The organism is Micromonospora matsumotoense, from assembly GCF_900091525.1.
GTDB lineage: Bacteria > Actinomycetota > Actinomycetes > Mycobacteriales > Micromonosporaceae > Micromonospora > Micromonospora matsumotoensis.
Genome location: NZ_FMCU01000001.1, coordinates 173,014 through 287,692 on the forward strand (window position 1 = coordinate 173,014; position 114,679 = coordinate 287,692).

Consider the following 114,679-nt stretch of genomic DNA (forward strand, 5'->3'; position numbering starts at 1 on the left):
CGGAGGAGGTCTCCGCCGCGGTCAACTCCGGCGACCTGGCCGTCGTGTCGGTGCTGTCCGGCAACCGGAACTTCGAGGGCCGGATCAACCCGGACGTCAAGATGAACTACCTGGCGTCCCCGCCGCTGGTGGTGGCGTACGCGCTGGCCGGCACGATGGACATCGACCTGGCCAACGAGCCGCTCGGCGAGGACACCGAGGGCAACCCGGTCTACCTGCGTGACATCTGGCCCAACAGTGCCGAGATCCAGGACGTCATCGCCAAGTCGATCGGCGCGACCGGCTTCAGCGCCGCCTACGCCGACGTGTTCGCCGGTGACGAGCGGTGGCAGTCGCTGCCCACCCCGACCGGCGACACGTTCGCCTGGGCCGACGACTCCACCTACGTGCGCAAGCCCCCGTACTTCGAGGGCATGCAGCAGGAGCCGAGCCCGGTCGTCGACATCGCCGACGCCCGGGTGCTGGCCAAGCTGGGAGACTCGGTCACCACCGACCACATCTCCCCGGCCGGCGCGATCAAGGCCGACTCCCCCGCCGGCAGCTACCTCGCCGAGCACGGCGTGCCGCGCCACGAGTTCAACTCGTACGGCTCCCGTCGGGGCAACCACGAGGTGATGATCCGGGGCACCTTCGCCAACATCCGGCTGCGTAACCAGTTGCGGCTCCCCGGCACCGGTTCCGATGCGGGAGCTGCGCTCCCTGAAGGCGGCTTCACGGTCAACCACCTCACCGGTGAGCAGACCTCCATCTACGACGCCTCCACCGCCTACCAGGCCGCCGGCGTCCCGCTGGTCATCCTGGCCGGCAAGGAGTACGGCTCCGGTTCGTCCCGCGACTGGGCCGCCAAGGGCACCATGCTGCTCGGCGTCCGGGCGGTCATCGCCGAGTCGTACGAGCGGATCCACCGGTCCAACCTGATCGGCATGGGCGTGCTGCCGTTGCAGTTCCCGGTGGACACCACCGCCGAGTCGCTCGGCCTCACCGGCACGGAGACCTTCTCCATCACCGGCGTGACCGCGCTCAACGACGGCGACACCCCACGTACGGTGCGGGTCAGCACCGACACCGGGGTGGAGTTCGACGCGGTGGTCCGGATCGACACCCCCGGTGAGGCGGACTACTACCGGCACGGCGGCATCCTCCAGTACGTGCTGCGCCGGATGATCGCCAGCTGACGCACCCGCGTACGAAACGGGCCCCCTCCGGTGCGGAGGGGGCCCGTTCCCGTCGACGGGACGTCGCGTCGGGTCGCGACCGTGGTCAGCGGCCGCCGGCCGCGCGTCGCCGGGAGTCCCGGGTCTTCATGGCGTGCTCCAGCAGGGTGATCAGCACATTGCGGCCGGACTCCCGCTGCCGGGCGTCGCAGAGCAGCAGCGGCACGTCCGGGTCCAGGTCCAACGCGGTGCGCACCTCGTCGAGGCCGAAGCGTCGGGCACCCTCGAAACAGTTCACCGCCACCACGAACGGCGTGCCCCGCCCCTCGAAGTAGTCGATGGAGGGGAAGCAGTCGGCCAGCCGCCGGGTGTCCGCCAGCACCACCGCGCCGAGCGCCCCGACCGCCAGCTCGTCCCACAGGAACCAGAAGCGGTCCTGGCCGGGGGTGCCGAAGACATAGAGCACCAGGTCGTTGCTGATGGTGATCCGGCCGAAGTCCATCGCCACCGTGGTGGTGTTCTTGCGCTCCACCCCGGACAGGTCGTCGACCCCGATGCCGGTCTCGGTCAGCACCTCCTCGGTACGCAGCGGACGGCTCTCGCTCACCGCACCGACCAGGGTCGTCTTGCCGGCCCCGAAACCGCCCGCCACCAGAACCTTGAGCGCGGTGGGGAGCACCCGCGCCCCCGCCGGACGTTCAGAGTGCCCGTAGTCCATTGATCACCGCCTCGTAGATGCTCTCGTCGTTGGCGCCGGCCGGCTCCCGGGGTTCCTGTACCCGGACCAGGTCCCGCGCCACCAGGTCACCGAGGAGCACCCGTACGGTGCCCACCGGCAGGTCCAGTCGGGCGGCGACCTCGGCCACCGACTGCATGCGCTGGGTCAGCGCCACTATCGCCACGTGCTCGGGCCCCAGCCCGGCTTCCTCGACCGCGTTCGTCCGGGTCGCCGTGACCAGCGAGATCAGGTCGAACGAGCCGGTCACCGGGCGGGCCCTGCCCCGGGTGACCGCGTACGGGCGGACCACCGGGCCCGCGTGGTCGTCGACCCACTGTTCGTCGGCGGGGTCGTCCTCACCGGCCATCGCGGTCAGCTCCCACCGGACGGCTGGTCGACACCCCGGGCCGGGGACGCCACGTACTTGCCCACCCGGGCGACCAGCATCGCCATCTCGTACGCGATCAGGCCGACGTCGGCGTCGGTGCCGGCCAGCACCGCCAGGCACGCGTTCGGCCCGGCCGCGGTGACGAACAGGAACGAGGACTCCATCTCGATGATGGTCTGCTGGACCTGCCCGCCGCCGAACCGTTTGCCGGCACCCCGGGCCAGGCTCTGGATGCCGGCGGCCATCGCGGCGAGGTGTTCCCCGTCGTCGCGGCCCATCCCGTCGGACGCGGCCATCAGCAGGCCGTCGGTGGAGAGCGCGACGGCGTGCTCGGCCTGCTTCACCCGGCCGACCAGATCGTCCAACAACCACGTCAGGTCGGCACCGGATGCCGTCGTCTGCCCCACTCGTCGTCCTCTTCCCCGGCGGTTCCGCCGTGTTCGGTTGCCGTGACACTGGTCGGCGTCGCATCCGTCGCGACGCCGTCAGGTGGCCGGGCTGTCTGCGTCGTCCGACCCGTCACCGGTGCGGGTCCCCTCCTGCAGTCGGGCCGCGTCGGTCCGGCCGCGTCGGGTGCCCGACTGGTAGGCGCTCATCATCTGGCGCACCTGCTCGGGCGCGCGCCGCACCGGAACACCGACCCCGGTCTCCCCACCGGTCGGGGAGGCCCGCAGCTCGGGTGCCAGATTTGCCTGTCGCACCCGCACCGGCAGGCCCGCGTCGGTCACCGGCCCTTCCACAGTAGGCGACGGCGGGCCGGCGTCGCCGTCCACCGTCCGCCCCTCCCGGGTCACCGCAACGGCCGGCGTGGAGGGTCGGGCGACGGTCACCGGCAGGCCGGTCGGTACGGTCGGCGCGTGCAGCGCGTCCTGCGCCTCCTGCGCCGGGGGACGCCTGCGGGACCGGGCCGGCAGGCCGGCCGGGGTCACCGTGTCCGACGGCGGTGCGGCCCTCGGGGCCGGGGGCGGCGCGGCGTCGGTCGCCGGTGGCGCCGCGGCGGCGGCCCGGCTGTCCGCGACGACCGGCAGCGCGCCGGACGGGCTCGGGTCGCCTGGCACGACCAGCTCCGACGGGATCAGCACCACGGCGGTCGTCCCACCGTAGGCGGACTCCTTGAGCTGCACCTTCACCCCGTGCCGCTCGGTCAGCCGACTCACCACGTACAGCCCGAGCCGGGCGGCGTCGGCCAGGTTCAGCTCGGACCGGTCCACGATGCGACGGTTGGCGGCGACCAGCTCCTCCCCGGTCAGGCCCAGGCCACGGTCCTCGATCTCGATGGCGAACCCGGCGGTCACCAGGTGGCCCCGCACCTCGACGGTGGTGTGCGGCGGTGAGAAGGACAGTCCGTTCTCGATCAGTTCGGCGAGCAGGTGGATCACGTCGCCGACCGCCCGGCCGGCGAGCGCGACCGGGCCGAGCGGCAGCACGTCCACCCGGGTGTAGTCCTCGACCTCGGCGACCGCGCCGCGCACCACGTCCACCATCGGCACGTTGCGCCGCCAGGCCCGGCCCGGGGTTGCCCCGGAGAGCACGATCAGGTTCTCCGCGTTGCGACGCATCCGGGTGGCCAGGTGGTCGACCCGGAACAGGTCCTCCAGCTCCTCGGCGTCGTGTTCCCGCCGCTCCATCGCGTCGAGCAGGGTGAGCTGACGGTGCACCAGCGCCTGGGTCCGCCGGGCCAGGCTGAGGAACACCCCCCGGACGTTACGGCGCAGCTCGGCCTGCTCCACCGCCGTGCGTACGGCGGTCTCCTGGACGGCGTTGAAGGCCCGTCCCAGCTGGCCGATCTCGTCGTCGCCGAAGTCCAGCGGTGGGGCCTCCCGGGCCACGTCGACGTCCTCGCCGTGGCCGAGCCGGTCCACCACGCCGGGCAGCCGTTCGTGGGCCAGTCGCAGCGCGGCGTCCCGCAACCGGGCCAACTGGTGGACCAGGTGCCGGGCGGTGCTGATCGACACCACGATCGAGGCGATCACGGCGATCAGGCCGAGACCGGCGGCGAGCACCAGCCGGACGATGACGCCCACCGCGACCGGGGTGGCCCGGTCGATGAGCGCGTCGCCGACGCTCACCCCGAAGTCCACCTGGGCCTGCATCGCCGGGCCGATGGTCGACTGCCACTCCTCGGCGGTCAACGGCAGGGTGGTCGCCGACCGGGACTGCTGGATCACCCGGTCCTCCAGCACCCGGAACCGGGCCACCGCGTCCGAGCCGGCGAGCTGGTCGTACCGGATCCGGTCGGCCGGTGACAGCTCGGCGACCGCCTCCGCCGTCTGGTAGCGCTGGGCGCCGACCAGTTGGGTGAACCGGGCGTACTCGTCGCCGGTCATCCGGCCCGCCGCGAGCACGCCGGTGATCAGGGCGTCCTGTTGGGAGATCAGCTCCCGCACCTGGTAGAGGTCGACCAGGGTTTCACTCGCCGCGGCGATCTGGGTGTCGTCGAGCTGGCCGAGCGAGCCGTACATCCGCAGCACCGAGGCGAGGATCGCGGCGTAGGTGGTGGACGCCTCGGCCCGGTTCAGCCCGGCGTCCCGCACCGACTGCCGGATGCCGGTCAGACCACTCAGGCCGGCCAGCACCTCGTCCACCCGACGCCGGGTGTCCTCGCCGGTGGCCAGTTCGGCCTGCCAACTACCCACCGACGTGCCGAATTCGTCCGCCACCTGGTCGGTGCGCTGCCACTGGGTGGTCAACGCGTCGAGTTGCCGCTGGCCCCGCTCGCCCAGGTAGGCGTTGGCGAGCCGGCGCTCCTCCTGGAGGGCGGTGAGCAGCGACTCCCCCGGGTCGGCCACCCGGCTGTTGAGGGTCTGTACCCAGAGCAGGTTGAAGCCGTCACGGACGGTCACCCAGGCGGCGAAGGACCAGAGCGCGACGAGGGAGGTGAGCAGGGCGATGATTTTGGTACGCAGACGCGTACTGCCGGAACCCATCACACCGCCCCCGGGCCGGACCGTGGCCACCGGACGCCCGACGCGTCACGGCACACCTGAACCCGGCGCACGCTAGCAGTCGGCAGCACCATCGCTCAAGCCATGCTGATCATGGAGGCGGGACCGGTGCCGCAGGTCCGGGGGCGATTGTGACCACCATGGATGGTGCCGGTGCGGCAGCCGCGACACCCACCCGGTGCGGGTCGCGGCCGGCCGACGCCGGGCCGGCCGGTCCGAACGCGGGCGCGGGCGATCCTCCTGTGCCAGGCTCAGGGGCATGGACGACAAGACCATCCTGCACCGGATCACGGAACTGGTCGACGAGGAGCACCGGCTCCGGTCGACGGCCCAGGCCCACGAATCCGGCACCGACGACGAGGCCAAGGAACAACTGCGCGCGCTGGAGGAGTCCCTGGACCAGTGCTGGGACCTGCTGCGTCGCCGTCGGGCGGCCCGGGAGGCCCACGGCGACCCGGAGGCACAGGGTGCCCGACCGGTGTCGGAGGTCGAGCGCTACCTCCAGTGACGCCCCCGAGGTCCCGGACGGCCGACGGCCGTCCGGGACGTCACCGGCTCAGCGCACCCCCGCCTCGCGCAGCAGCATCGCGGTGAGGGCGGCCGGGTCGGTGTCGGCGGCGGGCAGCCCCCGGGCGGTGAACCAGGCGGCCACCACCCGCACGTCGCGGGCCAGGAACTCCGGCCCCTGCGGGTTGGCCACCACGTCGACCACCTGCGGAAGGTCGATCATGACGAGCCGCCCGGCGTGCACCAGCAGGTTGTACGGCGACAGGTCGCCGTGGGCGTAGCCGGCCCGGGCCAGCACCACCAGGGCGTCCACCAACTGCTCCCAGAGTGAGCGCAGCGGGGCCGGGTCGGGGCGTACCTGGGCCAGCCGGGGCGCGGCGGTCCCCTCGTCGGGGTCGCCGACGAACTCCAGCATCAGCTCGGTGCCCCGCAACTGGACCGGGTACGGCACGGCGATCCGCCCGGAGTCGGCACCGATCTCCCAGAGCCGGGACAGCGCGGCGAATTCGGCCGCCGCCCACTGACCGGCGATCATCTGCCGGCCGAACGCCGTCCGGCCGGCCATCGCCCGGTTCTCCCGGGACCGGCGCACCCGGCGTCCCTCCAGGTAGCCGGCGTCGCGGTGGAAGAGCCGGTGCTGGGCGTCCCGGTACCGTTTGACGGCCAACAGGCAGGACCGGTCGGTGTCGGGCACCGCCCGGCGGACGAGGTGGACGTCCGCCTCCTTGCCGGTCTTGAGCACACCGAGTTCGGTGTCCCGGGCGGCCAGTTCGGTGACCAGCCACGGTGGGTGCGGTTCGGGCCCGTGCACGGCCTCGTCCCAGGAGGACCAGTGGTCCTCGGGCCCGGGCTCGGGTTCGTCGTCGGGTGCGGTACGGGCCGGCTGCCGCCCGTAGGTCAGGAAGGGTGTCTCGTCGTCGTCGAAGCGGCTCTTGCCGCGGCCACGGCGCTGCGGCGCCGGGAGGTCGTGATCGCGCACGGTGCTGGTGATCCCTTGGTCGAGGCTGGTGAGGGCAGGTGGTACGACCCTGCAAAGACGGCCATGACCGACCTCCTCTCCTCGACCGGGCCCCGCCCGGCTGCGCATTCCTGCGCGGGCCCATGCTGGCCGACGCCCCGACCGGGGCACAACCGATTTATCCGCCGGCGAGCACCACCGAGACCGCCGCGATCAGCGAGTCGACGGTACGGGTGGGGGCGAACCGGCCGTCGGTCCAGCTGCGGCCCCGGTGCAGCCAGACGCTGGGCAGGCCGACCGCGGCGGCCCCGCCGATGTCCGCCTCCGGACTGTCCCCCACCACCCACGCGCCGCGCAGCGGCAACCGGGCCCGTTGGGCGGCCAGCGCGAAGATCCGGGGGTTGGGCTTGCTGACCCCGGCCTCCTCGGAGATCACCCAGTCGGCGATGTAACGGTCCAGGCCGGTCTGTCTGATCTTGGTGTCCTCCAGCCGGACCGAGCCGTTGGTGACCACCACCGGCAGCCACCCGGCGTCATCGGCGATCCGCAGCGCGCAGGCCACCAACGGGTCGAGCCGGGTGTACCCGACCACCCCGTCGTGCAGCTCCTCGACCAGGTCGATGGAGGGGATGCGCAGCGCGTACCGGTCCCGGATGGCGTCGGCGATGTCCCACCGGTCGGTCAGCCCGTCGGCGTCGATGGACAGCAGCCAGTCGATGTCGGTCGCCGGCGCGCCGATCTCGGCCAGGAAACCCTCGGCCCAGGCGCGGAACGGCCCGGCCCGATCGAGCAGGGTGTTGTCCAGGTCGAGCAGGAGCAACGGCACTGAGGCACCTTACGGGAGAGAGGACCGCCGCCGACAGGGTCGAACCGCCCGCCGACGGCCGTCGGGCTGCCGACGGGGGGCGGGGGCGGTGGGCGGATAGCGGGAGGTGACCGGGGCTGTCGGCACCGGCCGATCCTAACCGGACGGGCGTTCGGCAGGCCGAGGTGACGACCCAATAGCAAGCCGTACGTACGGTTTGCCTTGCGCAGGGTCACCTGCGACGATCAACCCGTGCCCAGAGTAAGTCAGGACCAGCTCGACGCGCGCCGCCAGGAGATCCTCGGTGCGGCCCGGGCCTGTTTCGCCCGGCACGGCTACGAGGGCGCCACCGTCCGCCGACTGGAGGAGGCGACCGGTTTGTCCCGGGGCGCGATCTTCCATCACTTCCGCGACAAGGACTCGCTCTTCCTCGCCGTCGCCGAGGACGACGCCGCCGTCATGGTCTCCACGGTGGCCCGCAACGGCCTGGTCCAGGTGATGCGGGACCTGCTGGCCCGGGCGGTCTCCCCGGACACCACCGGCTGGCTGGGCAGCCAACTGGAGGTGTCCCGCCGGCTGCGTACCGACCCGGCCTTCGCCCGCCGGTGGGCGGAACGGTCCGCCGCCATCGCCGAGGCGACCCGGGACCGGCTCGTCCGACAGCGCGAGGCCGGGGTGCTCCGCGAGGACATCGACATCGACGTGCTGGCCCAGTTCCTGGAGCTGGCGTACGACGGGCTGGTGCTGCACCTGGCGATGGGCCGGCCCGCCGGTGACCTGGGGCCGGTGCTCGACCTGGTCGAGGAGGCCGTCCGCCGACGCTGACCCGGCCCGTGCCAGGGGCAGCGCGGGTCTCGGCTCGGTAACTCGCCCACCGCCGCCGTGCCGGCGTGGCGGGGCTGCCCCACAATGGGGCCGCGATCCCCTCGCGACAGGAGCAGCTCATGAACACGCTTGCCGCACCGGGCGACACCTGGGGCATCCCCGGGCCGCTCTTCCTGAAGCTGTACCTGCTGGTGGCCGTCGTCGCCGTGGTCGGCACGCTGCTGCACCGGCGTCGGGCAACCGCCGGCCCCGACCCGGTGACCGCCGACCAGCTCGGGCCGCAGCAGGTGGCCTACCTCAACGGCGGTGACCAGCTCGCCATCTGGGCGGCGCTGGGTGGCCTGCGCGCGGCCGGCGCGATCGACGTTCGACCGGACCGCCGGTTGATCGCCGCCGGGCCGACCCCCACCGGCGTCACCCCGCTCGACCACGCGATCCGGCACGCCGCCCGCCAGCCGGTCGCCGCCCAGAAGCTGGGGCGCGACTCCGGGGTGGCCCGGGCCCTGGAGCAGCTGCGCCAGGGGCTGGAACAGCGCGGCCTGCTGATCGACGCCGACGGGGTCCGGGCGCTGCGTCGAGGACGGAACCTGCTGCTGGTGCTCCTGGCCCTGGGGGTGGTACGGCTGGTCGCCGGCCTGGTCAACGCACGACCCGTCGGCTGGCTGCTGGTCGCCCTGCTCGTGCTCGGGGTGGCGCTCGCTCTGCTGGCCCGTACGCCCCGCCGGACCAGGACGGCGAACGTACTGCTGCGCCGCCTGCGCCAGAGCAGCCACCACCTCTCCCCCGACTCCGCCCCGGCCTACGCGACCTACGGCGCGGCCGGCGCGGCGATGGGCGTGGCCCTGTTCGGCACCGCCTCCCTCTACGCGCTCGACCCCGGCTTCGCCGCGCAGGCGGAGATCCAGCGGCAGGCGTTGAACGCCAGCAGCGGCAGCAGCTACTCGGGTTCCTCGGGCACCTCGTGCGGCGGTAGCAGCAGCAGCTCGTCGTGCAGTGGCGGTTCGTCCTCCTCCTGCGGCGGCGGCGGCAGCTCCTGCGGCGGCGGCGGGGGATGCGGCGGATGACCTGGCCGCACGGGGTGGGCATCGGCTGGCGGCCGGAGATCGCCGGTTTCGTCGCCGAGCTGCCCGGGCTGCGCTTCGTCGAGGTGGTGGCGGAGTCGCTCGCTGCGGGCGGCCCCCTCCCGGCCGGGCTCGCCGCGCTGCGGGAGCGCGGCGTGACCGTCGTACCGCACGGGGTGCGGCTCTCCCTCGGCGGCGCGGAACCGGTCGACCCGCACCGGGTGGCCCACCTGGCCCGGGTGGCCGAGCTGGTCGACGCGCCGCTGGTCAGCGAGCACGTCGCCTTTGTCCGGGCCGGCGGCCTGGAAGCCGGTCACCTGCTGCCGCTGCCGCGCACCCGGGAGGCGGTGACGGCGGTGGTGGCGAACGTCCGACGGGCCCAGGCGGAGCTGCCGGTGCCGCTCGCGTTGGAGCCGATCGCCGCGCTGTTCGACTGGCCCGACGACGAGTTGGACGAGGCGGACTTCCTCACCGAGATCCTCGACGCCACCGGGGCGGGGCTGCTGCTCGACGTGGCCAACGTCTATGCCAACGCCCGCAACCGGGGTGACGACCCGCACGCCCTGCTCGACCGGCTGCCGCTGGAGCGGATCTCCTACGTGCACGTGGCCGGCGGGGCCGAGCGCGACGGGCTCTACCACGACACGCACACCGATCCGGTGCCCGCCGAGGTGCTGGAGCTGGTCGGCGCGCTCTGCGCCCGCCGGCCCCCGCCCGCGCTGCTGCTGGAGCGCGACGGCCACTACCCGCCCGCCGCCGCGCTGCGCGCCGAGCTGGACGCCCTCGCCGTCGCCGCCGGTCACCCGGTCGTCACATGAGCACGCCCCACCCAGCCGGCCCCACCCCGCCGACGGGGTTGGCCGCCCGGCAGGCCGCGTTGGTCGCGACCCTGGTCGCGGGAGCGCCGGTGCCGGCCGGCTTCGTCACCGACCGGGTCGACGCCGCCCGGGCGGCCCTGCTGCGCAAGCGGGCCGGGGAGGTCGCCCGGCACTGGCCGTTGCTCGCCGCCGGCCTCGGCGACGCCTGGTGGGGCACCTTCCGCGACTGGGCGGCCGGCCGACCCACCGCCGGTTCGCTGCGCGACGGCTGGGACCTCGCCCGCGAGCTGCGGGACCGGGGGGCGCTCCCCCCGCTCGGCGCGGAGGAGCTGGTCGTCCGGGAGGCCGCCCACCACTACGACGGAGAACAGCCGCCACGCCACCGCCGGCTGCCGGCGTTCGCCCGCGCCGGCGACGCCGTCGCCCTCCAGTTCGCCGGTCGGGTACGCCTGCTGCGCCCGGCCCGCCGCTGACCCCACGCCCCGGACCGTCCGGCCCGGGGCACCGGCCCCCCGTGCCGACCACCACCGGATACGGCAGGATCGGTGGCATGGATCTCGGACTCACCGATCGGGTGTACGTGTTGACCGGCGCTTCCCGGGGGCTCGGCTTCGCGACCGCGCGGTGCCTGGTCGCCGACGGGGCGCGGGTGGTCCTGTCGGCCCGTACGCCGGAGCGGGTCGCCGAGGCCGTCGACCGGCTGGGTGGGCCCGACCACGCGATCGGCCTCGTCGCCGACCTGGCCGACGCGAGCCTTCCCGAGCGGCTGGTCATCGCCGCCGGTGAACACTTCGGCCGGCTCGACGGAGCGCTCGTCTCGGTCGGCGGGCCGCCCCCGGGCACCGCCGCGCAGGTCAGCGACGCGCAGTGGCGGGAGTCCTTCGAGACGGTCTTCCTCGGTACGGTCCGGACGGCCCGGACGGTGGCCGCCGCGCTCACCGACGGCGGCGCGATCGCCATGGTGCTGTCCACCTCGGCCCGGACGCCGATCACCGGCCTCGGCATCTCCAACGGCCTGCGGCCCGGCCTGGCCGGGGTGGCCAAGGACCTGGCCGACGAGTACGGCCCCCGCGGCGTACGGGTGCTGGGACTGCTGCCCGGACGGTTCCTGACCGATCGCAACCGGGAACTGCTCGGCGACGACGAGGCGGCCCGGTCCCAGGCGGAGGCCGGCATCCCGCTGCGCCGCATCGGCGATCCGGCCGAGTTCGGGCGGGTGGCCGCCTTCCTGCTCTCCCCCGCCGCCGGCTATGTCACCGGGGTCAGCGTGCCGGTCGACGGCGGCGCGCTGCGCAGCCTGTGACCCCGGCACGCCGCGCGACCGGCCCCGCCGTCCCCGGCCCCGCCGCCGTCCCTGCCACCACCGGCCCCGAACCGGCCCGCCGCCGTCGGGGCACCGACGGCGGGCACTCGCCGGCCCCCGCCGACCGCCTGCCCGGGACCGTCGACGGGCCACCCGGCCGGATCGAGGTCTCCCCCGGCCCGACCCGCCCGCGCGAGCCGGAGTTCCGGCGACCGGATCGGGCGGAGTTGGCCGCAGCGGCGGACCGCACCATCCCCGACGTGATCGACCAGGGGCTCACGGTGCTCTTCGTCGGGATCAACCCCGGTCTCTGGTCGGCGGCCACCGGGTGGCACTTCGCCCGGCCCGGCAACCGCTTCTGGCCGGCCCTGCACCGGGGCGGCTTCACCCCGCGCCAACTGCACCCGAGCGAACAGCACACGCTGCCCGGGTACGGGCTGGGCATCACCAACATGGTGGCGCGGGCCAGCGCGCGGGCGGACGAACTGACCCCGGCGGAGCTGGTGACGGGCGCACGCACGCTGACCGACAAGGTGGCCCTCTATCGGCCGACCTGGGTGGCCGTGGTCGGGGTGACGGCGTACCGGATCGGGTTCGCCCGGCCGAAGGCCGGCTTCGGCCGGCAGCCGGAACCGTTGGCCGGCGCGCGGCTGTGGGTGCTGCCCAACCCGAGCGGCCTGAACGCCCACTTCACCCCGCAGACCCTGGGGGCCGCCTTCGGCGCACTGCGCGCGGCCGTTGTCGGCGACCCGCCCCCGGCCGTCGGCTGACCGCCACCCGGTGCGGGTCGCCACCGAGCGGCCAATGTATGCGTATCGCATATACTTTCAGGTATGGATTCGGGTCTTGAAGCGGCAATCAACGAGTGGCACGCGAGCGTCAACGAGGGCGACCTGGACCGGGCCGCGAGGGCGGTCGGTGATCCGGTCGTCGTCCTGGGCCCGAGGGGCGCGGGCACGATCACGCCCGCGCAGTTCGCGGAGTGGGTGGGGCGTTCAGGGATCACACTGCGCCCTCGGTCCTGGCACCCGGTCAGCGAACGACTCATGGTGGTCGAGGAGGACGCCACCTGGCCCGAGCACACGGAGCCCACACGGGTGGCGACGGTCTTCCGCGCCTCCGGCGGGAAGGTCACGGCTGCGCTGCGGCTGCCGGATCTCAAGGCCGCCCTCGAACTGGCCCACATCTGTCGCGAGATGGCGGCATCCGAGTGACCAGCCAAGGCCCCGGGCAGGTCCTGTTCCACTTTGTCCGGCACTGGGCGCGCCGACCCGTGGCGGCGGACGCGGGCGGCGACCAGGGCCGACTCGTGCTGGTCTGTGAGGCGGTCCAGGCGCTCAGCCAGCGAGGAATCCCGGCAACCGTCAACGCGATCGCGCACGATATCGGGATCGACCAGAGTGGCGCCTCCCGGTTGATCAAGAGCGCCACGGCAGCCGGCTACCTGGCGGCGACGGCGTCTCCGGCCGACGGTCGACGACGCGAGACATCCCTCACCCCCGAGGGCCGGTCCATGCTGGACCGGGCACATCGCTGGCAGGAGGACATCTTCGCTCAGCTGACCACAGACTGGAGCGACACGAAGCGCCGGGACTTCCAGCAGGCGATGACCGACCTGATGGACCGCTCCTACGCGACGGGGGCATGAGTCACGCCAACGCGTCATCGAGCATCGAAGGGCCCGGCTCGGACAGGCTCAGGTCCATCGGCCCCGGCGCAGACGGCAACCGCAAGCCCGGGACGATCGCCGCCCGCTGGCAGCACCCGCATCCACCGCTAGTTGGCCACGGCCGGGGGCAGCGCCTCCTGCGCGACGTAGGTGCCCATCGGCACGGTGGTGATGATCGGCTCGGGCTGGTCCACCTCGGCGTACGGGGCGGGCGAGTCGACGACCGCGAACTGGGTGCGGTACAGCTCGGCGTAGAGCCCACCGACCGCGACCAACTCGTCGTGCCGGCCCCGCTCGACGATCCGGCCACCGTCGAGGACCAGGACCTGGTCGGCGTCGCGCACAGTGGAGAGCCGGTGCGCGATCACCAGCGCGGTACGCCCGGCCAACGCCACGGACAGGGCCCGCTGCACCGCCGCCTCGCTCTCCGAGTCGAGATGGGCGGTGGCCTCGTCCAGGATCACGATCGACGGGGCCTTGAGCAGCAGCCGGGCGATGGCGATGCGTTGCTTCTCGCCGCCGGAGAAGCGGTAGCCGCGCTCGCCGACCGTCGTCTCCAGCCCGTCGGGCAGGGCCCGGACCAGGTCGGCCACCTGCGCGCCGGCCAGCGCCGCCCAGATCTCGTCGTCGGTGGCGTCCGGCTTGGCGTACCGCAGGTTCTCGGCGATCGTCTCGTGGAACAGGTGGGAGTCCTGGGTGACCACACCGATCTCGTCGCGCAGCGAGGCGAGGGTGGCGTCCCGGACGTCGACCCCGCCGACCCGCACCGCGCCGTCGGTGACGTCGTAGATCCGGGAGATCAGCATGGACAGCGTGGACTTGCCGGCCCCGGACGGCCCGACCAGGGCCACCATCTGCCCCGGCTCGACGCGGAACGAGACGCCCTTGAGCACCGGCTCGTTGGCGGTCCGGTCGAGGGTGGCGACCTCCTCCAGCGAGGCCAGCGAGACCTCGGCTGCCGCCGGGTAGCGGAACCGGACGTCGCGGAACTCGACCCGGCCGGCACCCCGGGGCACCGGCACCGCATCGGGCTTCTCCTCGATGCCGGGGCGCAGGTCCAGCACCTCGAAGACCCGGTCGAAGGAGACCAGCGCGCTCATCACGTCGACCCGGACGTTGGACAGCGCGGTCAGCGGGCCGTAGAGGCGGGTGAGCAGCAGGGCGAGGGTGACCACCGTGCCGGCGCTGACCGCACCGGTGACCGCCAGCCAGCCGCCCAGCCCGTAGGTGAGCGCCTGGGCCAGCGAGGCGACCAGCAGCATCGCCACGAAGAAGGTCCGCGAGTACATCGCCGACTGGATGCCGATGTCGCGGACCCGCTCGGCCCGCGCGCCGAACCGGCCCGCCTCCACCTCGGGCGAGCCGAACAGCTTGACCAGTAACGCGCCGGCCACCCCGAACCGCTCGGTCATGGTGGCGTTCATCTTGGCGTCGAGGTCGTACGACTCCCGGGTGATCTCGGCCAACCGCCTGCCGACCCGCCGCGCGGGGACCACGAAGATCGGCAGCAGGACCAGCGACAGCAGGGTGATCTGCCAGGAGAGGGTGAACATCACCCCGGCGGTGAGCACCAACTGGATGACGTTGCTGACCACCCCGGACAGGGTGGACGTGAAGGCCCGCTGGGCGCCCATCACGTCGTTGTTGAGCCGGCTGACCAGGGCGCCGGTCTGGGTCCGGGTGAAGAACTGCAACGGCATCCGCTGCACGTGGTCATAGACCCGGGTGCGCAGGTCGAGGATGATCCCCTCACCGATACGGGCCGAGTACCACCGCTGGGCGAGGGAGAAGAGCGCGTCGGCGACGGCCAACGCGCCGATGATCAGGGCGAACCGGACGACGGCGGCACCCGCATCGGGGCCTCCCCCGCTGATCGCGTTGATCACGTGCCCCGCGAGCACCGGGGTGGCCACCCCGATCACGGCCGCGATCACCACGGTCACCAGGAAGACGATGATGTCCCGCCGGTAGGGGTGGGCGAACGCCATGATCCGCTTGGCGGTGCCCCGGGTGAGCCGGTGGGTGGAGACCTCGTCGCGGTGCCGGATCGACCGGAGCATGCTCCAGCCGGCCATGTTGCCGCCCGCCATCGGGTTGGACATGAGGTCACCTCCGCGTCGTGGGCAGCACGCACCGTCGGGTCAATTCTCCCGACGCCTACGACAACCTCGGCGGTAACCCGACTCTTCCCGAACAGTCCTTACTATTCGCCCCGGCCCGCGAGGTCGCGCAACCGGCGGGTCTGTGCCTCGCGCTCGGCCCGCTGCTGCGCGGGGTGGGAACGGCCGGCGGCACCGGCGAGCAGCGCCTTGATCTCCACCACCGCGTCCCGGTTGCCGGCGAGCAGACCGGCGGTGAGGTCCCGTACCGCGTCGTCCAGCTCGGCGTTCGGCACGACCAGGTTGGCCAGCCCGATCCGCTCGGCCTCGGCGGCGTCCATCCGCCGGCCGGTGACGCACAACTCCAGGGCACGCGCGTAACCGACCAGCTCGACCAGCCGCTTCGTGCCGGCCAGGTCGGGGACCAGGCCGAGGGTGACCTCGGCCATCGAGAACCGGGCATCTTCGGCGAGCACCCGCAGGTCGCAGGCGAGCGCGAGCTGGAAGCCCGCGCCGATGGCATGACCCTGCACGGCCGCCACCGAGATCACGTCCGGCCGGTGCAGCCAGGTGAAACCCTGCTGGTAGCCGGCGATCCGGTCGGCGCACTCCGGCTCGGGCAGGGTGGACAGCTCCGCGAAGGAGCCCGGACCCTGGGCACCGGCCACCGACAGGTCGAGGCCGGCGGAGAACGACCGACCCTCGCCGCGGACCACCACGACGCGTACGTCGCCGGGCAGGTCCCGGGAGAAGTCGCTCATCGCGCGCCACATCGCCGGGGTCTGGGCATTGAGCACGTCGGGCCGGCACAACGTGACCGTCGCGACCGGCCCGTCACAGTGCAGTAGCACCCCGGTCATCTCGGCGGTCACCGGACCGCCCGGGGCGTGCTGACGGACGACGCTGGTGGGCGGGTCACGCCTTCTTGCGACGCCGGGCGCCGCCGCGCTGTCGCAGCTGCACACCGGACTCGGTGAGCACGCGGTGGATGAACCCGTACGATCGTCCGGTCGAAGCGGCAAGCGCGCGAATGCTCTCGCCGCCGGTGTACCGCTTTACCAGGTCCTTGGCGAGCGTCTGACGCTCGGCTCCGACGATCCGGCGACCCTTCTCAGTGCTGGTGGCTGTGCCAGTGGCTGCCATGCTGATTCCTCACGTCCCAGACTGTGCGGTTCGATACGGTCCCACCTATTAGACCGCCTCGAACGATCATGCGCCAGATATCAACTCTTCGCCAACCGACACGCTATGCAGTGTCGCCAACCCGATAGAGTGACACTCCGAACGATCCGCAGCGCGGACTGCGCCGTGGCCGGGCCGGTGACCGGGCCGTAACCTGCCGGTCGTGACCGACGTGTGGGGCAGCGTGAGCGGGGCGGCGGCCGTCTTCGCGGCCACCAACCTCGACGACATCGTGGTGCTGACCGTACTCTTCGTGGCCGCCCGGAGCACCGGACGGCCCCGCCCGTGGCAGATCGTGACCGGTCAGTACCTGGGCATCGCCGCCCTCGTCGCGGCGGGCCTGGTCGTCGCCGCCGGCCTGCTGGTGGTTCCCGACCCGTGGACCGGCCTGCTCGGGTTGCTGCCGATCGCGCTCGGCGTCCGGGCGCTGCTGGCCCGCACCGACGACGACGCCCCGCCGGCCGTGGTCGGCGGACTGCTCGGGGTCGCCGGGGTGACGGTCGCCAACGGCGCCGACAACATCGCCGTCTACGTCCCGGTGTTCCGCGCCCTCGACCCGCGAACCGGGCTGGTCTACCTGCTGGTCTTCGCCGTCCTGGTCGCCGTCTGGTGCGGCATCGCCGCCCTGCTCGGCGGGCACCCCCGGGTGGTCGGCCTGATCGACCGGGCCGGCCACTGGCTGGTCCCGGCCGTCTTCGTCGCCATCGGCGTGGTGATCGTGGCCGGCTCGGGGGTCCTCGGCCGGCTGGCCGACCTCGCCGCCTGACCACCGGCCGGTCGCCGGGCCCGCCCCGGTGGGGGCGGCGCCGGCGACCGGGGCGGGTCAGGCCAGTTCGACCAGTTCGAGGAGGTCGTCGCTCCAGGCGTCCTCGTCACCGTCGGGGAGCAGGATCGCCCGGTCGGGCTTGAGGGCGAGCACCGCGCCCGGGTCGTGGGTGACCAGCACGATCGCGCCGGGGTAGTTGGCGATGGCGTCGAGCACCTGCTCGCGGCTGACCGGGTCGAGGTTGTTCGTCGGCTCGTCCAGCAGCAGCACGTTCGCGCCGGAGCAGACCAGGGTCGACAGGGCGAGTCGGGTCTTCTCGCCACCGGAGAGCACCCCGGCGGGCTTGTTCACGTCGTCTCCGGAGAACAGGAACGCGCCGAGGATCTTGCGGAGGTCGGTGTCGGACTGCTCGATCGCCGCCGCCCGCATGTTCTCCAGCACCGTGCGCTCCACGTCCAGCGTCTCGTGCTCCTGGGCGTAGTAGCCCAACCGCAGGCCGTGCCCGGCGTGCACCTCGCCGGTGTCCGGTGGGAGCAGCCCGCCGAGCATCCGCAGCAGAGTGGTCTTGCCGGCACCGTTGAGCCCGAGGATGGCCACCCGGGAGCCGCGATCCACCGCGACGTTGACGTCGGTGAAGATCTCCAGCGAGCCGTACGACTTGGACAGGCCCGTCGCGGTCAGCGGGGTCTTGCCGCACGGCGCGGGGTTGGGGAAGCGGACCTTCGCCACCTTGTCGGAGACGCGCACCTCCTCCAGCCCGGAGATCAGCTTCTCGGCACGGCGGGCCATGTTCTGCGCCGCGACGGTCTTGGTGGCCTTGGCCCGCATCTTGTCGGCCTGCGCCATCAACGCGCCGGCCTTCTTCTCGGCGTTGGCCCGCTCCCGGCGTCGCCGCCGCTCGTCGGTCTCCCGGGCCTCCTGGTACGCCTTCCAGCCCAGGTTGTAGACGTCGACCACGGAACGGGTGGCGTCCAGGAACCAGACCTTGTTGACCACCGACTCCAGCAGCGAACCGTCGTGGGAGATCACGATCAGCCCGCCCTTGTGGTTGGCGAGGAAGCCGCGCAGCCAGGTGATCGAGTCGGCGTCGAGGTGGTTGGTGGGCTCGTCGAGCAGCAGGATGCCGCCGCCGTTCTCCCCGGCGTCGCGGAACAGGATCCGGGCCAGTTCGATCCGGCGGCGTTGACCGCCGGAGAGGGTGCCGATGGTCTGGGCGAGGGCCCGGTCGGGCAGCCCCAGGTTGGCGCAGATCCGGGCGGCCTCGGCCTCGGCGGCGTACCCGCCCAGCGAGGCGAACTGGTCCTCCAGGGCGCCGTAGCGGCGGACCAGCTTGTCGTCGACGCCGTCGGCGAGCCGCTGCTCGATCTCGTTCATCTGGGCCATCAGCACGTCCAGCCCCCGGGCGGAGAGCACCCGGTCCCGGCCGGTGACCTCCAGGTCGCCGGTGCGCGGGTCCTGGGGCAGGTAGCCGATGGCGCTCCGCCGGTCGATCTGCCCGCCGTAGGGCTGCCCCTCGCCGGCCAGCACCTTGAGGGTGGTGGTCTTGCCGGCGCCGTTGCGGCCGACCAGTCCGATCCGGTCACCGGGCTGCACCCGCAGGGTGGTGTCGGACAGTAGGATCCGGGAACCGGCGCGCAGTTCCAGGCCGGTGACACTGATCATTTCCGGTACTCGCTCTCGGGGGTCTGGAGGGCTGACTCAGGGCACGCGAAAGCGCCGGCGGGCGGTGTTTCCCGTCGGCGCGGGGCGATTCAGCCTTCGCAGCGCAGCACCCGACAAGTGTACCGGGCGGCTCGGCGCGCACCGTCCGGATTACCGGGCAAGATCATCGGGTACCGGAAACCCCGTCCGGACCCGTCCGGTACCGCAACCCTCAGACGTGACGAATCGGTGATCGGGGTCAACATGGAGCTGAACGAGAACGCGCGGGTCGACACCGGCCAGGTGGACGACCGGCGGGGATCCGGCGGGGGTGGCGGGATGGGCATCCCGATCCCCGGCGGGGGTGGGCGCGGCGGCATCGTCGGCCTCATCATCGCCGTGCTGGTGGCCCTGGTGGGTGGCGGATTCGGCCTGAACGCCATGAACGGCGGCGGCGGCGCAGAGTCGGGTGACAACACGTCGCTTACGCAGAAGTGCTCCGCCGACGACGCGCTCAAGCAGCTGGACTGCCGCAACACCCTCTACGTCAACTCGATCCAGGCGTACTGGCGTACCGCCCTGCCGGAGCGGTTCGGCCAGCAGTACCAGCCGTCCAAGACGGTCTTCTTCAGCCAGGGCGTCAACACCGGCTGCGGCCAGGCCGACTCCGGCGTCGGGCCGTTCTACTGCCCGGCCGACGACCTGGTCTACATCGACCTCACCTTCTACCAGACCCTCGCCGACCAGCTCGGCGCGGAGGGTGAGTTCGCCCAGCCGTACGTGCTGGCCCACGAGTACGGACACCACGTGCAGGACCTGCTCGGCACCGAGGCGCAGATGCGTCGCCAGCAGCAGCGGGACCCGGACAGCGCCAACGCGCTCTCGGTCAAGCTGGAGCTCCAGGCCGACTGCTACGCCGGCGCCTGGGCCAAGAACGCCACCGGCACCGCCGACGAGCAGGGCCAGAAGATCTTCAAGAGCATCACCGAGCAGGACATCGCGCAGGCGATCGACACCGCCGAGAAGATCGGCGACGACGCCATCTCCAAGCGGGCCAACCGCCCGGTGAACCCGGAGGAGTTCACCCACGGCTCCTCCGAGCAGCGCAAGCAGTGGTTCACCAAGGGCTACACCACCGGTGACCCGAAGTCCTGCGACACCTTCGGCGGCAGCCTCTGACCGGCACCGCACCGGCACCGGCACGGCGGTCGGACGGGCGCACGCCCACCGGCCGCCGTCGTCGTCGCGGACCGGCTCAGGCCGGATCGCGGACCAGGACGTGGACCGCGCGGGCGGCGGTGACCGCGCCGACCAGCACCGCGTGCCGGGGTTCGGGCACGTCGAGCAGCCGCTCGGCACGCAGCCCGGCGAGCGGGGCCAACCGCCGGTCGGCCAGCACCGTGTCGACGGCCCGCCGGTCGCCACCGCAGACCAGCGCCGCCAGCGTCGACGCCGCCGGCAGCAGCAGCCGTACGGCCAGCTCGGCGGCGTCGCCCAGGGCCGCCTTCGCCTGGTTGTCCCGCCGCCGGGCGAACCGCTGCTGCGACCACCCCCCGGCGGCGGTACGCCCCTGCACGTAGCGGGTGTCCACCTTGGAGACCAGCAGCTCCTCACCGAGTGCCACACCGACCGCCACCGCACCCTTGCGGGCGAGCAGCAAACCGATCCGGCGGGGTGCGGCGGCAACGCTGACGAATCCCGGCAGGCCGTCGATCCGCGAGGGCGTGGCGGTATCACCCGCCGCGTCGCCGAGGGGCGGGGCACCCGGGGGGAGATGCAGCTCGGCGGTGGCGCCGTCGGGGGCGGTGAGCAGCAGCCCGTACCCCTCGACGGTGGTGGTGGGCGGGCCGTGCCGGTCGGCGAAGCCCTCGGCCCAGCGGGCGACCCGGACCGGGTCGACCTCGACCCACCGGCCGCCGCCGGCTGCGGGTCGGCTGCTCATGACCCGACCGTACGGCACGGCGGTCGGCCCGCCCCGCCGGCACCGGGCCCACGCCTCCGACCACCGACCGGACAACTTCCGGACCGGGCCTGACCGGACCGGGCCTGACCGGACCGGGCCTGGCGGGGCCGGTCGGCGCCGGCCGGCGGTCGCATCAACCGACGCAGCCCACCCACCCGCCCGCTGCGGTGCCCGGACGACGGCTCAGCGCACGATCAGCAGCGCCACGGCGAGAGCGGCGATGATCACGCTGGAGAGTAGCCCGGTCACCAGCCGACCGCGCGGGCCGGCGAGCACCCGGCCGACCAGGGTGCCACCCCCGGCGATCAGCAGCTGCCAGCTCGCCGACGCGACGAAGGCACCGAGGACGAACAGCCCGGCGGCTGCCGGAGCGGCCCGGGCCGCATCGGCCCGACCGAGGACCAGCGCCGCGAAGTACACCACCGTGGCCGGGTTGAGCAGGGTCAGCGCCAACACCCCGGCGAACGCGCGCCCGGGGGTGTCGATCCCCCGGCCCGGCGTCGGCGCACCCGGCGCGGCGGCCCGAGGGCGTACCGCCCGCCAGCCGCCATGGGCGGCGAGGGCGAGCAGCACCACCGCCGCCACCACCCGCAGCGGCCCGGCGACCGGCGCGACCACGGCGGCCACCGCCGCACCGCCGAGCACCGCCACGGCGGCGTAGAGCCCGTCCGCGGTGGCCACGCCGAGCGCGGCAGCCGCACCGACCCCGAACGAGGTCCGGGCACTGAGCCCCAGGATGAGCACCGCGATCGCGCCGACCGGGACCGCGACGCCGTAACCGGCCACCAGACCGGCCAGGAACGCGGCGGTCACGACGATCGGTGGCGGGCCGATCCGCGCCCTCGCAGGGCCCGCTGTCGGCGCGCGGCGGCGGCCGCACGGACGGGACTCTGCATCGGGTACGCCTCGATCATCGGCCCATCATCGGCCCCGATCCCGCCGGGCCACCACCGGATTTCCCAGCCCTGCGCGGGGCCCGAACGCCACGCCACGCCACGCCACGCCACGCCACGCCACGCCACGCCACGCCACGCCACGCCACGCCACGCCACGATGATCATCACATCGGGGCCGATGTGGGGGTATCCGGCGGGCGTGAAAACCCAATATCGCCCCACAGGAGTCGATCATCAGCTGCGCGTCCCCAATCATGGACGCGCGGGACGGGTCAGGCTGTGGGAGTGGGTGAGTGGACGCGAAGGCCCGAGGGTGGGCGGGCCTGCTGTTGTGGGTCAGCTTGAGAGGACGCAAGGGCCCAAGGGGGCCAGGCCTGTCGGAGCGGGGTGGTCTTGTGCAGACGCGAAGGCCTGGCGGAGCGGGTGTGGGCCTGGCGGAGCGGGTGTGGGCCTGGCGGAGCGGGTGTGGGCCTGGCGGAGCGGGTGTGGGCCTGGCGGAGCGGGTGTGGGCCTGGCGGAGCCGATGGCCTCGTGTGGGCGCGAAGGCGCGAGGAAACGAGTGAGCCCGAGGGAGGCCAAGGCCGCAGGGGTCAGCCGCGAAGACGGATCGGGCACGGCACCCGGTGAGGGGTGCCGTGCCCGCGGAGCCGACCAGGGTCAGACGTTGAAGCCCAGCGAGCGGAGCTGGTCCCGCCCCTCGTCAGTGATCTTGTCCGGGCCCCATGGCGGCAACCAGACCCAGTTGATCCGGATGTCGTCCACCAGTCCCCCGCCGGGGCCGGTGGTCAGCGCCTGCCGGGTCTGGTCCTCGATCACGTCGGTGAGCGGGCAGGCCGCCGAGGTCAGCGTCATGTCCAGGGTGGCGACGTTCTGGTCGTCCACGTGCACGCCGTACACCAGGCCGAGGTCGACCACGTTGATGCCGAGTTCGGGGTCGACGACGTCCTTCATCGCCTCCTCGATGTCGGCGACGACCGCCCTGCCACCGGCCGACCCGGCGGCCGCGACCGCCCCGGCGTCGGCCGGGGCCGACTCAGCACCCGCCGACCCGTCGACGTCCGCCGTCGCCTCGCCGGCCGAGGTCCCGGCGACACCGGGCGAGGCGTCGGCACCCGCCGTCCCGGCAGCGCCGTTGACGGCCGGCGGCGGCACCGCACCGGTCGGCGTGGTGCTGGCGTCGCCGGTCTCCGGCGTCGCCGCGGTAGCGGTGTTCTCGCTCATGCCTCAACCTCCGTCGGGCTCATGCCCACCCCCGCGCGTGCCGCGGCGTCCTTGAACGCCATCCACGGCAGCAGCGCGCACTTGACCCGGGCCGGGTAGCGGGCGACACCCGCGAACGCCACCCCGTCACCGAGTAGTTCCTCGTCCGGCGTGACCTGGCCACGGCCGGACATCAACTCCACGAATCCCGCGTGCACGGCGGCGATCTCCTCCGCGCACCGACCGGACAGCCGGTCGTACAACACGCTCGCCGACGCCTGGCTGATCGAACAGCCGGCCCCGTCGTACGAGATGTCCACCACGATGTCGTCGGCGGCGGCCACCCGCACGGTCACCTCGTCCCCACAGGTCGGGTTGACGTGGTGCGCCTCGCCCACCTCGGCGTCGGGGTCGTCGGCGTCGCGCAGACCGCGCCCCTGCGGACGCTTGTAGTGGTCCAGGATGATCTCCTGGTAGAGCTGCTCCAGCTGCATCAGTCGAAGATCCTCCGCACCTGTTCGAGACCCGACACCAGGGCGTCGATCTCCTCCGTGGTGGTGTACAGGTAGAACGAGGCCCGGGTCATGGCCGGCACACCGAACCGGGTGCAGACCGGCTTGGCGCAGTGATGGCCCACCCGCACCTGCACGCCCAGCGAGTCGAGGACCTGCCCGACGTCGTGCGGGTGCACGTCGCCGAGCGCGAACGAGATGGTGCCACCCCGGCCGACCGGCACCGTCGGGCCGAAGATCCGCAGCCCCGGCACGGTGGCGAGGGCGTCCAGCGCGTACGCGGTCAGCTCCTTCTCGTGCCACTGGATCGCCCGCATCCCGACGCCGGTCAGGTAGTCGACCGCCGCGCCGAGCGCGACGGCCTCGGCGATCGGCGGGGTGCCCGCCTCGAACCGGGCCGGTGGCGCGGCGAACGTGGACCGGGCCATCGTCACCGTCTCGATCATCGAACCGCCGCCCATCACCGGGGGCATCGCGGCGAGCAGTTCGCCCCGGCCCCAGAGCACGCCGATGCCGGTCGGGCCGCACATCTTGTGCCCGGTGAAGACGATGAAGTCGGCGTCCAGGTCGACCACGTCCACCGGCAGGTGCGGCACCGACTGCGAGCAGTCGAGCAGCAGCAGCGCACCCACCTGACGGACCCGCTCGGTGATCCGGGCGGTGGCGTTGACCGTGCCGAGGATGTTGGAGGTGTGCACCAGCGAGACGATCTTCGTCCGCTCGGTGACCAGCTCGTCCAGCCCCGACTCGTCCAGCCGGCCGTTGTCGGTGACCGGGAACCAGCGCAGGGTCGCGCCGGTCCGCTCGGCCAGCAACTGCCACGGGACGATGTTCGAGTGGTGCTCCATCTCGGAGATCACGATCTCGTCGCCGGGGCCGAGCCGGAACCGGGGGTCGGCGTCCGCGCGCAGCGAGGCGTTGGAGAACGCGTACGCCACGATGTTGATCGCCTCGGTGGAGTTCTTGGTGAACACCACCTCGTCCACGCTCGGCGCGTTGACGAACGCGGCGATCTTCGCCCGCGCCCCCTCGTACGCCTCGGTCGCCTCGGTACCCAGGGTGTGCACCGAGCGCGACACGTTGGCGTTGTGCCTCGCGTAGTGCCCGGTGAGCACGTCGAGCACCTGGCGGGGCTTGTGCGAGGTGTTGGCGCTGTCGAGATAGACCAGCCGGTGCCCGTTGACCTCCCGGTCCAGGATCGGGAAGTCGGCGCGCACCGCGGCCACGTCGAAGCGCGGCACGTCGTCGTACTGCGGCATCCCGTCCGGGATGGCGATGGTGGTCATCTCAGCGCCCCTGTCCGTGGTGTTCAGGCCCGCGCCGCGCCGGCTCCGGCGACGTACCGCTCGTAGCCCTCTTCCTCGAGCTTGTCGGCCAGCTCCGGGCCGCCCTGCTCGACGATCCGGCCGGCCACGAAGACGTGCACGAAGTCGGGCTTGATGTAGCGCAGGATGCGGGTGTAGTGGGTGATCAGCAGCAGGCCGGTGTCGCCGGTGTCCCGGACCCGGTTGACCCCCTCGCTGACCACCCGCAGCGCGTCCACGTCGAGGCCGGAGTCGGTCTCGTCAAGAATGGCGATCTTGGGCTTGAGCAGCTCCAGCTGCACGATCTCGTGCCGCTTCTTCTCCCCGCCGGAGAAGCCCTCGTTGACGTTGCGCTGGGCGAACGCCGGGTCCATCTGGAGCTTCTCCATCGCGCCGCGCAGCTCGCCACCCCAGGTACGCAGCTTCGGGGCCGCGCCGTCGATGGCGGTCTTGGCGGTGCGCAGGAAGTTCGCCACCGAGACGCCGGGCACCTCGACCGGGTACTGCATGGCCAGGAAGAGGCCGGCGCGGGCCCGCTCGTCGACGGTCATCTCCAGCACGTCGACGCCGTCGAGGGTCACCGAGCCGCCGGTGATCTCGTACTTGGGGTGGCCGGCGATCGAGTACGCCAGGGTCGACTTGCCGGAGCCGTTCGGGCCCATGATGGCGTGGGTCTCCCCCGACCGGACGGTCAGGTTCACCCCGTCGAGGATCGGCTTGAGCTCACCCTCGGGCAGCTTGACCGACACCTTCAGGTCGCGGATCTCCAGGGTGCTCATTATCGGGTCACTCCATTGCTCGGCGTCGGGCGGCCGTCGGCGCCCACGGGAAGATAGATGTCGCCGTCGCGGACCTCGACGGCGTAGACGGGAACGGGTTCGGTGGCGGGCAGCCCGGTGGGCTCACCCGTCCGCAGGTCGAAACGGGAACCGTGCAGCCAGCATTCCAGCGTGCAGCCCTCGACCTCACCCTCGGAGAGGGCGACCGAGGCGTGCGAGCACTCGTCGTGGACGGCATAGAACCCGCCGTCGGTGCCGTGCACCACGGCGACCTGGGTGCCGTCCACGTCGGCGCTGATCACGGTGCCCTTCGGCACGTCCTCGGTCGCGCAGATCCGGATCATGTCAGGCCCCACCCTTGGAGAGCCGGGCCTCGATCGCGTCCCCCAGCCGCTCGCGCAGCGACTCGACCGGGATCTTGTTGATCACCTCGGCGAAGAAGCCCCGGACCACCAGGCGACGGGCCTCGTCCGCCGGGATACCCCGGGCCATCAGGTAGAACAGCTGCTCGTCGTCGAACCGCCCGGTCGCGCTGGCGTGGCCGGCGCCGGCGATCTCGCCGGTCTCGATCTCCAGATTGGGTACGGAGTCCGCCCGCGCGCCGTCGGAGAGCAACAGGTTCCGGTTGATCTCGTACGTGTCGGTGCCGGTCGCCTCGGCCCGGATCAGCACGTCACCCACCCAGACGGTGTGCGCCTGTTCGCCCTGCAACGCGCCCCGGTAGCCGACGTAGCTGCGGCAGTCCGGCACGTTGTGGTCGACGAGCTGACGGTGCTCCAGGTGCTGGCCGCCGTCGGCGAAGTAGACGCCGTGCAGTTCGGCCTCGCCGCCCCGGCCGGTGTACTCGACAGTGGTGTACTGGCGGACCAGGTCACCACCCAGGCTGACCTGGATGTGCGACACCTTGGCGTCCCGGCCGAGCCGGACCTTCAGGTGCTGGGCCTGCACCGCGTCGGCGGCCCAGTCGGCCACCGTGACCAGGGTCAGCTTCGCCCCGTCGGCTACCGCCACCTCGACGTTGTCGGCCAGCGTCGCGGCACCGACGTGCTCCAGCACCAGCACCACCTCGGCGAACCGGCCCACGTCGACGAACGTGTGCCCGAAGGCCAGCCCGCCGGCGTCGTCGCCGACCACCCGCAGGGTCACCGGCGCCTCGACCACGGCGTCGGCCGCGACCTCGACCAGCAACGCCTCCCCGGCGCCGCCGTACGCCAACGCGCTGATCCGGTCGACCGGGGTGAGCACGCTACCCACCCGGGGGTCGTCCCGGCCGATCCGCCCGACGGTGACGCCGGCCGGCAGGTCGGCGTACTCGTGGCGGACCGCACCGGTGGCGGCCGGTGCCGCCCCGGTCAGCCCGCGCAGCCGCTTGAGCGGGGTGAAACGCCACTCCTCCTCCAGGCCGGTGAGGGCCGGGAAGTCGGCGACGTCGTACGAGCGGAGCGCCTGCGACTTGGTGCTGGGCGGCGCGGAAGCCTGGGTAGTCATCTCTTCCTTGGTGTGTCTGTCCGTGATACTGAGCGGAGGGTGGGTCGGGCTGGTCGCGGGCCGGGCCGATGGGCCGGGCCGCGACCGCTCCGGCGGGTGCGTCGGTACGCGACCCGGCCCGGCGGGCGGCGTCAGCCGACCGCGCCCTCCATCTGGAGTTCGATCAGGCGGTTGAGCTCCAGGGCGTACTCCATCGGGAGTTCCTTGGCGATCGGCTCGATGAAGCCCCGCACGATCATCGCCATCGCCTCGTCCTCGCTCAGCCCCCGGCTCATCAGATAGAAGAGCTGGTCGTCGCTGATCTTGGAGACGGTGGCCTCGTGCCCCATCGACACGTCGTCCTCGCGGATGTCGACGTAGGGGTAGGTGTCCGAGCGGGAGATGGTGTCGACCAGCAGCGCGTCGCACTTGACCGTGCTGCGGCTGTGGTGCGAGCCCTCCAGCACCTGCACCAGACCCCGGTACGAGGTACGGCCGCCGCCCCGGGCGATCGACTTGGAGATGATCGTCGAGGAGGTGTGCGGTGCGGCGTGCACCATCTTGGCCCCGGCGTCCTGGTGCTGGCCCTCGCCGGCCATCGCCACCGAGAGCACCTCGCCCTTGGCGTGCTCGCCGGTCATGTAGACCGCCGGGTACTTCATGGTGACCTTGGAGCCGATGTTGCCGTCCACCCACTCCATGGTCGCGCCCTCGTGGCAGACGGCGCGCTTGGTGACCAGGTTGTAGACGTTGGTCGACCAGTTCTGGATGGTCGTGTAACGGCAGCGCGCGTTCTTCTTGACGATGATCTCGACCACCGCGCTGTGCAGCGAGTCGGACGAGTAGAGCGGCGCGGTGCAGCCCTCGACGTAGTGCACGTACGCGCCCTCGTCGACGATGATCAGCGTCCGCTCGAACTGGCCCATGTTCTCGGTGTTGATCCGGAAGTACGCCTGGAGCGGGATCTCCACGTGCACGCCCTTCGGCACGTAGATGAACGAGCCACCGGACCACACGGAGGTGTTCAGCGCGGCGAACTTGTTGTCGCCGACCGGGATCACCGTGCCGAAGTACTCCTTGAAGACGTCCTCGTGCTCCTTGAGGGCGGTGTCGGTGTCCAGGAAGAGGACGCCCTGCTCCTCCAGGTCCTCACGGATCTTGTGGTAGACCACCTCGGACTCGTACTGCGCCGCGACCCCGGCGACCAGCCGCTGCTTCTCCGCCTCGGGGATGCCCAGCCGGTCGTAGGTGTTCTTGATGTCCTCCGGCAGGTCCTCCCAGCTGGTGGCCTGCTTCTCGGTGGACCGCACGAAGTACTTGATGTTGTCGAAGTCGATCCCGGTGAGGTCGGCGCCCCAGGACGGCATCGGCTTGCGGCCGAACAGCCGCAGGCCCTTCAGCCGCAGGTCGAGCATCCACGCCGGCTCGTTCTTCTTCGCCGAGATGTCCCGCACCACCGCCTCGTTGATGCCGCGCTGGGCGGCCGCCCCGGCGACGTCGGAGTCGGACCAGCCGTACTCGTAGCGACCGAGGGCGGCGAGCTGCTCTTCCTGGGTCAGGGGCTGGACGATCTGCTCGGTCATCTATCTGTCCTCACAGTGGTGACGGTGTTACCGGACTGGGCGCGCGGCTGGGCCGGAATGTGCGTGGTGCACACCCCGTCGCCGTGCGCGATGGTGGCCAGGCGCTGCACGTGGGTGCCGACCAGACGGGAGATGACCGCCGTCTCGGCCTCGCACAGCTGGGGGAACTCGGCGGCCACGTGCGCCACCGGACAGTGGTGCTGGCAGAGCTGCCCGCCGGAGGCGATCGTGGACGCGTTGGCAGCGTAGCCCTCGGCGGTGAGCGCCCCCGCCAGTGCCTCGGAGCGGGCCAGCGGATCGTCGCCGGCGTCCTCCATGGCGGCCCGGCAGCGGGCCTCCAGCGCGGCGACCTGGTCGGCGGCGAACGCCTCGACCGCGTCGGGGCCGCCGCTGCTGGCGATCCAGCGCAACGCGGCGGTGGCCATGTTGTCGTAGTGGTGGGTGCCGCAGCGCCCGCGGGCCGCGTCGGTGAGCAGGAAGACCTTCGCCGGCCGACCCCGGCCCCGGCTGCCCCGCACGGTCTGCTCCCGGGCCACCACGTCGCCGTCGGCGAGCATCGCGTCGAGGTGCCGGCGGATCGCGGCGGGGCTGAGGCCGAGTGCCGAGCCGAGCTGGCCGGCGGTGGTCGCCCCCTGCTCCAGCAGGAGCTGGGTAACCCGGTCCCGGGTGGAAAGATCGGTGGACGCGGCCGGGGTCGACTCCGGCAAGGCGGACCGCCCGGCAGCCGGGCCGATGCGCCGCCCGGCACGACGGGACCGCGCGCCGACGTCGACGACCTCGACGGCCGTCGACGGGTGCCCGGAGAGCGCCGTCGCCTTTTTCACAACGGCAACGTTACGTAATTCGTCGGGAGCCTGCAAACCCAACCCCGGTGATTCCGCCCACCGGGGCGGCGGAGTCACCCGATCGGGATCAACTACGGTGCGTAGGATTCGCTGCGTGAAGCGATCCGTCCGGTTCCCGGTCCCCGCCACGCTGGTCCGCCTGCTCGACCGCCACCCGGTCCCGGCCACCCTGCTGCGCCGCCTCGCGTACGCCTCGATCGTGGCCAACGTGGCCATCGTGGTGACCGGTGGGGCCGTCCGGCTCACCGCGTCGGGGCTGGGCTGCCCGACCTGGCCCCGGTGCACCGACGCGTCGTACACCACCACGGCCGAGATGGGGGTGCACGGGGTGATCGAGTTCGGCAACCGGCTGCTCACCTTCGCCGTCGGGGCGATCGCCCTGGCCACCCTGTTGGCCGTGCTGGCCCACCGGCCCCGACGCACCGGGCTGCTGGGGCTGGCGGTCGCGGTGTTCCTCGGCATTCCGGCGCAGGCCGTCATCGGCGGGATCACCGTGCTGACCAACCTCAACCCGTGGGTGGTCGGGCTGCACTTCCTCGCCTCGATGGCGGTCATCGCGGCGGCGTACGCCCTCTGGCGGCGGGTGGTCGACCCGGACGGGCCGGCGGTGCCCGTGGCGCCCCGGCCGCTGCGCACCCTGGCCCTGCTCACCACCGCGGTCAGCGTGGCGGTCCTGGTCGTCGGCACCTGGGTGACCGGCAGCGGCCCGCACGCCGGCGACCACGGGGCGGCCCGCAACGGGCTCGACCCGGAGACGATCTCCCAGGTGCACGCCGACGGGGTGTTCCTGCTGATCGGGCTCTCCGTCGCCCTCGTCCTCGCGTTCCGGGCGGTCGACGCGACCGGCCCGGCCCGGGCCGCCCTGGTGCTGGTCGCCGTGGAGCTGGGGCAGGGCCTGATCGGCTTCGTGCAGTACTTCACCCACCTGCCGGCCGTGCTGGTCGCCGCGCACATGCTCGGCTCCTGCCTGGTGCTGCTGGCCACGCTGGGGATGCTCTGGTCCACCCGGCAGCGCCGGCCGGTCACCGCCGACCCGGCGTCGCCGCCGACCGTGCAGCGGGTGCCCGCCACCGTCTGAGCGCACCGGGGCGTGCCGCCGCTGTCCGGGACGTCCGGTGGGCGGTGGGCCACCCAGGCTGGGCGACCCGCCCGGCGCGGCCGGGACGGTCAGCGGCGGGCGAGGTGGGTCAGCACCGCCTCGGCAAGGCGGTCGGGGGCGCCGTCGGCGTACCCGAGGAACAGCGACGGCTCGGTCAGCTCCAACTCGATCAGCACGGGTGTGCCGTCCGGGCCCGGGAGCAGGTCCACCCGGGCGTAGAGCAGCCGCTGCGGACCGCCCGGGACCTCGGCCAGCACCTGCGCGGCGACCGCCAGCTGGGCGTCGGCGGCGGTACGTGGCCTGATGTCCTCCGGCCGGAACAGCCCCTCGACGCCCAGGTCCGGGCCATCGAGCATGGCGCCCTTGCGGATGGCGTGGCTGAACGTGAGGCCGTCCGGGCCGGCCACGAAGAGCAGGGCGGTCTCGCCGGCGGTGTCCACCACGTCCAGGTAGGGCTGGATCATGGCGACCCGACCGGCCGCCGACAACCGGTGGACGTGGGCGGCGGCCAACTCCCCGTGTCGCGGGTCGGCGGCGTCGTACCGGCCGGTGTCCTGGCTGCCGGAGCTGACCGTCGGCTTCACCACGTACTCGCCGGGCGGCGGGGGCGGGACCCAGGTGTCGCCCGGCGCGACCCAGGAGGTCGGCACGGTGGGCACTCCGGCGGCGGCGAGTTCGCCGAGGTAGCGCTTGTCGGTGTTCCACTCGACCACGTCGGCGGGGTTGACCAGGGTCGGCACCGTACGGGCCCAGGCTACGAACTCGTCGCGGCGCGGGGCGTAGTCCCACGGCGAGCGGAGCACGACCAGGTCGTAGCGGCCCCAGTCGACCCGGGGGTCGTCCCAGACGGCGGCCTCGACGGTGACGTCACGGGCCGCCAGCGGGGCGAGCACGAGCCGGTCGTCGGCGTAGAGCTCGGCGAAGCCGGAGCAGGTAACGAGAGCGACCCGGGGTTTCCCCCGGGTCGACTGGTGGTGGGTCACGGTGCCGTTTGTCAGCGGGCCATCGTGGGTCAGCGGGCCATCGTGCGCCGGGCCATCGACCGCCACAGGTCGTTGCTCGGCCGCATCTGGTCCATCAGCTCACGCTCCCAGGCGTTCTCGACGGTGACTCCCGCCTGGGCGCACGCCTCCCGGGCGGTCACGGTGTCGTCGGCGAACTGGTCGCCCCACGCACCGTCGGCGCCGACCAGGACGATCCGCGCGCCACGCTTGCCGACGTACTCGATGACCGCCTTCGCGCCACCGTGTCCGGCGGCGAAGGACTTGATGCCCGAGACCAGCCCGTTGGGGGCCGGCTCGGCGGTCTGTTCAGCCGTCAGCGTCGTATCGGAACCTTCTGCCATACGCGAAGCCTAAGCAGAGCCGCACCCCGACGCGCGAGAATCATGAACTATTTGTGATACCAATTACCCGAGGGTTTATCGGAAATCGAAGGCAGATTGCCCGCACATGTCGGATAAATACGGGCACAACGCCCTGTAGGTATCGCCCCGATTTGTCCAGCTCATGGCGGCTTGCGGTACCCGAAGAAAATCTCACCATCCGGACGCGATTCCGGCCATCCGGCCGGCGTCGTCGACCGTTCGGACCCACCGTCGGCAGAGCACGGCGGGGCGGGCCGGGCCGGCGGTCAGAGCAGCGCGTCGAGGGCCACCGCGGCGAACACGATGGTCAGGTACGTGGTCGACCAGTGGAACAGGCGCATCGGCTTGACCGGCTCGCCCCGGGTCACCCGGCGGCAGAGCTTGTGCGCCTCGACCAGGAAGGCGGTGCCCACCACGGCGGTCGGCACCCCGTAGATCGCGCTCATGCCCAACGGCCACAGCGCCAGTGAGGTCGCCACGGTGAGCCAGGCGAAGATCAGGATCTCGGCGTTCACCCGCCGGGCCGAGGCCACCACCGGCAGCATCGGGATGCCGGCCCGGGCATAGTCGTCCTTGTACTTCATCGCCAGCGGATAGAAGTGCGGCATCTGCCAGAAGAAGACCACCGCGAACAGCACCCAGGCCGCCGGTGCCAACGACCCGGTCACCGCGGCCCAGCCGATCAGGACCGGGGCCGCCCCGCACGCCCCGCCCCAGAAGGTGTTCGCCGTCGTGGTCCGCTTGAGCCAGAGCGTGTAGACCAGGTCGTAGTAGACGATCGCGGCCAGCGTCAGCGCCGTCGCCAACAGGTTGGTGAACGTCGCCATCAGGGCGACCGACACCGCCGCCAGCACCAGACCGAAGATCAGGGCGCTGCGGGGCGAGACGGTGTGCGCCGGCAACGGACGCCGCTTGGTCCGCCGCATCAACTGGTCGATGTCCCGGTCGATGTAGCAGTTGAGCACGCTGGCCGCACCGGCGGCGAGCGAGCCACCGACCAGCACCACCGCCATCAGCCACAGCGACGGCAGACCGCTGTCGGCGAGCATCATCGCCGGCACCGTGGTCACCAGCAGCAACTCCACGATGCGTGGCTTGGTCAGCGTCACGTACGCCGCCAGCACCGCCCGGACGTCCCGTCGGCGGGACGTCGGCTCCCCGGCCACCGCGCGCACCGGCGGCTGCCCGGCAGAGTTGCTCACGGGGCGCTCGGTGATCATGCTCACGGATTGCCACCTTCCGGCGTCGGCAGGGGAAGTCGGTTCGGCGGGGCCCCGTCGGGGCCCGCACACCGCACCACACACTACGCGCTGTCGTTTTCGCTGCCCGGGCGACCCGACAACGGTGCGGGCCGTCACACCTGACGGGTGACCGAACGATCAGACCCGCCCGTACGTAACTGCCTGCTGAGATCCCCGGGCGGACGTTTAGACCCGCTCGATAGGGTCACCAGTGAGGGTTCCGCCCATCTGCCGAGGAGCACAACCATAGTGGCTGCCAACCGACCCGCACTCAACTGGACCGACCTCGACCGCCGGGCCGTCGACACCGTCCGCGTCCTGGCCATGGATGCCGTGGAGAAATCCGGCAACGGCCACCCCGGCACCGCGATGAGCCTCGCGCCCGCGGCGTACCTGCTGTTCAACCGGGTGATGCGGCACAATCCGGCCGACCCGAACTGGCCCGGCCGGGACCGGTTCGTGCTGTCCGCCGGGCACTCCAGCCTGACGCTCTACATCCAGCTCTTCCTCGCCGGCTACCCGCTGAGCCTGGACGACCTGAAGTCGCTGCGGCAGTGGGGCTCGCTCACCCCGGGCCACCCGGAGCACGGGCACACCCCGGGCGTCGAGACCACCACCGGTCCGCTCGGGCAGGGCCTCGGCAACGCGGTCGGGATGGCGATGGCGGCCCGCCGCGAGCGCGGTCTGTTCGACCCGGAGAGCGAGCCGGGCGCGTCGGTCTTCGACCACCACATCTGGTGCATCGCCTCCGACGGCGACATCGAGGAGGGCATCAGCCACGAGGCGAGCGCCCTCGCCGGGCACCAGCAGCTGGGCAACCTCGCGCTGATCTACGACGACAACGAGATCTCCATCGAGGACGACACCCGCATCGCCAAGAGCGAGGACGTCGCCGCCCGCTACGCGGCGTACGGCTGGCACGTGCAGACCGTCGACTGGCGGGCCGGCGACGCCGACCAGGGCGACTACCACGAGGACGTGGAGGCGCTCTACCAGGCGCTGCTGGCGGCGAAGGCCGAGACCGGCCGTCCCTCGTTCATCGCGCTGCGCACCATCATCGGCTGGCCCGCGCCCAACAAGAAGAACACCGGCAAGATCCACGGCTCGGCGCTCGGCGCCGACGAGGTCAAGGCCACCAAGGAGATCCTCGGCTTCGACCCGCAGCAGAGCTTCCAGGTCGACGAGGACGTGCTCAGCCACGCCCGGGGAGTGCTGACCCGGGGCACCGAGGCCGAGCAGGCGTGGACCGGCGAGTTCGACGGTTGGGCGCAGGCCAACCCGGAGCGCAAGGCGCTCTACGACCGGATCGCCGGCCGGGTGCTGCCGCAGGGCTGGACGGACGCGCTGCCGACCTTCCCCGCCGACGCCAAGGGTGTCGCCACCCGGGCCGCCTCCGGCAAGGTGCTGGAGGCCCTCGCCCCGGTGCTGCCCGAGCTGTGGGGCGGCTCGGCCGACCTGGCGGAGAGCAACAACACCACCATGAAGGGCGAGCCGTCGTTCATCCCGGCCGCCCACGCCACCAAGGACTTCCCCGGCCACGAGTACGGCCGCACGCTGCACTTCGGCATCCGTGAGCACGCCATGGGCTCGATCCTCAACGGCATCGCCCTGCACGGCGGCACCCGCCCGTACGGCGGCACCTTCCTGGTCTTCAGCGACTACATGCGCCCGTCGGTACGGCTCGCCGCCCTGATGAAGCTGCCGGTGACCTACGTCTGGACGCACGACTCGATCGGCCTCGGCGAGGACGGGCCGACCCACCAGCCGGTAGAGCACCTGACCGCGCTGCGCGCCATCCCGGGCCTGGACGTGGTCCGCCCCGCCGACGCCAACGAGACCGCCTGGGCCTGGCGGCAGGCGCTGGAGCACACCGACCGGCCGACCGCGCTGGCGCTGAGCCGGCAGCCGCTGCCGACCCTGGACCGCGAGCAGTACGCCGGCGCGGAGGGCACCGCCAAGGGCGGGTACGTGCTGGCCGAGGCGTCCACCGGCAAGCCGCAGGTGATCATCGTGGGTACCGGCTCCGAGGTGCAGCTCTGCCTCACCGCCCGGGAGCGGCTGGAGGCCGACGGCACCCCCACCCGGGTCGTCTCGATGCCCTGCCAGGAGTGGTTCTACGAGCAGGACGAGGCGTACCGGGAGTCGGTGCTGCCGCGCGGCGTCCGGGCCCGGGTGAGCGTGGAGGCGGGCATCGGGATGTCCTGGCGCGGTGTCGTCGGCGACCTCGGCGAGAGCGTCAGCCTGGAGCACTACGGCGCCAGCGCGCCGCACACCGTGCTGTTCGAGCAGTTCGGATTCACCCCCGACCGGATCGTGGCCGCCGCGCACGCGGCGCTGACCCGGGTGGGCGACATCACCGGTTTCACGACCGGCAACTGAGGGGAGCGTGGACGGCATGACGGACAGACTGGGTGACCTCACCGCCGCCGGAGTGGCGGTCTGGCTCGACGACCTTTCCCGGGTACGACTGAGCTCCGGCGGGCTGGACCAGCTCCGCCGCGAGAAGCACGTGGCCGGGGTGACCACCAACCCGACCATCTTCGCCAAGGCGTTGAGCGACGCCGACGAGTACAACTGGCAGCTGAAGGACCTCGCCACCCGGGGCATCGAGGTCGAAGAGGCCGTCCGGATGCTCACCACCTACGACGTGCGGTGGGCGTGCGACGTGATGCGCCCGTCGTACGACGGCAGCGACGGCGTCGACGGTCGGGTCTCCATCGAGGTCGACCCCCGGGTCGCCCACGACACCGACAAGACGGTCGCCGAGGCCAAGGCGCTGTGGTGGCTGGTGGACCGGCCGAACCTGTTCATCAAGATCCCGGCGACCGAGGCGGGGCTGGCGGCGATCACCGCGACCCTGGCCGAGGGGATCAGCGTCAACGTGACGCTGATCTTCGGGCTGGACCGCTACTCCGCGGTGATGGAGGCGTTCCTCGCCGGTCTGGAGCAGGCCAAGGCCAACGGCCACGACCTGTCCGTGATCGGCTCGGTGGCCTCGTTCTTCGTCTCCCGGGTCGACTCCGAGATCGACAAGCAGCTGGACAAGATCGGCTCCGAGGAGGCCAAGGCGCTGCGCGGCAAGGCCGCCGTGGCCAACGCCCAGCTCGCCTACGAGCGGTACACCGAGGTCTTCTCCTCCGACCGCTGGCAGGCCCTGGCCGACGCCGGCGCCCACCCGCAGCGCCCGCTCTGGGCGTCGACCTCCACAAAGAACCCGGACTACCGGGACGTGATCTACGTCGAGGAACTGATCGCGCCGGGCACCGTCAACACCATGCCCGAGTCGGTCGTCACCGCGTACGCCGAGCACGGCGAGACCCGGGGCGACACCGTCACCGGCGCGTACGACGCCGCCCGGAAGGTCTTCGCCGACCTGGCCGCCGTCGGCATCGACATGGCCGACGTGATCGCCACCCTGGAACGGGAGGGCGTGGAGAAGTTCGAGGCCAGCTGGGGTGAGCTGCTCGAAGGCGTCCGCACGTCGCTGACCGCGGCGGCGCAGGGCACCGGCGCGCCGAACGAGGCCGCCAAGGGCAACGCCGAGGCGGCCCGGCGGGCCGGGGGCAACGCGTGACCGACGGCGTCGCAGGCGTCGCGGGGCCCGGCCCCGCGACGTGCCACGCCGTCGTCACCGCACCACCGGTGGCGACGTGAGTGATCTGCTGACCGGCGGGGCCGTTGCCGCCGCCGGTCTCGCGGTGCCCGGGGCGGACGCGGTCGGATCGACCGCGCCCGCCGCCGTACCGGCTGCCCTGTACGCGCGGGGCATCCCGGTGGCACCATCCGACCGGGGCCGGCCGATGCTGCGCCGGCCCCCGGCCGACAGGCCGGCCGCACCGGCCCGGCTGGACGCGATCGGACAATGGCGGGCGTGACGATGGACGACATGGACCAGACGGAGCGAGGAGACGGCGTGAATCCGCTGCGCGACGCGCAGGACCGAAGGCTCCCCCGGATCCCGGAGCCGTGCGCCCTGGTGATCTTCGGGGTGACCGGTGACCTGGCGCGCAAGAAGCTGCTGCCGGCGGTTTACGACCTGGCCAACCGGGGGCTGCTGCCGCCCGGATTCGTGGTGCTGGGCTTCGCCCGCCGGGACTGGGGCGACGGCGACTTCGAGGCGTTGGCCCACGAGTCGGCGAAGAAGCACGCCCGGACACCGTGGCGGGAGGAGGTGTGGGGCCGGCTGGCCGGCAACGTCAAGTTCGTCGGTGGCTCGTTCGACGACGACGCCGCCTTCGACAAGCTCGCCGCGACCCTGAACCAACTGCGCGACAGCCACGGCATCCACGGCAACGCCGCGTTCTACTTCTCCATCCCCCCGTCGGCCTTCCCGGTGGTGCTCAAGCAACTAGCCCGCACCGGCATGGCCGACAACGACAAGTGCGGCGGCTGGCGGCGGGTGGTGGTGGAGAAGCCGTTCGGCAACGACCTGCCCTCGGCCAAGGAACTCAACGACCTGGTCGACGACGTGTTCACCCGCCAGGACGTCTTCCGGATCGACCACTACCTGGGCAAGGAGACGGTCCAGAACATCCTCGCCCTGCGGTTCGCCAACAACCTCTTCGAGCCGCTGTGGAACTCCAAGTACGTCGACTCGGTGCAGATCACCATGGCCGAGGACGTCGGCATCGGCAGCCGGGCCGGCTTCTACGACTCGGTCGGCACCGCCCGGGACGTGCTCCAGAACCACCTGCTCCAACTGCTCGCCCTGGTCGCCATGGAGGAGCCCACCAGCTTCGACGCCGACGAGATCCGGGCCGAGAAGCTGAAGGTGCTCAAGGCGATCACCCTGCCGAAGGACGTCGCCCGGGGCACCGTGCGCGGTCAGTACCTGCCCGGTTGGGTGGGTGGCGAGCGGGCCGTCGGCTACCTCGACGAGGACGGCGTCCCCGCTGACTCGACCACCGAGACGTACGTCGCCGTGGAGCTGGGCATCCAGAACCGCCGCTGGGCCGGGGTGCCGTTCTACATCCGGGCCGGCAAGCGGCTGCCCCGCCGGGTGACCGAGGTGGCCATCATGTTCAAGAAGGCCCCGCACCTGCCGTTCAACACGGCCGACATGGAGTCGCTGGGCAACAACCAGCTGGTCATCCGGGTGCAGCCGGACGAGGGCGTGGTGCTCAAGTTCGGGTCGAAGGTGCCCGGCACCACCATGGAGGTCCGCGACATCGCGATGGACTTCCAGTACGGCGAGGCATTCACCGAGTCCAGCCCCGAGGCGTACGAACGGCTCGTGCTGGACGTGCTGATCGGGGACCGGACGCTCTTCCCGGACGCCTCCGAGGTGGAGCAGAGCTGGGCGGTGGTGGACCCGCTGGAGCACTCCTGGGAGGGCACGAAGCCGGAGCCGTACCGCTCCGGTGAGTGGGGTCCCCGGGCCTCCGACGAGATGCTGGCCCGCGAGGGCCGGGCTTGGAGAAGAGCATGATCGGGCTGTGGGACACCACCGGCAACGAGGTGGTCAAGGCGCTCGCCGCCGAGCGGCGCAGCGCGGGCGGGGTGGCCAGCGGGATGGCGCTCACCCTGATCGTGGTGGTCGACGAGAAGCGGGTCCGGGAAGCGGAGGCGGCGGCCACCATCGCCGCCGCCGCCCACCCGTGCCGGCTGCTCGTCGTGGTGCGCGCCGACGTGGAGCGGGAACGCAACCGGCTGGACGCGGAGATCGTGGTCGGTGGCCGGCTGGGCCCGTGCGAGGCGGTGGTGACCCGGATGTACGGCCGGTTGGCCCTGCACGCCGAGTCGGTGGTGATGCCGCTGCTGGTGCCGGACGTACCGGTGGTCACCTGGTGGCACGGCGAACCGCCGGCGGAGATCGCCACCGACTTCCTCGGGGTGGTCGCCGACCGGCGGATCACCGACTGCGCGCAGGCCGTCGACCCGATCGAGGCGCTGCGGGAACGGGCCCGGGACTACTCGCCCGGCGACACCGACCTGGCGTGGACCCGGATCACCCCGTGGCGCACCCTGGTCGCCGGCGCGTTCGACACCACCGAGGCACGGGTCACCGAGGCGACCGTGGTGGCCCCGCGCCGGGACCCGACGGCGGCGCTGATGCAGGGGTGGCTGGCCGCCCGGCTCGGCATCCAACCGCAGTGGCAGCACACCGACGACCACCCGAGGATGCGTCAGGTGCAGCTGCGCTGCGCCAACGGCGACGAGCTGACGCTGACCCGGGACGACAGCATGGCGACGTTCCGGCGTACCGGCCAGGACGACCGGATGCTGCCGCTGGTGCGTCGCCCGCTCGGTGACGAGCTGGCCGAGGAGCTGCGCCGGCTCGACGCCGACCAGGTGTACGCCGAGGCGTTGGGCACCGCGGCCGGCCTGGCCGGCCTGGAGCAGCGGCCGGCCCAGCGGGTGCACGTCTGGAAGGACCCGGCCACCGCGCGACGGGCGGAGGCGGGCGTGTCCGCCCACGCCGACACCAGCACGACATCCTGACCGAACCGACCGGTGGGCGGTCCTGCGGGGCCGCCCACCGGTCGGTTCGGGGCCAGCCGGGTCCGCTCCGGGAGACGGACGGACGCCGACGGAGTCGGTGCCTCTCCCCCGCCCGTCGGCGGAGTCGACCGGTTGCCCCGCACCGCACGACGAGACCCCTGGTGACACCGGCACCCGGCGGGCCGACCGGTCCCCGCCCCCCACGAGCAGGACCGCGCCGAGCGGTCAGGAAACGAAGGCCAAGATGAGTGAGGCGAGTGTCGCGGTCCACGCCGACGCCGATCTGCTGGCGCAGGCGGTGGCGGCCCGGCTGGTGGTGAAGCTGCTCGACGCGCAGGCGGAGCGGGGGGCGGCGTCGATCGTGTTGACCGGCGGGCGGATCGCCGCGGCGGTGCACCGGGCGGTGCTCACCCTGCCCGCCCACGACGCCGTCGACTGGTCCCGGGTGGACATCTGGTGGGGCGACGAGCGCTTCCTGCCGGCCGGCGACCCGGAGCGCAACGAGACGCAGGCCCGGGCCGCGCTGCTGGACCTGGTGCCACTGGACCCGGCCCGGGTGCACCCGATGCCGGCCACCGACGGCCCCACCGGCGACGACCCGGAGACCGGCGCCGCCGCGTACGCCGAGGAGCTGGCGCGGGCGGCCCGGCCCGGGCACGCCGCGCTGCCGCACTTCGACGTGCTGATGCTGGGCGTCGGCGAGGACGGGCACGTGGCGTCGGTCTTCCCCGAGCACCCGGTGCACCACGACACCCGGCCGGTCAGCGCGGTGCGGGGCAGCCCGAAGCCCCCGCCGGTGCGGACCACCCTCACCCTGCCGGCGATCAACACCGCCGAGGAGGTCTGGCTGGTCGCCAGCGGGGCCGACAAGGCGCGGGCGGTGGGGATGGCGCTGGCCGGGGCCGGCCCCAAGCAGCTGCCCGCCGCCGGGGTGCAGGGCGTCTCGCGGACCCTCTGGCTGCTCGACCGGGCGGCGGCGGCCGACGTGCCGGCCCGGCTGCGCAGCCTGCGCTGAGCGGGGGCCGGTCCGCCCGCACCCGGGGTCAGCTCACCCCACCGCCGAAGCGGTCACTCCCGGCCGCGTCGGCGGCGCAGGGCGGCCAGTGCCTCGGCCAGCAGCGCCTCCCCCTCCTCCGGGGTACGCCGCTCCTTCACGTACGCCAGGTGGGTCTTGTAGGGCTCGGGGCGGGCGCGTCCGGGCGGGTTCTGCGCATCCTGACCGGCGGGCAGCCCGCAGCGCGGGCAGTCCCAGACGGCCGGCTCCTCGGCGTCCACCGCCAACCGGATCTCGGTGACGTGGTCGTTGCGGCACCAGTAGGTGACCGCGCGGCGGGGGGCCGGCTCGTACCGTTCGGTGGGGCGCTCTGGTGCCGCACCGATTCGTGAACCACGGATGACGTTGCCACTGGGCACGGTTGCTCCTGTCGTCGGAGGGGACCACCGCCTGAGGCGGGCGGTGGGCGACGTGGCGGAGAAACAAACTGCGCGCGGTCCGTGACGGACCGCGCGCAGATTGTACGACCTGATCGAGTCGCTCAGGACCCGCTGTTGAGCTGGAGCCGGAGCCAGAGGCCGAGCCCGACGATGCAGGCGAACCAGACGATGCTCACCAGGACGGTGTAGCGGTCCAGGTTCTTCTCGGCCACCGACGAGCCGGCCAGGCTGGAGCTGACCCCGCCGCCGAACATGCTCGACAGCCCGCCGCCCTTACCCCGGTGCAGCAGGATGAGCATGGTGAGCAGAACGCTCGTGATGACCAGCAACACGATCAACGTGTATGCGAACCAGATCGGCATGGCTGGGGTCAGTCCTCTCGTTACGATCCTCGCCCGGACAGATCGGGCACGGCGGCACCGACCGACGGACGGGCGGAGTCAAGAATAGCGAGCGATCAGCGACCCGTGTGCTCCGGGAACCGGCAGATCTTCGCGAACTCCTCAGCGTCCAGGCTGGCCCCGCCCACCAACGCACCGTCCACGTCCGGCTGCGCCATGATCGACGCGACGTTCGACGACTTGACCGAGCCGCCGTAGAGGACCCGGACCTGGTCCGCGGTGCCCTGGTCATAGGTCTCGGCCAGCCGCTTGCGGACCTCCCCGCAGACCTCCTGGGCGTCCTCCGGGGTGGCCGTCTTACCGGTGCCGATCGCCCAGACCGGCTCGTACGCCACCACGACCTTGGTGACCTGCTCGGCGGTGAGGCCCTTGAGCGCGCCGTCGAGCTGGTCGCAGCAGTGCGACACCTGCTTGAGCTGCTCGCGGATCTCCAGGCCCTCACCGATGCAGAGGATCGGGGTGAGCCCGTTGGCCAGCGCGGCGGCCACCTTGGCGTTGACCAGCGCGTCGTCCTCGTAGTGGTACTGCCGCCGCTCCGAGTGCCCGACCGCCACGTACGTGCAGCCCAGCTTGGCCAGCATCGCCCCGGAGATGTCCCCGGTGTACGCGCCGGACTGGTACGGCGACAGGTCCTGCCCGCCGTAGCCGATGAGCAGCTTGTCGCCGTCCACCGCGGTCTGCACGGTGCGCAGGTCGGTGAAGGGCGGCAGGACCACCGTCTCGACGGCGGTGAGCTGCTGCTCGGTGAGGCTCGCGGCCAGCTTCTGCACCAGCAGGTTGGCTTCGAGGTGGTTGAGGTTCATCTTCCAGTTGCCGGCCATCAACGGCCGGCGGGTGACACTCGCCATCAGTCCTCCAGGGCCGCGATGCCGGGGAGGGTCTTGCCCTCCAGGTATTCCAGGGAGGCGCCGCCGCCCGTGGAGATGTGCCCGAACGAGGACTCGTCCAGCCCGAGGGCCCGGACGGCCGCCGCGGAGTCACCGCCACCGACCACGGTGAACGCGTCGGTCTTGGTGATCGCCTCGGCGACACCCCGGGTACCGTTGGCGAACGCCGGCATCTCGAACACGCCCATCGGGCCGTTCCAGAAGACCGTCTTCGCCGGGGACAGCGCGGCGGTGAAGCCGGCCACCGTCTCCGGACCGATGTCCAGGCCGAGCCGGTGGCTCGGGATGCCGTCGGCGGGCACCGTGTCGTGCGCGGCGTCCGGGGCGAAGGCGTCCGCGACCACCACGTCGACCGGGAGCAGGATCTTGCCGTCGGCGCGGGCCAGAAGGTTGCCGCAGGTCTCGACCATCTCCTGCTCCAGCAGCGAGGTGCCCACCTCGTGGCCCTGGGCCTTGAGGAAGGTGAAGCACATCCCGCCGCCGATGAGCAGCCGGTCGACCTTCGGCAGCAGCGCCTCGATCACCGCCAGCTTGTCGGAGACCTTGGAACCGCCGAGCACCACCACGTACGGGCGCTCCGGCTCGCCGGCCAGCCGACCCAGCACCTCGACCTCGCGCAGCACCAGCCGGCCGGCCACGTGCGGCAGCCGGGCCGGTACGTCGTGGACGCTGGCGTGCTTGCGGTGTACGGCGCCGAAGGCGTCGTCGACGTACGCCTCGCCGAACGCGGCGAGCTGGTCGGCGAAGGCGCCCCGCTCGGCGTCGTCCTTGCTGGTCTCCCCCTTGTTGAAGCGGAGGTTCTCCAGCAGCGCGACCTGACCGTCGGCCAGCGCGTCCACGGTGGTGCGGGCCGACTCGCCGACGGTGTCGGTGGCGAAGTGCACCGGCGCGTCGAGCAGCTCGCCGAGCCGCCCGGCGACCGGACGGAGGCTGTACTTCGCGTCCGGGGCGCCCTTCGGGCGGCCCAGGTGCGAACAGACCACGACCTTCGCCCCGGCCTGGACGAGCGCACCCAGGGTGGGCAGGACGGCCCTGATCCGGCCGTCGTCGGTGATCTCCCCGGTCTGCTTGTCGAGGGGGACGTTCAGGTCGGCGCGCACCAGCACGCGCCGACCCGACACCCCCTCGGCGAGCAGGTCGTCGAGGTTGCGGATGCTCACAGCGAGGAACCCACCAGCTTGACCATGTCGACGAGCCGGTTGGAGTAGCCCCACTCGTTGTCGTACCAGCCGACGACCTTGACCTGCTTGCCGACGACCTTGGTCAGCGGCGCGTCGAAGAGGCACGACGCGGCGTCGGTGACGACGTCGGAGGAGACGATCGGGTCCTCGTTGTAGACCAGGATGCCCCTGAGCGGACCGTCGGCGGCGGCCTTCATCGCTGCGTTGACCTCGTCCGCGGTGGTTTCCCGGCTGAGGCTGACCGTCAGGTCGGTGGCCGAACCGGTCGGGATCGGCACCCGCAGCGCGTAGCCGTCGAGCTTGCCCTTGAGCTCCGGCATGACCAGGGCGATGGCCTTGGCGGCACCGGTCGAGGTCGGCACGATGTTCAGCGCGGCGGCGCGGGCGCGACGCAGGTCCTTGTGCGGCCCGTCCTGGAGGTTCTGGTCCTGGGTGTAGGCGTGGACCGTCGTCATCAGACCGTGCTCGATGCCGAACGTGTCGTGCAGGACCTTCACCATCGGCGCGAGGCAGTTCGTGGTGCACGACGCGTTCGAGATGATGGTGTGCTTGGCCGGGTCGTACTGGTCGTGGTTCACGCCCATGACGACCGTGACGTCCTCGTTCTTCCCCGGAGCGGAGATGATGACCTTCTTGGCCCCGCCGTCGATGTGCGCCTTGGCCTTGGCGCCGTCGGTGAAGAAGCCGGTGGACTCGATGACGACGTCCACGCCGGCGTCGCCCCACGGCAGCTTCGACGGGTCCTTCTCGGCGAACGCCTTGATGGTCTTGCCGCCGACGATGATCTCGTCGGCGGTGGCCTTGACCTCGTGCGGCAGGCGACCGAGGATGCTGTCGTACTTGAGCAGGTGGGCGAGCGTCGCGTTGTCGGTCAGGTCGTTCACGGCGACGACCTCGATGTCGGCGTCGGACGCCAGCACGGCCCGGAAGAAGTTACGGCCGATGCGGCCGAAGCCGTTGATGCCAACCCGGATGGTCACAGGTCCCATCTCCTCGCGTTCTGGTCCGCCGACGTCAGAACCGGGCCGGCGGAGGTGTGTTCGCCGGCCGGTGAGCCGGCCGTTGACGATTCGTCTCGGCCACCCCGCCACGGTCTGCTAGGACCTGACCGCCCGAGGCGGTGTGCACGGCGAGGAGTGCCTGTGCCGGCCCCCTTGCCGTACCTGACGACCCTATCCGAGCGTGCCGCGTCGTCCTGCGGCGGGTGGTGACCCCGTCGGGTCGACGGCACGGCACGCCCCACCCACCCGAGCCGTGGCACGTCGCTCCCGCCGGCTCGTGCCTCGCACTCGCCCGCAGGATGGCGGCTCACCGTCCCATCAGACCACGAGCATGTCCGGCGTGACGGCCGCTTCGGTATCCGGAATGCCCAGGTCACGGGCCCGCTTGTCGGCCAGCGCCAGGAGCCGGCGGATCCGCCCGGCGATGGCGTCCTTGGTCAACGGCGGGTCGGCGAGCGCACCCAGCTCCTCCAGCGACGCCTGGCGGTGCTCCAGCCGCAGCTGGCCGGCCGAGGTGAGGTGGTTCGGGGCGTCGTCGGCGAGGATCTCCAGCGCCCGGGTGACCCGGGCGGCGGCGGCCACCGCCGCCCGCGCCGAGCGGCGCAGGTTGGCGTCGTCGAAGTTCGCCAGCCGGTTGGCCGTGGCCCGCACCTCGCGGCGTACCCGACGCTCCTCCCAGGCCAGCACGCTGGAGTGCGCGCCCACTCGGGTGAGCAGCGCGGCGATCGCGTCACCGTCCTTGACCACCACCCGGTCCACCCCGCGCACCTCGCGGTTCTTGGCGGTGATGCCGATCCGGCGGGCCGCCCCCACCAGGGCCAGCGCGGACTCCGGCCCGGGACAGGTGATCTCCAGCGCGCTGGATCGGCCCGGCTCGGTCAGCGAGCCGTGCGCCATGAACGCCCCCCGCCAGGCCGCCACCGCGCAGCAGACGTTCGCCGCCACCACGTGCGGCGGCAGGCCGCGTACCGGCCGGCCCCGGACGTCGAGCAGACCGGTCTGCCGGGCCAGCGCCTCGCCGTCCTTGACCACCCGGACGATGAAGTGGCTGCCCTTGCGCAGCCCTCCCGAGGCGAGCACGTGGATCTCGCTGGGATAGCCGTAGACCTCGGCGATCTCCCGGCGCAGCCGGCGGGCCACCGCCCCGGTGTCCAACTCCGCCTCCACCACCACCCGACCGGAGACGATGTGCAGCCCACCGGCGAAACGCAGCAGCGCCGCCATCTCCGCCCGCCGACAGCAGGGCTTGGGCACGTCGACCCGGCTCAGCTCGTCCTTGACCGCAGCCGTCATCGCCATAGTGCGCCCCCTCACGGACCGGTACCGGCGTGTCGCCGGTGATTACGTACGTGCTTAACGATCGGCGCCCAGGACAGGCACCAGTGCGGCTGCCAGGGCGGCCGGATCGTGACGGGGCGTGCCGTCGCCGACGGCGACCGGGGCGAGGACCAACCGGGCACCCAGCGATTCTGCCGCACGCCCGACCGGTTCGGGATCACCCACCGCCTTGGAGTCGGCCACCACGTGGTCCACGGTGAGCTGCGGAAGGTACCAGCGCAGGGCGGCCAGGTGATCGGCCACCGAGAGGCCCAGGGTCTCCTGCTCGGCGGCCAGGTTGAGGGTGACCAGCCGCCGGGCCGGGCTGGTCACGATCGCCTCGGCCAGCCCCGGCACCAGCAGGTGCGGCAGCACGCTGGTGTACCAACTGCCCGGTCCGAAGATCAACCAGTCCGCGCCCTCGACCGCGGCCACCGCCTCGGCACAGGCCACCGGGGCGTCCGGGGTGATCCGCAGCGCCTCCACGGTGCCGGTGGTCACCGCCACCTGGTGTTGACCACGCACGGTGCGTACCTCGTCGGGGTGGGCCGGGTCGACGCCACGGACCCGGGCCTCGATGTCCACCGGCTGGGCGGACATCGGCAGCACCCGGCCGACCGCGCCGAGCATCGCCCCGGCGTGCGCCAGCGCGGCGACCGGGTCGCCGAGCTGCTCCATCAGGCCGCAGAGCACCAGGTTGCCCACCGCGTGGCCGGCCAGCCCGTCCCGGGTGTCACCGGCGAACCGGTGCTGGAACAGCCCGGCACTGCGCCGGGTCGCCGGATGGTCCCCGGCCAACGCGACCAGGGCCTGCCGCAGGTCACCGGGGGGCAGGCCGCCACGTTCGCGGCGTAACCGGCCGCTGGAACCGCCGTCGTCGCCGACGGTGACCACGGCGGTGATGTCGAGGTCCAGCTCCCCGGCGCAGTGCCGCAGCGCCCGCAGCGAGGCGGACAGGCCGTGCCCCCCGCCGAAGGCGACCACCGACGTCACCGTCATTCCCGCCCCAGGTCCCGGTGCTGCGCGTTGGCGGCCAGCCCCGACTGGCGCAGCCGCTCGGCCAACTCCTCGGCGATCGCCACGCTGCGGTGCTTGCCACCGGTGCAGCCGACGGCCACCGTCAGGTAGCGCTTGCCCTCCCGCTCGAACCCGGCGGTGGTGGCGTTGACCAGGTCGGCGTACGAGGCGACGAAGGCGTCCGCGCCCTCCTGGCCGAGCACGTACGCGCTGACCGCCGCCTCCCGACCGGTGTGCTCCCGCAGCTCCGGCACCCAGTACGGGTTGGGCAGGAACCGGGCGTCCAGCACGAAATCGGCGTCCGGCGGCAGGCCGTACTTGAAGCCGAAGGAGAGCACGGTCAGCCGCAGCCGGCGGGCGTCCTCCCCACCGAACAGCTCCTCGACCCGACGACGGAGCTGGTTGACGTTGAGGTGGCTGGTGTCGATGATCACATCAGCCTGGTCCCGGGCCTCCTCCAGCAGGGCGCGCTCGACGGCGATCCCGTCGGCCAGCCGTCCCCCGCCCTGCAACGGGTGCGACCGGCGGACGCTCTCGAACCGCCTGATCAGCACCTCGTCGTCGGCGTCGACGAAGACCACCCGGGGCGAGAAGCCGCGTTCCTTCAGCTCCCGGATCGCCCCGGCCAGGTCGGTGGAGAAGGCCCGCGACCGCACGTCCAGCACCATCGCGGTACGCCGGGCCGCGCCACCGGCCTTCATCGCCAGCTCGGCCATGTCCAGCATCAGCGCCTGCGGCAGGTTGTCCACCACGTAGTAGCCGACGTTCTCCAGGGCGCGCGCCACCGTGCTGCGACCACCGCCGGACAGGCCGGTGACCACCACCAGCGTGGTGTCCGACTCGGCTGTGCCGCCCTCGACGTGCCCGCCGGTTGTCCGCGCCTCGCCCATCCCACCACTCCCGGTTCCGTGGCGGCGAGCCCCGATGGGTCCCGTACCGCACAGGGTCAGTCGACGACTCTATCCCGGCGGGCGGCGTCGATCCCGGCACGCCCGACGGCGGGTCGCCCGGCAGCACGGACCCGCCGGCGGCACGAAGTCAGCCGGCGGCGCGACCCACCGCTCGACCGGCACCCGGCCGCCGGGAGCATCATTCGACACGCAGCCGTATGCCCGCCCGTCATATTCATGACGGACGGGCATACGGCTGTCCGGGAAAGGTGTGGCCGCTCGACGGTCGCGAACGTCAGCGGCGGTTGCGCAGCGCCTTGACCCGGTCACGACCGAGCACGCCGAGATAGTCCCCCGGCTCGTCGAGACAGGAGTCGACCTCGGCCGCCCCGACGATCTCGGCGAGCCGGGCGGCCAGGTCGTCGGGGTCCGGCTGCACCTGCTCGCAGAGCCGGACGTGCACCGCCCGCAGGGCGCCGCCGATCTCGGCCGGCTCCTCCTCGTACGTCTCCCAGGCGTCCCAGAGGTAGCCGGCGAGACCGTCCCAGGCGCGGGCGGCCCGCTCGACCAGCACCAGCGTCTCCTGGGTCGGCGGCCGTTGGGCGAGCACCTCGACCTCCTCGACGATCGCCCGGCCGGCCTTCTCCACGTCGTGCAGGTCCCACCGGTCGCCGCTGGTCGCCTCGTGGGCCAGGTTGTCGATCGTCCGCCGGATGTCGTCCAGCTCGCCGGTGGTGAGGGGTTCGAGCTGGCCGGCGTGTGCCCGCAACCTGTTCTCCAGCACGCGATCCGTGGCCGCCCACTCGGCGACCAGCGACGCCAGCCGGCGGGCGGGAATACCGCGCGCGAGTTCGGCCAGCTCGGTGAGCCTGGGATCGACTTCCACGGCCGACGGCGGGGTGGCCGCCGAGGACCACGAGAATCCGTCTTCCAGGGCAGCGGCGGTGAGGGCCACCGCGTACCCGCACAGCTCCGCACCGGCCGGGCAGTCGCACTCGACGGTGAAGCCGTCCGCCGTGACCCCCACCCAGACCTCGTACGGCGGTTGCCCGGCTTCCCGGATCACGCAGGATGCTCCCCCGCCGACCGCCACGATCTCCGTCGGCTGACCGGCTGCCTGGAGCTTGTCCGCCGCCGCGCAGGCCACAGACCCGGCCTCGGCCCGAAGGGCCTCGATGTCGATGCGTACCGCCATCCGGCCATCTAACCGGGTGTGGGTGACGCCGCCGGCATCAGGGCGGGGGCTGCCCGGCGAGCGGGTCAGCCGTGCAGGCCACGCCGCAGGCCGACGACGAACGACGACCAGGCGCCCCGGTCGAAGAGGAGTGCCGGCCCCTGCGGGTCCTTGGAGTCCCGCACCGCCAACGCGCCGGAGAGTTCGGCCACCTCAACGCAGTCCGAACCATTTGCGCTACTACGAGCACTCTTACGCCAGCTCACGTTCGCAAGGTCGGGCGTGGTCATCACGATGCTCCTCAGGCCAAGACTCAGTCTTGAAGCTCGGCGGAGATCCTGACGAGAAAGTCGGCAGACTGGTCAGGGTCGAGCGCCTTCGCACGTAGGTGGTCGAAGACGAGCTTATATCGCGAGACCTGCTGTTCCTCCTCCAGCAGGAGCGTATTGGTGTCGTTGTCCACGTAGACGATGGCCGGGTCGAGCGCTGGCTCCGCATAGTCGAGAATCGTGAAGGCACCACCCATCGAGGCGTGCGCGCCCGCAGCAAAGGGCAGCACCTGCACCTCGACGGCTGGTAGCTGACATGCCTCGATGATGCGCCCCAACTGAACGCTCATGATCTTGGCTCCGCCAACGACTCGTCGCACCGCAGCCTCGTCCAGGATGATCCAGAGCTTCGGAGGCGCATCCCGCGTGAGCAGGATCTTCCGTGCCTGACGCGCCGCGATGACTCGATCGACCTCGTCCTTGCTTGCAGTCGTGCGTCCGGCGTGGATGATCGCTCGCGCGTACTCCTCGGTCTGCAACAGACCTGGGATGTGAAGGCTCTGGAACGTGCTGATCGACTCCGCCTCCGCCTCGAATCCGACGTAGTCATCGGGCAGCACGTCGCCGTACACGCTCCACCAGCCCTTCTGCCGGGCCTGACGCGCAAGACTGGTCAGCGCATCCCGCTCCTCGGAAGATGCGTCGTAGAGATCCAGGAGCTTTCGCAAACCGTCCGCAGCGATTCCGCTGTGCCCCTGCTCGATGCGTATCACCTTTGCTCGATGCCAGCCCACCGAGCGGGCAACGTCATCGACCGTCAGACCTCGCAGGTCACGCAAGCGACGCAGTTCACGACGCAGTCGACGCGCACGAATCGTGGGACTCGCAGCCGACGCCATAGCGGTACCTCCTACCCAGGCCAGAGAGGCGGACACGACAGCCAGAGTGTCCGGTTGCATGCAGTCTGACACAGTCGAGTGCTACGTTGCAAGATCGGTTGCCATGGTGCAGTCTCAGTGCTTCAAGCTGTTGAGGCCAACCGAAATCCGGGGGTAACAGTGACTGACAATCGATCGTCGCGGTGGGGGCAGTCCGGGTCCGACTTTCATCGTGACCTGGCGGCCATGCTCGACCGGGCCGACGTGTCCGAGCGGGTCCGGGCCGCCATCGCACACGCGCTGGCGAAGCCGGATGCTCTCTCGTCGTACGCCGACTCCCTGGTCACCCACTACCCGACCGAGCGCGAGCGGCGGTCGGACCGCAACGGGCCGCCGGCCGGGGCCTACCAGCTGGACCGCCGGTGGACGCTGCACCTGTCCTACCTGGCGGCCGACCTGGGCGAGGCTCGCGACCAGGCCGTCGTCTATACGGAAGGGCTGACGATCCTGCGCCCCGAGCTGGCCGCGAACGCCGCGCTGCTGTCCCGGGCCGATGCCTGGAACCACGTCGAGCCGGTCTTCTGCGGCCGGATCGGCCCCGACGGCGAGGTCTGCATGGACGTCACCGGGCACCCCGGCTTCCACAGCGCGGCCGGCCTCGGCGGACTCTGCTGGGGCGAGGGGGACAGCTGCGGGTGACGGCGCCGGGCAACGGGTGGCTCCGGCGAAGAAACGACTCAGGGCGACGGTGGGGCTACGGGGCGGGCGGGACGGGTCCAGGGGGCGTCGTGGACGGCGTTGTCGGGGCGGGCTCGTAGACTCCCCGGATGGTCTCCCCCACCGAGCTGCGCGCCTCCGACGCCCTCGACGTGCTCCGCCGGGTCTTCGGCTACGACGCCTTCCGGGGCTTCCAGCAGGAGATCATCGACCACGTGGTGGCCGGCGGGGACGCCCTGGTGCTGATGCCCACCGGTGGCGGCAAGTCGCTGTGCTACCAGGTCCCGGCGCTGGTCCGCGACGGCGTCGCGGTGGTCGTCTCCCCGCTGATCGCCCTCATGCAGGACCAGGTCGACGCGCTGACGGCGGTCGGCGTACGCGCGGGTTTCCTCAACTCGACGCAGGACTACGCCGCCCGGCGTACGGTCGAGCAGGCGTTCGTCGACGGTGCGCTGGACCTGCTCTACCTGGCCCCCGAGGCGCTGGGCACCCGGGGCGTGCAGCAACTGCTCGACCGGGGCCGGATCGGCCTGTTCGCCATCGACGAGGCGCACTGCGTGTCCCAGTGGGGGCACGACTTCCGCCCGGACTACCTGGCCCTGTCGATGCTGCACGAGCGGTGGCCGACGGTGCCCCGGATCGCGCTGACCGCGACCGCCACCAGCGCCACCCGGGCCGAGATCGCCACCCGGCTCCAACTCACCGAGGCCCGGCACTTCGTGGCCAGCTTCGACCGGCCCAACATTCAGTACCGGATCGTGCCCAAGAAGGAGCCGCGCAAGCAACTGCTGGCCCTGCTGCGCGACGAGCACCCGGGCGACGCCGGCATCGTCTACTGCCTGTCCCGGGCCTCGGTGGACAAGACCGCCGAGTTCCTGGTCGCCAACGGGGTCGCCGCGCTGCCCTACCACGCCGGCCTGGACTCGGGCACCCGCGCCGCCAACCAGCAGCGTTTCCTGCGCGAGGACGGCCTGGTCATGGTCGCCACGATCGCCTTCGGGATGGGCATCGACAAGCCGGACGTCCGCTTCGTGGCCCACCTTGACCTGCCCAAGTCGGTCGAGGGCTACTACCAGGAGACCGGGCGGGCCGGCCGGGACGGGTTGCCGTCGACGGCGTGGCTCGCCTACGGCCTGCAGGACGTGGTGCAGCAGCGCAAGATGATCGAGACGTCCGACGGTGATCTGGCCCACCGCCGTAACCTCGCCACCCACCTGGACGCCATGCTGGCGCTCTGCGAGACGGTCCGCTGCCGCCGGGTGCAACTGCTCGAATACTTCGGCCAGCCCGGCACGGCCGACTGCGGCAACTGCGACACCTGCCTGACCCCGCCGGAGACCTGGGACGGCACGGTGGCCGCGCAGAAGCTGCTCTCCACCGTCTACCGGCTCGACCGGGAACGCAACCAGCGCTTCGGCGCCGGGCACTGCGTCGACATCCTGATCGGCAAGCAGAACGACAAGATCAGCCAGTACGGCCACGACGCGCTGAGCACCTTCGGCATCGGCACCGAGCTGCGCGAGGCGGAGTGGCGCGGGGTGGTCCGGCAACTGCTCGCCGAGGGGCTGTTGGCGGTCGAGGGCGACTACGGCACGCTGGCGCTCACCGAGGCCAGCGCGGAGGTGCTGGCCCGCCGCCGCACGGTGACCATGCGCCGGGAGCCGGAGAAGGTGGCCTCGACCCGATCGGCCAAGCCGCGCGGCGCAGCCACCGTGGTCGCCGAGCTGGACCCGGCGGCCGGGTCGCTGTTCGAGCGGCTGCGCGCCTGGCGGGGGGCCACCGCCAAGGAACAGGGCGTGCCGGCGTACGTGATCTTCCACGACGCGACGCTGCGGCAGATCGCCACCGACTCCCCCACCTCGCTGGCCGAGCTGTCCCGGATCAGCGGCGTCGGCGAGAACAAGCTCGCCAAGTACGGCGAGTCCATCCTCACCGTCCTCGCCGACCAACCCTGACCGCCGACGTCGACCCCCTGACCGGACTCCGACCCCGACGACCCCGGCCGACCCCTGACCGGCCCCGGCCGGGCCAGCTCGCGGCCTCGCCGCCGTTGATCCACTCCTGTGGGCCGATGTTGCGGTATCGCCGCCGTCGGACACCGCAATATCGCCCCAGTTAAGTCGATCATGCTGCCTGAGCCCCAAACGGGGCGGCTCGGGCCGAAGGCGCGGTCCCACCGAACAGGCGGGAGGTCAGCAGGAGCAGGCAGCAGCAGGCAGGCGGAGAGGTCAGTCGGCCGTGGTGGAGGTGGGGGCGGGGCTAGGAGGGGCGGTGTCGCCGTCCAGGGCGGCGAGGATCGCCTCGGCGGTGCGGCGACCCACCCCGGGCACCTCGGTGATCTCCTCCACGGTGGCGGCGGAGAGCCGTTTGAGCGAGCCGAAGTGGTGCAGCAGCGCCTTGCGGCGTACCTCGCCCAGCCCGGGGACGGTGTCCAGGGCCGATTCGGTCATCCGCTTGGAGCGCCGCTGCCGGTGGAAGGTGATGGCGAACCGGTGCGCCTCGTCCCGGGCTCGTTGCAACAGGTAGAGCCCCTCCGAGGTGCGCGGCAGGATGACCGGGTATTCGTCGTCGGGGAGCCAGACCTCCTCCAGCCGCTTGGCCAGCCCGCACAGCGCCACGTCGTCGATGCCCAGCTCGGCCAACGTCTGGGCCGCCGCCGCCACCTGCGGGGCACCGCCGTCAACCACCACCAGCTGCGGCGGGTACGCGAACTTGCGCGGCCGGCCGGTGGTCGGGTCGATGCCGGGGCGGTCCGGGTCGGACGCGGTCTCCTCGCCCAGCTCACCGGTCTCGGCGCGGGCGTCGAGGTAGCGGGCGAAGCGGCGGCGCAGCACCTCGGACATCGCCGACAGGTCGTCGGTGGCCCCCCGGACGATGAACCGGCGGTATTCGCTCTTGCGGGGCAGCCCGTCCTCGAAGACGACCATGCTGGCCACCACGTCGGTGCCCTGGATCTGGGAGACGTCGAAGCACTCGATGCGCAGCGGTGAGGTGCGCATGCCGAGCGCCTCGCTGATCTCGTCGAGCGCCTTGCCGCGGGTGGTGAGGTCGCCGGCCCGCTTGAGCTTGTGTCGGGCGAGCGCGTCCTTGGCGTTGCGGCCCACCGTCTCCAGCAGGGTCTTCTTGTCGCCGCGCTGGGGCACCCGCAGTGACACCCGGCTGCCCCGGCGGGCGCTGAGCCAGTCGGCGAGCGCCTCGGCGTCGCCGGGCAACTCGGGGACGAGCAGTTCCCGGGGGACGTCCGCCTCGCCCTGCTCACCGCCGTAGACCTGGGTGCAGAAGTGGTGCACCAGGTCGCCGGTGGTCAGCTCCTCGGTCTTCTCCACCACCCAGCCGCGTTGGCCGCGGACCCGGCCGTCGCGGACGTGGAAGACCTGCACGGCGGCTTCGAGGGGGTCGTCGGCGAAGGCGACCACGTCGGCGTCGGTGCCGTCGCCGAGCACCACTGTCTGCTTCTCCATGGCCCGGCGCAGGGCGGCCACGTCGTCGCGCAGCCGGGCCGCCCGCTCGAACTCCAACTGCGCGCTGGCCTCGATCATGTCGCGTTCGAGGCGGCGCACCATGCTGTCGGTGCGGCCGGCCATGAACTCGCAGAAGTTGTCGACGATCGCCCGGTGCCCGTCGGCGGAGACGGTGCCCACGCAGGGCGCGGAGCACTTGCCGATGTAGCCGAGCAGGCACGGCCGGCCCACCTGCCCGGCCCGCTTGAACACCCCGGCGGAGCAGGTGCGGGCCGGGAAGACCCGCAGCAGCAGGTCGAGCGTCTCGCGGATCGCCCAGGCGTGCGAGTACGGCCCGAAGTACCGCACGCCCTTACGCTTCGCGCCCCGCATGACCTGCAACCGCGGGTATTCCTCGTCCAGGGTGACCGCCAGGTACGGGTACGACTTGTCGTCGCGGTACCGGACGTTGAACCGGGGATCGTACTGCTTGATCCAGGTGTATTCGAGCTGGAGCGCCTCGACCTCGGTGCCCACCGTGACCCAGTCCACCGACTCGGCGGTGGTGACCATCTGCCGGGTGCGCTCGTGCAGCCCCCACGGGTCGGCGAAGTAGGAGTTGAGCCTGCTGCGCAGGTTCTTCGCCTTGCCGACGTAGATCACCCGGCCGGTGCCGTCGCGGAACCGGTAGACCCCGGGGGACTCGGGGATCGTGCCGGTCGCGGGACGGTAGGTCGAGGGATCAGCCACGGCACCGAGACTATCCGTTGCCCCCGACACTCCAGATCACGCCGAGCTGGTCGACCTCGGTGCCGCTGCGGCCGAAGAAGCCGGCCAGTCGACCACCCGGGGGCGCGGTGAAGGTGACCGCCGCCGAGGTGGGCGTACCGGTGCTGAGGGTTCGGCCCTGGTCGGTGCTGAGCCGGGCCGAGAAGATCCGGGTCCGGCCGTCCTTCTGGCCCTGGGTCAGGGTGACCTGGGTGATCCGCTCGCCGGGCGCGAGGGTGAGGCTGGTCTCGGTCCCGCCGGTGCCGCCGTGGCGCAGCTGGCCGCCGTCGGCGAGGTCCACCCCGACGGCGTCGAGCCGGGAGCCACCGCGCAGGGTGACCCGGGTCACCGCCGGGCCGACCCGGTCGGCGTCGGTGAACGGGTCACCGTGCGGGCCACCCCAGGTGTCGCTGGCCCGCAGGTCGGGGGCGAGGGTCCAGTCGAACCAGGCGGCGTGCGGGTAGTGGTCCGACAGCGGCCCGCCGGTCGGGGTGAGGAACCGGGCGTGCTCGTTGTGGTAGCGGTTCAGGGCGAGCCGGACCAGCTTGTTGCCCCGGTAGAGGATCTTGTCGACCACCTCGCAGCCGTCCGTCACGTTGGCCGGGTCACAGAGCAGCGCCGGGTCACCGGCGGCCGGCGGCTGGCCGCCCCGCTCCTGCTGCACCCAGACGTCGGTGAGGCCGTTGGCCGCCACCAGGTCGCGGATGTTGTCGCCGGTACGGGTGTAGCGGACGTTCAGGTCCCCCATCAGCACCACCGCGTTGCCGGCCGAGTTGGCCGTGACGTACGCGGAGAGCTGGCTGAGGTTGGCCCGCCGGGCGGCCAGGTCGGCGTCGGTGCTGCCGGCGTTCGGGTGGGCGTTGTAGAAGTCGACGAAGACGCCCTCGGCCAACCGGATGCGGCTGGCGGTGAAGCCCTTCGGGGTGAGGCAGTCGGTGCCGTTGCAGGAGTTCCACTTCACCCGGGCGAAGTCGCTGTAGGGGAAGTGCGACAGCGTGTTGAGGCCGCTGCCGAACGGCACGCCCCCGCTGGTCGGGGTCCGGTACGGGTGCTGGTCGGTGGCGTACAGGTCGGCGTGGTAGTTGAAGTCCTCCTGGACGTGCACGATGTCGTACCCGCCGAGCCGCTCGCCGATCGGCCGGGTGTTCGTCGCCGGGTCGCCGCTGGAGATGATGTCCGGCAGGCCGGCCACGTTGTAGGTGAGCACGGAGAACACCCCCGACGTGGGCGCGGCGGCGGTAGCGGTGCCCGGGGCCGCGGACGCGGCGGCCGGCCCGGACGGGGTGAGCACGGCCGCGAGCAGCGTCGCGGACGCGAGCAGACGGACGACCTTCATCGACGGTCCAATCTGGAGTGACGAGACCGACGGGGTGCCGCCGGTCGGATACGGGGACCGACGGGTGTCCGCCGGTCGGGGGGCGGGGACCGGCGGATGTGCGCCGGTCGGGGGCGGGAGGGCCGGCGGGCGAACGCCGGGCGGAGGCGGGGGCGACGGGCGGGCGACGGCCCGGGTGCCGGATCGAAAGCTATCCACGCGCGCCGACCGGCTCGATACTCCCGGGCAAAGATCCGGCAGCCGCGCGATGGACGTCTTCCGATATCGACGGACGGAGATTACCATCCGGTAACCGAATGTTATTCACGTAAAGATCCCCATCCTCATCGGAGGATCACCATGCCCCGTCCCCGCCCCACCCGCCGTCTCCTCGCCGGTGGCACCGCCGCCGTCGCGGTCGCCGCCCTGCTGGTCGCCACCCCCACACCCCCCGCCGCCACCGCCGCGCCCGCCGCCGTCACCACCAGCGGGTACGCGGCTAACGACAACTGCCTCGGCGAGTGCGGCGACATCCTGCCGCCCGGCCAGAACGGCAACGCCACCCTGGTCGAGGTGCTCGGCAACCAGGCCCTCGGCACCCTGCCCCGGCACTCCGCCGACCAGCTCGGCCGGTACGCCGACCTGGTCTACGGCTACGCCGGCCTGCGCGAGGAGCAGATCGGCTCGTTCTTCAACGACGCCTCCTTCGGTGTCCCGCAGGGGCAGGTCGAACGCGACTACTCCCCCCGCGCCGACGTACGCATCCTGCGGGACAAGGCCACCGGCGTACCGCACGTCACCGGCAGCACCCGGGGCGGCACCATGTACGGCGCGGGTTACGCCGGGGCCGAGGACCGGCTGTTCACCATGGACCTGCTGCGCCACGTCGGCCGGGGCACCCTCACCTCGTTCGCCGGGGGCGCCCCCGGGAACCGGGCGTTGGAGCAGAGCGTCTGGCGCAACTCGCCGTACCACGAGGCGGACCTTCAGGCGCAGATCGAGGCGCTGCGCACCAAGGGGCCGCGCGGCCAGCAGCTCTACGCCGACGTGCAGGAGTACATCGCCGGCATCAACGCCTACATCGGCGTCTGCATGGGCGCCCGCAACTGCCCCGGCGAGTACGTGCTCACCGGCCGCCTGGACGCGATCACCAACGCGGGTGGCCCGGAGCCGTTCCAGCTCACCGACCTGATCGCCATCGCCGGCGTGGTGGGCGGGCTGTTCGGCGGCGGGGGCGGCACCGAGATGCAGTCCGCGCTGGTCCGGATCGCCGCCCGCGCCAAGTACGGGGCCACCGAGGGCGACAAGGTGTGGACGGCGTTCCGCAACCAGAACGACCCGGAGACCGTGCTGACCCTGCACGACGGGCAGAGCTTCCCGTACGGCGACGCCTCCCCCGACGCGGCCAGCGTGGCGCTGCCCGACGCCGGCTCGGCCCGGGTCGAGCCGATCTTCACCGACCCGACCGGTTCCGCCGGCACCACCGCCGCCGCCCGCACCACCACCGCCGCCCGCACCACCGGCACCGGTGCCGGCACCACGAACGCGGCCGGTGAGCTGGCCGCCGCGCTGTCCGGGTTGACCATCAGCCCGGCGCACCGGGGCATGTCGAACGCGGCGGTGGTCTCCGCCGCGAACTCGGCCACCGGCCACCCGGTCGCGGTCTTCGGCCCGCAGACCGGTTACTTCTCCCCGCAACTGCTGATGATCCAGGAGTTGCAGGGGCCGGGGATCAGCGCCCGGGGGGCCGCGTTCGCCGGCCTCAACCTCTATGTGCTGCTCGGCCGGGGCCAGGACTACGCGTGGAGCGCCACTTCCTCGATCCACGACATCACCGACACCTACGCGGTGCCGCTGTGCACCACCGACGGCAGCACCCCCACCCTCGCCGCCGACCACTATCTCTACCGGGGGCAGTGCGTGGCGATGGAGCAGCTCGCCCACGTCAACAAGTGGAGCCCGACCGTCGCCGACGGCACCGCCGCCGGGTCGTACAAACTGGTCGCCTGGCGGACGAAGCTCGGCCTGGTGTCCTGGCGGGGCACGGTGGGCGGCCGGCCGCACGCCTTCACCCAGCTGCGCTCCACCTACCGGCACGAGGCCGACTCGGCGATCGGCTTCCAGATGTTCAACGACCCGGCCCAGATGGGTTCGGCGGACGCCTTCGTCGCCTCGGCCAACAACGTCGAGTACGCGTTCAACTGGTTCTACGTCAACTCCACCGAGTCGGCGTACTTCAACTCCGGGCTGAACCCGGTGCGGGCCGCCGGGTCCAACCCGAACCTGCCGATGAAGGCCGAGCCGGCCTACGAGTGGCAGGGCTTCGACCCGGCGACGAACACCGCCAGCTACGCCCCGCTGGCCGCCCACCCCCGCTCGGTGAACCAGGACTACTACATCAGCTGGAACAACAAGCAGGCCAAGGACTTCGGCGGCGCGGACGGCAACTACAGCTTCGGCGCGGTGCACCGGGCCGACCTGCTGGACCGCCCGCTCAAGGCGGCCCTGGCGGCCGGCCGGAAGTTCGACCGGGGCTCGCTGACCGCGCTGGTCGAGCAGGCCGGCCTGACCGACCTGCGCGGGGCCGAGGTGCTCGACGAGCTGATCCGGGTGCTGGAGAGCCAGCCCGTCGCGGACACCGCGCTGGCCGCCGAGGTCAGCCGGCTCAAGGCGTGGCGGCAGGACGGCGCGCTGCGGATCGAGACCGCCAAGGGGTCGAAGGTCTACCGGCACGCCGAGGCGATCCGCACCTTCGACGCCTGGTGGCCGCTGCTGGTCCGGGGGATGTTCCGCGACCAGCTCGGCCCGGACCTCTACCAGTCGCTGATCAACGCGATCCAGCTCAACGAGTCCCCCTCCGGGCACCAGCAGGGCGACGTGTCCAGCCTGCCCACCTCGGCCAGCGAGGCCCAGGCGCACAAGGGCTCGTCCTTCCAGTACGGCTGGTGGGGCTACGTCGACAAGGACCTGCGCGCGGTGCTCGGTGACCCGGTGCGCGGCGGGCTGGGCCGGGGCTACTGCGGCGCCGGGAACCTGGCCGGCTGCCGGCAGGTACTGCTGGACACGTTGCGCACGGCGGCGGCCACCCCGGCGGCCCAGACCTATCCCGGTGACGCGAGCTGCACCGCCGGTGACCAGTGGTGCGCGGACGCGATCATCCAGTCGCCGCTGGGCGGGATCAGGCACGCCACCATCGCCTGGCAGAACCGGCCCACCTTCCAGCAGGTGGTCTCGTTCCCGTCCCGGCGGGGCGACGACCTGACCAACCTGGCCGCCGGCCGGCCGGTCACCGCGTCCGGCAGCGAGCTGTTCTTCGGGGCGGGCAAGGCGGTCGACTCCGACCTCGGCACCCGCTGGGCGAGCAGCTGGGCGGACGACCAGTGGCTGACCGTGGACCTCGGGTCGGCCCGCCAGGTGGGTCGGGTGACGTTGGCCTGGGAGTCGGCGTACGCCCGGTCGTACCGGATCGAGGTGTCGAACGACGGGTCGACCTGGCGGTCGGTCTGGTCGACCACGGCCGGCGACGGCGGCACCGACGTGGCGGCCTTCCCCACACAGACCGCGCGGTACGTCCGGATGCACGGGGTGACCCGGGCCACCACGTACGGCTACTCGATCTGGGAGCTGGCGGTCTACGCGCACTGAGCCCGACCAGACCGGCCGGCACGGAGGTCGCCTCCGTGCCGGCCGGTGTCCGTCAGGCCAGCGAGATCTGGTCGCCCTCGATCTTGAGTTCCTTGGCGGCGAGCGGCGTGGTCGCCGGGCCCTGCTTGACCGCGCCGTCGGTGATGGCGAACTTGCTGTTGTGGCAGGTGCAGTTGATCGTCCCGCCGTCGACGTTCGAGACCGGGCAGCCCTGGTGGGTGCAGATCGGGTCGAACCCCTTGAACTGCCCCTCCGTCGGCTGGGTGATCACCACTCCCTGTATGGCGTAGACCTGACCGCCACCGACCGGGATGTCGCCGGTCTTGGCGATCGCGGCCGTGCCCGGCCCGCCACCACCGGTGGTCGCGGCCGGTCCGCCGGTGGCCGGGGCGGCCGGTTCGTCACCGGAGTCGTCGCCGCAGGCGGTCAGGAGAACCGAGGCCCCCACCGCACCAGCCCCGGCCAGCAGGGCGCGTCGGGTCTGCGTACCGGGCCCGGTCAGCACCTGATCGTCGTTCATCTCCGGCCTTTCTTTCGGCTACCGCCGCCGGTCGTCGACCTGCGCGGCCTCACTGGAGCACACGCATCACTGTGCCCGACGGTTCACCCCGCCCGCCCGGGAACGTCCGCGACGGACCCCGGGCAAGGCCCGAGGCACCGACATCGACATCGACATCGACATCGACCAGGATGACCAGCGGCACGCCGATGGCCGGGGTCGGCCAACGACCGCCCCGACCGGCTGTGCCCGGGGCGGGCCGGCCGTTACCCGCCCGCTCCGCGGGGGCGGGGCCGGTCGTCGACCCGGCGGGTCAGCGGGCCCCGGCCGGCACCTTGCGGGTACGCGTCTTCGGCGTCACGCCGTTGGCCCGGGAGGCCCGGGTCACCGCCGCCTTCGCGCCCCGGGCCTCCCCGTCGAGCTTGAGCACCGCGCGCAGGAACTGGCCGGTGTGGCTCTCGGCGACCTCGGCGACCTCCTCCGGGGTGCCGGTGGCGAGCACGGTGCCGCCCCGGTGACCGCCCTCGGGACCCATGTCGATCAGCCAGTCGGCCGTCTTGATCACGTCGAGGTTGTGTTCGATGGTGATCACCGTGTTGCCCTTGTCGACCAGGCCCTCCAGCACCATCAGCAGCTTGCGGATGTCCTCGAAGTGCAGGCCGGTGGTGGGCTCGTCGAGCACGTAGACCGTGCGGCCGGTGGACCGCTTCTGCAACTCGGAGGCGAGCTTGACCCGTTGCGCCTCACCGCCGGACAGGGTCGGCGCGGGCTGGCCCAGCCGGACGTAGCCCAGGCCCACGTCGTTGAGCGTCCGCAGGTGCCGGTGGATGGCCGGGATGGCGGAGAAGAACTCGGCCGCCTCCTCGATCGGCATCTCCAGCACGTCGGAGACGGTCTTGCCCTTGTAGTGCACCTCCAGGGTCTCCCGGTTGTACCGGGCGCCCTTGCAGACCTCGCACGGGACGTAGACGTCCGGCAGGAAGTTCATCTCGATCTTGATGGTGCCGTCACCGGAGCACGCCTCGCAGCGGCCACCCTTGACGTTGAACGAGAACCGGCCCGGCCCGTACCCCCGGACCTTGGCCTCGGTGGTCTCGGCGAACAGCTTGCGGACGTGGTCCCAGACCCCGGTGTAGGTGGCCGGGTTGGAGCGCGGCGTCCGGCCGATCGGCGACTGGTCGACACCGACCACCTTGTCGACGTGCTCCAGCCCGGAGACCCGGGTGTGCCGGCCGGGCACCAGCCGGGCGCCGTTGATCTGGTTGGCCAGCACCGCGTACAGGATGTCGTTGACCAGCGTCGACTTGCCCGAGCCGGAGACCCCGGTGACGGCGATGAGCTGGCCCAGCGGGAACGGCACGGTCAGGTTGCGCAGGTTGTGCTCGCGCGCCCCGTGCACCACCAGCTCCCGCTCCGGCGTCTGCGGCCGACGCTGCTTCGGCGTCGGGATCTCCCGCCGACCCGACAGGTACGCCCCGGTCACCGACTCGGGATTGTCCAGCAGCGCCGGCACCGAGCCGCTGTGCACGATCCGGCCGCCGTGCTCACCCGCGCCGGGCCCGATGTCGACGATCCAGTCGGCGACCCGGATGGTGTCCTCGTCGTGCTCCACCACGATCAGCGTGTTGCCCAGGCCGCGCAGCCGCAGCAGGGTCTCGATCAGCCGGTGGTTGTCCCGCTGGTGCAGGCCGATCGACGGCTCGTCGAGCACGTAGAGCACGCCGACCAGACCGGAGCCGATCTGGGTGGCCAGCCGGATGCGCTGCGCCTCGCCACCGGACAGGGTGCCGGCCGCCCGGTCCAGGGAGAGGTAGTCCAGGCCGACGTCGAGCAGGAACCGCAGCCGGGCGTTGATCTCCTTGAGCACCCGCTCGGCGATCATCTTCTGCCGGTCGGTCAGCGCGATGCCGGCGAGCAGCTCGGCCGCCTCACCCACCGACAGGTTGCAGACCTCGGCGATGCTCTTGCCGGCGATGGTGACCGCCAGCACCTCGGGCTTGAGCCGGGTGCCGCCGCAGGCCGCGCAGGGCACGTCGCGCATGTAGCCCTCGTACTTGTCCCGCGACCACTCGCTCTCGGTGTCGGTGTGCCGGCGCTCGATCCACTGCACCACGCCCTCGAAGCCGGTGTAGTAGGACCGCTCCCGACCGAACTTGTTGCGGTAGCGGACGTGCACCTGGTCGTCGGAGCCGTGCAGGATCGTCTTCTGCGCCCGCGCCGGCAGCGCCCGCCACGGGGTGTCGACGTCGAAGTGCTGGCTCTCGCCGAGCGCCTCCAGCAGACGCAGGAAGTATTCCAGGTTGTGCCCGGTCGCCCAGGGTTGCAGCGCGCCCTCGCGCAGGGTGCGCTCCGGGTCGGGAACGACCAGCTCCGGATCGACCTCCTTCTTGGTGCCCAGACCGGTGCACTCCGGGCAGGCCCCGTAGGGCGCGTTGAACGAGAAGACCCGGGGTTCCAGGTCCTCGATCGCCAACGGGTGGTCGTTCGGGCAGGCCAGGTGCTCGGAGTAGCGGCGCTCCCGGGCCGGGTCGTCCTCGGCCAGGTCGACGAAGTCGAGCAGCACCAGGCCGTCGGAGAGACCGAGCGCGGCCTCCACCGAGTCGGTCAGCCGCTGCTTGGCGCTCGCCTTGACGCTGAGCCGGTCGATCACCACCTCGATGGTGTGCTTCTCCTGCTTCTTGAGCTTGGGCGGCTCGGTCAGCGGGTGCACCACCCCGTCGACCCGGGCCCGGGCGTAGCCCTTGCCCTGGAGTTCGGCGAAGAGGTCGACGTACTCGCCCTTGCGGCCCCGGACCACCGGGGCGAGCACCATGAACTTGGTCCCCTCGGCCATCGCCAGGACCCGGTCGACGATCTGCTGCGGGCTCTGCCGGGAGATCCGCTCACCACAGACCGGGCAGTGCGGTTCGCCGATGCGGGCGAAGAGCAGCCGCAGGTAGTCGTAGACCTCGGTGATGGTGCCGACGGTGGAGCGCGGGTTGCGCGAGGTGGACTTCTGGTCGATGGAGACGGCCGGGCTCAGCCCCTCGATGAAGTCGACGTCCGGCTTGTCCATCTGGCCCAGGAACTGGCGCGCGTACGACGACAGCGACTCGACGTAGCGGCGCTGCCCCTCGGCGAAGATGGTGTCGAAGGCCAGGCTCGACTTGCCCGAGCCGGAGAGCCCGGTGAAGACGATCAGCGCGTCCCGGGGCAGGTCGAGACTGACGTCACGCAGGTTGTGCTCGCGCGCGCCACGGATGATCAGACGGTCGGCCACGGTGCGGGTGCTCCCGGAAGAAGAATGTGAGGCGGATCTGTCCGCTCCGAGGGTGATCCGAGCGGTTTTGCGGGGCGCGGAAGGAACGCCTCGGCAACTCTAGCCCCGGGGTACGACAACTTTCCGCACCCACACACTCCACCAGCTCACACCGGTCGGGCCAACCCCACCACCCGACCCCCGGACCACCCGCCGGGCCGACCCGGACCACCCGGCCTCCGGCCGACCCGGCACCCCGGCGCAGCTACGGTGCCCCTCTGCTGGTCGCCGCCGCGCTGACCCCGTCCGCCGCGCCGGCACCCCGGCAGCGGGACCCGGCCCACACCGGCCGTGGCCCCGGCCCGACCCGGTCGGTGTCCCCCGCGGGGTCGGGCCGGTCAGAATCCGCCCGGCAGCGGGGGCGTGGTCGGGCGGGCCGGCCGGCGACGACCGCCCCGCCAGCCGCCCCGCCGCTCGCTGGCCAGCCGGCTCTGCCGGCGACCACCCTCGTACGCCACCTCCCGCTGGAGCCGACGCCAACTCTCCCAGCGCCGGGGCGGCAGCTCCCCGCTCTCCAGCGCCTCCCGCACCGCGCAGGCCGGCTCGGCGGTGTGCCCGCAGTCGGCGTACCGGCACCCGGTGGCCAGCTCGGCGATGTCGGTGAACGCCCGGTCCAGGCCGGCGTGCCCGTCCAGCAGGCCGACCGCCCGGACCCCGGGGGTGTCCAGCACCGCCCCGCCGCCGGGCACCGGGACCAGCGCCCGCCAGGTGGTGGTGTGCCGGCCCTTGCCGTCGACGCGTCGGATCGCCTGGGTCGGCATGACGTCCGCGCCGACCAGGGCGTTGACCAGGCTGGACTTGCCCGCCCCGGACGGCCCCAGCAGGGCCAGCGTGCGGCCCGGCGCGACCAGCGGACGCAGCGGCGCCAGGCCGGTGCCCTGCTCGGCGCTGACCGGCAGCACCGGCACCCCGGGGGCCACCGCGGCCAACTGCCGGGCCACCGCCTGCGGGTCGGCGGCCAGGTCGACCTTGGTGAGCACCACCAGCGGGGTGGCCCCCGACTCGTGGGCCAGCGCGAGCAGCCGTTCGATCCGGGCGGCGTCCGGCTCCGGGTGCACCGGCTCGACCACCGCCGCGGTGTCGAGGTTGGCGGCGAGCACCTGGCCGCTGGCGTCCTTGCCGGCGGTCCGGCGGATCAGCGCGGTCCGCCGGGGCAGCACCGTGTCGACGGTCACCGGGCCGTCCGGCCAGCGGGCCAGCAGCACCCAGTCACCGGCGCACGGCAACGCGGTCAGGTCACGGGCGGCGGCGGCCAGCACCGCCGGGCCCAGACTGGCCCGGACCGGTCCGTCCGCGGCGAGCACGGTGCACACCCCCCGGTCGACCCGGGCCACCCGGCCGGGCCGGCGGTCCGGACGCCGTCGCGCGTACGCCGCCCGCTCGGCGTCCAGGCCGAGGGCGGTCAGATCGATCGTCATGTCATCCTCACCGGGGTCGGAACTGGTCGTGGCCGAACACGCGTCCTGCGACCGGCATGATCACCACCCCCGTCCGTCGTCCCGGTACCGCGTCGTAGCCGACGGTAGGCGTCGTACCGACGCGCCGAAAGCGAATTCCCCGGCGGCGCAACGCTCCCGGGACCGTTAGGGTCGTGGCGTGACCACCGATCCACTGCTGTTGACCGGTGCGGCGGCCGACGCGGCCGCCCGCCTGCTGGACACCGCAGCCGGGCTCGACGCGGCGGCCGTCGCGGCTCCCAGCCTGCTGCCCGGCTGGACCCGTGGCCACGTGCTGACCCACCTGGCCCGCAACGCCGACGGGTTCGTCAACCTGCTCACCGCCGCCCGCACCGGCGAGGACATCCCGATGTACGCCAGCGACGCCGCCCGGGACGCCGACATCGCCGCCGGTGCCGACCGGCCGCCCGCCGCACTGCTGGCCGACCTGCGTCGCAGCACCGACCGGTTCGCCGAGGCGGTGGCCGTGATGCCGGCGCAGGCGTGGCAGGGCACCGTGCAGACCCGACGCGGCCCGTGGCCGGTCCCCCTGGTGCTCTGGGGCCGGTGGCGCGAGTTGGAGGTGCACCACGTCGACCTGGGCACCGGCTACCGGCCGGCGGACTGGCCAGCCTCGTTCGCCCAGCACCTGCTGCACGAGGTGGCCGGTGGGCTCGCCGCGCGTCCGGACGCCCCGGCGCTGGTGCTGCGGCCCGCCGACGGCAACCGGCCGGAGCTGGTGGTGGGCGACCCGCAGGACGCCCCGCAGGTCGCCGGCCCCGCCGCCGAACTGGTCGCCTGGTTGATCGGCCGCAGCAGCGGCGACGTGTTGACCGTCACCCCGAACGGTCCCCTCCCGACCCCACCCGAATGGATATAGACCGCCCATGAGCTACACCGGAGACGTCACCCACGGCGGCCCGCCCGCCGTCCGGGAACTGGACCGACTCACCGTCACCAAGCTGTCGGTCGGCCCGATGGACAACAACGCCTACCTGCTGCGCTGCCGCGACACCGGTGCGCAGGTCCTGATCGACGCCGCGAACGAGGCACCCCGGCTGCTCGACCTGATCGGCGACGCCGGCCTGACCTCGGTGGTCACCACCCATCGGCACATGGACCACTGGGTGGCGCTGGAGGAGGTCGTCGCCAAGACCGGCGCGCCCGCCCTGGTGCACGCCGACGACGCCGAAGGGTTGCCGATCGCGGCGCAGACCCTGACCGACGGCGACACCGTCGCGGTGGGTGACCAGACGCTGGAGGTGATCCACGTCCGGGGGCACACGCCCGGTTCGGTGGCGCTGCTCTACCGCGACCCGGCCGGCACGCCGCATCTGTTCACCGGGGACTCGTTGTTTCCCGGTGGCGTGGGCAACACCGACCGGGACCCGGAGCGGTTCGGCCAGCTCATCGACGACGTCGAGCAGAAGCTGTTCGGCCGGCTGCCCGACGACACCTGGTTCTACCCGGGCCACGGTGCCGACAGCACCCTCGGCGCGGAGCGGGCGTCGCTGCCGCAGTGGCGGGCGCGCGGCTGGTGACCGGGGGCGGGCCCGCAGCCGGTAGCCGCGCGGCGGGCCCACGACCGGTGACCGGGTGGCGGCCCGCAGTCCGCGACCGGGTGGCTACCACTGGGCCCGTCCGGCGGCGGTCAGCCGGGCTGGCCGACGACGGTCAGCCCGCGCAGTCGACGCCGGGTGGCCAGCAGCACCAGGCCGGCCAGCACCAGCCCCACCGCCATGGTGACCAGCAACGGGTCGCCGGGCAGCAGCCCGGCCAGGGCCCGTGACGCCGTCCCCAGCGCCAGGTAGAGACCGGCCCATGCCGCCGCGCCGAGCGCCGCGCAGCAGACGAACCGGCGGTACGACATCCGCAGGCCCCCGGCGGCCAGCGGCAGCAGCGTGTTGAACACCGGCAGGAAGGGTGCGACCAGCACCATCCGCCCACCGCCGGAGCGCAGCAGTTGCTCGGCGGCCAACCAGCGCCCCTCGCCGATCCAGCCACCGACCCGGCTGTGCCGCAGGCGCTCCCCGTAGACCCGTCCGGCGAGGAAGCTCAGCGACCAACCGGAGAGGCAACCGACGACCACCGCCACCATGGTCGCGACGCCGGCGAGGGGTCGACCCACCCCCACCGTCGCGAGGATCGCCACGTCACCGGGGACGAACACGCCGAGCAGCGGAACGGCGTCGGCGAGCATCACCAGCCCGAGCGCCGCCATCAGCAGGGCGGTCGGCAGGTCTCCGAGCAGGGCGAGTTCGTCGAGCACGACCTGACGCTACGGTGCGAGGGTGCTGCGGCGCATCGGGCCGCGACCCTGATCACTCCCCGAGTCTTCCCTGGTGAACCCCGCCGGCCTGGCCGGGCCGGCGGGGTTCACCGGGGTCGCAGCACCTGCACCCGGCGGACCGGGGAGTCGACGGAGGGCTCGGTGGTGGGCACCGGGTAGCTGGCCACCACCTCCAGCACGTCCCACGGCAGGTGCCCCCGGTCCGGGTCGCCGACCAGCACCTGCGTCCCGTTGGCGGCGGCCCGCCGCAGGTAGGGCAGCACCCGGTCGGCCAACTCCCGGTCGTAGAGGACGTCCCCGGCGACCAGCAGGTCGGCCTGGGTGTCGTCGTCGTCGAGCAGGTCACCGTGGCGGGCCTGCACGCGTACCCGGTTGGCCCGCGCGTTGACGGTCACCGCCGCCATCGCGTACGGGTCCACGTCGTTGGCGACGACCTGGGTGGCGCCGGTCAGCGCGGCGGCGATGGCGACCAGTCCGGAGCCGGCGGCCAGGTCGAGCACCCGGCGACCGGCGGCCAGGTGCGGGTGGTCCAGCAGGTGGCGGGCGAGCGCCTGGCCGCCGGCCCAGGCCGACGCCCAGAACGGCGGTGGCAGGGTACGGCCGGCCGCCGCCTCCATCCGGGCCCACCAGACGATCGCGTCCTCGGCGAGGTGCAGCCGCACCTCGGGCACGAACGGCGTGGGCACCAGCCGGAGCCGGTCCAGCCCGTCCCCCGGCGCATCGATCTCCCGCTCCAGCTCGGTCAACGCGGCGGTACTCAGTCCGTTCACCGGTCGAGTGTGCCGGAGCGGACCACCCGAAGGGCGGCATTCCGGGCCGACCCGCGAGTTTCCGCACAACTTCCTGCGGCACTTCAGCCGGCAAAAACCGGATCGGCCGGTTACTGTCGGGGCAGTACAGGGCGATCATCCGTCGAAGCGGCGGGATCACCCGTTGTAAACAGGGAGAGATGCATGGCAACCGGCACGGTCAAGTGGTTCAACTCGGAAAAGGGCTTCGGCTTCATCGAGCAGGACGGCGGAGGCCCCGACGTCTTCGTCCACTACTCGGCGATCGCCAGTAGCGGATACCGGGAACTGCAGGAGGCCCAGAAGGTCGAGTTCGATGTGACCCAGGGGCAAAAGGGTCCGCAGGCGGAGAACGTCCGCCCGCTGTAAGTCCGTGCCGGTGGCGGCGGCTTCGGCCGCCGCCACCGAGCGCTGTCGAGTGGCCGACGGCCACTCCCACCCGGTGCCGGCACCGGCACGACCCGACATCGCCATGATCGACTCAAGGTGGCAGATGTTGGGGTGTCCCGCCCGCCGTGACACCGCCGCCAGGGGGCACCATCGCGGCGCGTCCAACGCCCGCCCATCCCGCCGGACCGAGGGGACTCCGCCGTCCGGGCGGGAAAGCGGTGGTCTCCGACGACGCCGGGCAGGTGGGCAGTCACCTCCACGCAGTCACCGCTGTTGCCGCTGCTGCGGGTGCTCTTGTGCCAGATCGCGCCGGTCAGGTCCAGGAATCTGCCGCCGTGCTGACCGGGCTCGCCGAGATCGGCCTCCGAGATCAGCTTTACGGTGGCCCGTGGGGGTAACGCCCCGGCCCGCGCCGGACAACCGTGGGCGCCCCTTCCGCAGGAGGCGTGGCGGGAGGGGTGCCCACGGGGTCGGTGGTCAGGCGACCAGGCGCTTGGCCAGTTCGTCGGCGACCTGCTTGGCGATGGTGGGCGGGATGGCGGCGGCGATCCTCTCCGGGGTGAGCCCGGTCAGGACGCCGGCCATGATCACCTGTTCGTCCGTGAAGTCCTTGTCGGCCAGGGTGGTCTGCAGCGAGGTCAACTGTGCGCCGAGCGACTTCAGGCTCGGGTGCGGGACGACGAGGTCGGGGTTGGTGTGGTCCTCACCCATCGCCATCCGGGTGTAGATCTGCCCCACCGGGTTCCGGCCGTCCAGGACGGTCAGGTTCTTGTGGACGGTCTCCAGCCAGGCGTGCTCTTCGGGGGTCATGTCGGTGCCTTCCAGTAGTCCGATGCCGGTCAGGTAGCGCCGGAACAGCGGGGTCTGGTCCCGTCCGGCCTTTGTCGAGTCGCGGAAGAAGCTGAAGTGGGTGTGCCACAGGTGCGAGTCGTCGCCGGAGCTGCGCTTGCCGAGCCGGTCCCAGCGCCGCACGACCTTGCCGTCCGGGGAATAGATGATCTCCCGCAGGTCGCGACTGTCCGCCGTGTTCGCCCGGCACTGGGCGACACACCACTCGGAGAACGTCCGCAGGTTGTGGGTGGCGCCGCCGGATCGCACGCTGAACGTGCCCACGTCCAACCCTGAGGCATAGAGGGTGAGGCCGGCGGAGTCCCGAGGCGACTCGACCACCGAGTAGTCGTTGGCGACCACCCGGTCCGAGCCGGTGTGGTAGCCGCCCCGGTGGGCCGGATCGCCGACGATCCCCACCGCGGCAGGGTCGAGGCTCTCGATGGTGTCGAGCAGGAGCCGGCGGACCGCCAGCAGATTGGCCGGAGCCGTCGTCATGACGTCCCCTTTCCGCAGCCGGAACCGGGGTGCCGGCTGCTTCAACACCATGCCAGGGGTCGGGAAAGGGGTGACTCCTGGTAAGCAGTGCCCGCCGGTGAGAGCGGACCCGACCACTGATGCACGTCATCGAGCGTTGCGAAAAACGATATCCGCAGGGGGCAAGAAAGCCCAGCTCAGATGGCTTGTCTTCAGATAGACGCAAGCTGGGAGGTGGCGGGGACCACCGGCAGCACCAACCGCGACGGGTGCGATGGATCATGCAGGATCTGCCGGAGTCCTGCGCGGAGCGTGATCGCCGCACCGAGCGGTTCCCCGGTGCCGGGGTTGCGGGCGTACCGGGGGTGGGCGCCGCCGGAGACCTGCACCCGCAGCCGGTGCCCGACGGCGAAGCGGTGCGCCACCGGCCACAGTGCCACCGGCACCCGGGTCACCCCGTCCGGGTCGACCGGGAACCGGCCGGGAGCGATCCGGACCAGGCCGTCGCAGACGTTCCAGGACCGGCCGCGCCGGTCCACGTCGCAGAGCCGCACGAAGACGTCCAGGTACGACAGTTCGCTGCGGACGAAGATCTCGGCGTGGACCGGGCCGACCACCTCGACCGGGGCGGCCAGCACCGCGCCGGTGTAGACCAGCACGTCCGGCCGGGCCTCGACGGTACGGTTGTCGACCCTGCCGGCGCGCTGGGCGACCAGCAGCGGGCCACCGAGCGACGGCGTGGGGTCGGCGGGGTCGTACCGGATGGTGTCCGGGGTCGACGGCACCGGCGGCTGCGGGGCGAGCCGGCCCCCGGCGTGCAGGTGCCACGGGGTCCCGGTCGCCGGTGGCGGCCAGTCGGGGAGGTCGCGCCAACCGCCGCCGTCCCCGCCGACGTGCACCCGCACCGGGGCGCGCGGCGGCGCGGGCCGGCCGTGCAGGTGGGCGTCGAGCCAGCCCAACCCCTCCCGCAGCGACTCCGCCAGCAACCCGGGGCTGCCGTGCGTCCACGGGCCGACGGTGAGCCGGGTGGGCACGCCCGCCGCCCGCAGCGCGGCGTGGTCGGCGAGTTGGGCGGGGAGGAAGATGTCCTGCCAGCCGCTGATCATCGCCACCGGGGCACGCACCTCGGCGATCCGCGCGCCGAAGACCCGGGTCCGCCAGTAGTCGGCGTCCGGGGTGTGGTGACGCAGCCACTCCTGGAAGAACGGCACGGTCACCCCGGTCGCCACCCGGTCGGCCTCGGCCAGCGGCAGGTGGGCCAGGGCGGCGGCCAGCCGGGGCTGCCCGCGCTTGAGCTCCCACTGCCGGGCCAGCCACGGCACGGTCTGCGCCTGGAGCAGCTCGGCCCAGGTCAGCACGGTGTCCAGGGCGAAGGACTCCCCCGCGTACGTGGAGTCGCGGGTGGCCGAGGCGGTGACCACCGCGACCATCGCGGCCAGCTCCTCCCCCGCGTCGGCGGCCAGCGCCCACTGGACGAAGCCCTGGTAGCTGGCCCCGAACATGCCGAACCGGCCGGTGTACCAGGGCTGCCGACGCAGCCAGTCGACGGTGTCCAGGCCGTCGTCGCGCTCGTGCGCCAGCGGGTCGAACAGCCCGTCGGAGCCGTCGGTGCCCCGACATGCCTGGATCACCAGGTGGAGGCCGCGACCGGCGATCAGCCGGCCGAGCAGCCGCATCGGCCCGCCCCGCCCGTACGGCGTGCGGATCAGCACGGTCGGCGCACCGGGCAGTCGGGGGGCGTAGTGGTCGGTGCGCAGCCGCGCCCCGTCGCGGGCCCGGACCACGAGGCCGCGGGTGACGTCGACCCGGTGGGTGGGCGCGGCCGGCAGCCGCAGCGCGGCGGCGGCGAGTCGGGCGAGCGACCGGTCCAGCACGGCGGTCAGTCCGCCGGGCGACGGGGCGGCTCGGCGCGGGCGGCCCGGATGGCGTCGCGGTGCTCCCGCATCGAGGCGACCGTGGTGGCCATGAACCGGTGCACGACCGCCAGCTCGTCGTCGGTGAACCGGGCCATCACCTCGTCGGTACGCCGCCCGAGCGGGCCGAAGAAGCTCATCGCCAGGGCGGCCCCCTGGTCGGCGTAGTGCAGGAACACCTTGCGCCGGTCGGCGGTGTCCCGGTCCCGGCGGATGTGTCCGGCGCGTTCCAGCCGGTCGATCAGTGCGGTCACCGACCCGGAGGAGAGGTTCAGCTGTTCGCCGAGCCGGCCGGGGGTGATCGGGTCGCCGAGCAGTTCGGCGTCCATCACGGCGATCAGGGCGTGCAGGTCGGTCGGGTTGAGCCCGTGCAGGGCGGCGAAGGCGTGCCCGATGTGCTGCGCGTCCACCGAGTATCGCCGCAGGTCGTTGGTGATGTCGGCCACCATTCGCCCGCGCGGATCGTCCCGCCGCCGATACATCTCGTGCGCTGCCACGCCCGCCGTCGCCCCCTGTCGATGCGCCCGGTTGCAGCATAGAGCAGCTGCCGATAATCTCGCCCATCAAGATACTCGAAGAACGTGCTATCTCTCCGTCCGGCGTCACCACAGACCAAGAGGGCATCCGATGTCTCTGTTCACCCGCGTCGCCCGCAGCCGGCTCGCCGCCTGGCTCACCGTGGTCGCCGCGATCGTCGTCGGCGCGATCGTCTTCGGGCTCCCCACGCCCGACAACCCCGCCCCCGTCTCCACCACCGGCCTGTCCGTGCAGTGGCAGTCGACCCAGGTGGAGCGCCTCCAGGAACAGTTGCCGGCCAGGGACGTCCAGCCGGCGATCGTCGTGGTCAGCCGGGACGACGGCGCGGCGCTGACCGGCGCCGACCGGGCCGCCGTCACCGACCGCGCAGGCGCGCTGGGCCGGCTCGCCGTCGGTGGTCAGGTCAGCCCACCCCAGGTCTCCCCGGACGGCACCGTCGCGCTGCTCGCCGTCCCGCTGGACACCGCCGGCGGCCAGCAGGCCGTCGCCGACGAGGTCGCCCGGGTACGCGACGCCCTCACCGGCCTGCCCGACGGGATCACCGTCGCGGTCACCGGCGCACCCGCCTTCACCGCCGACCTGACCAAGGTCTTCGAGGGCGCCGACATCACCCTGCTCGCGGTCACCGCCGGCGTGGTCGCCCTGCTGCTGCTGATCACCTACCGCAGCCCGTTCCTGTGGATCGTGCCGCTGATCGTGGTCGCCGCCACCGAACAGCTCACCCTGCGGGCCGTGGACACCATCGTCCCGGCCGTCGGCATCAACCTCCAGGAGGGCGCGGTCACCGGCATCGCCAGCGTGCTGGTCTTCGGCGCCGCCACCGACTACGCCCTGCTGCTCATCGCCCGCTACCGGGAGGAACTGCGCCGCGACGAGGACCGGTTCGCCGCCATGCGCGCCGCCGTACGCCGCACCGCCGAACCGATCCTGGCCAGTGGCGGCACCGTCGTGCTCGGCGTACTCACGCTGCTGTTGTCGGAGCAGGAGACCAACCGGGCGCTCGCGGTGGCCTGCGCCACCGGGGTGGTGTTCGCCATGCTCTCGGCGCTGTTCGTGCTGCCCGCCGTGCTGGTCATCTTCGGGCGGGGGCTGTTCTGGCCGTTCGTGCCCAAGGTCGGCGGCCCGGTCCGGGAGGGCAAGCTGTGGGGCCGGCTCGGCGCGGCCGTGATCCGCCGCCCGGTGCCGGTCGCCGCGCTCGCCACCCTGCTGCTCGCCGGCCTCGCCCTCGGTGGGCTGGGCGTGCGCACCGGCCTGTCCGAGACCGAACAGTTCCGGGTCAAGCCGGAGGCGGTCGCCGGAGCCGAGACACTGGCCCGCGCCTTCCCCGCCGGCACCACCCAGCCGGTGGCCGTGCTCACCAACCCGGCCGCCGCACCGGCGGTCACCCGGGTCGCCGCAGGGGTGCCCGGGGTCGCCTCCGCCCGGCCCGGCGCGGTCGGCGACGCCGTCGCCCAGGTCGACGTGGTGCTCACCGACGAACCGGGCACCCCGGCGTCCGACCGGGCCGTCGCGGCGCTGCGGGACGCCGTCGCCGCCGTACCCGACTCCGCGCCACCGGCAGTCGAGGGCGCCGGCCCGGCCGACGGGGCGCTCGTCGGGGGCACCGTCGCCGCCACGTACGACTCCGACGAGGCCAACACCCGCGACCTGTGGCTGATCCTGCCGATCATCCTGGTGCTCGTCCTCGCCGTGCTGGTGGTGCTGCTGCGTGGCCTGCTCGCCCCGCTGCTGCTGGTGCTCACCGTGATCGCGTCCTTCTTCGCCAGCCTGGGTGCGGCGTGGCTGCTCTTCGACCACGTGCTGGGCTTCCCCGCGCTGGACAGCGGGGTGCTGCTGCTGGCCTTCGTGTTCCTCGTCGCGCTCGGGGTGGACTACAACATCTTCCTGGTCACCCGGGCCCGGGAGGATGCCCGCCAAGCCGGCACCCGGGACGGGATGCTCTCCGCCCTGCGGGTCACCGGCGGGGTGATCACCAGCGCGGGCATCCTGCTCGCCGCGGTCTTCGCCGTCCTCGGCGTGCTGCCGCTGATCCTGCTGACCCAGATCGGGATCATCGTGTGCCTCGGCGTGCTGCTCGACACGCTGCTGGTGCGCACCGTGCTGGTGCCGGCTCTGGCATTCGTGCTCGGTGACCGGTTCTGGTGGCCGGGCCGGACCCACCGGGACACCGGCGGCGTCGACGAGGTGCCCGCCACCCCGACGCCGGCCCCCGCCGCCCGGGACTGAACCCGACCCGCCGCCGGACACCGCACCGGCCCGCCCATCCGGCCGGGGTGACCACCCTCTCGGGTGGTCACCCCGGCCGGATGCCGTCGGCGGATGTGTCGCCGGTCACGGCCGGCCCGCTCAGCGGGAGCAGTGCCGAGACGGGCCTTCGCGGACCCGCGTACGCTAGGAGACCGACCAGCAGGGTCGAGACTCCCCCGGCACCGACAGACCGAAGATCACTGTGGCCTCGTCCGCCGTGCTCGTCGCGACCAGGTGCCCGCCGACCCACCGGGCCGGCGGGACGCCGGTGGGATCGGCAGACCCGCAGCTGGCATGGCCGGAACAGCAGTTCCGGCAGAGATCCGGGCGGTGACGGGGTGACCCCGACACCTGCCCCGGCAACCGTAGACAGGAGTATGGAGGGTATGCAGCTTCGCACCGACCTCCGCAATGTCGCCATCATCGCCCACGTCGACCACGGCAAAACGACCCTGGTCGACGCCATGTTGCGGCAGGCCGGCGCCTACGGGGCCCGTGGTGAGAACACCGAGCGCGTCATGGACTCGATGGATCTCGAACGGGAAAAGGGCATCACCATCCTGGCCAAGAACACCGGCGTGCGCTACCTGCCGGCGGACGGCTCCGACCCGGTCACCATCAACATCATCGACACCCCCGGCCACGCCGACTTCGGCGGCGAGGTGGAACGCGGCCTGACCATGGTCGACGGGGTGGTGCTGCTGGTCGACGCCAGCGAGGGCCCGCTGCCGCAGACCCGCTTCGTGCTGCGCAAGGCGCTCAAGGCCCGGATGCCGATCATTCTCGTGATCAACAAGGTGGACCGCCCCGACGCCCGGATCAAGGAGGTCGTGGACGACACCTACGAGCTCTTCCTCGACCTCGACGCCGACGAGGAGCAGATCGACTTCCCGATCGTCTACGCCTGCGCCCGCGACGGCATCGCCTCGCTGACCCAGCCCGCCGACGGCACGGTGCCGGGCGACAGCACCAGCCTGGAACCGCTGTTCCGGACCCTGCTCGGCACCATCCCGCCGCCCTCCTACGACGAGGGCGCGCCGTTGCAGGCGCACGTCACCAACCTCGACGCCTCGCCGTTCCTGGGCCGGCTGGCGCTGTGCCGGGTGCGGCAGGGCACCATCGCCAAGGGCCAGACGGTGGCCTGGTGCCGTACCGACGGCAACACCCAGCGGGTCCGCATCTCCGAGATGCTGATGACCGAGGGCATGGAGCGCAAGCCGGCCGACTCGGCCGGGCCGGGCGACATCATCGCCGTCGCCGGCATCCCGGAGATCATGATCGGCGAGACCCTGGCCGACGCGGAGAACCCGATCCCGCTGCCGCTGATCACCGTGGACGAGCCGGCCATCTCGATGACCATCGGCACCAACACCTCGCCGCTGGTCGGCCGGGTCAAGGGCGCCAAGGTCACCGCCCGGATGGTCAAGGACCGGCTCGACAAGGAACTCGTCGGCAACGTGTCGCTGCGGATCCTGCCCACCGAGCGGCCGGACGCCTGGGAGGTGCAGGGCCGAGGCGAGCTGGCCCTGGCCATCCTGGTCGAGCAGATGCGCCGCGAGTCCTACGAGCTGACCGTCGGCAAGCCGCAGGTGGTCACCAAGGAGATCGACGGCAAGACCTGCGAGCCGGTGGAGCGGCTGACCATCGACGCGCCGGAGGAGTACCTGGGCGCGATCACCCAACTCCTGGCCACCCGCAAGGGTCGGATGGAGCAGCTGGTCAACCACGGCACCGGCTGGATCCGGATGGAGTGGCTGGTGCCGGCGCGCGGACTGATCGGCTTCCGCACCGAGTTCCTCACCGACACCCGGGGCACCGGCATCCTGCACCACGTCTTCGAGTCGTACGAGCCGTGGTTCGGTGAGCTGCGTACCCGCAACAACGGGTCGCTGGTGGCCGACCGGACCGGCGTGGTCACCCCGTTCGCGATGATCAACCTGCAGGAGCGCGGCCAGCTCTTCGTCGAGCCGACCACCGAGGTGTACGAGGGCATGATCGTCGGGGAGAACTCCCGCTCCGACGACATGGACGTCAACATCACCAAGGAGAAGAAGCTCACCAACATGCGGGCCTCGACCTCCGACGAGACCGAGAAGCTGATCCCGCCGCGCAAGCTCTCCCTGGAGCAGGCGCTGGAGTTCTGCCGCGAGGACGAGTGCGTCGAGGTGACCCCGGTCGCCGTCCGGATTCGCAAGGTGGTGCTGGACCAGACCCAGCGGGGCCGGATGGCCGCCCGCCGCAAGCACGCCGGCTGACCCACCCCGCACCACCCGGAGCCCCGGTCCGCCGCACGCGGACCGGGGCTCCCGCCCGTCCCACCCCGGCCGCAGCCCACGAGCAGGACAGGGTGGGGGCCGACGCGGTCCCGGCCTCCAGGTGGGCCGGCGGTCCGCTAGCGTCACCGGCATGACCTGGGATGACCTCGACGCCCGGCTGGACCGGGTGCCCGGCACCGTCTCGGCGTACGTGGGCCGGCTCGACGCCCCGGCCAGTTGGACGCGTACCCCCGACGCCACCCACTACGCGGCCAGCACCATGAAGGTCGCGGTGCTGGTGGCGCTGTACCGCGCCGCCGAGGCCGGCACCCTCGCCCTGGACGCGCCGGTGCCGGTGGTCAACGAGTTCGACTCGGCCCGGCCGGACGCGCCCCGGTTCTCCTGCGCCCGGCACTACGACAACGACGACGCGGTCTGGGAGCGGCTCGGCGGGCAGGCCACCCCGCGTTGGCTGGCCGACCGGATGATCACCCGGTCCAGCAACTTCGCCACCAACCTGCTCATCGACCGGGTCGGGCTGCCCGCCGTGGCCGAAGCGTGGCGGCTCGCCGGGGCCCGGCACAGCGTCACCGGTCGGGGCATCGAGGACGCCGCCGCCCGGGAGGCGGGCATCACCAACCTGGTCACCCCCGCCGACCTGGCGGCGCTGCTCGGCGGGCTGGCCGCCGGTGTCGAGCACCCCGGCCCCCTGGCCTCCCCGGCGGCCTGCGCCGCCATGCTGGACGTGCTGCTGGCCCAGCGGCACCGGGAGGATCTCGCCGCCGGGCTGCCCGACGGCACCCGGATCGCCCACAAGAACGGCTGGGTACGCGGGGTGCGGCACGGTGCCGGGGTGGTCCTGCCCGACGACGCCCCGGCGTACGTGATCGCCGTCTGCACCACCACCGACCTGGCCGCCGCGCCCGACGACGACCTCGACGACGCCTGCCGACTGGTCGCGGAGATCTCGGCGACGGCCTGGGCGGCCCGGCACGACCTGGCCGGCTGACCGGCCACCGACCGACCCCGACCCCGGCCCCACCTGCCGGCGACCGACCCCGGTCCACCGACGGGCCGCACCGTCAGTCCAACAGGTGCGTCCGCAGGGCGGCACGGACCTCGGGGGTCACCCCCAAGCCGTCGACCAGGTACGCGTCGAACGACCCGTGCACCCGGCGCACCTCGTCGTACGCCGCGTCCAGATACTCGGGGCGGACCCCCAGCACCGCCTGCGCCGTCTCCGGGTCCAGCTCCGGCCGTCGGCGCAGCATCGCCGCCGACGCCGCCGCCCGCAGCTCCACCGTCAGGTCGTTGTGCCGCAGGTAGTCGGCCCGCACCGTCTCCTCGTCGACGCCGAGGGCGGTGAGCAGCACCACCGCCAGCCACCCGGTGCGGTCCTTGCCGGCCGAGCAGTGGAACAGCAACGGCAGGTGGGCCGGGTCGGCCGCCAACCGGACCGCGCGGGCGAAGCCCTCCCGGGCCGCCGCGCCGCGGACGAACCAGCGGTAGACCTCCGCCATCGCCGCCGCCGCGCCCCGCCGGGCCTGCTCCTCGTAGCCGGTGAGGTCGTGGCCGTGCAGCACCGCCGAGAGGTAGCTGAACCCGGGGTGCGCCGGGTCGAGCACCGGCAGCCGGACCAGGAACGGGTCACCGACCAGCCGGTTCGGCGGGGCGAGCACGGTCTCGGAATCGTCGCGCAGGTCCACGACGCAGGCCGGGGCGAGCCGGCCCAGCACCGTCAGGTCCGCCTCGGTCAACCGACCCAGCGCCGCGGTCCGGATCAGCCGGCCGACGCGTACCCGCCGCCCCTCCGTGGTGGGTAGTCCGCCCAGGTCACGGGCGTTCGGTGCGCCCACCAGCTCCCAGTCCCGCACGCTCATCGATCTCCCTCTCCGGCGACATGGTGCGTATAGGGTGCCGCACATGACGATCGCCGCGGTACGCACCCACCGGCTGTCCGCGCCCCTGCACACCCCGTTCGTCACCGCGCTGCGCCGGACCACCACGGTGGAGACCCTGGTGGTGGAGGTGACCGACGACGACGGGCGGTCCGGTTACGGGGAGGCGCCACAGGTGTGGCAGGTCACCGGGGCGTCGGTGGCCGGCGCGGAGGCGTGCGTACGCACCGTGCTCGGCCCGGCGGTGGTGGGGCGGGACGCCGATGACGTGCTGGCCCGCTGCGCCGAGATGGCGGCGACGGTGGCCGGCAACGAGGCGGCCCGGTCCGCGCTGGACGTGGCCCTGCACGACCTGGCGGCGCGGCGGCTCGGCGTACCACTGGTGCGGTTGCTCGGCGGCACGGCGCTGCGGGTACCGACGGACGTCACGCTGGCCGCCGGGGACGGCGCGGAGCTGGCGACGGCCGCCCGGCAGCGGCAGGGCGAGGGCTTCGACGTGCTGAAGCTGAAGGTCGGCACGGACGCGGCGGGCGATCTGGACCGGGTCCGCGCGGTCCGGGCGGCCGTCGGCCCGCAGGTGCGGATCCGGCTGGACGCCAACCAGGGATGGACGCCGCGCGAGGCGGTCCGGGTGATCCGGGGCGTCGAGGACGCCGGGCTCGACGTGGAGCTGATCGAGCAGCCGGTCGCCCGGTGGGACCTGGACGGCATGGCCTGGGTCGGCGACCGGGTGAACGTGCCGATCCTGGCCGACGAGGCGGTGTTCGGGGTACGGGACCTGGTCGAGGTGATCCGGCGGCGGGCCGCCGACCTGGTCAACGTCAAGCTCGCCAAGTGCGGCGGGCTGGGGCCGGCACGGACCCTGCTGGAGTTGGCCCGTGCACACGGCATGGGCACCCTCGTGGGGTCCATGATGGAGAGTGAGGTCGGCGTCGGCGCGGCGGCCAGCCTGGCCGCCGCATACCGGACCAGCGCGGTGTCCGACCTGGACGCCGCCTGGTGGCTGACCCGGTCACCGGTGCGCGGGGGGCTGCGGTACGAGGGTGCCACGGTGGTGCTGCCCGACGCCCCGGGCCTCGGCATCACCTCGGTGACCGAAACAAAAGTTCAACGTCAAGGTTGATGATCGCAGTTTTCTTTCCTATCGTCCGATGAGGGCACCGACACGTGAGCCGGAGGTCGACGTGGAGTTGGAGCCGGGTCGCGAGGCCCTCGTACGAGTGGCCGTCGCCACCCTGTGGACCGACCCCGGCGCGACCCGGCCGGTCGACCGGCCGGCCCTGGCGGTGCCGTCCGACACCGACGGCTGGATCACCGGGATGGACGCCACCCAACGGGTCGGCGACTGCGTGCTCAGCCAACTACTGCTCGGCGAACGGGTCCTGGTGACCGCACTGCACCCCGACGGCTGGGCCGAGGTGGTCGCGGTGGAACAGGCCGCCCCCCGACGCGACCCGCGCGGCTATCCCGGTTGGCTGCCCGCCGCGCAACTCGCCCCGGCCACCCCGCACGGGGACCCGCCCGGCCCACTGGTCGTCGACGCCGTCAGCACCGGCCTGCGCGCCGCCCCGGACGGTCCGGTGACCCTGCCCGGGGTGGTCCTCGGCACCCGGCTCCGGCCCGTGGGCCCCGCCGTCGACGGGTGGCGACCGGTCCGGGCACCCGAGCGGCCCCACCCGCTCTGGGTGCCCGAGGCCGACGTCACCGACCTGCCCGCCGCCGCACCGACGGCCGACGACGTGCTCGCCGTGGCCGCCCGGCTACGGGACGTCGCGTACGTCTGGGGTGGGCTCTCCGGGCACGGGATCGACTGTTCCGGCCTGGTGCACCTGGTCTGGCGGCGGTTCGGCGTGACGCTGCCCCGCGACGCCGACGACCAGGCGGCGGCCACCACTCCGGTGCCGACCGGCGAGGAACGCCCCGGCGACCTCTACTTCTTTGCCCGACCCGGACGGGGAGTCCACCACGTCGGCCTGGTGACCGCCGGCAGCGGGCCACGGATGCTGCACGCCTGCTACCGGCAGCGGCGGGTGCTGGCGGAGCCGCTGGCGCCCGACCGGGTCGCCACCCTGGTCGGCGCGCACCGGGTCTGACCGGGGAATGGGCGTCACCGAAATGCGGTGACGCCCATCGTGGCCACTACGGTCAGCGGCGGGCCTCGACCAGCTCGCGGCGGCGGTCCCGGGACGACTTGACCAGGCTGGCCACCGTCGCCACGGCGAGGCAGCCGAGGATGACGGTCAACGACAGCCAGATCGGGATGTGCGGCGCCCAGCCGATCGGCTCACCGTCGTTGAGGAACGGCAGGTTGTTGTCGGCCAACGCCTCCAGCACCAGCTTGACGCCGATGAAGCCGAGCACCACCGCCAGGCCGTAACTCAGGTAGATCAGCCGGTCGAGCAGCCCACCGACCAGGAAGTAGAGCTGCCGCAGGCCCATCAACGCGAAGACGTTCGCGGTGAAGACCAGATAGGGCTCCTGGGTGATCCCGAAGATCGCCGGAATCGAGTCCAGCGCGAAGATCAGGTCGGTGGTGCCGATCGCGATCATCACCACCAGCATCGGGGTGAACAGCCGCCGGCCGGCCTGGTGGGTGGTGAGCTTCGCGCCGTCGTAGTCCCGCGAGATCGGCAGTGCCTTGCGGCTCCACCGGATCAGCAGGTTCTCCTTGAACTCGTCCTCCTCCGGCTCACCCTGGCGGGCCAGGTTGATCGCCGTGTAGATCAGGAACGCGCCGAAGATGTAGAACACCCAGGAGAACTGGGCGAGCAGCGCCGCTCCGGCGGCGATGAAGCCGCCCCGCATGACCAGGGCCAGCACGATGCCGACGAGCAGCACCTTCTGCTGATATTTCCGGGGCACCCCGAACCGGGCCATGATGATCACGAAGACGAAGAGGTTGTCCACCGAGAGGCTGTACTCGGTGAGCCAACCGGTGTAAAACTGGCCGGCCACATTGCCGCCCGCGGTGACCCACAGCCCGACCCCGAAGAGCAGCGCCAGGCCGACGTAGAAGCTGACCCAGAGGCTCGACTCGCGGACACTCGGCTCGTGCGGCCGGCGACCGATGATGAAGAGGTCGACGAGGAGCACAGCCGTCAGTGCGACGAGGGTTCCCGCCCACACCATTCCGGACACGTTCAATCCATTCCTCCGACAGACACGCGGCGTCGGGGCACACCGTACGCCGCGTGACGGCGGGGTGGGCGACGACGCACACACTGGTGACTGACGGAGGTCTCTTCCGCCGGTGACCCGCGAACGGGGCACCGACCGGCGGAGCCGGGTCGGTTGTCGGGTGACGCTCGACCGTGCTGACGACTCCGTCGCGGGGGAATACTCCCCTCCTCGGCCGCCATTGTTCACCATCAAGGGCCGCGGGCGCACCTCCTGCGGCATGCATTGCCGGCAGCATCACGTTCCGACTCCGTTCGCCGCGTCCCGTCACCGTCGCGGCGGGGCGCACTTCGGCTCTCTCCCGGAGTTGATACCGCAGGTGAAGGCCGATCGTGTCGGGCGGCCGGCGCGGTAGCCCGACGCACACCCGCTAAGGCATCCTAGGAGGCTAGGTGTAGTCGGGCGCGAAGGTCGGCCCCACCCCGGTGGCGGAGCAGCGCCGCGTGGCAGGCTGTCCGCATGGTGCTTGAGGTCGCGCTCATCGACGTACTGCCCGGACACGAGGACGGGTTCGCCGCCGCCTACGCGGAGGCGCACGCCATCATCATCGCCGCCGAGGGATGCCGATCGGTCCGGATGACCCGGGGCATCGAATCCCCCTCCCGATTCGTGCTCCTGGTGGAGTGGGACTCGGTGCAGGCGCACGAGGAGAACTTCCGGGCCACCGAGGCGTTCGGCAGGTGGCGGGCGCTGATCGGCCCACACTTCGCCGGCCCGCCCCGGGTCGAGCACTTCGTCGACGTCCCGGCCTGAGTCGGGCGGTCGCGATCGGGCCGGCTCCACGGCGGCAAGAATCTACCCTGGTCGATCCGGATCGATCCGAATCTGTCGTACCTCCGGGTTATCGTGCGGCGCACGCGCGGCACACCGGCCCCGACGCGTTCGGGGGCGCCGGGTCCGGTGGTCGCGCGGCAAACCACCGTGCGCGGCAAACCCACCGTGACCGCAGGGCCACCGTGACCGCAGGGCCACCGTGACCGCAGGGCCACCGTGACCGCAGGGCCACCGTGACCGCAGGGCCGGCGGGCGAGCCCGGGGGGCGCGCGACGCCGGTGGCCGTTCCACGCGGCTGCTCCGGGCGGCGTGGGGTAATCCGTGGCGTCCGGCGTGCCGGGTCCGGTTGACTGGCCCGCATGACCGCACGGGTGTTCCTGGTGACCGGGGTGAGCCGACGGGTCGGCATCGGCGCGGCGGTCGCCCGCATCCTCGCCGCCGACGGGCATCGGCTGCTCCTCACCGGCCTGCCCGGCTACGACGACGCCCAGCCCTACGGCGGCGACCCGGACGGCGTGCCGGCGCTGCTGGCCGAGCTGGGCGAGGCCGCCGGCCACGTCACCGCCGACCTGCTCGACCCGGCCACCCCGGCGGCCCTGGTCGCCGAGGCGGTACGCCGGCACGGCCGGCTCGACGCCGTGGTGGCGGCCCACGCCTACTCCACCCGCACCCGCCTGGGCGAGCTGGACGCCATCGAAATCGACCGGCATCTGCTGGTGAACGTCCGGGCCACCCTGCTGCTGGCCGACGCCTTCGCCACCTCCTTCACCGCCGGGGCGGGCGGCCGGCTGGTGTTCTTCTCCAGCGGCCAACGCCTCGGCCCGATGCCCGACGAGCTGGCCTACGCGGCCGGCAAGGCCGCCCTGGAGAACCTCACCGCGCAGCTCGCGCCACTGCTGATGGCCCGGGGGGTCACCGTCAACTGCCTCAACCCCGGACCGACCGACACCGGCTACGCCCCACCGGACGCGCACGCCGCCGTGGCGGCGCGCTTTCCGGCCGGCCGCTGGGGCACCCCGCAGGAGGCGGCCCGCCTGGTGCGTTTCCTCTGTTCACGGGAGGCGGACTGGATCACCGGTCAGGTCATCGACTCCGAGGGTGGCTTCCACCGCTACGGGTGAGCCCGGACCGGCCGCCCGCCTGCTGGCCTCCGGCGTCCCGCGCCCGCTGCCGTCGGCGCCTTCGGCTGCTGCTCCCCCACAGTGGACGGGCCCCCCGCCATCGCCAGGACCGACGGCGGTGCCTGTGGGTGGACCGACGACGAGACCAGCGGCCCTGCGGCCGAGCAGATCCACCGTCTCCGCCGCGCTGAGCGCGGCGGCGGAGAGCCAGCCGATCATCCGGTCGTAGCGACCGACGTCGGCGTCGGAGGCCAGCCGCACGTCGGTGGTCAGCGCCTCCAGCATCACCGTGCGCGGATCGGCCGGGTCAGGAAACGAGTAACACGAGAAGGCGGTCAACGGGTACGCCCCACCGCGCGGCACCGCCGTCCTCGGCACCATCCGGATGGTCACGTGCGGCAGCTCGGCAAACGCCAGCAACTGGTCCAACTGCTCACGCCAGACCTCGGCGGGCAGGCCGGCCGGATCACAGGCCCGCTCGTCGAGCAACGCGGTGTACCGCGGCGGATCGGGACGGCGCAACACCCCCTGCCGGGTGAGCCGGGCCCGCAGGTCGGCCTCGACGTCGACGTCCGGGTGTAGCAGCCGGCCGGCCGTGATCCGCAACCGCGCGTAGCCGGGCGCCTGGAGCAGGCCGGGCAGCACCGTCGGCTGGTATTCCACGATGGCCGCCGCCCCCGCCTCCAACTCGGCGTAGGTGCGCTGCCGCTCGCTCATCTCGCCGAGCGCCTTCCACCAGCCGCGACCGGTCGCCGCGTCCCGTGCGATGACGATCAGCGCCTCGCGCTGCGGCGACGGCACCTCGTAGATGTCCAGCAGATCGAGCACGTCGGCCAGATCGGGCCGACTCTGCCCCAACTCGATGCGGGACAGCTTGGACGTGGAGGCCCAGCCCAGCCGGGCACAGACCTGTTCCAGCGTCAGCGCCTCCCGTCTGCGCAACTGGCGCAGCTCGGCGCCGAGCCTCGCGCGTCGAATGACAGGACTCGATGACAATGGCATCCCGGCCTCCCCACGAGGGAGGGTACGCAGGATCATCACCCAGGGCAACACATTGCTTGCTCACCGCAACATTTATCTGAGCCTGATTCGGATGCCGCCGGTGGCGCGTCGGGCCGTTTCGCCCGCCCGGCGCTTCCGCCGGCACCGCCCCGGGGCGGTCAGGGCCGGTAGGTGCCGAACGACCAGACGTAGCCGGCAAGGTCCCGCGCCGCGTAGTCGCGGGAACCGTAGTCGGTGTCGAACGGGCCTCGGATGATCTCCGCCCCGGCGGCCCGCGCGCGGTCGTGGTGGGCGTCCAGGTCGTCGACCGCCACGTAGACAGCGTAGGCGTCATCGGCGGGCCGATCCGGTTCGCCCCGGCCCGTGCCGAGCATGATGATGCCGTCGCCGAGCGCCAGTTCGGCGTGCGCCACCGCCCCGTCCGGGCCGTCGTGCACCGCGAGGACCCGGAACCCGAACGCGGCACAGAGCCAGTCGATCGCCGCCCGGGCGTCGGGATACCGGAAGGTCGGGTAGATGTTCGTCATGCGTCGAGTGTGCCGCCCCGGACTCAGCCCGGATTGGACGAATGGGAACCGGGCCGGCCCAGCGCCGCCGGGGTCGCCCCGGTGAACTCCCGGAACTCCCGGATCAGGTGCGACTGGTCGTAGTACCCCCAACGCACCGCCAGTTCGGCCCAGTTGCCCACCGGCTCGGCCCCGCCGTTCGACGGCTCGGGACGATCCGGCCTGACGGGCGTGCCGGGCATCGCGGACTCCCGACCCAGGGCCGCGTACGCCCGCTGGAAGCGCAGCAGCCGGGCGGTCGTCTTCGGGGCCAGCCCCAGTTCCCGGCGGAACCGCCCGGCGAGGTGCCGACGACTCCAACCCAGCTCGCCGGCCAACTCGCCGATACCGATCCGGCCGGCCGACCCGGCAAGCCGGCCCCAGGCCCGACCGAGGTGCGGGTCGACCTGATCGGTGGCTGCCAGCCGGGCCCCGAGCGCCGTGTCGAGCAGGGCGAACCGGCGGGGCCAGCCCGACGCCTCGGCCAGCCGGACCCGCAGCCGGTCGAGCCAGGCATCGGTGAGCTGGTCGACCGGCACCGCCCGGTTGGCCAGCTCACCGAGGGGAACCCCGAGAATCCGGCGAGCTGCCGGCGGGGTGAGCAGCAACTCCACCCCGGCCCCGGCACCCACCGTCGAGGTCGTGCAGTAGCCGTCGTACGGCCCCGCCACGAACGAGTCCACCCGGTAGGCGCTGTGTGCCGCCGAGCGCGGGTTCAGCACGTCGAGCGGGGCACCCCACCCGAGGATGAGGACCACGAAGGCACCGGCCGCCTCGTGCCGGACCAGTGGCGGCGATGTCCCCCGCCCGGATGCCACACCCCCCGGCATGCCCTCCCGGTAGCCGAGGTAACGGCCCACGAAGGGGCGCAGCCCGCCGGCCGGCGTCCCGGCGCACACCTCGTCCAGCACCGGGTTGCCCGTCACTTCACCCCGGCGGCGTCCATCCCGCGCAGTTCCTTCTTCAGGTCGGAGACCTCGTCCCGGATCCGCGCCGCCAGCTCGAACTGCAATTCCCGGGCGGCGGCGAGCATCTGGTCGTTGAGTTCCTGGATCAGCTGCGCCAGGTCGGCGCGCGCCATCCCCTCCCGGGAGGGCGTCCCGGCGGTGGTCCGACTGCGACTGCGGGTCTCCTTGACCGGCGCCTTGCCCCGGGAGAGCTGCCGGGCGGCCCCGCCGATCCGGGAACTCTCGGTGTCCTCCGCCTCGCGGTAGATGTCGTCGAGGATGTCGTGGATCTTCTTGCGCAGCGGCTCGGGGCTGATCCCGTGCGCCTCGTTGTGCGCGATCTGCTTGGCCCGACGACGGTTGGTCTCGTCGATCGCCAACGCCATCGACGGGGTGATCTTGTCGGCGTACATGTGCACCTGGCCGGAGACGTTACGGGCGGCCCGGCCGATGGTCTGGATCAGCGACCGGCCACTGCGCAGGAAGCCTTCCTTGTCGGCGTCCAGGATCGCCACCAGGGAGACCTCGGGCAGGTCGAGACCCTCCCGGAGCAGGTTGATGCCGACCAGCACGTCGTAGTCGCCCTTGCGCAGCTCGCGCAACAGCTCCACCCGGCGCAGGGTGTCGACCTCGGAGTGCAGGTAACGCACCCGGATGCCGTTCTCCAGGAGGTAGTCCGACAGGTCCTCGGCCATCTTCTTGGTCAGCGTGGTGACCAGCACCCGCTCGTCCCGCTCGGTCCGCAGTTTGATCTCGTGCATCAGGTCGTCGATCTGGCCCTTGGTCGGCTTGATCACGACCTCCGGATCGACCAGGCCGGTGGGGCGGATGACCTGCTCGACGAACTCGCCCTGGGCCTGTTCCATCTCCCAGGTGCCCGGGGTGGCCGACAGGTAGACCAGCTGGCCGACCCGCTCCAGGAACTCGTCGAAGCGCAGCGGACGGTTGTCGGCGGCGCTGGGCAGCCGGAAACCGTGGTCGATCAGCATCCGCTTACGCGAGGCGTCGCCCTCGAACATGCCGCCGATCTGCGGGATGGTGACGTGCGACTCGTCGACCACGGTGAGGAAGTCGTCCGGGAAGTAGTCGAGCAGGCAGTGCGGCGGGCTGCCGGGCAGCCGGCCGTCGATGTGCATGGAGTAGTTCTCGATGCCGGAGCAGAAACCGACCTGACGCATCATCTCCAGGTCGTAGGTGGTGCGCATCCGCAGCCGCTGTGCCTCCAGCAGCTTGCCCTGCCGTTCCAGCTCGGCCAACCGCTCCCCCAGCTCGGCCTCGATGTCCCGGGTGGCCCGCTCCATCCGCTCCGGACCGGCCGCGTAGTGCGTGGCCGGGAAGATCAACAGGTGGTCGACCTCCTTGACCACGTCGCCGGTGAGCGGGTTGAGGTAGTAGAGCTTCTCCACCTCGTCACCGAACAGCTCGATCCGGACCGCCAACTCCTCGTACGCCGGGATGATCTCCAGGGTGTCGCCCCGGACCCGGAAGGTGCCCCGCTGGAAGGCCATGTCGTTGCGGGTGTACTGGATGTCGACCAGCCGGCGCAGCAGCTGGTCGCGGTCCAGCTCCTGCCCGATGGTGACCCGGACGGCCCGGTCGAGGTATTCCTCGGGGGTGCCCAGACCGTAGATGGCCGAGACGGTCGCCACCACGATCGTGTCGCGGCGGGTGAGCAGCGACATGGTCGCCTTGTGCCGCAGCCGCTCGACCTCCTCGTTGATCGAGGAGTCCTTCTCGATGTAGGTGTCGGTCTGCGGGATGTAGGCCTCGGGCTGGTAGTAGTCGTAGTAGGAGACGAAATACTCCACCGAGTTGTGCGGGAGCAGCTCGCTGAACTCCTTGGCCAACTGGGCGCAGAGCGTCTTGTTGGGGGCGAGCACCAGGGTCGGCCGTTGCAGCCGCTCGACCAACCACGCCGTGGTGGCGCTCTTGCCGGTGCCGGTGGCGCCGAGCAGCACGGTGTTACGGTCGCCACGCCGGACCCGACGCTCAAGTTCATCGATGGCGGCCGGCTGGTCGCCGGCCGGCTGGAAGTCACTGACGACCTGGAAGCGACCGTCGAGCCGAGGAATGTCGAGCGCCATGGCATCCACGGTACGCCGCAGGTCCGACACTCCATCGCGACCGCCGCCAGCCGGTGATCACCTTCGATATTGCCATTGTGGCCCACATCTCAGAGGGCTAGCCTGGACACCGTAGGCCGCTCGCGGCGGCCGACCGCGGCGGTGGCCGGGCCTCGACAGGCTCCCACCGCCCGGCACCTGGGGTCGCAGCACCCGGACATCACCGGCGTGCGCATCCCGCGTGGTCGCGCCCCTGGCGCAGACCGGCCGCCGCGAGCGCCCCTGCCTGTCCGGCCAGCCCACCACCCCCGGACCTGGCACCCCGGCGTCACCCCGCCCCGGGCCGGCCCGTTCACCACACGTGGAGACCTCGTCCGACCGGCCCCGACACCCACCCGGCACCGGCCCGGGCCGGCGACACGCCGGACGGCAGCACCGCACGGCCCGCCGGTCGGTCACCGTCGTCGCACCCACGGCCGAGGAGAGCGCCCCGGGCCGGCGACGTACCACCATCGTCGTCCTGGGCGTCGTCGCCGCCACGTCCGCCGCCGCCCTGGTGGCCGGCCTGCCCAGTTGGTCGCCCGCACCGGCCGCACCGGCCCGCGCACTGACCGCCGACGAGGCCGAGCGGCTGGCCGCCGTCCGGGTCAGCACCTACCGGGACGTCCGGGCCGGGGTACGGGTGGCCGTCGGCACCGGGGCCGGCCGCACCGACCTGGTCGGCTGGGTCGACTGGTCCCGTCCGCTGGCCTACCTCGACGTCGGCGGACCGGGCGCCGGGCAGGATCGGGGCCTGGTGCAGGCCACCCCGTCGGTCCTGGTGCAGCGGCCCGATCCCCGCGCGATCGTGACCCCGGCCCGGCCACCGCTGATGCCCCCCGGTGACCGCTGGCGGCTGCGGAACCCGCCGCCCGGGCGGGGTCTGGCCGGTGCGCTCGACGTCCTCTTCGCGCTCGCCGCCGACCGGGCCGAACCGGCCGAGCCACTGCACGCCGGCGGCGGACGGTGGCTCGGCCGGGACACCGTCGGCGGCGACCCGGTGGACGTCCTCCAGGCGGCGCTGCGGCCGACCGGACCGACCGGCCGACCGGCCGGGCCGACCACCGCACCGACCGGCCACCCGGTGGCCGGGGACGCGGACCCCCGCTGGTGGGTGGACCGGGATGCCCGGCTGCGTCGCTGGGCGGGCCGACTCGCCGACGGCACCCCGATCACCGTCGAGCTGGACCGGGTCGACCGGCCGACGCCATGGCCGGTCGACGCGCTCGGTGGCCGGCCGGGACTATCCCGGGCCCTCACCGACGAGGAGGCTGCCCGGCTGGGCCGGCTGGCCACCCGGCTGCGTGCTGGCACCGGGGCTGCGGTCACCGTGACCGCCCCGCTCGGCAGCGCCGCCAACCTGCGGGGTGCCGGCTGGCTCAGCTGGTCCGCCGGTGTCGCGTACCTGTCGGTCGCCGAACTGGACACCCTCGGCCGTCGGACGCTGCTGCGTCGGGACCGGTCCGGCTTCGCCCGGACGGACGTACCGGTCGGGCCGGGCACCACGGCCCCCGCTCCGCCGGTGCCGCCACCGGCCGGGACCGGTTGGCGGACCGGCAGTCAGCCGGCCGACCAACTGGACGTGCTGGTCGACGCGGCGGTGCGGGCCGGTGGTCAGCCCCCGGGTATCGGTGCCGCCGTCCGGGTCCGGGGCGACCGGCAGGCCAACCGAGCGGTGGACGTGTTCGAGGTACGCCAGCAGAGCCTGCGCCTGCGGTACTGGCTGGACCGGGCCGGTTTCCTGCGCCGGCTGGAACTGCGCACCCCCGCTGGCCTGTGGGCGCAACTGGACCTGAGCCCCGGCCCGCTGCCGGCGGGAATCGTCCCGCCTCGCCGCAAGGCACCGTCGACGTCACGACCCCATTGACGTCACGACCCCCATTGACGTCACGGCCACATCGACGTCATGGCCCGGCTGACGGCAACGGGGTCCGCTGGCGTCACGGCCGGGGCGGGGCGGGTGTGCTGTGGTCAGGGACACCAGCCGGTCTGCGCCGCCCAGGCCTCCGCCCGCAGCCGCTCCTCGGCGAACCACGGGTCGTCGGCGGTGGCGTGCCCCGGGCCCTCCAGCGGCGCCGACGCCGCCAACTCCCGTTTCACCAGCAGGTACGCCGCCCGTTGATCGGGATCGGCACGCAGGTGGTCCCGCATCAGCAGGGCGTGCCGCCAACCGGGTGATCCGGCCACCCGCAGGTGCACCCGCACCGGCCGCCCCGGGTCGGCACCACCGTGCAGCCGCTTCTCCCCGCCGTCGCCGCCGGCCGGCCCGGGGCGGTCCCACCGGACCTCGGGCACCCTCGGGAACCCGGCATCGGCGAGTCGCTGCGCCAACGCGCCGTCCGCCTCGGCCAGCGACGGGACGGTCACCTGCACGTCGATGACGTCCCGGCCGGCCAGCCCCGGGACAGCGGTCGAGCCGACATGGTCGATCCGCAGGTCGGCCGGGACGAGCGCGTGCCGGATCCGGGCGGCGAGCCGGGCGTACTGCTGCGGCCACGTCGGGTCGGGCTCGGTCGACACCACCCACCCGTCCCGGACCGCCCGGTGTTCCCGCACGTTGCGCTCGTAGGGCAGCAACCGGTCCCGCCAGAGGGCGTCCACGGCGGCGTGCAGTTCGTCGAGACCGCCGTCGTTGTCCAGGATCACATCGGCCGCCGCCCGGCGGCGGGCGTCGTCGGCCTGGGCGGCGATCCGCCGCTCGGCCTCCGCCCGGGTCATCCCCCGGTCCCGCGCCAACCGCGCCAACCGGGTGGCCACGGCCGTCTGCACCACCACCACCAGGTGGTACGACGGCGCAAGCCCCACCTCCACCAGCAGCGGTACGTCGTTGACCACCACCGCGTCAGCGGGTGCCGCGGCGGACAGCTCGGCGGACCGGGCCCGCACCCGGGGATGGGTGATCTGCTCCAGCCGGCGACGGGCGGCCTCGTCGGCGAAGACCACCGCGCCCAGTGCCGCCCGGTCCAGCGCCCCGTCGGCGGTCAGCACCCGGTCGGAGAAGGCGGCGACGATCTCGGCCAGCCCCGCACTGCCCGGGGCGACCACCTCCCGGGCGATCCGATCGGAGTCGACGATGATCGCGCCCCGCCCGGCCAGCCGGATCGCCACCGCGCTCTTGCCGGACCCGATGCCACCGGTCAACCCCACCCTCAGCACCGACCCAGTCAACCGGATCGACTCCCGCCCCACCACACCGCCCCCGCCCCGTGGACCGCCCGCCCCGCCCCGCGGCGCCGGCACGGAGTCGATCATGCCGGCGCGATGGAGCCCGGCGCGGGCGGAAACCGGAGCGGGCCGGAACAGGGCAGGGGCAGGGAGAGCGCACGCAAGGAGCGGGGCAGGCGGGAACGGCGAGAGCCCCGTCCCCGATCCGCGTGCAGCGGACCGGGGGCGGGGCTCTTCGTCAGGGACGCTTCCCGACCGGCGGGGACGTCAGACGCCCTACCGGGTGGAAGCAGCCTCCAGGATCACTTGCCGCCGGCGAGCTTCTCCCGCAGCGCGGCGAGCGCCTCGTCGGTCGCCAGGGTGCCGGCCGGCTCCTCGGCCTGCCGGCTCGGGGTCGACGAGCTGGTCGAGGTGGTGGTGGTGCCACCGGCGGCCACGGGCGGAGCCGGGTTGGCAGCGGCCTCGGCGTCGGCGGCCCGGGAGGTCTGCACCTGCTTGGTGTGGGCCTCCCAGCGCTGACGCGCCTCGGCGTACTGGTTCTCCCAGGTCTCGCGCTGCTTGTCGTACCCCTCGAGCCACTCGCCCGTCTCCGGGTCGAAGCCGTCCGGGTAGATGTAGTTGCCCTCGGTGTCGTACGTCGCGGCCATGCCGTAGAGGGTCGGGTCGAAGTGCTCCTCGCCCTCGACGAAGCCCTCGTTGGCCTGCTTGAGCGACAGCGAGATCCGGCGGCGCTCCAGGTCGATGTCGATGACCTTGACCATGACCTCGGAACCGACCTGCACGACCTGCTCCGGGATCTCCACGTGGCGCTCGGCCAGCTCGGAGATGTGGACCAGGCCCTCGATGCCGTCGTCCACCCGGACGAAGGCACCGAACGGGACGAGCTTGGTGACCTTACCCGGCACGATCTGCTGGATCGCGTGGGTGCGGGCGAACTGCCGCCACGGGTCCTCCTGGGTCGCCTTCAGCGACAGCGAGACCCGCTCGCGGTCCAGGTCGACGTCCAGGACCTCGACCTCGACCTCCTGGCCCACCTCGACGACCTCGGACGGGTGGTCGATGTGCTTCCAGGACAGCTCGGAGACGTGCACCAGGCCGTCCACGCCGCCCAGGTCGACGAACGCGCCGAAGTTGACGATCGACGAGACGACGCCCTTGCGGACCTGCCCCTTCTGGAGCTTGTTGAGGAACTCGGTGCGCACCTCGGACTGCGTCTGCTCCAGCCAGGCCCGGCGGGACAGGACCACGTTGTTGCGGTTCTTGTCCAGCTCGATGATCTTGGCTTCGAGCTCGCGGCCCACGTACGGCTGCAGGTCACGCACCCGCCGCATCTCGACCAGGGAGGCGGGCAGGAAGCCGCGCAGCCCGATGTCGAGGATGAGGCCACCCTTGACCACCTCGATGACCGAACCGCGGACGACGCCGTCCTCGTCCTTGATCTTCTCGATCGTGCCCCAGGCCCGCTCGTACTGCGCCCGCTTCTTGGAGAGGATCAGACGACCCTCCTTGTCCTCCTTCTGGAGGACCAGGGCCTCGATGTGGTCACCAACCGAGACGACCTCGGCGGGGTCCACATCGTGCTTGATCGACAACTCCCGCGAGGGGATGACACCCTCGGTCTTGTAGCCGATGTCGAGCAGGACCTCGTCCCGATCGACCTTGACGACGGTGCCTTCGACAATGTCGCCGTCATTGAAGTACTTGATGGTCTCGTCGATCGCGGCGAGGAAAGCCTCCTCGGAACCGAGATCGTCGTGGGTGACCCGGGTGGCGCTCGAGGGGGCCTCGATGCTGCTCGTCATGTGGGCGGTTGCTCCGGTCGGATGGGTTGTCACAGCAGGCGTGGTGTCGCAGTGACCCGTTCGCGCCAGCGGATCCGCCACCGGGCCCACCTAACGATCGCCAAGAGAAGATCATTGGTGCTCCGGTGACCGCGCACCTGCTCCCTGCCGAGGTACACGATCCGCGAGCGCATCGTCTAGCCTACCCGCTGCATTACCACAGCGTGCAAGCCCTCCCGGGTCCTCGCGACCCCACCAGCTGCGAAAGCGGAGATTTCGGTGGAAAAGCGCCTCCGGTGTCTCATCCGTCACATCCGCCCCACGGGACCGACAGCGTACGGCGGTCCGGCACGCCGCGCACGCCGGGGTCCGGCGGCCGGCACCACCTCAGGGCCTAGCGTGAGCGGGTGGACGACGACGAGCGGGTGCTCCGGCGCCGGGTGGGCGACACCGAGGCACGACGGGCCAACCGCGGCTGGTGGGACGCCGATGCCGACGACTACCAGGCCGAGCACGGCGCGTTCCTGGGCGAGGTGGACTTCCGCTGGTGCCCGGAGGGGCTGCGCGAGTCCGAAGCGCGGCTGCTCGGCGACGTGGCCGGGCGGCGGGTCCTGGAGGTCGGCTGCGGAGCGGCGTCCTGCGCCCGCTGGCTGGCCACCCAGGGGGCGAGCCCGGTCGCCTTCGACCTCTCCGCCGGAATGCTGCGGCATGCCGCCCGCGCCGCCGGCACCACCGGGGTACGCGTGCCGCTGGTGCAGGCCGACGCGCTGGCCCTGCCGTTCGCCGAGGCATCCTTCGACATCGCCTGCACGGCCTTCGGCGCGATCCCGTTCGTCGACGACTCGGCAGCCCTGATGGCCGAGGTGCACCGGGTGCTGCGCCCCGGCGGGCGCTGGGTCTTCTCGGTGACCCACCCGATGCGCTGGGTCTTCCTGGACGACCCCGGTGAGGGCGGGCTGACCGCCGTGCACTCGTACTTCGACCGCTCGCCCTACGTGGAGCAGGACGAACGGGGGGTGGCCAGCTACGTCGAGCAGCACCGGACGCTCGGTGACCGGATCCGCGAGCTGATCGACGCGGGCTTCCGCCTGCTGGACCTGGTGGAGCCGGAGTGGCCGGCCGGACACCGGGAGACGTGGGGGCAGTGGAGCCCGCTGCGCGGACGACTCTTCCCCGGCACCGCCATCTTCGTCACCGAGAAGCCCGCCGGCAGCTACCCGGCCGGTGCTGCGCATCGCTCCGGACGGGCAGGCACGGCGTCGGAGTCGGGCTGAGCGCCACCACCGGCCGCCGGCCGAACGGGTCGAACCGTTGGACCACACGCTGCCGACCGCCGAGCCAGGCCCGGTGACGCACCACCCGGCCCGACCTGACCGTTTCGGTGGATCGCCGTCGGGTACGCGGCGGTCATGGCCGAGCAGAGGTTCCGCAGCCACCACGTCGGCCCCCGACGTCGTCCACTGGCCGGAGGCGGTGCGCGATGAGCCGGGCTGACGATCCGCAGCAGACCTACCGGGAGTTCACCGAGGCGGTCAACATGCGGCCCGGCGAGCTGTCCTCGTGGTTGCAGACGGCGGAGTCCAAGCAGGTCGGCTCGCACAAGGGTGGCCGGTCAGGTGGCGGCGAATCGGTCGGCCACTCGTCCGGTCGGCGGATCGTCGACCTGCTCCGCCGCAAGCGGGCCGAACTCTCCGCCGCCGACTACCAGCACATGCGCACGGTGATCGGGTACGTGCACCGGCACCTGGCGCAGCGACCCGCCGGCGACGTCCGGGACACGAAGTGGCGCTGGTCGCTGATGAACTGGGGGCATGACCCGCTGCGATGACCGGCGCCGGTCGCCCCGAGGCCCAGCCGCCAACCTGGAACGCGAAGCCGGGCTCGGACAGCGGGAAATCCGACGCAGACCGCGAGATCAGGCCGGGACAGCGGGGCGTCCGACACGGACGGCGAAGTCAGGCCGGGACAGCGGAGCCAGATCGGGGCGGCGAAGTCAGGCCGAGCCGACGGGTGTCAGGCCAGGGCGGCGAAGTCGACGTCTTTCGCCTCGACCGTGCCGGCCGTGCGTCCCGGGGCCGTCTGGTGGGCCCAGTAGAGGTTGGTGTGCGCGACGACCTGCTCGGGCGGTGGAGCCCCCCACGCCGTCCGGTCCTGCGTGGTGTGGGCGTCGCCCACCAGCGTGGTGTCGTAGCCCCGGACGAACGCGCCGTGCAGCGTCGACCGGACGCATGCGTCGGTCTCCGCACCGGCCACCACGAGTCGCCCGACCCCCAGCCCGGCCAGCACCGACTCCAGCGGGGTGTCCTCGAAGGAGTCGCCGTGGTGCTTCTCGACCAGCGGCTCGGCCTCGCCGGGGACCAACTCGGGGACGATCCGCCAGTCGTCGCATCCCCGGACGAGTTGGGCGTCGGAGTGCTGCACCCAGATGACCGGCACCCCCTCGTGTCGGGCCCGCTGCACCAGTGCGCCCACGATGCCGACGACGTCGTCCCGCCGGTACGTCCCCGCGACGACGCCGTTCTGCACGTCGACGACGAGCAGCGCGGTGTGCGGCCGGTTGTGGAGTGTGGTCATGTCTCCCCCTGGTCCCGATCGAGCCGGTCAGAATTCCACTGGTCAGGTCGAACGCGCTGCCCAGCACGCTAGCCCGACCCTCCGACAGACCACCCGTACGCCGCTCGTCCGTGGTGGAAGGCCGCCGACATGCCGACGGACCACGCCCCCGCCCACCCGTGGTGGACGCCGTTGAGTGCCGACGGATGACACACCCCCGGTCCACCCGCGTGGACACCGCTGAGGGCACCGCGAGCCCGGTCCACCCGCGTGGACACCACTGAGGGGCACCCCGAGCCCGGTCCACCGCCGGATCAGCCGGCCACCCCGCCCGCGATGTGGTGTTCGTGCCGCTGATCCCGCCACCGCGTGCGGACCCCCGCGACGCGATCCACCTCCGGACATGGTTACCACCGCGAGCGATATGCCGCTGGGGCATGGTTACCACCGCGAGCGATATGCCGCTGGGGCATGAATATGACAGCGCGGCATAACGACTTCCGGAAGCACATAGCCCCGGCCGACCCGCAACGGACAACAGTCGGAGGACACCCTCGTCCCGGTCGACACCCGGGCGCCGTCGTCGCGCCCCCGGCCGACCCGCGACGGACAACAGGCGGCGGGCACCACCGGTCCGCACCGCGAACCGGACCCGTCACTCCCCGAACAGCCGATCACCGGGCCAACCGGCGGCGAAGGGCTACGGATCAACGGGCACTGGACCAACCAGCCCACCGGGCCGACCAGCCGACCAGCCGACCTCGGCCACCGGGCCGATCAGCCAAACGGGCCCACCGGGCCGAAGGGCCAACGGGACTAATGGTCGGCGCTGTTCCAGTCCCGGCCTTCGCCGACGGAGACCTCCAGCGGCACCGACAGCGGGTACGCGGCACCCATCTCCTGTCGGACCAGCGCCTCCAACGCCTCCCGCTCATCGGGGGCGACCTCGAAGACCAACTCGTCGTGCACCTGGAGCAGCATCCGGGACCGCAGCCCGGCGTCGCGCACCGCGGTGTCGACGCGCAGCATGGCGACCTTGATGATGTCGGCCGCCGAGCCCTGGATGGGGGCGTTCAGCGCCATCCGCTCGGCCATGTCCCGGCGTTGCCGGTTGTCGCTCACCAGGTCGGGCAGGTAGCGGCGGCGACCCAGGACGGTGGAGGTGTAGCCGTCCTGACGGGCCCGGGCCACCACCTCGTGCAGGTAGTCGCGCACCCCGCCGAAGCCGGCGAAGTAGTTGTCCATCAGCCCTCGGGCCTCCTCGGCGGTGATGCCGAGCTGCTGGGACAGGCCGAACGCGCTCAGCCCGTACGCCAGGCCGTAGTTCATCGCCTTGATCTTGCGGCGCTGGTCGGCGGTGACCTCGCCGACCGGGACCTCGAAGACCGAGGACGCGGTGGCGGCGTGGAAGTCGTGGCCGGAGTTGAACGCCTCGATCAGCGCCTCGTCCAGGGACAGGTGCGCCATGATCCGCATCTCGATCTGGCTGTAGTCGGCGGTGAGCAACGTCTGGTAGCCGTCGCCCACCACGAAGGCCCGGCGGATGCGCCGGCCCTCCTCGGTGCGGATCGGGATGTTCTGGAGATTCGGGTCGGTGGAGGAGAGTCGGCCGGTGGCCGCCACGGTCTGCTTGAACGTGGTGTGGATGCGGCCGTCATCGGCCACCGACTTGAGCAGGCCGTCGACGGTGGTCTTGAGCTTCGCCACGTCCCGGTGGCGCAGCAGGTGCTCCAGCACCGGGTGCGGGTTCTGCGCGTGCAGCCACTGGAGCGCGTCGGCGTCGGTGGTGTAGCCGGTCTTGATCTTCTTGGTCTTCGGTAGCCCCAGCTCGCCGAAGAGCAGTTCCTGGAGCTGCTTGGGCGAGCCCAGGTTGAACTCCCGCCCCACGGCGGCGTACGCGCTCTGCGCGGCGGACTTCACCTCGCCCGCGAAGTGCGCCTCCAGCTCCTGGAGATAGTCCAGGTCGGCGCCGATGCCGACGCGCTGCATCGCGGCGAGCACCTCGGACAGCGGCAGCTCCACCTCGGCCATCAACCGGGCGGACTGCTCGCCGTCGCGGGACAGCTCGGCGTCGATCGCGTCGGCCAGGTCGAGGGTGGCCCGCGCCTGGAGCATCAGGTTCTGCTCGGCCTCGCCGTCGTCACCGAGGCCGTCGAAGGTGAGCTGCCCGGTCTCCGGCGCGTCGACCCGCAGCTCGCGGTGCAGATAGCGCAGCGCCAGATCGGTCAGGTCGTAGGAGCGCTGGTCGGGACGGGCCAGGTAGGCGGCGACCTCGGTGTCCCGGGCGACGCCGGCCAGGGACCAGCCACGTGCGGCGAACGCGAGCCGGGCGTGCTTGCTGTCGTGCAGCACCTTCGGCTGCTGCGGGTCGGCCAGCCAGCCGGCCAGGGCGCGTTCGTCGTCCTCGGCCAGCGTCGTCGGGTCGAGCCACGCCGCCGGACCGCTGGCCAGCGCGAACGCCAGTGCCTCCAGCTGCGGCTCGTACCGCTCGCGGGGTTCCTTCGGCTTGGCCGGCGTCTTCACCGCCACGCCGACCTGGGTGCCGACCGGGGCGTGCGTGGCCAGCCAGCCGCTCAACGCGCCGGGCGCGGTGAGCACCTCGGCGGTCAGGTCGAAGCCCGCCTCGGCCTCCGGCTCCACCGCCTCCAGGTACTGGTAGAGCCGGTCGCGCAGAATGCGGAACTGGAGGGTGTCGAACACCTGGTGCACGGCCTCCCGGTCCCAGCCCTGCCAGCGGGCGTCCTCGGGACGGACCGGCAGCTCCAGGTCGGAGACCAGGCAGTTGATCTCGTAGTTGCGGATCACGTCGGCGAGCCGCTCGCGCAGGCTGTCGCCGGCCTTGCCCTTGATCTCGTCGGCGTGGGCGATCACGCCCTCGACCCCGCCGTACGTGGTGATCCACTTGGCGGCCGTCTTGGGGCCGACGCCGGGGATGCCGGGCAGGTTGTCGCTGGTCTCGCCGACCAGCGCGGCCAGGTCGCGGTAGCGCTGCGGGCCCACGCCGTACTTCGCCTCGATCGCGGCCGGGTCCATCCGGGCCAGGTCGGAGACGCCCTTGCGGGGGTAGAGCACGGTCACGGTGTCGCCGACGAGCTGGAAGGCGTCCCGGTCGCCGGTGCTGATCAGCACCTGCATGCCCTGGTCGCGAGCCTGGCAGGCGAGGGTGGCGATGACGTCGTCGGCCTCGTAGCCCGGTTGCTCGACGACCGGGATGCGCAGCGCGTCGAGGACCTCCTTGACCAGGCTGACCTGACCCTTGAAGTCGGCCGGGGTCTCGCTGCGGCCGGCCTTGTACTCCGCGTACTTCTCGGTGCGGAAGGAGTGCCGGGACACGTCGAAGGCGACCACGATGTGGGTCGGCTGCTCGTCGCGGAGCACGTTGATCAGCATCGAGGTGAAGCCGTAGACCGCGTTGGTCGGCTGCCCGGTCGTGGTGGAGAAGTTCTCCACCGGCAGAGCGAAGAACGCCCGGTATGCCAGGGAGTGTCCGTCGACGAGAAGCAGGCGCGGCGTCGTAGCTGTCACGGCAGCGACTCTAGTCCGTACCCCCGACAAGGCCGGGCGGCGGCACGGGCGCGCCCCGTGGTGGCCACCGGACCGGGACGGACCCCGGACCCGGGGCGCGGGCATAACGGGACAGAAACGGCGGCCCGACGCGGTGGGGTGACACCGCAGCGGGCCGCCGTCGGGCCAACGGTCAGAGCACCTTGGCCAGGAACGCCCTGGTCCGCTCGTGCTGCGGGTTGGCGATCACCTCGCGCGGGTCGCCGGCCTCGACGACCACGCCGCCGTCCATGAAGACCAGCGTGTCGCCGACCTCCCGGGCGAAGCCGATCTCGTGGGTCACCACGATCATGGTCATCCCGTCCCGGGCCAGGTCCTTCATCACGTCGAGGACCTCACCGACCAGTTCCGGGTCGAGCGCGCTGGTCGGCTCGTCGAAGAGCATCAGCTTCGGCCGCATGGCCAGCGCGCGGGCGATCGCCACCCGCTGCTGTTGCCCGCCGGAGAGCTGACCCGGGTACGCCCCGAGCTTGTCGCCCAGCCCCACCCGCTCCAGCAGCTGCGCGGCCCGTTCCCGGGCCGCCGCCTTCTTCTCCCGGCCCAGCAGCACCGGAGCCTCGACCACGTTGCCCAGCACCGTCATATGCGGGAAGAGGTTGAACCGCTGGAACACCATGCCGATCGCCCGGCGCTGCGCGGCCACCTCCTTCTCCCGCATCTCGTGCAGCCTGCCGCCGCGCTCCCGGTAGCCGATCAGGTCGCCGTCGACCCGGATCGAGCCGGCGTTGATCTTCTCCAGGTGGTTGATGCAGCGCAGGAAGGTCGACTTGCCGGAGCCGGAGGGCCCCAGCAGGCAGCACACCTCGCCGGCCCGGACCTCCAGGTCGATGCCCTTGAGCACCTCCAGGGAGCCGAACGACTTGTGCACCTGCTCGGCCCGGACCATCAGCCCGGACCCGTCGGCCGGCGCACCGGCCCGCGACTCGGCGGCCGGCGCGCCCGGCTGGCCGGGAATCAGCTCACTCATGCCGGACCCACCGTCCCCGAATTGCCGCCGCCACCGGTCTCCGCCGCCATCCCGCGCAACCGCAGCCGGGCCCGACCGGCGGGGCCGTAGCCCTTGCCGAAGTGCCGCTCCAGGAAGTACTGCCCGACCAGCAGGATGCTGGTCAGGAAGAGGTACCACAGGCAGGCGGCCACGTACATCGGGAAGATCTGGAAGGTCCGCTTGCCCACCGCGTCGAGCTGGAAGAACAACTCCACGCTCACCGGCACGTAGAGCAGTAGCGAGGTGTCCTTGAGCATCGCGATGGTCTCGTTGCCGGTCGGCGGGATGATCACCCGCATCGCCTGCGGCAGCACCACCCGGCGCAGCAGCTGACCGCGGCTCATGCCCAGCGCCTGGGCCGCCTCGGTCTGCCCCTCGTCGACCGACTGGATGCCGGCGCGGACGATCTCGGCCATGTAGGCCGCCTCGGAGAGCGCCAGCCCCAGCAGGCCGGCCATGAACCCGGTGAGGATGTCCCGGGAGGAGAAGCCGAACAGCCGCAGGTTGAGGTTGTCGATGCCGAAGAGCTGGCCGAGCTGGGTGTCGAACGGCACCCCGAACTCGATCCGGCTCCACAGGATGCCGATGTTGCCGAAGACCGCCAGCAGCACCAGCCGGGGCACCGCCCGGAAGAACCAGGTGTAGAGCCAGGCGACCCCGCGCAGGATCGGATTGTCCGACAGCCGCATCACCGCGACCACCACGCCGAGGGTGACGCCGATGAGCATCGCGCTCACCGTCATCAGCACCGTGCCGCGCAGCAGCCCCTCGATGATCGGCGGACGGAACATCTTGTCCGCCATGAACGACCAGTTGAAGGCGGCGTTGGTGACCAGCAGGTGGACGAACATGGCGACCAGCACGGCCAGCACGGCGACCGCGACCCAGCGCCCCGGGTGCCGTACGGGCACGGCGCGGAGAGGCTCCGGCCGCGCCCGCACGGTGGAAGTGTCGTGGGATTCCATGACTGGTTACGGGTTGATCGCGGGGTCCGTGATCGCGCCGTCCGCCACCTTCCACTTGTCCAGCACCGACTTGTACGACCCGTCGGCGATCAGCGCCTTGGTCGCGTCCCGGACCGCCTCGGCGAACGCCGCCTGGTCCTTGCCGACCACGTAGCCGTACGGGGCGGCCTCGTACTGCTTGTCGAGCAGTTCGAGGGCATCGTTGGACTGGGTCACCGCGAACACCCCGACCGGGTAGTCGGCGAGCATCGCGTCGTCCTTGCCGGAGACCACCGCGGCGGTCGCGGCGTCCTGACCGGGGAACTGCTCGATGGTGATCGCCTTCTTGCCGGCGCCGGCGCAGGTCTTGGAGCGCTTCTGGATGTCCTCGACCTGGACGGTGTCCTTCTGCACGGCGATCTTCTTGCCGCAGGCGTCGTCGATCTTGATGCCGGCCGGGTTGCCCTTCTTGGTCACCCACTGGGTGCCGACCTGGAAGTAGCTGACCATGTTGGCCTGCTGCTTGCGCTCGTCGTTGATGGTGAACGACGAGACGCCGACCTCGTACTTGCCGCTGCCGACGCCGGAGATGATGTCGCCGAACGGCGCGGAGACGAACTCCGCCTTGAGGCCGAGCTTGGCCGCCACGGCGGTGAACAGCTCGACGTCGAAGCCGATGACCGTCTTGCCGTCGGAGTCCAGGAACTCCGCCGGGGCGTACGTCGAGTCGGTGCCCACGACGATCTTACCGTCGGCCTTGATCGCGGCCGGCACCTTGTCGGCCAGGGAGGTGTCCGCCGACGCGCTGACCGAGGGACCGCCGCCGGGCTGCTCGGTGCTCTCCTCCTCGCCGCAGGCGGCGAGGGAGAGCAGCAGGACGGCAGCGCCGGCGACGCCGAGCGCCGCCCGCCGACCGGGGTGGAGCTGGAACATTGTGTACTCCTTTGCGAGGGGGGCGACGCGGTCAGGCCACGCCGAGGTACGCCTCTTTGACCGACGGGTCGTGCAGCAGCTCCGCGCCGGTGCCGCTCTTGACGATCCGCCCGGTCTCCAGCACGTACGCCCGGTGGGCCCGGGCGAGGGCCTGCTGCGCGTTCTGCTCCACCAGCAGGATGGTGGTGCCCTGCTCGTTGATCTCGGTGATGATGGTGAAGATCTGCTGGATCAGCATCGGGGCCAGACCCATCGACGGCTCGTCGAGCAGCAGCAGCTTGGGTCGGCTCATCAGCGCCCGGCCGACGGCCAGCATCTGCTGCTCGCCGCCGGAGAGGGTGCCCCCGGCCTGCTTGCGCCGCTCGGCCAGCCGGGGGAACAGCTCCAGCACCCGGTTGAGGTCCTGGGCGATGCCGGCCCGGTCCCGCCGGGTGTAGGCGCCCATGTCGAGGTTCTCCAGCACGCTCATGCCGGGGAAGATGCCCCGGCCCTCGGGGGCCTGGCACAGCCCCCGCCGGACCCGCAGGTCCGCCCGGAGCTTGGAGATGTCCTCGCCCTCGAAGCGGATCGCCCCGGTAGCGATCGGCCGGATGCCGGAGATCGCCCGCATGGTGGTGGACTTGCCGGCGCCGTTCGCGCCGATCAGGGCGACAATCTCGCCCTCGCCCACGGTCAGGCTGATCCCGTGCAGCGCCTGGATGCGCCCGTACAGCAGGCTGACGTCGTCAATCTCAAGCAGCATCGTCCGGTACCCCCAGGTACGCCGCGACCACCTTCGGGTTGTCCCGCACCTCGGCGGGCAGACCCTCGGCGATCTTCTTCCCGAACTCCAGCACCACGATCCGGTCGGTGACGCCCATGACCAGGCGCATGTCGTGCTCGATCAGCAGCACGGTCACGCCGGTGTCGCGGATCTGCCGGATGAGCTGGAGCAGTTCCTCCTTCTCCGCCGGGTTGAAGCCGGCGGCCGGCTCGTCCAGGCAGAGCAGCACCGGGTCGGTGGCCAGGGCCCGGGCGATCTCCAGCCGACGCTGCTCGCCGTAGGACAGGTTGCGGGCGAACTCGTGCATCCGGGGCCGGATGCCGACGAACTCCAGCAGCCGCTCCGCCTTCTCCCGGCCCTCGCGCTCCTCGCGCCGGTGCCGGGGCAGCCGGAACAGCGCCGAGACCACGCTGGTCCTGTGGTGCGCGTCGGCACCGACCTGCACGTTCTCCAGCGCGGTCATCTCCGGGAAGAGGCGGATGTTCTGGAACGTCCGCGCCATGCCCAGCTGGGTGATCTGGTGCCGCTTCTTGCCGCTGATCTTCTCGCCGCGGAACCGGATCTGCCCCTCGCTGGGCTGGTAGATGCCGGTCATCGCGTTGAAGCAGGTGGTCTTGCCGGCGCCGTTCGGGCCGATCAGCCCGAGGATCTCACCCTTGTAGAGGGTGAAGTCCACGTCGTTGAGCGCCACCACGCCGCCGAAGCGCAGCGTGACGTGGTCGACCTCCAGCAGTGGCTCCCGCGCGGGCAGCGTCTCGACCATGGGTGCGTCCGCCTGGGCCGGCACCACCGGGGTCCGTTCGGTGTCACTCACCGACGATCACCTCCTTGCGACGGTCCTTGAACTCCGCCGCTCGCCGTCGGTTCGGAATGATGCCCTGCGGCCGGAAGATCATCATCACCACGAGCACCACACCGAAGAAGAGGAACCGGTATTCGTAGAGCTCGGTGCCGAACAGCTCGATGCCGCGGAACCGCTCGATCATGTACGCCACCAGGCCGCCGCCGACGATCGCGCCGACGATGTTGCCCGAGCCGCCGAGGATGACCGCGGCCAGGATGATGATCGAGTTGAGCAGCTCGAAGTTCTGCGAGTTGACGAAGTTCTGCTTGCCGGCGAAGAGCGCGCCGGCCAGGCCGGCGATCGCCGCTCCGGAGGCGAACGCCCAGAGCTTGAACTTGAACGTCGGCACGCCCATCAGCTGGGCGGCGTCCTCGTCCTCCCGGATCGAGATCCAGGCCCGGCCGACCCGGCTGTGGGTCAGGTTCCGCACCCCGAGCACCACCAGGATGATCAGCGTGAGCACCAGCCAGTAGTACGGGCGGGCGTCGAGCACCCCGAAGAACGGCTTGCCGTCGGCGTACTTGCCGGGTGGGTGCGGGATCTGGTTGAAGCCCCGCTGGCCCTTGAGGAAGTCGGAGCTGACCGCAGCGATCCGGATCATCTCGGCGAAGCCGAGCGTCACCAGCGCCAGGTAGTCGCCGCGCAGCCGCAGCGTCGGGGTGCCGAGCATGATGCCGGAGACCATGGTGAGGGCGATCGCGATCGGCACCACCAGCAGCCACGGCCAGAGCGTCTTGAGGTTGCTGCTCGGTGAGGTCAACACCGCCACTGTGTACGCGCCGACGGCGAAGAAGCCGAAGTAGCCGAGGTCGAGCAGGCCGGCGAAGCCGACCACGATGTTCAGCCCGACCGCCAGCAGCACGTAGATCGAGACGGTAAACAGCACCTGGGTAAAGTTGGAGCCCGTGGTCGGGATCGGCCCCAGGTACTGGTAGAACTCCTTGTTGGGCAGCGCGTAGAAGAACGCGATCAGCGCCACCAGCGCCGCCCAGCGCACCCAGCGCGGGGCGTCGTGCCACCGCTGCGAGATGGCCTCGCGGCCGTGCCGCAGCCGTGTCCCGATCCCCTGCTGCTGCTCGGGGGTCGGCGGATTTACCGTCGTCGTCATGCCCGTGCCCTTCCCAGCGATTCGCCCAGCAGACCGGTCGGCCGGAACATCAGCAGCACCACCAGCACGGCGAAGGCGGCGAAGTCCTTCCACTCGCTGCCGAACAGCCCCGATGCGTAGTTCTCCACCACACCCAGCAACAGGCCGCCGACCAGGGCGCCCCGCAGGTTGCCGATGCCGCCGAGCACGGCGGCGGTGAACGCCTTGAGGCCGAGCAGGAAGCCGACGCTGTAGGTCAGGCTCTGGATCCGCACGTCGTAGAGCAGGCCGGCGACGCCGGCCATGGTGCCACCGGCGATGAAGACCATCAGGATGATCCGGTCCTTGTTCACGCCCATCAGCGCGGCGGTGTTGGCGTCCTGGGCGACCGCCCGGATGCCGCGGCCGACCCGGCTGCGGTTGATGAACTGGTCCAGCGCGACCATCATCACCAGCGCGGCGCCGAGGGTGAGCAACTGCACCCCGTCGATCGGCACCCCGAAGAGGTGGAAGAGTGGCTTCTGGCTGATCAGGATCGGTGCGCCCTCGGGACGTCGACGGGTCCAGATGCCGAACGCCTCCGAGATCGCGATCGAGGCACCGATCGCGGTGATCAGGAAGGCCAGCGGCGGCGCGTTGCGCTTGCGCAGCGGCCGGTACGCCACCCGCTCGATCACGGTCGCCGTGCCGGCCGACGCGATGGCCGCGACGATCATCGCGACGAGCAGGTAGAACAGGATCGAGCCGACCCCGCTGACCTGGGAGTCCTGGTCGAGGCCGAAGCCGTTCCAGGTCCAGATGGCGGCGAACGCGCCGGCGATGAAGACCTCGGAGTGGGCGAAGTTGATGAGTCTGAGTACGCCGTAGACCAGCGTGTAGCCGAGCGCGACCAGGGCGTAGATCGCACCCTGTGTCAGGCCGGTCGTGGTGAGTTCCCCGAAGTTGGAGAACAGTCCGTCGAAGTTCACGGGAGGGCCGCTCCGTCAGGTGTGGAGAAAGAGAAGGTGCGGCCGGGAGCGAGCTAGCTCCCGGCCGCACCCGCGATCTGTCGTCAATCGCTCTCGGCGACCGTGGTCAGGACTTCGGGATCTCCTGGTCGGGAACGACCTTGCCGCCCTGCACCTTGAACGCCCAGACCACGACCTGCGCCGGGTCCAGCTCGCCGCCCTCGACGAACTTGTACTTGGAGGCGACACCCTCGCCGTCGTAGCTCTTCACGAACTCGAGCAGGTCGGCGCGGGTGGTCTTCTTGGCCTTGATGCCGGCGAGCAGGATGTTCGCGGCGTCGTAGGCGGTGTCGCTGTAGGTGCCCGGGTCGGCCCCGTTGAGCGCCTTGAACTCCTCGACGAACGTGCCGCGGGCCTCGGCGGCCGGCGCGCACGGGCAGGTGAGGATGGTGCCCTCGGCAGCGGCGGCACCGGCCGAGGTGATGTACGCCGGGTCGTTGGTGCCGTCACCGGCGACCAGCGGGGCGGTGACGCCGGCAGCGGTGAGCTGCTTGCGGATCAGGCCGGCCTCCTGGTAGTAGCCGCCGAAGAAGACCGCCTTGACGTTGGCGGCCTTGACCTTGGTCACCACGCCGGAGAACTCGGTCTGCTTGCCCTCGCCCTGGACCTTGTCCGAGCCGACGACCGCGCTGCCGAGGACCTTCTTGACCTCGTCGGCCAGGCCCGCGCCGTAGGCGGACTGGTCGTCGATGACGTAGACCTTGTCGGCCTTGAGCACGTTCTTGATGTAGGTACCGGCCGCCGGGCCCTGGCTCAGGTCGTTGCCGACCGCCCGGAAGAAGGTCTTCCAGCCCTGCTGGGCGAGGCTGGGACGGGTGGCGGAGGGGGTGATGGTGACCAGACCGGCCTCGCTGAACAGCGGGCCGGCGGCCTCGGACTCACCCGAGTAGGCCGGGCCGATGATGCCGAGGATCTTGGCGTCGTCGATGGCCTTCTGGGCCAGGCCGGGGGCCTGGTCCGGGCTGCCCTGCGAGTCGAGCTCGGCCAGCTCGACCTTGCAGTCGGCGTTCTCCTTGTTGTATTTCTCGACGGCGAGCTTGACGCCGTTCTTCTCGTTGATGCCCAGCGCCGCCGAGCTGCCGGTCAGCGCGCCGAAGAACGCGATCTTGCTGCCGCAGCCATCCCCACCGGACGCCTCGTCGTCGCTGCCGCTGGAGCAAGCGGTGCCGCCGGCGACGAGCGCCAGCATGGCGACTCCACCGATCACGCGTGCGAGCTTCTGCCTCAAGGCCGGAACCCTCCTCCGTCGCATGGTCCGAACCACCCGCTGCCTATTGGCCCTTGCGGGGGCGGACGAACCAGACCGTCGTCGCCGGTCTGGGCCGGGACGTTATCCCACCGGGAAGCGGTGACGTAAGCCCCAGCAAGCGGGGTTGATCGAACCGTTACACGCCGTGGCGGATTGGAAACGATCGCTGTAAGAACCATCAACCCTGAAGGACTTTCACTTTTCTTTCGAAGGTGTGGAGCGCTCCCGGGGCCACCCCCTGCCGATAGCCACTCAAACCCGCCCCCACCAGGCATGAGAGCTTCGGCCGTCGTCGGCCAGCAAGACCAGTCGATCTTCCCCGCCGGCCATCGTCAGGGCGGTGTCACCCCCATCAACCACCATCGACGGCGTCGGCACCGGCCGCCACGACGCCCCACCGTCCGTCGACGCCCACGCAGAGCGACCGGCGCCGTCACCGGTCACCGCCACCAGCACGCCCCGCACCACGGTCAGCCCCACCACCGACAGCACCCCCGGACCGACCGCCCCGAACCCACCGACCCGCCGCCACCGCGACCCGTCGTCGGCCCGCCACACGGCGAAGCCGTCGGGGACCGCTCCGACCGCCACCGGCACGCCGTCGCGCAGCACCACCCGCTCCGCCCGCCCCCGCCCGTTCCCGACCGGCAACTCCGTCCGCCGCCAGGACCGCCCGTCGACCGAGGTCCAGGCCATCGGTGTCAGCGCGGCACCGCCGGCCGGCAGCAGCGATCCGACCACCAGCCAGCCCGTCGGCAGAGCCACCACGTCGTACGCCGCCGTCCGACCCCGGGCGTCCCCGGCCAGCTCCGGCAGCCCTTCGGCCAGGGTGAAGCCGCCCGCATCCGGTGACGTCCAGACCGCCGCGCCGTCCACCCGGGCACCCGCGATCAACCAGCCACCCGCACCGGCCGCAAGCCGGGCCACGCTGACCGCGCGCGGCCCCCCGAACAGCTCGAACGCCGCCGGCACCTCCCGCAACGGGCCGGCGCCGTCGCGTACCCAGGTAGCGGTACGTGGATTGCCGTGCACCCCGCCGTTCTTGGCACCCAGCGCCGCTACCCGACCCCCGTCCGGCCCGCCCGTCGGGCCGGGCGCGCAGGCCGCCGCGTAGAGCACGTGCTGCCGGCCGTAGAAGGTCCGGGCCGCGATCGGCACCGGGGCCCAGGCGGAGCCGTCCGCACTGGACCAGGCCGCCGGACGGGTCTCCCCGGCGGCGTCGACGACCCCGCCGACCAGGAACCAACTCCCGCCACAGGAGACCGCGTCGCGCAGCACCAGTCGTCCGGCCGGCCCCGGAGGTAGGGGCAGCGTCGCCTCCTGCCAGGCCAACTCCATGGACGCCGGCCGGTCGCGGTCGGCCGGCGACCGGCCGACTCCCGGGTCACCCCGGTCGCCTCCGGTTCCAGGGCGGTCGCAGCCGGCGACCACCAGGACGAGCAGAGCGCACACCACGAGCACCCGCCGGGCAGACATGCGTCGATGCTACGCAGCGGAAGCCCGCCGTGGGGGTCCGCGTCGGGCCACCTGCCGGATGACCCGCGCGACCAGCCCGAGGCCGGGAGCCGGCCGATCGGGGACGGGACGCCCACCGTCCGGGGTGGACGACGGACCGGTCAGCCGCCAGTCAGGGGCGGAACCGTCCGACCGTCAGGACGGGTTCGTCCACCGGTCAGGGCCGGGCCCGCGCGCCGACCAGACGGTGCGGGTCGCCGACCGGGGAGAAAAGACGCGCCGATCGGCGGCCGGTGAGCGGGGCGGTCAGGAGGTGGGCTGCTCGGCGATCTCGCCACCGGAGGTCTCGGCGAGGATCCGCTCGGCGACCTCCTTCATGGTCATCCGGTGGTCCATCGCGGTGCGCTGGATCCACTTGAACGCCTGCGGCTCGGTCATCCCGTACGTCGTCATCAGCGCGCCCTTGGCGCGTTCGACCGTCTTACGGATCTCCAGCCGGTCGGTGAGGCCGGCCACCTCCGACTCCAGGGCGGCGATCTCGGAGTAGCGGGAGAGGGCGATCTCGACCGCCGGCACCAGGTCGCTCTTCTGGAACGGCTTCACCAGGTATGCCATCGCGCCCGCGGCGCGCGCCCGCTCCACCAGGTCACGCTGGCTGAACGCGGTCAGGATGATCACCGGGGCGATCCGGGCGCCGGCGATCCGCTCGGCGGCCGCCAGCCCGTCCATGATCGGCATCTTGATGTCGAGGATGACGAGATCGGGCTTGAGTTCCTCGGCCAACCGGACGGCGGTTTCGCCGTCGCCGGCCTCGCCGACGACCTCATAGCCCTCCTCGACCAGCATCTCGGCCAGGTCCAGTCGGATGAGCGCCTCATCCTCGGCGATCAGTACCCGCCTGCGCTCGGAATCCGTCTGCGTCTCGGCCACCAGCCCTACCCCCACCATCGATCTCGGCACAGCTACCGCCCATACTCCCGCAAGAGCCTAGTCGGGTACAGTGAGCCACGCGCCCCGCGGGGTGACGCCGGGATGGTGGAATGGCATACACGGAAGTCTCAAACACTTCTGCCCGAAAGGGCTTGCGGGTTCGAATCCCGCTCCCGGCACCTCGATGATACGGGCAGTTCGGCAGCGCGCGCGTGTTCATCCACCTGCACCGTACGACGCCGACACATCTTCCTGATCACCGTGTGGCAACCGCCCGGAGGAACCCACCCGGGCAGCACCGAGCAGCCGGTCGGTCTCCGCGACCAGGGAACAAATCCGGCGCGGGGCGGGTTGGGCAGTGACGTGATCGACGTACCGATGTCTGTTCTTGATCTTGCTCCGGTCGCCGCCGGGGCCACCGCCTCCGAGGCGCTCGGGCACACCACCGAGCTGGCCCGCCGGACCGAGGAGCTGGGCTACCGCCGGTTCTGGGTGGCCGAGCACCACAACATGCCGGCGATCGCCAGCTCCGCACCGGCGGTGCTGCTCGCCCACCTGGCGGCGCACACCACCACGATCCGGCTGGGCTCGGGCGGGGTGATGCTGCCCAACCACGCGCCGCTGGTCGTCGCCGAACAGTTCGGCACCCTGGAGGCGCTGCACCCGGGCCGGATCGACCTCGGCATCGGTCGGGCCCCGGGCACCGACCAGCGGACCGCGCTGGCGTTGCGCCGCACCATGGAGGGGCTGTCGGCGGAGGGCTTCCCCCGGGAGCTGGCCGACCTGATGAACTACTTCAGCGGCGACGACCCGGGGGCGATCACCGCCACCCCGGGGCTGGGCCAGTCCCCCGCCGTCTGGCTCCTCGGCTCCAGCGGGTTCAGCGCGCAGCTCGCCGGGCTGCTCGGTCTGCCGTTCTCGTTCGCGCACCACTTCAGCGCGCAGCACACCCTGCCCGCGCTCCAGCTCTACCGGCAGCACTTCCGGCCGTCGCGTTGGCTGAGCGAGCCGTACGCGATGGTGGCGGTGAACGTGGTCTGCGCCGACACCGACGAGCGGGCCGAGTGGTTGTCCGGGCCGAGCGCGCTGTCGTTCCTCAAGCTGCGGTCGGGGCGGCCGGAGCCGCTGGCCAGCCCCGAGGATGCCGCCGGGTATCCGTACAACGAGATCGAGCGGGAGTTCGTCCGGCAGCGCCGCGACGGGCAGGCGATGGGTTCGCCGGAGACGGTCCGTCGGCAGCTGTCCGAGCTGCTGGCCCGCACCGGCGCGAACGAGCTGATGCTCACCACGATGGTGTACGACGTGGTCGACCGGGTGCGCTCCTTCGAGCTGGTGGCCGGGAAGGTCGCCGGTGGGCTCTCCCGGAGCGTCTGAAACACGCTCTTCATAGCCACGTCACCCCACCGTCGCGCAAGACCTCTAACTTTATGACCGGTGGTGGTACGGCACTCCCGGTCGGGACGGGTCGGGGGTGCTGCGGTGTGGTGCACCGGGTCGCCAGCTGAGCGGATTCCGCGGCTGGCGACCCGGTGCCTGCGTTTTCGGCCCCGACCACAACCGCCCCGGTGGGGGCGGGTGCGGTCCGGGTCGGGTCAGCGCAGGTAGATGTTGGGCGTGGGCGGGGTGGACATGCCGTCGCCGATGAAGAAGCCCGGGTGCGGCGGCTGGTTGTAGGCGGTGTTCTGCCAGGCGATCGCCGCGCGGTACTGCGGGTCGTGCATCAGCGTGTAGATCCGGGTGCTGGTCTGGGTCGGGGTGCTGTAGATCCGCAGCGCCCGGCTGTCGCTGGTCCGCCAGATCACCTCCTCGCGCCAGTCACCGAGGATGTCGCCGGAGAGCGCCGGGGTGGACTTGGTGCTGTTGTTGGAGGCCACATTGCTGCCGGTGAGCAGCCGGGTCTCGCCACCCGTGCCGTACTTGTCGATTTTGGTGCCGTCGAGGAGTTCCCGCACCGGGTCGCCGTCCCACCAGGCGAGGAAGTTCGCCGACGACGGCTTGCGGCCGATGTTCTGCCCCCGGGTGTTGGCCAGGCCGTCGACCGCCGACGACCACGACTCGGCACCCGGACTGCCGGCCCAGATGTCACCCGAGACACCCCGACCGTTGTCACCGGAGGCCGCGGTCTTCCAGATGATCTGACCGGTACGCGCGTCGGCGAACCACGAGCTGGGCTTGCTGGCGTCCTCGTCGACCTTGAAGACCTCCAGGCCGGCCCGGCTCGGGTCCAGGTCACCGACGTGCAGGGCGTCACCGTGGCCGTTGCCGGTGGAATAGAGCAGCCGGCCGTTGTCGTCGATGGTGGCCGCGCCGTACACGATCTCCTGCCGGCCGTCGGCGTCCACGTCGGCGACGGAGAGCTGGTGGTTGCCCTGGCCGGCGGCGGCCGAGTTGCCGGAGGCGTTGGAGTCGAACGTCCACCGCTTGGTCAGCGTGCCGTTGCGGAAGTCCCAGGCGGCGATCACCGCGCGGGTGTAGTAGCCGCGCGCCATGATCAGGGACGGTCGCTGCCCGTCCAGGTAGGCGGTGCCGGCGAGGAACCGGTCGACCCGGTTGCCGTACGAGTCGCCCCAGGAGGAGACAGTGCCGCGCGGCGGGTCGTAGTTGACGGTGGAGGCGATGGCGCCGGTCTGCCCGTTGAACATGGTCAGGTACTCCGGGCCGGACAGCACGTAACCACTGGAGTTGCGGTAGTCCGCCGACGACGAGCCGATCAGCTGGCCGGTGCCGGAGCGGGTGCCGTCGGCGGTCTTCATGGCCACCTCGGCCTTGCCGTCACCGTCGTAGTCGTACACCTGGAACTGGGTGTAGTGGGCGCCCGCCCGGATGTTGCGGCCCAGGTCGATGCGCCACAACCGACTGCCGGTCAGGGTGTACGCGTCGACGTAGACGTTGCCGGTGTAGCCGGACTGGCTGTTGTCCTTGGCGTTGGACGGGTCCCACTTGAGCACGATCTCGTAGTCGCCGTCACCGTCGAGATCGCCGACGCTCGCGTCGTTGGCCGAGTAGCTGTACGCCTCCCCGCTCGGGGTGCTGCCACCGGCCGGCGGCTGGATCGGCACGTCCAGGTAGCCGTTGGCGAACTGGAGCGCGGGCGCGGACGCCGCCTGCTCGGCACCGTTCACCACGGCCCGCACCGTGTACGCCGAACCGGCCGCCGCCCCGCTGTCCAGGTAGTTGGTGGCACCGGTGACCGGCGAGGCGTTGACCTTGGTGGAGCCCCGGTAGAGATTGAACGACACCCCGGAGGTCTCGGTGCCGAGCAGCCGCCAGGAGACCAGGTTCCCGTTGCCGGAGCGCACGCTGATCAGCCCCCGGTCGAGGTTCTCCAGCTGCTTGGCCCCGGCCGGCGGGTTGGTCGGCGGGGGCGTGGTCGGCGGGGGTGTCGTCGGGGGTGGGGTGGTCGGTGGTGCGGTGGTGGGCGGCGCCGTGGTCGGCGGCGCGGTGGTCGGGGGTGCGGTCGTCGGCGCGGTGTCGCCGGTGCAGGTGGTGCCGTTGAGCACGAAGCTGGCCGGCGTCGGGTTGCTGGCGTTGTTCCACGACGCGTTGAAGCCGAAGCTCGCGGTGCCGTTGGTGCCGAGCGCGGCGTTGTAGCCGGCGTCCTTGGCGCTGACCTGCGCACCGGACTGGGTGACCGTGGCGTTCCACGCCTGGGCGACCTGCTGACCGGCCGTGTAGGACCAGGTCAGCGTCCAGCCGTTGATCGGGTCGCCGAGGTTGGTGACCAGGACGTCGGCGCCGAAGCCGCCGCCCCACTGGCTACTGATCTTGTAGTCGACCCGGCAACCGGCGGCGGCGGCCGAGGCCGTCACGGCGGTGAGGGTGCCGGCGGCGAGGGTGGTGGCCGCCGCGGCGGCGAGTAACGCGGCGCGGCGACGGGGTGGGCTCAGGTGCATGCAAACGCCTTTCGCGGAGGTCAGCGCACGGTGCCGACGCCGGCCTGCCCGGGCCGGCGGGATGGCGCGCCGTACTGACGGTGGTGACGGACACCTTGTATCGACATCCATGGTTCGACTCCGCGCAGTCGGATCGTAGGACAACGCTTTCCACCCGCACAACCCACACCCGCTCTTGCTCCCGGCCGGCCCACCTGATCGACTCGGCCCATGGCTGAGCACATGGACCCCGAGGAGTTCCGCCGCGCCGGGTACGCGGTGGTCGACTGGGTCGCCGACTACTGGCGGACGCTGGACCAGCGCCCGGTGGTCCCCCGGGACCCGCCCGGCACGGTCACCGCCGCCCTGCCGGCCACCCCGCCCGCGCACGGCGAGCCGGTGGCGGCGATGCTCGCCGACCTGGACGAGATCATCGTGCCCCGGGTCACCCACTGGCAGCACCCCGGCTTCTTCGGCTACTTCCCGGCCAACACCAGCGGCCCCAGCGTGCTGGCCGACCTGGTCAGCTCGGGTCTCGGCGCCCAGGGCATGCTCTGGGCCACCAACCCGGCCGGCACCGAACTGGAGACGGTGGTGCTGGACTGGCTGGTCGAGCTGATGGACCTACCCGCGAGGTTCCGCTCCACCGGCGCCGGTGGTGGCGTCATCCAGGACTCGGCCTCCTCGGCGACCCTGGTCGCCACCCTGGCCGCCCTGCACCGGGCCAGCGGGGGCCGCTGGCGGGAGGCGGGCGTCGACCGCCGGTACCGGGCGTACACCTCCACGCACGGGCACTCCTCGATCGAGAAGGCGGCCCGCATCGCCGGCCTCGGCGGGCAGGGCGTCCGCACCATCGAGGTGGACCCGGAGACCCAGGCGATGCGTCCGGCGGCGCTGCGGGCGGCGATCGAGGCGGACCTGGCAAACGGAGAGGTGCCGGCCATCGTGGTGGCGACCATCGGGACCACCTCCACCACCGCCGTCGACCCGCTGCCGGAGATCGGCGTGATCTGCGCCGAGTACGGCATCTGGCTGCACGTCGACGCGGCGTACGCCGGGGCGGCGGCGGTCTGCCCCGAGCTGCGCTGGTCGCACGCCGGGGTGGAGCACGCCGACTCGTACTGCTTCGACCCGCACAAGTGGCTGCTCAC

Annotated in this window: 101 protein-coding genes, 1 tRNA gene and 2 pseudogenes (2 of these 104 running past the window's edge); 38 read left to right on the forward strand and 66 right to left on the reverse strand. The window is 72.2% G+C overall.

The annotated features are described in order from the left end of the window. Positions 1–1,175, forward strand: partial view of an aconitate hydratase gene (locus GA0070216_RS00705; RefSeq protein ID WP_091237300.1) — the 3' end only. Its footprint begins 1,708 nt before the window's first position; the window shows 1,175 of its 2,883 coding nt (coding positions 1,709–2,883); its start codon lies off the left edge, out of view; it ends in the stop codon at positions 1,173–1,175. An 85-nt stretch (positions 1,176–1,260) separates the two neighbouring features. On the opposite strand, the gene GA0070216_RS00710 is transcribed toward GA0070216_RS00705, so the two are convergent. The 4 genes from GA0070216_RS00710 to GA0070216_RS00725 all read right to left on the reverse strand — a co-directional run bounded on the left by GA0070216_RS00710 (position 1,261) and on the right by GA0070216_RS00725 (position 5,187). Beyond that, positions 1,261–1,872: a GTP-binding protein gene (locus GA0070216_RS00710; RefSeq protein ID WP_091237301.1), complete on the reverse strand. Its 612-nt coding sequence runs from the start codon at positions 1,870–1,872 to the stop codon at positions 1,261–1,263. Next, positions 1,853–2,239 carry a DUF742 domain-containing protein gene (locus GA0070216_RS00715; RefSeq protein ID WP_091237302.1) on the reverse strand — a complete coding sequence of 129 codons (387 nt, stop codon included), beginning with the start codon at positions 2,237–2,239 and terminating at the stop codon, positions 1,853–1,855. Before GA0070216_RS00715 ends, GA0070216_RS00710 begins: the two co-directional genes overlap by 20 nt. Positions 2,240–2,244: 5 nt before the next feature. Beyond that, positions 2,245–2,667, reverse strand: a complete 423-nt coding sequence (locus GA0070216_RS00720; protein WP_091237303.1) for a roadblock/LC7 domain-containing protein — start codon at positions 2,665–2,667, stop codon at positions 2,245–2,247. A gap of 78 nt (positions 2,668–2,745) precedes the next feature. Next, on the reverse strand, positions 2,746–5,187 hold the full coding sequence (locus GA0070216_RS00725) for a nitrate- and nitrite sensing domain-containing protein (protein WP_091238763.1): 2,442 nt from the start codon (positions 5,185–5,187) through the stop codon (positions 2,746–2,748). Between the two features lie 277 nt (positions 5,188–5,464). Between GA0070216_RS00725 and GA0070216_RS00730 the strand changes: the two genes are divergently transcribed. After that, positions 5,465–5,713: a DUF2630 family protein gene (locus tag GA0070216_RS00730; protein WP_091237304.1), complete on the forward strand. Its 249-nt coding sequence runs from the start codon at positions 5,465–5,467 to the stop codon at positions 5,711–5,713. Between the two features lie 48 nt (positions 5,714–5,761). Here the strand turns inward: GA0070216_RS00730 and GA0070216_RS00735 are convergent, their stop codons facing one another. Beyond that, positions 5,762–6,691, reverse strand: a complete 930-nt coding sequence (locus GA0070216_RS00735; RefSeq protein WP_091237305.1) for a serine protein kinase RIO — start codon at positions 6,689–6,691, stop codon at positions 5,762–5,764. A 157-nt stretch (positions 6,692–6,848) separates the two neighbouring features. Then, entirely contained in the window at positions 6,849–7,496 is a 648-nt protein-coding gene (locus GA0070216_RS00740; protein ID WP_091237306.1) for an HAD family hydrolase, read from the reverse strand. Between the two features lie 231 nt (positions 7,497–7,727). Here GA0070216_RS00740 and GA0070216_RS00745 point away from each other — a divergent pair, with 231 nt between their 5' ends. From GA0070216_RS00745 to GA0070216_RS00780, 8 genes are all read left to right on the forward strand, one after another. Beyond that, positions 7,728–8,300, forward strand: a complete 573-nt coding sequence (locus GA0070216_RS00745; RefSeq protein WP_091237307.1) for a TetR/AcrR family transcriptional regulator — start codon at positions 7,728–7,730, stop codon at positions 8,298–8,300. 119 nt (positions 8,301–8,419) lie between these two features. Beyond that, a complete protein-coding gene (locus tag GA0070216_RS00750; RefSeq protein ID WP_091237308.1) occupies positions 8,420–9,364 on the forward strand; it encodes a TIGR04222 domain-containing membrane protein in 945 nt (314 codons plus the stop codon). Beyond that, positions 9,361–10,179: an MbnB/TglH/ChrH family RiPP precursor modification enzyme gene (locus GA0070216_RS00755; RefSeq protein ID WP_091238766.1), complete on the forward strand. Its 819-nt coding sequence runs from the start codon at positions 9,361–9,363 to the stop codon at positions 10,177–10,179. The genes GA0070216_RS00750 and GA0070216_RS00755 overlap by 4 nt, the downstream gene beginning before the upstream one ends. Then, a complete protein-coding gene (locus GA0070216_RS00760; protein ID WP_091237309.1) occupies positions 10,176–10,652 on the forward strand; it encodes an SCO6045 C-terminal-like domain-containing protein in 477 nt (158 codons plus the stop codon). Before GA0070216_RS00755 ends, GA0070216_RS00760 begins: the two co-directional genes overlap by 4 nt. A 77-nt stretch (positions 10,653–10,729) precedes the next feature. Next, positions 10,730–11,482, forward strand: a complete 753-nt coding sequence (locus tag GA0070216_RS00765; RefSeq protein WP_091238770.1) for an SDR family oxidoreductase — start codon at positions 10,730–10,732, stop codon at positions 11,480–11,482. A 161-nt stretch (positions 11,483–11,643) separates the two neighbouring features. After that, positions 11,644–12,252: a G/U mismatch-specific DNA glycosylase gene (gene mug / locus GA0070216_RS00770; RefSeq protein WP_245722275.1), complete on the forward strand. Its 609-nt coding sequence runs from the start codon at positions 11,644–11,646 to the stop codon at positions 12,250–12,252. Positions 12,253–12,315: 63 nt separating this feature from the next. After that, entirely contained in the window at positions 12,316–12,696 is a 381-nt protein-coding gene (locus GA0070216_RS00775) for a hypothetical protein (protein WP_091237310.1), read from the forward strand. After that, entirely contained in the window at positions 12,693–13,130 is a 438-nt protein-coding gene (locus GA0070216_RS00780; RefSeq protein WP_091237311.1) for a MarR family winged helix-turn-helix transcriptional regulator, read from the forward strand. Before GA0070216_RS00775 ends, GA0070216_RS00780 begins: the two co-directional genes overlap by 4 nt. A 128-nt stretch (positions 13,131–13,258) precedes the next feature. Here GA0070216_RS00780 and GA0070216_RS00785 read toward each other — a convergent pair whose 3' ends face one another. From GA0070216_RS00785 to GA0070216_RS00795, 3 genes are all read right to left on the reverse strand, one after another. Then, the gene (locus tag GA0070216_RS00785; RefSeq protein WP_176738803.1) at positions 13,259–15,241 is read right to left on the reverse strand and encodes an ABC transporter ATP-binding protein; all 1,983 of its coding nucleotides are present in this window, start codon (positions 15,239–15,241) and stop codon (positions 13,259–13,261) included. A 113-nt stretch (positions 15,242–15,354) separates the two neighbouring features. Then, the gene (locus GA0070216_RS00790) at positions 15,355–16,122 is read right to left on the reverse strand and encodes an enoyl-CoA hydratase/isomerase family protein (RefSeq protein ID WP_091237313.1); all 768 of its coding nucleotides are present in this window, start codon (positions 16,120–16,122) and stop codon (positions 15,355–15,357) included. A 43-nt stretch (positions 16,123–16,165) separates the two neighbouring features. Continuing rightward, a complete protein-coding gene (locus tag GA0070216_RS00795) occupies positions 16,166–16,393 on the reverse strand; it encodes a helix-turn-helix domain-containing protein (protein WP_007072022.1) in 228 nt (75 codons plus the stop codon). Positions 16,394–16,595: 202 nt separating this feature from the next. Here GA0070216_RS00795 and GA0070216_RS00800 point away from each other — a divergent pair, with 202 nt between their 5' ends. Next, positions 16,596–17,198 (forward strand): cadmium resistance transporter, encoded by a 603-nt coding sequence (locus GA0070216_RS00800; protein WP_245722235.1) that lies wholly within the window; start codon positions 16,596–16,598, stop codon positions 17,196–17,198. Positions 17,199–17,255: 57 nt separating this feature from the next. Here the strand turns inward: GA0070216_RS00800 and GA0070216_RS00805 are convergent, their stop codons facing one another. Next, positions 17,256–18,860, reverse strand: coding sequence for an ABC-F family ATP-binding cassette domain-containing protein (locus GA0070216_RS00805; protein ID WP_091237315.1), 1,605 nt, complete (start codon positions 18,858–18,860; stop codon positions 17,256–17,258). A gap of 243 nt (positions 18,861–19,103) precedes the next feature. Between GA0070216_RS00805 and ypfJ the strand changes: the two genes are divergently transcribed. Beyond that, positions 19,104–20,018 (forward strand): KPN_02809 family neutral zinc metallopeptidase, encoded by a 915-nt coding sequence (gene ypfJ, locus GA0070216_RS00810; RefSeq protein WP_091238776.1) that lies wholly within the window; start codon positions 19,104–19,106, stop codon positions 20,016–20,018. 76 nt (positions 20,019–20,094) lie between these two features. Here the strand turns inward: ypfJ and GA0070216_RS00815 are convergent, their stop codons facing one another. From GA0070216_RS00815 to GA0070216_RS00865, 10 genes are all read right to left on the reverse strand, one after another. Further along, on the reverse strand, positions 20,095–20,781 hold the full coding sequence (locus tag GA0070216_RS00815; RefSeq protein WP_091238779.1) for an acVLRF1 family peptidyl-tRNA hydrolase: 687 nt from the start codon (positions 20,779–20,781) through the stop codon (positions 20,095–20,097). 204 nt (positions 20,782–20,985) lie between these two features. Then, entirely contained in the window at positions 20,986–21,615 is a 630-nt protein-coding gene (locus tag GA0070216_RS00820; RefSeq protein WP_091237316.1) for a LysE family transporter, read from the reverse strand. A 740-nt stretch (positions 21,616–22,355) separates the two neighbouring features. Then, positions 22,356–22,850, reverse strand: coding sequence for a metal-sulfur cluster assembly factor (locus GA0070216_RS00830; RefSeq protein ID WP_091238782.1), 495 nt, complete (start codon positions 22,848–22,850; stop codon positions 22,356–22,358). 65 nt (positions 22,851–22,915) lie between these two features. Further along, positions 22,916–23,392 (reverse strand): Fe-S cluster assembly sulfur transfer protein SufU, encoded by a 477-nt coding sequence (sufU, locus tag GA0070216_RS00835; protein ID WP_091237318.1) that lies wholly within the window; start codon positions 23,390–23,392, stop codon positions 22,916–22,918. After that, positions 23,392–24,696, reverse strand: a complete 1,305-nt coding sequence (locus GA0070216_RS00840) for a cysteine desulfurase (protein WP_091237319.1) — start codon at positions 24,694–24,696, stop codon at positions 23,392–23,394. The genes sufU and GA0070216_RS00840 overlap by 1 nt, the downstream gene beginning before the upstream one ends. Positions 24,697–24,719: 23 nt before the next feature. Beyond that, positions 24,720–25,493, reverse strand: a complete 774-nt coding sequence (gene sufC, locus GA0070216_RS00845; RefSeq protein ID WP_091237320.1) for a Fe-S cluster assembly ATPase SufC — start codon at positions 25,491–25,493, stop codon at positions 24,720–24,722. Continuing rightward, complete coding sequence (locus tag GA0070216_RS00850) at positions 25,493–25,837, reverse strand: non-heme iron oxygenase ferredoxin subunit (RefSeq protein WP_091237321.1); 345 nt, start codon at positions 25,835–25,837, stop codon at positions 25,493–25,495. Before GA0070216_RS00850 ends, sufC begins: the two co-directional genes overlap by 1 nt. A gap of 1 nt (position 25,838) precedes the next feature. Continuing rightward, a complete protein-coding gene (gene sufD, locus GA0070216_RS00855) occupies positions 25,839–26,981 on the reverse strand; it encodes a Fe-S cluster assembly protein SufD (protein ID WP_091237322.1) in 1,143 nt (380 codons plus the stop codon). 131 nt (positions 26,982–27,112) lie between these two features. Beyond that, positions 27,113–28,543 carry a Fe-S cluster assembly protein SufB gene (sufB, locus tag GA0070216_RS00860; protein ID WP_091237323.1) on the reverse strand — a complete coding sequence of 477 codons (1,431 nt, stop codon included), beginning with the start codon at positions 28,541–28,543 and terminating at the stop codon, positions 27,113–27,115. Next, complete coding sequence (locus GA0070216_RS00865) at positions 28,540–29,277, reverse strand: helix-turn-helix transcriptional regulator (RefSeq protein ID WP_091238787.1); 738 nt, start codon at positions 29,275–29,277, stop codon at positions 28,540–28,542. Before GA0070216_RS00865 ends, sufB begins: the two co-directional genes overlap by 4 nt. Positions 29,278–29,482: 205 nt before the next feature. Here GA0070216_RS00865 and GA0070216_RS00870 point away from each other — a divergent pair, with 205 nt between their 5' ends. Next, positions 29,483–30,466, forward strand: coding sequence for a COX15/CtaA family protein (locus tag GA0070216_RS00870; protein ID WP_425413120.1), 984 nt, complete (start codon positions 29,483–29,485; stop codon positions 30,464–30,466). A gap of 89 nt (positions 30,467–30,555) precedes the next feature. Here the strand turns inward: GA0070216_RS00870 and GA0070216_RS00875 are convergent, their stop codons facing one another. The 3 genes from GA0070216_RS00875 to GA0070216_RS00885 all read right to left on the reverse strand — a co-directional run bounded on the left by GA0070216_RS00875 (position 30,556) and on the right by GA0070216_RS00885 (position 33,079). Further along, positions 30,556–31,470, reverse strand: coding sequence for an ATP-grasp domain-containing protein (locus GA0070216_RS00875; protein ID WP_091238790.1), 915 nt, complete (start codon positions 31,468–31,470; stop codon positions 30,556–30,558). Between the two features lie 29 nt (positions 31,471–31,499). Then, on the reverse strand, positions 31,500–31,832 hold the full coding sequence (locus tag GA0070216_RS00880; RefSeq protein ID WP_091237324.1) for a hypothetical protein: 333 nt from the start codon (positions 31,830–31,832) through the stop codon (positions 31,500–31,502). Positions 31,833–32,119: 287 nt separating this feature from the next. Further along, positions 32,120–33,079, reverse strand: a complete 960-nt coding sequence (locus tag GA0070216_RS00885; RefSeq protein WP_091237325.1) for a heme o synthase — start codon at positions 33,077–33,079, stop codon at positions 32,120–32,122. Between the two features lie 264 nt (positions 33,080–33,343). On the opposite strand from GA0070216_RS00885, the gene tkt reads away from it, so the two are divergent. The 6 genes from tkt (at position 33,344) to pgl (ending at position 40,550) form a co-directional block, all read left to right on the forward strand. After that, positions 33,344–35,473, forward strand: a complete 2,130-nt coding sequence (gene tkt, locus GA0070216_RS00890) for a transketolase (protein WP_091237326.1) — start codon at positions 33,344–33,346, stop codon at positions 35,471–35,473. A gap of 16 nt (positions 35,474–35,489) precedes the next feature. Beyond that, entirely contained in the window at positions 35,490–36,668 is a 1,179-nt protein-coding gene (gene tal, locus GA0070216_RS00895; protein WP_091237327.1) for a transaldolase, read from the forward strand. Between the two features lie 76 nt (positions 36,669–36,744). Then, positions 36,745–36,969 (forward strand): hypothetical protein, encoded by a 225-nt coding sequence (locus GA0070216_RS00900; RefSeq protein ID WP_091237328.1) that lies wholly within the window; start codon positions 36,745–36,747, stop codon positions 36,967–36,969. Between the two features lie 2 nt (positions 36,970–36,971). Continuing rightward, entirely contained in the window at positions 36,972–38,522 is a 1,551-nt protein-coding gene (gene zwf / locus GA0070216_RS00905) for a glucose-6-phosphate dehydrogenase (RefSeq protein ID WP_091238794.1), read from the forward strand. Further along, positions 38,519–39,535: a glucose-6-phosphate dehydrogenase assembly protein OpcA gene (locus GA0070216_RS00910; RefSeq protein WP_091237329.1), complete on the forward strand. Its 1,017-nt coding sequence runs from the start codon at positions 38,519–38,521 to the stop codon at positions 39,533–39,535. The genes zwf and GA0070216_RS00910 overlap by 4 nt, the downstream gene beginning before the upstream one ends. 244 nt (positions 39,536–39,779) lie before the next feature. Continuing rightward, entirely contained in the window at positions 39,780–40,550 is a 771-nt protein-coding gene (gene pgl, locus GA0070216_RS00915; protein ID WP_091237330.1) for a 6-phosphogluconolactonase, read from the forward strand. Between the two features lie 53 nt (positions 40,551–40,603). Here the strand turns inward: pgl and GA0070216_RS00920 are convergent, their stop codons facing one another. From GA0070216_RS00920 to GA0070216_RS00970, 11 genes are all read right to left on the reverse strand, one after another. Next, complete coding sequence (locus GA0070216_RS00920; RefSeq protein ID WP_091237331.1) at positions 40,604–40,948, reverse strand: RNA polymerase-binding protein RbpA; 345 nt, start codon at positions 40,946–40,948, stop codon at positions 40,604–40,606. Between the two features lie 122 nt (positions 40,949–41,070). Continuing rightward, entirely contained in the window at positions 41,071–41,331 is a 261-nt protein-coding gene (gene secG / locus GA0070216_RS00925) for a preprotein translocase subunit SecG (protein WP_088645052.1), read from the reverse strand. Positions 41,332–41,426: 95 nt separating this feature from the next. Then, a complete protein-coding gene (gene tpiA, locus GA0070216_RS00930) occupies positions 41,427–42,218 on the reverse strand; it encodes a triose-phosphate isomerase (protein WP_091237332.1) in 792 nt (263 codons plus the stop codon). After that, positions 42,218–43,417 carry a phosphoglycerate kinase gene (locus GA0070216_RS00935; RefSeq protein WP_091237333.1) on the reverse strand — a complete coding sequence of 400 codons (1,200 nt, stop codon included), beginning with the start codon at positions 43,415–43,417 and terminating at the stop codon, positions 42,218–42,220. Before GA0070216_RS00935 ends, tpiA begins: the two co-directional genes overlap by 1 nt. Beyond that, a complete protein-coding gene (gene gap, locus GA0070216_RS00940) occupies positions 43,414–44,418 on the reverse strand; it encodes a type I glyceraldehyde-3-phosphate dehydrogenase (RefSeq protein ID WP_091237334.1) in 1,005 nt (334 codons plus the stop codon). Before gap ends, GA0070216_RS00935 begins: the two co-directional genes overlap by 4 nt. A 339-nt stretch (positions 44,419–44,757) precedes the next feature. Continuing rightward, entirely contained in the window at positions 44,758–45,738 is a 981-nt protein-coding gene (gene whiA / locus GA0070216_RS00945) for a DNA-binding protein WhiA (RefSeq protein WP_091237335.1), read from the reverse strand. Positions 45,739–45,792: 54 nt separating this feature from the next. Beyond that, positions 45,793–46,755: a gluconeogenesis factor YvcK family protein gene (locus tag GA0070216_RS00950; protein WP_091237336.1), complete on the reverse strand. Its 963-nt coding sequence runs from the start codon at positions 46,753–46,755 to the stop codon at positions 45,793–45,795. Next, positions 46,752–47,663, reverse strand: a complete 912-nt coding sequence (rapZ, locus tag GA0070216_RS00955; RefSeq protein WP_091237337.1) for an RNase adapter RapZ — start codon at positions 47,661–47,663, stop codon at positions 46,752–46,754. The genes GA0070216_RS00950 and rapZ overlap by 4 nt, the downstream gene beginning before the upstream one ends. 295 nt (positions 47,664–47,958) lie before the next feature. Continuing rightward, positions 47,959–48,858 (reverse strand): hypothetical protein, encoded by a 900-nt coding sequence (locus GA0070216_RS00960; protein WP_091237338.1) that lies wholly within the window; start codon positions 48,856–48,858, stop codon positions 47,959–47,961. A 65-nt stretch (positions 48,859–48,923) separates the two neighbouring features. Continuing rightward, on the reverse strand, positions 48,924–49,127 hold the full coding sequence (locus GA0070216_RS00965) for a DUF397 domain-containing protein (protein ID WP_091237339.1): 204 nt from the start codon (positions 49,125–49,127) through the stop codon (positions 48,924–48,926). 23 nt (positions 49,128–49,150) lie between these two features. Next, positions 49,151–50,005 (reverse strand): DUF5753 domain-containing protein, encoded by an 855-nt coding sequence (locus GA0070216_RS00970; protein ID WP_091237340.1) that lies wholly within the window; start codon positions 50,003–50,005, stop codon positions 49,151–49,153. A 225-nt stretch (positions 50,006–50,230) separates the two neighbouring features. On the opposite strand from GA0070216_RS00970, the gene GA0070216_RS00975 reads away from it, so the two are divergent. Both GA0070216_RS00975 and recQ read left to right on the forward strand, forming a co-directional pair. Beyond that, a complete protein-coding gene (locus GA0070216_RS00975; RefSeq protein WP_245722237.1) occupies positions 50,231–50,683 on the forward strand; it encodes a hypothetical protein in 453 nt (150 codons plus the stop codon). Positions 50,684–50,811: 128 nt separating this feature from the next. Beyond that, the gene (gene recQ, locus GA0070216_RS00980; RefSeq protein WP_091237342.1) at positions 50,812–52,656 is read left to right on the forward strand and encodes a DNA helicase RecQ; all 1,845 of its coding nucleotides are present in this window, start codon (positions 50,812–50,814) and stop codon (positions 52,654–52,656) included. Between the two features lie 273 nt (positions 52,657–52,929). Here the strand turns inward: recQ and uvrC are convergent, their stop codons facing one another. Both uvrC and GA0070216_RS00990 read right to left on the reverse strand, forming a co-directional pair. Further along, positions 52,930–54,891: an excinuclease ABC subunit UvrC gene (gene uvrC, locus GA0070216_RS00985; RefSeq protein WP_091237343.1), complete on the reverse strand. Its 1,962-nt coding sequence runs from the start codon at positions 54,889–54,891 to the stop codon at positions 52,930–52,932. Positions 54,892–54,901: 10 nt separating this feature from the next. After that, complete coding sequence (locus GA0070216_RS00990; protein WP_091237344.1) at positions 54,902–56,245, reverse strand: jacalin-like lectin; 1,344 nt, start codon at positions 56,243–56,245, stop codon at positions 54,902–54,904. A gap of 339 nt (positions 56,246–56,584) precedes the next feature. Between GA0070216_RS00990 and GA0070216_RS00995 the strand changes: the two genes are divergently transcribed. Then, entirely contained in the window at positions 56,585–59,869 is a 3,285-nt protein-coding gene (locus GA0070216_RS00995) for a penicillin acylase family protein (protein WP_091237345.1), read from the forward strand. A gap of 52 nt (positions 59,870–59,921) precedes the next feature. Here the strand turns inward: GA0070216_RS00995 and GA0070216_RS01000 are convergent, their stop codons facing one another. From GA0070216_RS01000 to rsgA, 3 genes are all read right to left on the reverse strand, one after another. After that, complete coding sequence (locus GA0070216_RS01000) at positions 59,922–60,389, reverse strand: Rieske (2Fe-2S) protein (RefSeq protein WP_091237346.1); 468 nt, start codon at positions 60,387–60,389, stop codon at positions 59,922–59,924. A 292-nt stretch (positions 60,390–60,681) separates the two neighbouring features. Then, the gene (uvrA, locus tag GA0070216_RS01005) at positions 60,682–63,627 is read right to left on the reverse strand and encodes an excinuclease ABC subunit UvrA (RefSeq protein ID WP_091237347.1); all 2,946 of its coding nucleotides are present in this window, start codon (positions 63,625–63,627) and stop codon (positions 60,682–60,684) included. Between the two features lie 377 nt (positions 63,628–64,004). Further along, the gene (rsgA, locus tag GA0070216_RS01010; RefSeq protein WP_091237348.1) at positions 64,005–65,084 is read right to left on the reverse strand and encodes a ribosome small subunit-dependent GTPase A; all 1,080 of its coding nucleotides are present in this window, start codon (positions 65,082–65,084) and stop codon (positions 64,005–64,007) included. Positions 65,085–65,262: 178 nt separating this feature from the next. Here rsgA and GA0070216_RS01015 point away from each other — a divergent pair, with 178 nt between their 5' ends. Next, positions 65,263–65,982 (forward strand): maleylpyruvate isomerase family mycothiol-dependent enzyme, encoded by a 720-nt coding sequence (locus GA0070216_RS01015; protein WP_091237349.1) that lies wholly within the window; start codon positions 65,263–65,265, stop codon positions 65,980–65,982. A 7-nt stretch (positions 65,983–65,989) separates the two neighbouring features. Beyond that, the gene (locus GA0070216_RS01020) at positions 65,990–66,643 is read left to right on the forward strand and encodes an MBL fold metallo-hydrolase (protein WP_091237350.1); all 654 of its coding nucleotides are present in this window, start codon (positions 65,990–65,992) and stop codon (positions 66,641–66,643) included. Positions 66,644–66,753: 110 nt separating this feature from the next. Here GA0070216_RS01020 and GA0070216_RS01025 read toward each other — a convergent pair whose 3' ends face one another. After that, the gene (locus tag GA0070216_RS01025) at positions 66,754–67,371 is read right to left on the reverse strand and encodes a DedA family protein (protein WP_091237351.1); all 618 of its coding nucleotides are present in this window, start codon (positions 67,369–67,371) and stop codon (positions 66,754–66,756) included. 107 nt (positions 67,372–67,478) lie between these two features. Continuing rightward, positions 67,479–68,162 carry a class I SAM-dependent methyltransferase gene (locus GA0070216_RS01030; protein ID WP_091237352.1) on the reverse strand — a complete coding sequence of 228 codons (684 nt, stop codon included), beginning with the start codon at positions 68,160–68,162 and terminating at the stop codon, positions 67,479–67,481. A 183-nt stretch (positions 68,163–68,345) separates the two neighbouring features. On the opposite strand from GA0070216_RS01030, the gene GA0070216_RS01035 reads away from it, so the two are divergent. Next, entirely contained in the window at positions 68,346–68,549 is a 204-nt protein-coding gene (locus GA0070216_RS01035) for a cold-shock protein (RefSeq protein WP_091237353.1), read from the forward strand. Between the two features lie 245 nt (positions 68,550–68,794). Here GA0070216_RS01035 and GA0070216_RS01040 read toward each other — a convergent pair. From GA0070216_RS01040 to GA0070216_RS01055, 4 genes and pseudogenes are all read right to left on the reverse strand, one after another. Then, positions 68,795–68,893, reverse strand: a pseudogene (locus tag GA0070216_RS01040) (DUF397 domain-containing protein); the annotation flags it as partial. A gap of 154 nt (positions 68,894–69,047) precedes the next feature. Continuing rightward, entirely contained in the window at positions 69,048–69,896 is an 849-nt protein-coding gene (locus GA0070216_RS01045) for a hypothetical protein (protein WP_091238798.1), read from the reverse strand. 191 nt (positions 69,897–70,087) lie between these two features. Then, on the reverse strand, positions 70,088–71,749 hold the full coding sequence (locus GA0070216_RS01050) for a CocE/NonD family hydrolase (protein ID WP_176738776.1): 1,662 nt from the start codon (positions 71,747–71,749) through the stop codon (positions 70,088–70,090). A 5-nt stretch (positions 71,750–71,754) separates the two neighbouring features. Further along, on the reverse strand, positions 71,755–72,270 hold the full coding sequence (locus GA0070216_RS01055; RefSeq protein ID WP_091237354.1) for a MarR family winged helix-turn-helix transcriptional regulator: 516 nt from the start codon (positions 72,268–72,270) through the stop codon (positions 71,755–71,757). A gap of 145 nt (positions 72,271–72,415) precedes the next feature. Here GA0070216_RS01055 and GA0070216_RS01060 point away from each other — a divergent pair, with 145 nt between their 5' ends. From GA0070216_RS01060 to GA0070216_RS01070, 3 genes are all read left to right on the forward strand, one after another. Next, positions 72,416–74,551, forward strand: coding sequence for an MMPL family transporter (locus GA0070216_RS01060; RefSeq protein WP_091237355.1), 2,136 nt, complete (start codon positions 72,416–72,418; stop codon positions 74,549–74,551). 407 nt (positions 74,552–74,958) lie between these two features. After that, on the forward strand, positions 74,959–76,827 hold the full coding sequence (gene typA, locus GA0070216_RS01065) for a translational GTPase TypA (protein WP_091237356.1): 1,869 nt from the start codon (positions 74,959–74,961) through the stop codon (positions 76,825–76,827). A gap of 151 nt (positions 76,828–76,978) precedes the next feature. Beyond that, on the forward strand, positions 76,979–77,836 hold the full coding sequence (locus tag GA0070216_RS01070) for a serine hydrolase (protein WP_091237357.1): 858 nt from the start codon (positions 76,979–76,981) through the stop codon (positions 77,834–77,836). 73 nt (positions 77,837–77,909) lie between these two features. Here GA0070216_RS01070 and GA0070216_RS01075 read toward each other — a convergent pair whose 3' ends face one another. Further along, the gene (locus GA0070216_RS01075) at positions 77,910–78,707 is read right to left on the reverse strand and encodes a tyrosine-protein phosphatase (protein WP_091237358.1); all 798 of its coding nucleotides are present in this window, start codon (positions 78,705–78,707) and stop codon (positions 77,910–77,912) included. A gap of 43 nt (positions 78,708–78,750) precedes the next feature. On the opposite strand from GA0070216_RS01075, the gene GA0070216_RS01080 reads away from it, so the two are divergent. Both GA0070216_RS01080 and GA0070216_RS01085 read left to right on the forward strand, forming a co-directional pair. Next, positions 78,751–79,848 carry a mandelate racemase/muconate lactonizing enzyme family protein gene (locus tag GA0070216_RS01080; protein WP_091237359.1) on the forward strand — a complete coding sequence of 366 codons (1,098 nt, stop codon included), beginning with the start codon at positions 78,751–78,753 and terminating at the stop codon, positions 79,846–79,848. Between the two features lie 28 nt (positions 79,849–79,876). Continuing rightward, the gene (locus GA0070216_RS01085) at positions 79,877–80,818 is read left to right on the forward strand and encodes a C40 family peptidase (protein ID WP_245722238.1); all 942 of its coding nucleotides are present in this window, start codon (positions 79,877–79,879) and stop codon (positions 80,816–80,818) included. 52 nt (positions 80,819–80,870) lie between these two features. Here the strand turns inward: GA0070216_RS01085 and GA0070216_RS01090 are convergent, their stop codons facing one another. Beyond that, positions 80,871–81,869: a TerC family protein gene (locus GA0070216_RS01090; protein WP_091237360.1), complete on the reverse strand. Its 999-nt coding sequence runs from the start codon at positions 81,867–81,869 to the stop codon at positions 80,871–80,873. Between the two features lie 492 nt (positions 81,870–82,361). Between GA0070216_RS01090 and GA0070216_RS01095 the strand changes: the two genes are divergently transcribed. Beyond that, positions 82,362–82,655 carry an antibiotic biosynthesis monooxygenase family protein gene (locus GA0070216_RS01095; protein ID WP_091237361.1) on the forward strand — a complete coding sequence of 98 codons (294 nt, stop codon included), beginning with the start codon at positions 82,362–82,364 and terminating at the stop codon, positions 82,653–82,655. 380 nt (positions 82,656–83,035) lie between these two features. Next, positions 83,036–83,797 (forward strand): SDR family oxidoreductase, encoded by a 762-nt coding sequence (locus tag GA0070216_RS01100; RefSeq protein WP_091237362.1) that lies wholly within the window; start codon positions 83,036–83,038, stop codon positions 83,795–83,797. A gap of 147 nt (positions 83,798–83,944) precedes the next feature. Here GA0070216_RS01100 and GA0070216_RS01105 read toward each other — a convergent pair. The 4 genes and pseudogenes from GA0070216_RS01105 to uvrB form a co-directional block, all read right to left on the reverse strand. Next, positions 83,945–84,799 (reverse strand): annotated as a pseudogene (locus GA0070216_RS01105) (helix-turn-helix domain-containing protein); the annotation flags it as partial. 158 nt (positions 84,800–84,957) lie between these two features. Continuing rightward, entirely contained in the window at positions 84,958–85,326 is a 369-nt protein-coding gene (locus GA0070216_RS01110) for a VOC family protein (RefSeq protein WP_091237364.1), read from the reverse strand. A gap of 23 nt (positions 85,327–85,349) precedes the next feature. Beyond that, positions 85,350–86,270, reverse strand: coding sequence for a helix-turn-helix domain-containing protein (locus tag GA0070216_RS01115; protein WP_091237365.1), 921 nt, complete (start codon positions 86,268–86,270; stop codon positions 85,350–85,352). After that, positions 86,267–88,375 (reverse strand): excinuclease ABC subunit UvrB, encoded by a 2,109-nt coding sequence (gene uvrB, locus GA0070216_RS01120; RefSeq protein WP_091238808.1) that lies wholly within the window; start codon positions 88,373–88,375, stop codon positions 86,267–86,269. Before uvrB ends, GA0070216_RS01115 begins: the two co-directional genes overlap by 4 nt. A 340-nt stretch (positions 88,376–88,715) precedes the next feature. On the opposite strand from uvrB, the gene GA0070216_RS01125 reads away from it, so the two are divergent. Further along, positions 88,716–90,260 (forward strand): hypothetical protein, encoded by a 1,545-nt coding sequence (locus tag GA0070216_RS01125; RefSeq protein ID WP_176738777.1) that lies wholly within the window; start codon positions 88,716–88,718, stop codon positions 90,258–90,260. Between the two features lie 104 nt (positions 90,261–90,364). Here the strand turns inward: GA0070216_RS01125 and coaE are convergent, their stop codons facing one another. Both coaE and rpsA read right to left on the reverse strand, forming a co-directional pair. Continuing rightward, positions 90,365–91,549 (reverse strand): dephospho-CoA kinase, encoded by a 1,185-nt coding sequence (coaE, locus tag GA0070216_RS01130; RefSeq protein ID WP_091238811.1) that lies wholly within the window; start codon positions 91,547–91,549, stop codon positions 90,365–90,367. Positions 91,550–91,860: 311 nt separating this feature from the next. Then, positions 91,861–93,360 carry a 30S ribosomal protein S1 gene (gene rpsA, locus GA0070216_RS01135; protein WP_091237366.1) on the reverse strand — a complete coding sequence of 500 codons (1,500 nt, stop codon included), beginning with the start codon at positions 93,358–93,360 and terminating at the stop codon, positions 91,861–91,863. 386 nt (positions 93,361–93,746) lie between these two features. Between rpsA and GA0070216_RS01140 the strand changes: the two genes are divergently transcribed. Then, a complete protein-coding gene (locus tag GA0070216_RS01140; RefSeq protein WP_091237367.1) occupies positions 93,747–94,613 on the forward strand; it encodes a class I SAM-dependent methyltransferase in 867 nt (288 codons plus the stop codon). 206 nt (positions 94,614–94,819) lie between these two features. Beyond that, complete coding sequence (locus tag GA0070216_RS01145) at positions 94,820–95,167, forward strand: DUF3140 domain-containing protein (protein ID WP_091237368.1); 348 nt, start codon at positions 94,820–94,822, stop codon at positions 95,165–95,167. A gap of 185 nt (positions 95,168–95,352) precedes the next feature. On the opposite strand, the gene GA0070216_RS01150 is transcribed toward GA0070216_RS01145, so the two are convergent. The 12 genes from GA0070216_RS01150 to GA0070216_RS01205 all read right to left on the reverse strand — a co-directional run bounded on the left by GA0070216_RS01150 (position 95,353) and on the right by GA0070216_RS01205 (position 109,656). Then, positions 95,353–95,913 carry an isochorismatase family protein gene (locus GA0070216_RS01150; protein WP_091237369.1) on the reverse strand — a complete coding sequence of 187 codons (561 nt, stop codon included), beginning with the start codon at positions 95,911–95,913 and terminating at the stop codon, positions 95,353–95,355. A gap of 795 nt (positions 95,914–96,708) precedes the next feature. Next, entirely contained in the window at positions 96,709–99,417 is a 2,709-nt protein-coding gene (polA, locus tag GA0070216_RS01155) for a DNA polymerase I (protein ID WP_091237370.1), read from the reverse strand. Positions 99,418–99,589: 172 nt separating this feature from the next. After that, positions 99,590–100,423 carry an amino acid ABC transporter ATP-binding protein gene (locus tag GA0070216_RS01160; RefSeq protein ID WP_091237371.1) on the reverse strand — a complete coding sequence of 278 codons (834 nt, stop codon included), beginning with the start codon at positions 100,421–100,423 and terminating at the stop codon, positions 99,590–99,592. After that, a complete protein-coding gene (locus tag GA0070216_RS01165) occupies positions 100,420–101,409 on the reverse strand; it encodes an amino acid ABC transporter permease (protein ID WP_091237372.1) in 990 nt (329 codons plus the stop codon). The genes GA0070216_RS01160 and GA0070216_RS01165 overlap by 4 nt, the downstream gene beginning before the upstream one ends. A gap of 6 nt (positions 101,410–101,415) precedes the next feature. Beyond that, on the reverse strand, positions 101,416–102,321 hold the full coding sequence (locus GA0070216_RS01170; protein ID WP_091237373.1) for an ABC transporter substrate-binding protein: 906 nt from the start codon (positions 102,319–102,321) through the stop codon (positions 101,416–101,418). 31 nt (positions 102,322–102,352) lie between these two features. Continuing rightward, positions 102,353–103,063 carry an ABC transporter ATP-binding protein gene (locus tag GA0070216_RS01175; protein ID WP_091237374.1) on the reverse strand — a complete coding sequence of 237 codons (711 nt, stop codon included), beginning with the start codon at positions 103,061–103,063 and terminating at the stop codon, positions 102,353–102,355. Further along, a complete protein-coding gene (locus GA0070216_RS01180; RefSeq protein WP_218108120.1) occupies positions 103,053–103,847 on the reverse strand; it encodes an ABC transporter ATP-binding protein in 795 nt (264 codons plus the stop codon). The genes GA0070216_RS01175 and GA0070216_RS01180 overlap by 11 nt, the downstream gene beginning before the upstream one ends. Positions 103,848–103,890: 43 nt before the next feature. After that, complete coding sequence (locus GA0070216_RS01185) at positions 103,891–105,036, reverse strand: branched-chain amino acid ABC transporter permease (RefSeq protein WP_091237376.1); 1,146 nt, start codon at positions 105,034–105,036, stop codon at positions 103,891–103,893. Further along, on the reverse strand, positions 105,033–105,983 hold the full coding sequence (locus tag GA0070216_RS01190; protein WP_088643114.1) for a branched-chain amino acid ABC transporter permease: 951 nt from the start codon (positions 105,981–105,983) through the stop codon (positions 105,033–105,035). Before GA0070216_RS01190 ends, GA0070216_RS01185 begins: the two co-directional genes overlap by 4 nt. 106 nt (positions 105,984–106,089) lie before the next feature. Continuing rightward, entirely contained in the window at positions 106,090–107,250 is a 1,161-nt protein-coding gene (locus GA0070216_RS01195) for a branched-chain amino acid ABC transporter substrate-binding protein (RefSeq protein WP_091237377.1), read from the reverse strand. Positions 107,251–107,523: 273 nt separating this feature from the next. Further along, on the reverse strand, positions 107,524–108,747 hold the full coding sequence (locus GA0070216_RS01200; protein WP_091237378.1) for a beta propeller repeat protein: 1,224 nt from the start codon (positions 108,745–108,747) through the stop codon (positions 107,524–107,526). Positions 108,748–109,032: 285 nt separating this feature from the next. Continuing rightward, positions 109,033–109,656 carry an ANTAR domain-containing response regulator gene (locus tag GA0070216_RS01205; RefSeq protein WP_091237379.1) on the reverse strand — a complete coding sequence of 208 codons (624 nt, stop codon included), beginning with the start codon at positions 109,654–109,656 and terminating at the stop codon, positions 109,033–109,035. A gap of 96 nt (positions 109,657–109,752) precedes the next feature. Here GA0070216_RS01205 and GA0070216_RS01210 point away from each other — a divergent pair. Continuing rightward, positions 109,753–109,835: transfer RNA gene (locus tag GA0070216_RS01210), tRNA-Leu, on the forward strand. Between the two features lie 199 nt (positions 109,836–110,034). Next, positions 110,035–111,030 carry an LLM class flavin-dependent oxidoreductase gene (locus GA0070216_RS01215; RefSeq protein ID WP_176738778.1) on the forward strand — a complete coding sequence of 332 codons (996 nt, stop codon included), beginning with the start codon at positions 110,035–110,037 and terminating at the stop codon, positions 111,028–111,030. Positions 111,031–111,248: 218 nt separating this feature from the next. Here the strand turns inward: GA0070216_RS01215 and GA0070216_RS01220 are convergent, their stop codons facing one another. Then, on the reverse strand, positions 111,249–113,549 hold the full coding sequence (locus GA0070216_RS01220) for a rhamnogalacturonan lyase family protein (RefSeq protein WP_091237381.1): 2,301 nt from the start codon (positions 113,547–113,549) through the stop codon (positions 111,249–111,251). Between the two features lie 210 nt (positions 113,550–113,759). On the opposite strand from GA0070216_RS01220, the gene GA0070216_RS01225 reads away from it, so the two are divergent. Continuing rightward, positions 113,760–114,679 carry the 5' portion of a pyridoxal-dependent decarboxylase gene (locus GA0070216_RS01225; RefSeq protein WP_245722240.1) on the forward strand. Its footprint extends 559 nt past the window's final position, so 920 of the gene's 1,479 nt are visible here — the first part of the coding sequence; its start codon is at positions 113,760–113,762; the stop codon falls past the right edge of the window.

What these genes read in the sequence shown, in the direction of transcription:
- GA0070216_RS00710 (WP_091237301.1), bottom strand. Translation starts at nt 1,872, where the DNA reads ATGGACTACGGGCACTCTGAACGTCCGGCGGGGGCGCGGGTGCTCCCC.
- GA0070216_RS00715 (WP_091237302.1), bottom strand. Translation starts at nt 2,239, where the DNA reads ATGGCCGGTGAGGACGACCCCGCCGACGAACAGTGGGTCGACGACCAC.
- GA0070216_RS00725 (WP_091238763.1), bottom strand. Translation starts at nt 5,187, where the DNA reads ATGGGTTCCGGCAGTACGCGTCTGCGTACCAAAATCATCGCCCTGCTC.
- GA0070216_RS00730 (WP_091237304.1), top strand. Translation starts at nt 5,465, where the DNA reads ATGGACGACAAGACCATCCTGCACCGGATCACGGAACTGGTCGACGAG.
- GA0070216_RS00750 (WP_091237308.1), top strand. Translation starts at nt 8,420, where the DNA reads ATGAACACGCTTGCCGCACCGGGCGACACCTGGGGCATCCCCGGGCCG.
- GA0070216_RS00755 (WP_091238766.1), top strand. Translation starts at nt 9,361, where the DNA reads ATGACCTGGCCGCACGGGGTGGGCATCGGCTGGCGGCCGGAGATCGCC.
- GA0070216_RS00760 (WP_091237309.1), top strand. Translation starts at nt 10,176, where the DNA reads ATGAGCACGCCCCACCCAGCCGGCCCCACCCCGCCGACGGGGTTGGCC.
- GA0070216_RS00765 (WP_091238770.1), top strand. Translation starts at nt 10,730, where the DNA reads ATGGATCTCGGACTCACCGATCGGGTGTACGTGTTGACCGGCGCTTCC.
- GA0070216_RS00775 (WP_091237310.1), top strand. Translation starts at nt 12,316, where the DNA reads ATGGATTCGGGTCTTGAAGCGGCAATCAACGAGTGGCACGCGAGCGTC.
- GA0070216_RS00785 (WP_176738803.1), bottom strand. Translation starts at nt 15,241, where the DNA reads ATGGCGGGCGGCAACATGGCCGGCTGGAGCATGCTCCGGTCGATCCGG.
- GA0070216_RS00795 (WP_007072022.1), bottom strand. Translation starts at nt 16,393, where the DNA reads ATGGCAGCCACTGGCACAGCCACCAGCACTGAGAAGGGTCGCCGGATC.
- GA0070216_RS00805 (WP_091237315.1), bottom strand. Translation starts at nt 18,860, where the DNA reads ATGATCAGTGTCACCGGCCTGGAACTGCGCGCCGGTTCCCGGATCCTA.
- ypfJ (WP_091238776.1), top strand. Translation starts at nt 19,104, where the DNA reads ATGGAGCTGAACGAGAACGCGCGGGTCGACACCGGCCAGGTGGACGAC.
- GA0070216_RS00815 (WP_091238779.1), bottom strand. Translation starts at nt 20,781, where the DNA reads ATGAGCAGCCGACCCGCAGCCGGCGGCGGCCGGTGGGTCGAGGTCGAC.
- sufU (WP_091237318.1), bottom strand. Translation starts at nt 23,392, where the DNA reads ATGCAGCTGGAGCAGCTCTACCAGGAGATCATCCTGGACCACTACAAG.
- GA0070216_RS00840 (WP_091237319.1), bottom strand. Translation starts at nt 24,696, where the DNA reads ATGACCACCATCGCCATCCCGGACGGGATGCCGCAGTACGACGACGTG.
- sufC (WP_091237320.1), bottom strand. Translation starts at nt 25,493, where the DNA reads ATGAGCACCCTGGAGATCCGCGACCTGAAGGTGTCGGTCAAGCTGCCC.
- GA0070216_RS00850 (WP_091237321.1), bottom strand. Translation starts at nt 25,837, where the DNA reads ATGATCCGGATCTGCGCGACCGAGGACGTGCCGAAGGGCACCGTGATC.
- sufD (WP_091237322.1), bottom strand. Translation starts at nt 26,981, where the DNA reads ATGACTACCCAGGCTTCCGCGCCGCCCAGCACCAAGTCGCAGGCGCTC.
- sufB (WP_091237323.1), bottom strand. Translation starts at nt 28,543, where the DNA reads ATGACCGAGCAGATCGTCCAGCCCCTGACCCAGGAAGAGCAGCTCGCC.
- GA0070216_RS00880 (WP_091237324.1), bottom strand. Translation starts at nt 31,832, where the DNA reads ATGGCAGAAGGTTCCGATACGACGCTGACGGCTGAACAGACCGCCGAG.
- tal (WP_091237327.1), top strand. Translation starts at nt 35,490, where the DNA reads ATGACGGACAGACTGGGTGACCTCACCGCCGCCGGAGTGGCGGTCTGG.
- zwf (WP_091238794.1), top strand. Translation starts at nt 36,972, where the DNA reads ATGGACGACATGGACCAGACGGAGCGAGGAGACGGCGTGAATCCGCTG.
- GA0070216_RS00910 (WP_091237329.1), top strand. Translation starts at nt 38,519, where the DNA reads ATGATCGGGCTGTGGGACACCACCGGCAACGAGGTGGTCAAGGCGCTC.
- pgl (WP_091237330.1), top strand. Translation starts at nt 39,780, where the DNA reads ATGAGTGAGGCGAGTGTCGCGGTCCACGCCGACGCCGATCTGCTGGCG.
- secG (WP_088645052.1), bottom strand. Translation starts at nt 41,331, where the DNA reads ATGCCGATCTGGTTCGCATACACGTTGATCGTGTTGCTGGTCATCACG.
- tpiA (WP_091237332.1), bottom strand. Translation starts at nt 42,218, where the DNA reads ATGGCGAGTGTCACCCGCCGGCCGTTGATGGCCGGCAACTGGAAGATG.
- whiA (WP_091237335.1), bottom strand. Translation starts at nt 45,738, where the DNA reads ATGGCGATGACGGCTGCGGTCAAGGACGAGCTGAGCCGGGTCGACGTG.
- GA0070216_RS00950 (WP_091237336.1), bottom strand. Translation starts at nt 46,755, where the DNA reads ATGACGGTGACGTCGGTGGTCGCCTTCGGCGGGGGGCACGGCCTGTCC.
- rapZ (WP_091237337.1), bottom strand. Translation starts at nt 47,663, where the DNA reads ATGGGCGAGGCGCGGACAACCGGCGGGCACGTCGAGGGCGGCACAGCC.
- GA0070216_RS00960 (WP_091237338.1), bottom strand. Translation starts at nt 48,858, where the DNA reads ATGGCGGTACGCATCGACATCGAGGCCCTTCGGGCCGAGGCCGGGTCT.
- GA0070216_RS00965 (WP_091237339.1), bottom strand. Translation starts at nt 49,127, where the DNA reads ATGACCACGCCCGACCTTGCGAACGTGAGCTGGCGTAAGAGTGCTCGT.
- GA0070216_RS00970 (WP_091237340.1), bottom strand. Translation starts at nt 50,005, where the DNA reads ATGGCGTCGGCTGCGAGTCCCACGATTCGTGCGCGTCGACTGCGTCGT.
- GA0070216_RS00975 (WP_245722237.1), top strand. Translation starts at nt 50,231, where the DNA reads ATGCTCGACCGGGCCGACGTGTCCGAGCGGGTCCGGGCCGCCATCGCA.
- recQ (WP_091237342.1), top strand. Translation starts at nt 50,812, where the DNA reads ATGGTCTCCCCCACCGAGCTGCGCGCCTCCGACGCCCTCGACGTGCTC.
- GA0070216_RS00990 (WP_091237344.1), bottom strand. Translation starts at nt 56,245, where the DNA reads ATGAAGGTCGTCCGTCTGCTCGCGTCCGCGACGCTGCTCGCGGCCGTG.
- GA0070216_RS00995 (WP_091237345.1), top strand. Translation starts at nt 56,585, where the DNA reads ATGCCCCGTCCCCGCCCCACCCGCCGTCTCCTCGCCGGTGGCACCGCC.
- GA0070216_RS01000 (WP_091237346.1), bottom strand. Translation starts at nt 60,389, where the DNA reads ATGAACGACGATCAGGTGCTGACCGGGCCCGGTACGCAGACCCGACGC.
- rsgA (WP_091237348.1), bottom strand. Translation starts at nt 65,084, where the DNA reads ATGACGATCGATCTGACCGCCCTCGGCCTGGACGCCGAGCGGGCGGCG.
- GA0070216_RS01020 (WP_091237350.1), top strand. Translation starts at nt 65,990, where the DNA reads ATGAGCTACACCGGAGACGTCACCCACGGCGGCCCGCCCGCCGTCCGG.
- GA0070216_RS01035 (WP_091237353.1), top strand. Translation starts at nt 68,346, where the DNA reads ATGGCAACCGGCACGGTCAAGTGGTTCAACTCGGAAAAGGGCTTCGGC.
- GA0070216_RS01045 (WP_091238798.1), bottom strand. Translation starts at nt 69,896, where the DNA reads ATGACGACGGCTCCGGCCAATCTGCTGGCGGTCCGCCGGCTCCTGCTC.
- GA0070216_RS01055 (WP_091237354.1), bottom strand. Translation starts at nt 72,270, where the DNA reads ATGTATCGGCGGCGGGACGATCCGCGCGGGCGAATGGTGGCCGACATC.
- GA0070216_RS01060 (WP_091237355.1), top strand. Translation starts at nt 72,416, where the DNA reads ATGTCTCTGTTCACCCGCGTCGCCCGCAGCCGGCTCGCCGCCTGGCTC.
- typA (WP_091237356.1), top strand. Translation starts at nt 74,959, where the DNA reads ATGCAGCTTCGCACCGACCTCCGCAATGTCGCCATCATCGCCCACGTC.
- GA0070216_RS01070 (WP_091237357.1), top strand. Translation starts at nt 76,979, where the DNA reads ATGACCTGGGATGACCTCGACGCCCGGCTGGACCGGGTGCCCGGCACC.
- GA0070216_RS01075 (WP_091237358.1), bottom strand. Translation starts at nt 78,707, where the DNA reads ATGAGCGTGCGGGACTGGGAGCTGGTGGGCGCACCGAACGCCCGTGAC.
- GA0070216_RS01080 (WP_091237359.1), top strand. Translation starts at nt 78,751, where the DNA reads ATGACGATCGCCGCGGTACGCACCCACCGGCTGTCCGCGCCCCTGCAC.
- GA0070216_RS01085 (WP_245722238.1), top strand. Translation starts at nt 79,877, where the DNA reads ATGAGGGCACCGACACGTGAGCCGGAGGTCGACGTGGAGTTGGAGCCG.
- GA0070216_RS01095 (WP_091237361.1), top strand. Translation starts at nt 82,362, where the DNA reads ATGGTGCTTGAGGTCGCGCTCATCGACGTACTGCCCGGACACGAGGAC.
- GA0070216_RS01100 (WP_091237362.1), top strand. Translation starts at nt 83,036, where the DNA reads ATGACCGCACGGGTGTTCCTGGTGACCGGGGTGAGCCGACGGGTCGGC.
- GA0070216_RS01110 (WP_091237364.1), bottom strand. Translation starts at nt 85,326, where the DNA reads ATGACGAACATCTACCCGACCTTCCGGTATCCCGACGCCCGGGCGGCG.
- uvrB (WP_091238808.1), bottom strand. Translation starts at nt 88,375, where the DNA reads ATGGCGCTCGACATTCCTCGGCTCGACGGTCGCTTCCAGGTCGTCAGT.
- rpsA (WP_091237366.1), bottom strand. Translation starts at nt 93,360, where the DNA reads ATGACGAGCAGCATCGAGGCCCCCTCGAGCGCCACCCGGGTCACCCAC.
- GA0070216_RS01145 (WP_091237368.1), top strand. Translation starts at nt 94,820, where the DNA reads ATGAGCCGGGCTGACGATCCGCAGCAGACCTACCGGGAGTTCACCGAG.
- GA0070216_RS01150 (WP_091237369.1), bottom strand. Translation starts at nt 95,913, where the DNA reads ATGACCACACTCCACAACCGGCCGCACACCGCGCTGCTCGTCGTCGAC.
- GA0070216_RS01160 (WP_091237371.1), bottom strand. Translation starts at nt 100,423, where the DNA reads ATGAGTGAGCTGATTCCCGGCCAGCCGGGCGCGCCGGCCGCCGAGTCG.
- GA0070216_RS01165 (WP_091237372.1), bottom strand. Translation starts at nt 101,409, where the DNA reads ATGGAATCCCACGACACTTCCACCGTGCGGGCGCGGCCGGAGCCTCTC.
- GA0070216_RS01170 (WP_091237373.1), bottom strand. Translation starts at nt 102,321, where the DNA reads ATGTTCCAGCTCCACCCCGGTCGGCGGGCGGCGCTCGGCGTCGCCGGC.
- GA0070216_RS01175 (WP_091237374.1), bottom strand. Translation starts at nt 103,063, where the DNA reads ATGCTGCTTGAGATTGACGACGTCAGCCTGCTGTACGGGCGCATCCAG.
- GA0070216_RS01180 (WP_218108120.1), bottom strand. Translation starts at nt 103,847, where the DNA reads ATGGTCGAGACGCTGCCCGCGCGGGAGCCACTGCTGGAGGTCGACCAC.
- GA0070216_RS01185 (WP_091237376.1), bottom strand. Translation starts at nt 105,036, where the DNA reads ATGACGACGACGGTAAATCCGCCGACCCCCGAGCAGCAGCAGGGGATC.
- GA0070216_RS01200 (WP_091237378.1), bottom strand. Translation starts at nt 108,747, where the DNA reads ATGTCTGCCCGGCGGGTGCTCGTGGTGTGCGCTCTGCTCGTCCTGGTG.
- GA0070216_RS01215 (WP_176738778.1), top strand. Translation starts at nt 110,035, where the DNA reads ATGTCTGTTCTTGATCTTGCTCCGGTCGCCGCCGGGGCCACCGCCTCC.
- GA0070216_RS01220 (WP_091237381.1), bottom strand. Translation starts at nt 113,549, where the DNA reads ATGCACCTGAGCCCACCCCGTCGCCGCGCCGCGTTACTCGCCGCCGCG.